The organism is Luteipulveratus mongoliensis (assembly GCF_001190945.1).
Taxonomy (GTDB): Bacteria; Actinomycetota; Actinomycetes; order Actinomycetales; family Dermatophilaceae; genus Luteipulveratus; species Luteipulveratus mongoliensis.
Genome location: NZ_CP011112.1, coordinates 4,424,756 through 4,538,896 on the forward strand (window position 1 = coordinate 4,424,756; position 114,141 = coordinate 4,538,896).

The 114,141-nt window shown below is 68.3% G+C and carries 108 protein-coding genes, 1 tRNA gene, 1 pseudogene and 3 riboswitches (2 of these 113 only partly in view); of the genes and pseudogenes, 42 read left to right on the forward strand and 68 right to left on the reverse strand.

All coding sequences use genetic code 11. From position 1 onward, the window contains the following. The 25 genes from map to VV02_RS21070 all read right to left on the reverse strand — a co-directional run. Positions 1–716, reverse strand: the 5' portion of a protein-coding gene (gene map / locus VV02_RS20950) for a type I methionyl aminopeptidase (RefSeq protein WP_052594736.1). 121 nt of this gene lie to the left of the window's left edge; 716 of the gene's 837 nt are visible here — the first part of the coding sequence; its start codon is at positions 714–716; the stop codon falls past the left edge of the window. 10 nt (positions 717–726) lie between these two features. Further along, entirely contained in the window at positions 727–1,308 is a 582-nt protein-coding gene (locus VV02_RS20955; protein WP_052594737.1) for an adenylate kinase, read from the reverse strand. Further along, the gene (secY, locus tag VV02_RS20960) at positions 1,308–2,627 is read right to left on the reverse strand and encodes a preprotein translocase subunit SecY (RefSeq protein ID WP_052594742.1); all 1,320 of its coding nucleotides are present in this window, start codon (positions 2,625–2,627) and stop codon (positions 1,308–1,310) included. Before secY ends, VV02_RS20955 begins: the two co-directional genes overlap by 1 nt. A gap of 234 nt (positions 2,628–2,861) precedes the next feature. Next, positions 2,862–3,353, reverse strand: coding sequence for a 50S ribosomal protein L15 (gene rplO, locus VV02_RS20965; protein ID WP_052594743.1), 492 nt, complete (start codon positions 3,351–3,353; stop codon positions 2,862–2,864). Beyond that, positions 3,353–3,535 carry a 50S ribosomal protein L30 gene (gene rpmD, locus VV02_RS20970; RefSeq protein ID WP_052594744.1) on the reverse strand — a complete coding sequence of 61 codons (183 nt, stop codon included), beginning with the start codon at positions 3,533–3,535 and terminating at the stop codon, positions 3,353–3,355. The genes rplO and rpmD overlap by 1 nt, the downstream gene beginning before the upstream one ends. Next, complete coding sequence (gene rpsE / locus VV02_RS20975; RefSeq protein WP_052594745.1) at positions 3,535–4,215, reverse strand: 30S ribosomal protein S5; 681 nt, start codon at positions 4,213–4,215, stop codon at positions 3,535–3,537. The genes rpmD and rpsE overlap by 1 nt, the downstream gene beginning before the upstream one ends. Positions 4,216–4,246: 31 nt before the next feature. Beyond that, positions 4,247–4,621: a 50S ribosomal protein L18 gene (gene rplR / locus VV02_RS20980; RefSeq protein WP_052594746.1), complete on the reverse strand. Its 375-nt coding sequence runs from the start codon at positions 4,619–4,621 to the stop codon at positions 4,247–4,249. Positions 4,622–4,624: 3 nt separating this feature from the next. Next, positions 4,625–5,164, reverse strand: a complete 540-nt coding sequence (rplF, locus tag VV02_RS20985) for a 50S ribosomal protein L6 (protein WP_052594756.1) — start codon at positions 5,162–5,164, stop codon at positions 4,625–4,627. Between the two features lie 25 nt (positions 5,165–5,189). Beyond that, positions 5,190–5,588 carry a 30S ribosomal protein S8 gene (gene rpsH / locus VV02_RS20990; protein WP_052594757.1) on the reverse strand — a complete coding sequence of 133 codons (399 nt, stop codon included), beginning with the start codon at positions 5,586–5,588 and terminating at the stop codon, positions 5,190–5,192. Between the two features lie 98 nt (positions 5,589–5,686). Beyond that, positions 5,687–5,872: a type Z 30S ribosomal protein S14 gene (locus tag VV02_RS20995; RefSeq protein WP_052594758.1), complete on the reverse strand. Its 186-nt coding sequence runs from the start codon at positions 5,870–5,872 to the stop codon at positions 5,687–5,689. 2 nt (positions 5,873–5,874) lie between these two features. Then, positions 5,875–6,450, reverse strand: coding sequence for a 50S ribosomal protein L5 (gene rplE / locus VV02_RS21000; protein ID WP_052594759.1), 576 nt, complete (start codon positions 6,448–6,450; stop codon positions 5,875–5,877). Next, positions 6,450–6,818 carry a 50S ribosomal protein L24 gene (gene rplX / locus VV02_RS21005; RefSeq protein ID WP_052594765.1) on the reverse strand — a complete coding sequence of 123 codons (369 nt, stop codon included), beginning with the start codon at positions 6,816–6,818 and terminating at the stop codon, positions 6,450–6,452. Before rplX ends, rplE begins: the two co-directional genes overlap by 1 nt. Before the next feature lie 3 nt (positions 6,819–6,821). Beyond that, positions 6,822–7,190: a 50S ribosomal protein L14 gene (gene rplN, locus VV02_RS21010; protein ID WP_052594766.1), complete on the reverse strand. Its 369-nt coding sequence runs from the start codon at positions 7,188–7,190 to the stop codon at positions 6,822–6,824. Between the two features lie 127 nt (positions 7,191–7,317). Next, on the reverse strand, positions 7,318–7,611 hold the full coding sequence (gene rpsQ / locus VV02_RS21015) for a 30S ribosomal protein S17 (protein ID WP_052594768.1): 294 nt from the start codon (positions 7,609–7,611) through the stop codon (positions 7,318–7,320). A gap of 2 nt (positions 7,612–7,613) precedes the next feature. Beyond that, entirely contained in the window at positions 7,614–7,880 is a 267-nt protein-coding gene (gene rpmC / locus VV02_RS21020; protein ID WP_052594771.1) for a 50S ribosomal protein L29, read from the reverse strand. Next, entirely contained in the window at positions 7,880–8,299 is a 420-nt protein-coding gene (gene rplP, locus VV02_RS21025) for a 50S ribosomal protein L16 (protein ID WP_052594773.1), read from the reverse strand. The genes rpmC and rplP overlap by 1 nt, the downstream gene beginning before the upstream one ends. Then, entirely contained in the window at positions 8,299–9,150 is an 852-nt protein-coding gene (gene rpsC / locus VV02_RS21030) for a 30S ribosomal protein S3 (RefSeq protein ID WP_052594775.1), read from the reverse strand. The genes rplP and rpsC overlap by 1 nt, the downstream gene beginning before the upstream one ends. Continuing rightward, positions 9,150–9,518 carry a 50S ribosomal protein L22 gene (gene rplV / locus VV02_RS21035; RefSeq protein ID WP_052594777.1) on the reverse strand — a complete coding sequence of 123 codons (369 nt, stop codon included), beginning with the start codon at positions 9,516–9,518 and terminating at the stop codon, positions 9,150–9,152. The genes rpsC and rplV overlap by 1 nt, the downstream gene beginning before the upstream one ends. A gap of 47 nt (positions 9,519–9,565) precedes the next feature. Further along, positions 9,566–9,847, reverse strand: a complete 282-nt coding sequence (rpsS, locus tag VV02_RS21040; protein WP_052594779.1) for a 30S ribosomal protein S19 — start codon at positions 9,845–9,847, stop codon at positions 9,566–9,568. 15 nt (positions 9,848–9,862) lie between these two features. Then, entirely contained in the window at positions 9,863–10,699 is an 837-nt protein-coding gene (rplB, locus tag VV02_RS21045; protein ID WP_052594781.1) for a 50S ribosomal protein L2, read from the reverse strand. Between the two features lie 16 nt (positions 10,700–10,715). Continuing rightward, positions 10,716–11,015, reverse strand: coding sequence for a 50S ribosomal protein L23 (gene rplW / locus VV02_RS21050; RefSeq protein WP_052594783.1), 300 nt, complete (start codon positions 11,013–11,015; stop codon positions 10,716–10,718). Then, positions 11,012–11,998, reverse strand: a complete 987-nt coding sequence (rplD, locus tag VV02_RS21055) for a 50S ribosomal protein L4, sunset domain variant (RefSeq protein WP_052594784.1) — start codon at positions 11,996–11,998, stop codon at positions 11,012–11,014. Before rplD ends, rplW begins: the two co-directional genes overlap by 4 nt. Before the next feature lie 4 nt (positions 11,999–12,002). Continuing rightward, on the reverse strand, positions 12,003–12,665 hold the full coding sequence (gene rplC, locus VV02_RS21060) for a 50S ribosomal protein L3 (RefSeq protein ID WP_083450333.1): 663 nt from the start codon (positions 12,663–12,665) through the stop codon (positions 12,003–12,005). Positions 12,666–12,684: 19 nt separating this feature from the next. Further along, positions 12,685–12,993, reverse strand: a complete 309-nt coding sequence (gene rpsJ, locus VV02_RS21065) for a 30S ribosomal protein S10 (RefSeq protein ID WP_050668652.1) — start codon at positions 12,991–12,993, stop codon at positions 12,685–12,687. A 362-nt stretch (positions 12,994–13,355) separates the two neighbouring features. After that, the gene (locus VV02_RS21070; RefSeq protein WP_052597365.1) at positions 13,356–14,024 is read right to left on the reverse strand and encodes a FadR/GntR family transcriptional regulator; all 669 of its coding nucleotides are present in this window, start codon (positions 14,022–14,024) and stop codon (positions 13,356–13,358) included. Between the two features lie 55 nt (positions 14,025–14,079). Here VV02_RS21070 and VV02_RS21075 point away from each other — a divergent pair, with 55 nt between their 5' ends. Further along, a complete protein-coding gene (locus VV02_RS21075; protein ID WP_052594786.1) occupies positions 14,080–15,342 on the forward strand; it encodes a CynX/NimT family MFS transporter in 1,263 nt (420 codons plus the stop codon). 4 nt (positions 15,343–15,346) lie between these two features. Here VV02_RS21075 and VV02_RS21080 read toward each other — a convergent pair whose 3' ends face one another. The 5 genes from VV02_RS21080 to VV02_RS21100 form a co-directional block, all read right to left on the reverse strand. Continuing rightward, positions 15,347–16,285 (reverse strand): alkaline phosphatase D family protein, encoded by a 939-nt coding sequence (locus VV02_RS21080; RefSeq protein WP_052594788.1) that lies wholly within the window; start codon positions 16,283–16,285, stop codon positions 15,347–15,349. A gap of 28 nt (positions 16,286–16,313) precedes the next feature. After that, positions 16,314–17,423 carry an alkaline phosphatase D family protein gene (locus VV02_RS21085; RefSeq protein ID WP_052594790.1) on the reverse strand — a complete coding sequence of 370 codons (1,110 nt, stop codon included), beginning with the start codon at positions 17,421–17,423 and terminating at the stop codon, positions 16,314–16,316. A 181-nt stretch (positions 17,424–17,604) separates the two neighbouring features. Beyond that, complete coding sequence (gene ppsA / locus VV02_RS21090; RefSeq protein WP_052597367.1) at positions 17,605–19,995, reverse strand: phosphoenolpyruvate synthase; 2,391 nt, start codon at positions 19,993–19,995, stop codon at positions 17,605–17,607. A gap of 39 nt (positions 19,996–20,034) precedes the next feature. Continuing rightward, positions 20,035–20,874, reverse strand: coding sequence for a pyruvate, water dikinase regulatory protein (locus tag VV02_RS21095; protein ID WP_052597369.1), 840 nt, complete (start codon positions 20,872–20,874; stop codon positions 20,035–20,037). 43 nt (positions 20,875–20,917) lie between these two features. Continuing rightward, the gene (locus tag VV02_RS21100) at positions 20,918–22,102 is read right to left on the reverse strand and encodes an endonuclease (RefSeq protein ID WP_083450335.1); all 1,185 of its coding nucleotides are present in this window, start codon (positions 22,100–22,102) and stop codon (positions 20,918–20,920) included. A gap of 178 nt (positions 22,103–22,280) precedes the next feature. On the opposite strand from VV02_RS21100, the gene VV02_RS21105 reads away from it, so the two are divergent. The 4 genes from VV02_RS21105 to VV02_RS21120 are packed head-to-tail and all read left to right on the forward strand — an operon-like array spanning position 22,281 to position 25,756. Next, positions 22,281–23,198, forward strand: coding sequence for an ABC transporter ATP-binding protein (locus VV02_RS21105; protein WP_052594792.1), 918 nt, complete (start codon positions 22,281–22,283; stop codon positions 23,196–23,198). Continuing rightward, entirely contained in the window at positions 23,195–24,112 is a 918-nt protein-coding gene (locus VV02_RS21110; protein ID WP_052594794.1) for an ABC transporter permease, read from the forward strand. The genes VV02_RS21105 and VV02_RS21110 overlap by 4 nt, the downstream gene beginning before the upstream one ends. Further along, entirely contained in the window at positions 24,109–25,023 is a 915-nt protein-coding gene (locus tag VV02_RS21115) for an ABC transporter ATP-binding protein (RefSeq protein ID WP_052594796.1), read from the forward strand. The genes VV02_RS21110 and VV02_RS21115 overlap by 4 nt, the downstream gene beginning before the upstream one ends. Before the next feature lie 16 nt (positions 25,024–25,039). After that, a complete protein-coding gene (locus VV02_RS21120; RefSeq protein WP_052594798.1) occupies positions 25,040–25,756 on the forward strand; it encodes an ABC transporter permease in 717 nt (238 codons plus the stop codon). A 3-nt stretch (positions 25,757–25,759) separates the two neighbouring features. Here VV02_RS21120 and mraY read toward each other — a convergent pair whose 3' ends face one another. Beyond that, positions 25,760–26,848, reverse strand: coding sequence for a phospho-N-acetylmuramoyl-pentapeptide-transferase (gene mraY, locus VV02_RS21125; RefSeq protein ID WP_052594800.1), 1,089 nt, complete (start codon positions 26,846–26,848; stop codon positions 25,760–25,762). Positions 26,849–27,017: 169 nt separating this feature from the next. Between mraY and VV02_RS21130 the strand changes: the two genes are divergently transcribed. Together VV02_RS21130 and VV02_RS21135 are read left to right on the forward strand one after the other, a co-directional pair. Continuing rightward, positions 27,018–27,374 (forward strand): hypothetical protein, encoded by a 357-nt coding sequence (locus VV02_RS21130; RefSeq protein ID WP_052594802.1) that lies wholly within the window; start codon positions 27,018–27,020, stop codon positions 27,372–27,374. Between the two features lie 63 nt (positions 27,375–27,437). Further along, positions 27,438–27,851, forward strand: coding sequence for a hypothetical protein (locus VV02_RS21135; protein WP_052594803.1), 414 nt, complete (start codon positions 27,438–27,440; stop codon positions 27,849–27,851). Positions 27,852–27,921: 70 nt separating this feature from the next. Here the strand turns inward: VV02_RS21135 and VV02_RS21140 are convergent, their stop codons facing one another. Genes VV02_RS21140 through VV02_RS21160 form a run of 5 tightly spaced genes read right to left on the reverse strand, consistent with a single transcriptional unit; the run spans position 27,922 to position 32,374 of the window. Further along, entirely contained in the window at positions 27,922–28,404 is a 483-nt protein-coding gene (locus tag VV02_RS21140; protein WP_245633155.1) for an 8-oxo-dGTP diphosphatase, read from the reverse strand. Continuing rightward, positions 28,401–29,159: a VOC family protein gene (locus VV02_RS21145; protein WP_083450336.1), complete on the reverse strand. Its 759-nt coding sequence runs from the start codon at positions 29,157–29,159 to the stop codon at positions 28,401–28,403. The genes VV02_RS21140 and VV02_RS21145 overlap by 4 nt, the downstream gene beginning before the upstream one ends. After that, positions 29,156–30,430 carry an aspartate aminotransferase type Ic gene (locus VV02_RS21150; RefSeq protein ID WP_052594808.1) on the reverse strand — a complete coding sequence of 425 codons (1,275 nt, stop codon included), beginning with the start codon at positions 30,428–30,430 and terminating at the stop codon, positions 29,156–29,158. The genes VV02_RS21145 and VV02_RS21150 overlap by 4 nt, the downstream gene beginning before the upstream one ends. Before the next feature lie 56 nt (positions 30,431–30,486). Further along, on the reverse strand, positions 30,487–31,728 hold the full coding sequence (locus VV02_RS21155; RefSeq protein ID WP_052594809.1) for an MFS transporter: 1,242 nt from the start codon (positions 31,726–31,728) through the stop codon (positions 30,487–30,489). A 1-nt stretch (position 31,729) separates the two neighbouring features. Beyond that, on the reverse strand, positions 31,730–32,374 hold the full coding sequence (locus tag VV02_RS21160; protein WP_169787731.1) for an ArsR/SmtB family transcription factor: 645 nt from the start codon (positions 32,372–32,374) through the stop codon (positions 31,730–31,732). A gap of 71 nt (positions 32,375–32,445) precedes the next feature. Between VV02_RS21160 and VV02_RS21165 the strand changes: the two genes are divergently transcribed. Together VV02_RS21165 and VV02_RS21170 are read left to right on the forward strand one after the other, a co-directional pair. Next, entirely contained in the window at positions 32,446–33,942 is a 1,497-nt protein-coding gene (locus VV02_RS21165; RefSeq protein WP_052594811.1) for a cobyric acid synthase, read from the forward strand. Beyond that, a complete protein-coding gene (locus VV02_RS21170; protein ID WP_052594816.1) occupies positions 33,939–34,703 on the forward strand; it encodes a cobalt-precorrin-6A reductase in 765 nt (254 codons plus the stop codon). The genes VV02_RS21165 and VV02_RS21170 overlap by 4 nt, the downstream gene beginning before the upstream one ends. Here VV02_RS21170 and VV02_RS21175 read toward each other — a convergent pair. The 4 genes from VV02_RS21175 to VV02_RS21190 are packed head-to-tail and all read right to left on the reverse strand — an operon-like array spanning position 34,663 to position 37,622. Continuing rightward, positions 34,663–35,589, reverse strand: a complete 927-nt coding sequence (locus VV02_RS21175; RefSeq protein ID WP_245633156.1) for a cobalamin biosynthesis protein — start codon at positions 35,587–35,589, stop codon at positions 34,663–34,665. The two genes, VV02_RS21170 and VV02_RS21175, sit on opposite strands and share 41 nt — an antisense overlap. Beyond that, the gene (gene cobT, locus VV02_RS21180) at positions 35,586–36,614 is read right to left on the reverse strand and encodes a nicotinate-nucleotide--dimethylbenzimidazole phosphoribosyltransferase (RefSeq protein WP_052594820.1); all 1,029 of its coding nucleotides are present in this window, start codon (positions 36,612–36,614) and stop codon (positions 35,586–35,588) included. The genes VV02_RS21175 and cobT overlap by 4 nt, the downstream gene beginning before the upstream one ends. Continuing rightward, complete coding sequence (locus VV02_RS21185) at positions 36,614–37,399, reverse strand: CbtA family protein (RefSeq protein ID WP_052594822.1); 786 nt, start codon at positions 37,397–37,399, stop codon at positions 36,614–36,616. The genes cobT and VV02_RS21185 overlap by 1 nt, the downstream gene beginning before the upstream one ends. 1 nt (position 37,400) lies before the next feature. Beyond that, a complete protein-coding gene (locus VV02_RS21190) occupies positions 37,401–37,622 on the reverse strand; it encodes a CbtB domain-containing protein (RefSeq protein ID WP_052594824.1) in 222 nt (73 codons plus the stop codon). 31 nt (positions 37,623–37,653) lie between these two features. Beyond that, positions 37,654–37,817: riboswitch (cobalamin riboswitch) on the reverse strand. 16 nt (positions 37,818–37,833) lie between these two features. Between VV02_RS21190 and VV02_RS27245 the strand changes: the two are divergent. Beyond that, positions 37,834–38,295 (forward strand): annotated as a pseudogene (locus VV02_RS27245) (histidine phosphatase family protein); the annotation flags it as partial. Positions 38,296–38,307: 12 nt separating this feature from the next. Here the strand turns inward: VV02_RS27245 and cobA are convergent. The 4 genes from cobA to VV02_RS21210 are packed head-to-tail and all read right to left on the reverse strand — an operon-like array spanning position 38,308 to position 44,541. Further along, positions 38,308–39,432: a uroporphyrinogen-III C-methyltransferase gene (gene cobA / locus VV02_RS21195; protein WP_052594827.1), complete on the reverse strand. Its 1,125-nt coding sequence runs from the start codon at positions 39,430–39,432 to the stop codon at positions 38,308–38,310. Continuing rightward, on the reverse strand, positions 39,429–41,885 hold the full coding sequence (gene cobBC, locus VV02_RS21200; protein ID WP_052597375.1) for a bifunctional hydrogenobyrinic acid a,c-diamide synthase/histidinol phosphate aminotransferase CobBC: 2,457 nt from the start codon (positions 41,883–41,885) through the stop codon (positions 39,429–39,431). The genes cobA and cobBC overlap by 4 nt, the downstream gene beginning before the upstream one ends. Next, complete coding sequence (gene cobO, locus VV02_RS21205) at positions 41,882–42,496, reverse strand: cob(I)yrinic acid a,c-diamide adenosyltransferase (protein WP_052594828.1); 615 nt, start codon at positions 42,494–42,496, stop codon at positions 41,882–41,884. The genes cobBC and cobO overlap by 4 nt, the downstream gene beginning before the upstream one ends. After that, positions 42,496–44,541, reverse strand: a complete 2,046-nt coding sequence (locus VV02_RS21210; protein ID WP_052594830.1) for a putative cobaltochelatase — start codon at positions 44,539–44,541, stop codon at positions 42,496–42,498. The genes cobO and VV02_RS21210 overlap by 1 nt, the downstream gene beginning before the upstream one ends. A 104-nt stretch (positions 44,542–44,645) precedes the next feature. Next, a riboswitch (cobalamin riboswitch) is annotated at positions 44,646–44,829 on the reverse strand. Positions 44,830–44,907: 78 nt separating this feature from the next. Here VV02_RS21210 and cbiE point away from each other — a divergent pair. Next, entirely contained in the window at positions 44,908–46,104 is a 1,197-nt protein-coding gene (cbiE, locus tag VV02_RS21215) for a precorrin-6y C5,15-methyltransferase (decarboxylating) subunit CbiE (RefSeq protein WP_245633157.1), read from the forward strand. After that, on the forward strand, positions 46,101–46,850 hold the full coding sequence (gene cobM / locus VV02_RS21220) for a precorrin-4 C(11)-methyltransferase (protein WP_052594834.1): 750 nt from the start codon (positions 46,101–46,103) through the stop codon (positions 46,848–46,850). Before cbiE ends, cobM begins: the two co-directional genes overlap by 4 nt. Positions 46,851–46,853: 3 nt before the next feature. Here cobM and VV02_RS21225 read toward each other — a convergent pair whose 3' ends face one another. After that, positions 46,854–47,195 (reverse strand): MerR family transcriptional regulator, encoded by a 342-nt coding sequence (locus VV02_RS21225; protein WP_052594836.1) that lies wholly within the window; start codon positions 47,193–47,195, stop codon positions 46,854–46,856. Between the two features lie 58 nt (positions 47,196–47,253). Here VV02_RS21225 and VV02_RS21230 point away from each other — a divergent pair, with 58 nt between their 5' ends. After that, the gene (locus VV02_RS21230; RefSeq protein ID WP_052594838.1) at positions 47,254–48,441 is read left to right on the forward strand and encodes an MFS transporter; all 1,188 of its coding nucleotides are present in this window, start codon (positions 47,254–47,256) and stop codon (positions 48,439–48,441) included. Here VV02_RS21230 and VV02_RS21235 read toward each other — a convergent pair. From VV02_RS21235 to VV02_RS21245, 3 genes are all read right to left on the reverse strand, one after another. Beyond that, the gene (locus tag VV02_RS21235; RefSeq protein ID WP_052594840.1) at positions 48,362–49,882 is read right to left on the reverse strand and encodes a precorrin-2 C(20)-methyltransferase; all 1,521 of its coding nucleotides are present in this window, start codon (positions 49,880–49,882) and stop codon (positions 48,362–48,364) included. The genes VV02_RS21230 and VV02_RS21235 overlap by 80 nt on opposite strands. Then, entirely contained in the window at positions 49,879–50,523 is a 645-nt protein-coding gene (locus tag VV02_RS21240; protein ID WP_052594842.1) for a precorrin-8X methylmutase, read from the reverse strand. The genes VV02_RS21235 and VV02_RS21240 overlap by 4 nt, the downstream gene beginning before the upstream one ends. Beyond that, complete coding sequence (locus VV02_RS21245; protein ID WP_052594844.1) at positions 50,520–51,386, reverse strand: hypothetical protein; 867 nt, start codon at positions 51,384–51,386, stop codon at positions 50,520–50,522. The genes VV02_RS21240 and VV02_RS21245 overlap by 4 nt, the downstream gene beginning before the upstream one ends. After that, a riboswitch (cobalamin riboswitch) is annotated at positions 51,386–51,527 on the forward strand. Its footprint overlaps the gene before it by 1 nt. Before the next feature lie 34 nt (positions 51,528–51,561). On the opposite strand from VV02_RS21245, the gene cobN reads away from it, so the two are divergent. Continuing rightward, positions 51,562–55,293, forward strand: a complete 3,732-nt coding sequence (cobN, locus tag VV02_RS21250; protein ID WP_052594846.1) for a cobaltochelatase subunit CobN — start codon at positions 51,562–51,564, stop codon at positions 55,291–55,293. After that, complete coding sequence (gene cobF, locus VV02_RS21255) at positions 55,290–56,072, forward strand: precorrin-6A synthase (deacetylating) (protein WP_052594848.1); 783 nt, start codon at positions 55,290–55,292, stop codon at positions 56,070–56,072. The genes cobN and cobF overlap by 4 nt, the downstream gene beginning before the upstream one ends. A gap of 75 nt (positions 56,073–56,147) precedes the next feature. On the opposite strand, the gene VV02_RS21260 is transcribed toward cobF, so the two are convergent. From VV02_RS21260 to rpsL, 6 genes are all read right to left on the reverse strand, one after another. Further along, entirely contained in the window at positions 56,148–56,537 is a 390-nt protein-coding gene (locus VV02_RS21260; protein WP_052594850.1) for a hypothetical protein, read from the reverse strand. Positions 56,538–56,599: 62 nt separating this feature from the next. Continuing rightward, complete coding sequence (locus VV02_RS21265; RefSeq protein ID WP_157063491.1) at positions 56,600–59,119, reverse strand: RCC1 domain-containing protein; 2,520 nt, start codon at positions 59,117–59,119, stop codon at positions 56,600–56,602. 200 nt (positions 59,120–59,319) lie between these two features. Beyond that, positions 59,320–60,513: an elongation factor Tu gene (gene tuf / locus VV02_RS21270; protein WP_052594854.1), complete on the reverse strand. Its 1,194-nt coding sequence runs from the start codon at positions 60,511–60,513 to the stop codon at positions 59,320–59,322. A gap of 92 nt (positions 60,514–60,605) precedes the next feature. After that, on the reverse strand, positions 60,606–62,720 hold the full coding sequence (gene fusA, locus VV02_RS21275) for an elongation factor G (protein WP_052594855.1): 2,115 nt from the start codon (positions 62,718–62,720) through the stop codon (positions 60,606–60,608). A gap of 122 nt (positions 62,721–62,842) precedes the next feature. Further along, the gene (rpsG, locus tag VV02_RS21280; RefSeq protein ID WP_052594857.1) at positions 62,843–63,313 is read right to left on the reverse strand and encodes a 30S ribosomal protein S7; all 471 of its coding nucleotides are present in this window, start codon (positions 63,311–63,313) and stop codon (positions 62,843–62,845) included. After that, complete coding sequence (rpsL, locus tag VV02_RS21285; RefSeq protein ID WP_052594860.1) at positions 63,313–63,687, reverse strand: 30S ribosomal protein S12; 375 nt, start codon at positions 63,685–63,687, stop codon at positions 63,313–63,315. Before rpsL ends, rpsG begins: the two co-directional genes overlap by 1 nt. A gap of 434 nt (positions 63,688–64,121) precedes the next feature. Here rpsL and VV02_RS21290 point away from each other — a divergent pair, with 434 nt between their 5' ends. Together VV02_RS21290 and VV02_RS21295 are read left to right on the forward strand one after the other, a co-directional pair. Continuing rightward, positions 64,122–66,389 carry a hypothetical protein gene (locus tag VV02_RS21290; protein WP_052594862.1) on the forward strand — a complete coding sequence of 756 codons (2,268 nt, stop codon included), beginning with the start codon at positions 64,122–64,124 and terminating at the stop codon, positions 66,387–66,389. Further along, positions 66,386–67,348: a glycosyltransferase family 2 protein gene (locus VV02_RS21295; RefSeq protein WP_052597377.1), complete on the forward strand. Its 963-nt coding sequence runs from the start codon at positions 66,386–66,388 to the stop codon at positions 67,346–67,348. The genes VV02_RS21290 and VV02_RS21295 overlap by 4 nt, the downstream gene beginning before the upstream one ends. On the opposite strand, the gene VV02_RS21300 is transcribed toward VV02_RS21295, so the two are convergent. Both VV02_RS21300 and rfbA read right to left on the reverse strand, forming a co-directional pair. Beyond that, positions 67,337–67,942 carry a dTDP-4-dehydrorhamnose 3,5-epimerase family protein gene (locus tag VV02_RS21300; protein ID WP_052594864.1) on the reverse strand — a complete coding sequence of 202 codons (606 nt, stop codon included), beginning with the start codon at positions 67,940–67,942 and terminating at the stop codon, positions 67,337–67,339. The genes VV02_RS21295 and VV02_RS21300 overlap by 12 nt on opposite strands. Continuing rightward, the gene (gene rfbA, locus VV02_RS21305) at positions 67,942–68,817 is read right to left on the reverse strand and encodes a glucose-1-phosphate thymidylyltransferase RfbA (RefSeq protein ID WP_052594866.1); all 876 of its coding nucleotides are present in this window, start codon (positions 68,815–68,817) and stop codon (positions 67,942–67,944) included. Before rfbA ends, VV02_RS21300 begins: the two co-directional genes overlap by 1 nt. Before the next feature lie 30 nt (positions 68,818–68,847). Between rfbA and rfbB the strand changes: the two genes are divergently transcribed. The 4 genes from rfbB to VV02_RS21325 are packed head-to-tail and all read left to right on the forward strand — an operon-like array spanning position 68,848 to position 73,481. Further along, positions 68,848–69,843: a dTDP-glucose 4,6-dehydratase gene (gene rfbB / locus VV02_RS21310; RefSeq protein ID WP_052594868.1), complete on the forward strand. Its 996-nt coding sequence runs from the start codon at positions 68,848–68,850 to the stop codon at positions 69,841–69,843. Between the two features lie 2 nt (positions 69,844–69,845). Further along, positions 69,846–70,706 (forward strand): dTDP-4-dehydrorhamnose reductase, encoded by an 861-nt coding sequence (rfbD, locus tag VV02_RS21315; RefSeq protein ID WP_083450340.1) that lies wholly within the window; start codon positions 69,846–69,848, stop codon positions 70,704–70,706. A gap of 43 nt (positions 70,707–70,749) precedes the next feature. Further along, on the forward strand, positions 70,750–71,967 hold the full coding sequence (locus tag VV02_RS21320; protein ID WP_157063492.1) for an MFS transporter: 1,218 nt from the start codon (positions 70,750–70,752) through the stop codon (positions 71,965–71,967). Between the two features lie 47 nt (positions 71,968–72,014). Then, positions 72,015–73,481, forward strand: coding sequence for a TIGR03560 family F420-dependent LLM class oxidoreductase (locus VV02_RS21325; protein WP_218917451.1), 1,467 nt, complete (start codon positions 72,015–72,017; stop codon positions 73,479–73,481). Positions 73,482–73,615: 134 nt separating this feature from the next. Here VV02_RS21325 and VV02_RS21330 read toward each other — a convergent pair whose 3' ends face one another. From VV02_RS21330 to VV02_RS21350, 4 genes are all read right to left on the reverse strand, one after another. Beyond that, on the reverse strand, positions 73,616–77,503 hold the full coding sequence (locus tag VV02_RS21330; RefSeq protein ID WP_052594872.1) for a DNA-directed RNA polymerase subunit beta': 3,888 nt from the start codon (positions 77,501–77,503) through the stop codon (positions 73,616–73,618). A gap of 111 nt (positions 77,504–77,614) precedes the next feature. Then, positions 77,615–81,100: a DNA-directed RNA polymerase subunit beta gene (gene rpoB, locus VV02_RS21335; protein ID WP_052594873.1), complete on the reverse strand. Its 3,486-nt coding sequence runs from the start codon at positions 81,098–81,100 to the stop codon at positions 77,615–77,617. 417 nt (positions 81,101–81,517) lie between these two features. Beyond that, positions 81,518–85,021: an ATP-binding cassette domain-containing protein gene (locus VV02_RS21345; protein WP_052594877.1), complete on the reverse strand. Its 3,504-nt coding sequence runs from the start codon at positions 85,019–85,021 to the stop codon at positions 81,518–81,520. Positions 85,022–85,135: 114 nt separating this feature from the next. Further along, positions 85,136–85,867: a S1 family peptidase gene (locus VV02_RS21350; RefSeq protein ID WP_052594879.1), complete on the reverse strand. Its 732-nt coding sequence runs from the start codon at positions 85,865–85,867 to the stop codon at positions 85,136–85,138. Positions 85,868–86,153: 286 nt separating this feature from the next. On the opposite strand from VV02_RS21350, the gene VV02_RS21355 reads away from it, so the two are divergent. Then, positions 86,154–86,624, forward strand: a complete 471-nt coding sequence (locus tag VV02_RS21355) for a hypothetical protein (RefSeq protein ID WP_052594881.1) — start codon at positions 86,154–86,156, stop codon at positions 86,622–86,624. A 160-nt stretch (positions 86,625–86,784) separates the two neighbouring features. On the opposite strand, the gene rplL is transcribed toward VV02_RS21355, so the two are convergent. Together rplL and rplJ are read right to left on the reverse strand one after the other, a co-directional pair. Further along, positions 86,785–87,171 carry a 50S ribosomal protein L7/L12 gene (gene rplL / locus VV02_RS21360; protein WP_052594883.1) on the reverse strand — a complete coding sequence of 129 codons (387 nt, stop codon included), beginning with the start codon at positions 87,169–87,171 and terminating at the stop codon, positions 86,785–86,787. 67 nt (positions 87,172–87,238) lie between these two features. Continuing rightward, positions 87,239–87,856 (reverse strand): 50S ribosomal protein L10, encoded by a 618-nt coding sequence (gene rplJ / locus VV02_RS21365; protein WP_052594885.1) that lies wholly within the window; start codon positions 87,854–87,856, stop codon positions 87,239–87,241. Between the two features lie 336 nt (positions 87,857–88,192). Here rplJ and VV02_RS21370 point away from each other — a divergent pair, with 336 nt between their 5' ends. Further along, on the forward strand, positions 88,193–89,038 hold the full coding sequence (locus tag VV02_RS21370) for a hypothetical protein (RefSeq protein ID WP_052594887.1): 846 nt from the start codon (positions 88,193–88,195) through the stop codon (positions 89,036–89,038). Positions 89,039–89,040: 2 nt separating this feature from the next. After that, positions 89,041–89,586 carry an RNA polymerase sigma factor gene (locus VV02_RS21375; protein ID WP_052594889.1) on the forward strand — a complete coding sequence of 182 codons (546 nt, stop codon included), beginning with the start codon at positions 89,041–89,043 and terminating at the stop codon, positions 89,584–89,586. A 36-nt stretch (positions 89,587–89,622) separates the two neighbouring features. Here the strand turns inward: VV02_RS21375 and VV02_RS21380 are convergent, their stop codons facing one another. Then, complete coding sequence (locus VV02_RS21380) at positions 89,623–90,633, reverse strand: SCO4651 family lipoprotein (protein ID WP_157063493.1); 1,011 nt, start codon at positions 90,631–90,633, stop codon at positions 89,623–89,625. Positions 90,634–90,839: 206 nt separating this feature from the next. On the opposite strand from VV02_RS21380, the gene VV02_RS21385 reads away from it, so the two are divergent. From VV02_RS21385 to VV02_RS21465, 17 genes are all read left to right on the forward strand, one after another. Beyond that, entirely contained in the window at positions 90,840–91,634 is a 795-nt protein-coding gene (locus tag VV02_RS21385; protein ID WP_052594893.1) for an isocitrate lyase/PEP mutase family protein, read from the forward strand. Between the two features lie 418 nt (positions 91,635–92,052). Continuing rightward, positions 92,053–92,703 (forward strand): hypothetical protein, encoded by a 651-nt coding sequence (locus VV02_RS21390; protein WP_157063494.1) that lies wholly within the window; start codon positions 92,053–92,055, stop codon positions 92,701–92,703. A gap of 1 nt (position 92,704) precedes the next feature. Next, on the forward strand, positions 92,705–93,250 hold the full coding sequence (locus VV02_RS21395; RefSeq protein ID WP_052594898.1) for a SigE family RNA polymerase sigma factor: 546 nt from the start codon (positions 92,705–92,707) through the stop codon (positions 93,248–93,250). A gap of 85 nt (positions 93,251–93,335) precedes the next feature. Beyond that, positions 93,336–94,820 (forward strand): aldehyde dehydrogenase family protein, encoded by a 1,485-nt coding sequence (locus VV02_RS21400; RefSeq protein WP_052594900.1) that lies wholly within the window; start codon positions 93,336–93,338, stop codon positions 94,818–94,820. A gap of 64 nt (positions 94,821–94,884) precedes the next feature. After that, positions 94,885–96,408, forward strand: a complete 1,524-nt coding sequence (locus tag VV02_RS21405) for an APC family permease (protein WP_052594901.1) — start codon at positions 94,885–94,887, stop codon at positions 96,406–96,408. Positions 96,409–96,414: 6 nt separating this feature from the next. Further along, positions 96,415–97,971: a GMC family oxidoreductase gene (locus VV02_RS21410; protein WP_052594903.1), complete on the forward strand. Its 1,557-nt coding sequence runs from the start codon at positions 96,415–96,417 to the stop codon at positions 97,969–97,971. 131 nt (positions 97,972–98,102) lie between these two features. Next, positions 98,103–98,720, forward strand: coding sequence for a hypothetical protein (locus VV02_RS21415; RefSeq protein WP_052594905.1), 618 nt, complete (start codon positions 98,103–98,105; stop codon positions 98,718–98,720). A gap of 198 nt (positions 98,721–98,918) precedes the next feature. Then, a complete protein-coding gene (locus VV02_RS21420) occupies positions 98,919–100,154 on the forward strand; it encodes a toxic anion resistance protein (protein ID WP_052594906.1) in 1,236 nt (411 codons plus the stop codon). 25 nt (positions 100,155–100,179) lie between these two features. Then, positions 100,180–100,734 carry a hypothetical protein gene (locus VV02_RS21425; RefSeq protein WP_052594908.1) on the forward strand — a complete coding sequence of 185 codons (555 nt, stop codon included), beginning with the start codon at positions 100,180–100,182 and terminating at the stop codon, positions 100,732–100,734. Then, the gene (locus VV02_RS21430; RefSeq protein ID WP_052594910.1) at positions 100,731–102,056 is read left to right on the forward strand and encodes an AAA family ATPase; all 1,326 of its coding nucleotides are present in this window, start codon (positions 100,731–100,733) and stop codon (positions 102,054–102,056) included. Before VV02_RS21425 ends, VV02_RS21430 begins: the two co-directional genes overlap by 4 nt. Further along, positions 102,053–103,372 carry a hypothetical protein gene (locus VV02_RS21435; protein WP_157063495.1) on the forward strand — a complete coding sequence of 440 codons (1,320 nt, stop codon included), beginning with the start codon at positions 102,053–102,055 and terminating at the stop codon, positions 103,370–103,372. The genes VV02_RS21430 and VV02_RS21435 overlap by 4 nt, the downstream gene beginning before the upstream one ends. Next, positions 103,369–104,349: a glutamate ABC transporter substrate-binding protein gene (locus VV02_RS21440; protein WP_052594914.1), complete on the forward strand. Its 981-nt coding sequence runs from the start codon at positions 103,369–103,371 to the stop codon at positions 104,347–104,349. The genes VV02_RS21435 and VV02_RS21440 overlap by 4 nt, the downstream gene beginning before the upstream one ends. Continuing rightward, positions 104,346–105,494: a coiled-coil domain-containing protein gene (locus VV02_RS21445; RefSeq protein WP_052594915.1), complete on the forward strand. Its 1,149-nt coding sequence runs from the start codon at positions 104,346–104,348 to the stop codon at positions 105,492–105,494. The genes VV02_RS21440 and VV02_RS21445 overlap by 4 nt, the downstream gene beginning before the upstream one ends. Next, positions 105,491–107,776, forward strand: coding sequence for a serine/threonine-protein kinase (locus tag VV02_RS21450; protein ID WP_052594917.1), 2,286 nt, complete (start codon positions 105,491–105,493; stop codon positions 107,774–107,776). The genes VV02_RS21445 and VV02_RS21450 overlap by 4 nt, the downstream gene beginning before the upstream one ends. Then, positions 107,773–108,849 (forward strand): protein phosphatase 2C domain-containing protein, encoded by a 1,077-nt coding sequence (locus tag VV02_RS21455; protein WP_052597382.1) that lies wholly within the window; start codon positions 107,773–107,775, stop codon positions 108,847–108,849. Before VV02_RS21450 ends, VV02_RS21455 begins: the two co-directional genes overlap by 4 nt. A 2-nt stretch (positions 108,850–108,851) precedes the next feature. Beyond that, a complete protein-coding gene (locus VV02_RS21460; RefSeq protein ID WP_052594919.1) occupies positions 108,852–110,129 on the forward strand; it encodes a vWA domain-containing protein in 1,278 nt (425 codons plus the stop codon). Further along, entirely contained in the window at positions 110,126–110,830 is a 705-nt protein-coding gene (locus VV02_RS21465) for a double zinc ribbon and FHA domain-containing protein (protein WP_052594921.1), read from the forward strand. Before VV02_RS21460 ends, VV02_RS21465 begins: the two co-directional genes overlap by 4 nt. A gap of 113 nt (positions 110,831–110,943) precedes the next feature. Here VV02_RS21465 and rplA read toward each other — a convergent pair whose 3' ends face one another. The 5 genes from rplA to VV02_RS21490 form a co-directional block, all read right to left on the reverse strand. Continuing rightward, the gene (rplA, locus tag VV02_RS21470; protein WP_052594923.1) at positions 110,944–111,666 is read right to left on the reverse strand and encodes a 50S ribosomal protein L1; all 723 of its coding nucleotides are present in this window, start codon (positions 111,664–111,666) and stop codon (positions 110,944–110,946) included. A gap of 113 nt (positions 111,667–111,779) precedes the next feature. Next, the gene (gene rplK / locus VV02_RS21475) at positions 111,780–112,211 is read right to left on the reverse strand and encodes a 50S ribosomal protein L11 (protein WP_052594925.1); all 432 of its coding nucleotides are present in this window, start codon (positions 112,209–112,211) and stop codon (positions 111,780–111,782) included. A gap of 93 nt (positions 112,212–112,304) precedes the next feature. Then, complete coding sequence (gene nusG, locus VV02_RS21480; RefSeq protein WP_052594927.1) at positions 112,305–113,246, reverse strand: transcription termination/antitermination protein NusG; 942 nt, start codon at positions 113,244–113,246, stop codon at positions 112,305–112,307. A 128-nt stretch (positions 113,247–113,374) separates the two neighbouring features. Further along, positions 113,375–113,647, reverse strand: a complete 273-nt coding sequence (secE, locus tag VV02_RS21485) for a preprotein translocase subunit SecE (protein WP_245633158.1) — start codon at positions 113,645–113,647, stop codon at positions 113,375–113,377. Positions 113,648–113,713: 66 nt separating this feature from the next. Continuing rightward, a tRNA-Trp gene (locus VV02_RS21490) sits at positions 113,714–113,786 on the reverse strand. Positions 113,787–113,967: 181 nt separating this feature from the next. Here VV02_RS21490 and VV02_RS21495 point away from each other — a divergent pair. Further along, positions 113,968–114,141: the 5' end (the start) of a DUF5709 domain-containing protein gene (locus VV02_RS21495; RefSeq protein WP_342667851.1), read on the forward strand. It continues 393 nt past the right edge of the window; the window shows 174 of its 567 coding nt (coding positions 1–174); its start codon is at positions 113,968–113,970; the stop codon falls past the right edge of the window.

The following is a 114,141-nucleotide window of genomic DNA, read 5'->3' on the forward strand; positions in this document are numbered from 1 at the left end:
TCATCGGTCACGACTGTCCACTCGTCGTCCAGCTCGTGCGACTCGTGGGTGCCGAGCGTGATCATCGGCTCGATCGCGACCGTGGCGCCGACGCCGACGAGCGGCCCCTTGTCACGGACCCGCTCGTTGAAGACGTACGGCTCCTGATGCATCTCGGTGCCGATGCCGTGCCCGGTGTAACCGTCGACGATCGACAGTGTGCGCTGGAGCCGCTGCGCGCTCTCGGTGATGCTGTCCTCGACAGCCGCGCCCACGTCGTACAGTCGCTCGCCCGGCTGGAGGGCGCGGATCCCGGCCCACATCGAGGCCTCGGTCGCGGCGGAGAGGTCGAGATCCTCGGGCCGTGCGGCCTGGTCACCGCCGACCACCACAGTGATCGCTGAGTCCCCGTGCCAGCCCTCGACGATGGCACCGCAGTCGATCGACACCAGGTCACCGTCGTCGAGCACGCGGGATCCGGGGATGCCGTGGACGATCTCGTCGTTGACGCTGACGCAGATGGTCGCCGGAAAGCCGTGGTAACCAAGGAAGCTCGGCGTCGCACCTCGACCGCGGATGGCCTTCTCGGCCACCCCGTCGAGGTCTGCAGTGGTGAGACCGGCGCGTACGACGGTGCTCAGCTCGGCGAGCGTCTCACCGACCACGAGGCCGGCACGACGCATCTGCCGGACCTGGTCAGGCGTCTTGGCGGGCAGCTTGCTGCCGCGTCCGAACATGCGAGAACGGTCAGCCGGCGCGGGCGGCGAGGCCGTCGAGGACCTCGATCACGCGCGACTCGACCTCGTCGACGTCGCCCATGCCATCAATCTCGATCAGCACGCCACGCTCGCGATAGGTCGCCGCCAGCGGTGAGGTCTGGCGGTTGTAGATGGCCTGACGCTCGCGGATGACGTCCTCGGTGTCGTCAGCCCGGCCGGAGCTCTCCGCACGCTTGAGCAGGCGGGCGACGAGCTCCTCGTCATTGACGGTCAGCTGCAGCACGGCGTCCAGCGTGAAGCCGTCGGCGCCGAGCATCTCATCGAGCGCAGCGACCTGCGGCACGGTGCGGGGGTAGCCGTCGAGCAGGAATCCCTCACGAGCATCGTCTTGAGCAAGGCGGTCCTTGACGATCTCGTTGGTGATCTCGTCCGTGACGTAGCCACCCGCGTCCAGGATGCCCTTGACCTGCTGGCCGAGCGGCGTCCCGTCCTTGATGTTGGCGCGGAAGATGTCGCCGGTCGAGATGTGCGGGATGCCGCGCGCCTCCGTGAGGCGGTCGGCCTGCGTGCCCTTACCTGCACCGGGGGGACCAAGGATGATCAGACGCATTACCGCAGGAACCCTTCGTAGTGGTGCTGCTGCAGCTTGGAGTCGATCTGCTTGACCGTCTCCAGGCCCACACCGACCAGGATGATGATCGAGGCGCCACCGAACGGGAAGTTCTGGTCGGCGCTCACCATGGCCAGCGCGATCAGCGGGATAAGAGCCAGGATGGCGAGGTACAGGGCACCGACCACCGTCACGCGCGTCAGCACGTAGTTGAGGTACTGGGCGGTGGCCTTGCCGGCGCGGACGCCGGGGATGAAGCTGCCGGCCTGCTTGAGGTTGTCGGCCACCTCGTCGGGCTGGTAGGTGATCGACACGTAGAAGAACGTGAAGAACACGATCAGCACGGTGAAGAGCAGCATGTAGTACGGGTGGTCACCCTTGGAGAGGTTCTCCTGGACCCACTGCACCCAGCCCGCCGGAGCCGTCTGGCCGTTGCCCCGGTTGAAGCTCGCGAGCAGCACCGGCAGCGACAGCAGTGAGCTGGCGAAGATCAGCGGGATCACGTTGGCCATGTTGACCTTGAGCGGGATGTAGGTCGTCGTGCCGCCATAGGACCGGCGCCCGATCATCCGCTTGGCGTACTGGACCGGGATACGACGTTGCGCGTTCTCGACGAAGACCACGGCTGTGGTGATGACCAGACCCATGATGATGACGATGAAGAAGCGGCCCCAGCCCTGGTGGTGGATGGCCCACACCGAGCCCGGCACGCTGGCCGCGATCGAGGTCAGGATCAGCAGCGACATGCCGTTGCCGACGCCGCGCTCGGTGACCTGCTCACCCAGCCACATGACCAGGCCGGTGCCGGCGGTCAGCGTCAGGATCATGATGAGCATCGTCGGGATGTTGTCGTCGTTCATGATCCGCGGGCACGTCGCGCTCGAGCCGCCGAGCAGCGTGGAGGGGTTGCGCGCCGTCGTGATCAGGGTCGAGGACTGCAGCACGGCGAGACCGATCGTCAGATAACGCGTGTACTGCGTCATCTTGGTCTGGCCGGCCTGGCCTTCCTTCTTCAGCGCTTCGAACCGTGGGATGACCACGGTGAGCAGCTGGATGATGATGCTGGCCGTGATGTACGGCATGATCCCCAGCGCGAAGACCGACAGCTGCAGCAGCGCGCCGCCGCTGAACAGGTTGGCGAGGCCGAGCAGGCTGCCCTGCGGGCCGGCTGCCTTCTGACATTGCTGCACGAGCTGGTAGTTGATCCCAGGGGTCGGGATGTGCGAGCCAAGGCGGAAAATCGCCATGATGGCCAACGTGAACAGCAGCTTCTTGCGCAGGTCCGGCGTGGTGAACGCGCGACCGAAGGCGGTGAGCACTGATCCTCCTGCTGCCACCAGTGGTGGCGCTCTGCTTGGGTGCGGCGTGACGACGTCCGGTGGGACGTACGACGGTTGCGCGCCTGGGCTTCGGGCATCCCCCCGCGACACGGCGAGAGCCCAGAACAACGTGGACGACGATACCTGGAGCAGGTACGCCCCGGGTGCTCGGTCCCGTGAAGGGGCCGGGACAACCCGGGGCGTAGCAGCTCTAGGCGGTAGCGAGAACGGTCATCACCCAGCGGTGATGGTGCCGCCCGCAGCCTCGATCTTTTCCTTGGCCGTGCTGGAGAACTTCGTCGCGGTCACCTCGACCTTGACGGTGATCTCACCCGTGCCGAGCACCTTGACGGGCTGGCCCTTGCGGACCGCACCCTTGGCCACCAGATCCTCGACGGTGACAGCGCCACCCTCGGGGAACAGGGTGGACAGCTTGTCGAGGTTGACGACCTGGTAGTCCACCCGGTTGGGGTTCTTGAAGCCACGCAGCTTGGGCAGACGCATGTGCAGCGGCGTCTGACCACCCTCGAAGCTCGCGGGCACCTGGTAACGAGCCTTGGTGCCCTTGGTGCCACGACCGGCGGTCTTACCCTTGGAGCCCTCACCACGACCGACGCGGGTCTTGGCCTTCTTGGCTCCCGGGGCGGGACGCAGGTGGTGCACCTTCAGCGCGTGTGTCTTGGGCTCAGCTGCCTCGGCAGCCGCGCTCTTGGCGTTGTCAGCCATCAGTCAACCTCCTCGACCGTCACCAGGTGGGCGACGTGACGGACCATGCCACGGAACTCCGGGCGGTCCTCCTTGACGACGGTGTCACCGATGCGCTTCAGGCCCAGCGAACGCAGGGTCTCGCGGTGCTTCGGCTTGCCGCCGATCTCAGAACGGATCTGGGTCACCTTGAGAGTTGCCATCACTCCCCCGTCCCAGTCTTCTTCGCGGCCTCGCCCGCAGCCATCGCGTGCTGCATGGCGACCGGCGCGACGTGGTCCAGGGGCAGACCGCGGCGGGCCGCGACAGCCTCCGGACGCTCGAGGCCACGCAGGGCCGCGACCGTCGCGTGCACGATGTTGATCGCGTTGTCCGAGCCGAGCGACTTGGACAGCACGTCGTGGATGCCGGCGCACTCGAGCACGGCGCGCACCGGACCACCGGCGATGACACCGGTACCGGGCGATGCCGGACGGAGCAGGACGACGCCGGCCGCGGCCTCACCCTGGATGGGGTGCGGGATGGTGCCCTGGATGCGGGGGACGCGGAAGAAGTTCTTCTTCGCCTCCTCGACACCCTTGGCGATCGCGGCCGGGACTTCCTTGGCCTTGCCGTAGCCGACACCGACCGTGCCGTCGCCGTCACCGACGACGACCAGGGCGGTGAAGCTGAAGCGACGGCCACCCTGGACGACCTTGGCGACACGGTTGATGGTCACGACGCGCTCGACGTACTGGTTGCGGTCGTCACCTCCACGACGGTTGTCGCGGCCACCATCACGCCCGCCGCGGCCACCGCGACGGTCGTTGCTGTTGTTGCTGTTGCTGTCGGCGGTGCCTCCGCTGGTCGAACCAGCGGCGCCTCGACGCTGGGGTCCAGCCATCAGAAGTTCCTCTTCTCAGCGGTGTTGATGTTCACAGGGTCAGCCCACCCTCGCGAGCGCCATCAGCGATCGCGGCGACGCGACCGGCGTACCGGTTGCCACCACGGTCGAAGACAACGGCCTCGACGCCGGCGCCCTTGGCGCGCTCGGCGAGCAGCTCGCCGACGCGCTTGGCCTTGGCCGTCTTGTCACCCTCGAAGGTGCGCAGGTCGGCTTCCATGGTCGACGCCGACGCCAGGGTCTTACCCACGGTGTCGTCGACGACCTGCACGAAGACGTGACGGCTGGAGCGGGACACGACCAGGCGCGGACGGGCCGTCGTACCGCTGACGCGCTTGCGCACGCGCAGGTGACGGCGACCGCGGGCGGCCGACTTCGTCTTGGAACGCTTGACGATCTTTGCCATGGCTTACTTACCAGCCTTTCCGACCTTGCGACGGATGTGCTCGCCTTCGTAGCGGACACCCTTCGCCTTGTACGGGTCGGGCTTGCGCAGCTTGCGGATGTTGGCCGAGACCTCACCGACCAGCTGCTTGTCGATACCCGTCACCGAGAACCGGGTGGGGTTCTCGACGGCGAATGTGATGCCCTCAGGAGCCTTGACCAGGATCGAGTGGCTGTAACCGAGGGCGAACTCCAGGTCCTTGCCCTTGGCGGTCACGCGGTAACCCGTGCCGTGGATCTCAAGCTTCTTGGTGTAGCCCTCGGTGACACCGACGACCATGTTGTTGATGAGGCTGCGGGTCAGACCGTGCAGGGCACGCGACGCACGCTCGTCGTTGGGACGGGCGACCTGAACCGCACCGTCCTCGCTCTTGGCCACAGTGATCGGCTCGGCGACGTTGATCGCGAGCTGACCCTTGGGGCCCTTCACCGCGACGGCCTGGCCGTCGATGGTCACGTCGACGCCCGAAGGCACCGAGACCGGAAGACGTCCGATACGAGACATCGTTGAATCTCCTCCTAGTCCCTGGTCACCAGACGTAGGCGAGGACTTCTCCGCCTACACCCTTCGAGGCCGCCTGCTTGTCAGTCAGAAGGCCGGACGACGTGGACAGAATCGCGACGCCGAGGCCACCGAGCACCCGAGGGAGGTTGGTGGACTTGGCGTACACGCGCAGACCTGGCTTGGACACCCGGCGAACACCCGCAATGGAGCGCTCACGGTTGGGGCCGTACTTCAGGTCGATGGTCAGGGTCTTGCCCACCTCGGCGTCCTCGACGCGCCAGCCGGCGATATAGCCCTCGGCCTCGAGAATCTCCGCGATGTGCGACTTCAGCTTCGAGAACGGCATCGACGTAGCGTCGTGGTGCGCCGAGTTGGCGTTCCGGACGCGGGTCAACATGTCCGCAATCGGGTCGGTCATGGTCATTGGGCTCTCCGCCCTTCCTCACCGTGGTTTCAGCGCGTACGCCGACCTTCGGTGTTGTGGATCAGATCAGTTCGATGGTGCTCAGTGACGAGCGATGGTCACCAGCTGGACTTGGTGACACCGGGCAGCTCGCCCCGGTGCGCCATCTCGCGCAGGCAGATCCGGCACAGGCCGAACTTGCGGTAGACCGAGTGCGGGCGTCCGCAGCGCTGGCAGCGCGTGTAGGCGCGCACCGCGAACTTCGGCTTCTTGTTCGCCTTGTTGACGAGCGCAGTCTTGGCCACGGTCAGTTCTCCTTGAAGGGGAAGCCCAGGTGCTTCAGCAGCGCCCGGCCCTCCGCGTCGTTGCTCGCGGTGGTCACGACCGTGATGTCCATACCGCGGACCCGGTCGATCTTGTCCTGGTCGATCTCGTGGAACATCGACTGCTCCGTGAGACCGAAGGTGTAGTTGCCGTTGCCGTCGAACTGCTTGCCCGACAGGCCGCGGAAGTCGCGGATACGGGGCAGCGCCACGGACGTGAGGCGGTCCAGGAACTCCCACATGCGGTCGCCGCGCAGCGTGGTGTGCGCACCGATCGGCATGCCCTCGCGCAGCTTGAACTGAGCGATTGACTTGCGCGCCTTGGTGACAGCCGGCTTCTGACCGGTGATCGCCGACAGGTCGCGGACCGCGCCGTCGATGAGCTTGGAGTCACGCGCCGCGTCACCCACACCCATGTTGACGACGACCTTGGTCACGGTCGGCACCTGCATCACGTTGGCAAAGCTGAACTCGCTCAGGAGGGCAGCCTTGATCTCGTCCTGGTACTTCTGCTTCAGACGCGGCAGCGTCTTTTCCGCAGTCGCAGTGGTCTCGGTCATCAGAGGTCCTTACCCGAGCGCACGGCAACACGAGTGCGGACCGTCTTGGTCCGGCCGTCACGCTCAACGGTCTCGACCCGGGTCTTGACCCGCGTCGGCTTGTTGGTCTCGGGGTCCACGACGGCCACGTTGCTCACGTGGATCGGGGCCTCAACGACCTCCAGGCCACCTGAGGCAGCGCCGCCGGCGCCGGCCTTGGTGTGCTTGGTCACCCGGTTGATGCCCTCGACCAGCACACGCTGGGTCTCGGGGTACACGGCGATGACCTTGCCCTGCTTGCCCTTGTCGCCACCGTTGGCCTGGGACCGACCGGTGATGACCTGGACGAGGTCGTTCTTCTTGATCTTCATCTTCGGCTTGCCTGCCATGAGTCAGAGCACCTCCGGAGCGAGCGAGATGATCTTCATGAACTTCTTGTCACGCAGCTCGCGGCCCACCGGGCCGAAGATGCGCGTGCCACGAGGATCACCGTCGGTCTTGAGGAGGACAGCGGCGTTCTCGTCGAACTTGATGTACGAGCCGTCCGGACGACGCTTCTCCTTGACGGTACGCACGATGACGGCCTTGACGACATCGCCCTTCTTGACGTTGCCACCGGGGATGGCGTCCTTGACGGTCGCCACGATGGTGTCACCGATGCCGGCGTAGCGACGGCCCGAGCCGCCGAGCACGCGGATGCACAAGATTTCCTTGGCACCGGTGTTGTCGGCGACGCGAAGTCGCGACTCCTGCTGGATCACAGTTTTACTCCTGTCGTCTCACTGGTTCTCAGCTCTGCGATGAGCGCTGAGCCTTGCGGAACGGATACGGGTTTTGGTTTCGTACGTCGGTGGCTCACCTGGGAGGTGAGCTCCGTCGTACGAGAAATCACTTCGCGCGCTCAAGGATCTCCACGACGCGCCAACGCTTGGTGGCGGACAGCGGCCGGGTCTCCATGATGCGGACCAGGTCGCCGATACCGACGGTGTTCTCCTCGTCGTGCGCCTTGACCTTGCTGCTGCGGCGCATGACCTTGCCGTAGAGCGCGTGCTTGACGCGGTCCTCGACCTCGACCACCACGGTCTTGTCCATCTTGTCGCTGACGACGTAACCCTGACGGGTCTTGCGGTCGTTGCGCTCGGTCGCCTCTTGGGCCACTGCCTTCTCCTGCTTGTCAGTCATGCTCAGACCGCCTTCTCGACGGTCTCGTCAGCGGCCTTGGCCTGCGGTGCACGTCCGATGCTGAGCTCGCGCTCGCGCATCTCGGTGTAGATCCGCGCGATGTCCTTGCGGACGGCGCGCAGCCGCGAGTTGTTCTCCAGCTGGCCGGTGGCCGACTGGAAGCGGAGGTTGAACAGCTCCTGCTTGGACTCCGTCAGCTTCTCGGCGAGAGCGGACTCGTCCAGGCCGCGCAGCTGCTCCGGCATCAGGTCCTTGGAACCAGTAGCCATCAGAAGTCACCACCCTCACGCGCGACGAAGCGGCACTTCATCGGCAGCTTGTGCATCGCCAGGCGCAGTGCCTCGCGAGCGGTCTCCTCGGAAACACCGGACAGCTCGAACATGACGCGGCCGGGCTTGACGTTGGCGACCCACCACTCGGGCGAACCCTTACCGGAACCCATGCGGGTCTCGGCAGGCTTCTTGGTCAGCGGGCGGTCCGGGTAGATGTTGATCCAGACCTTTCCGCCACGCTTCATGTAGCGGGTCATCGCGATACGAGCGGACTCGATCTGACGGTTGGTGACGTAGGCCGGCTCGAGAGCCTGGATGCCGAAGTCACCGAACGACACAGCGGTGCCGCCCTTGGCCGCGCCGCCCCGCTTGGGGTGGTGCTGCTTACGGTGCTTCACACGACGGGGAATCAACATCAGGACTGCGCTCCCTGCTCGGTCGCCGGGGCGGCAGCCTCAGCTGCCGGGGCCTCGGTGGCCGGAGTCTCGGTCTGCGGAGCAGCCTCACGACGAGCGCCGCCACGACCACCACGGTCGCCGCCGCGGTCGTTACGACCCGGACGGTCGCCGTCACGGCGGCCGCGAGCCGGGCGCGACGGAGCAGCAGCCTGCTCGCGAGCCAGCTCCTTGGCGGTCAGGTCGCCCTTGTAGATCCACACCTTCACGCCGATGCGGCCGAACGTCGTCTTGGCCTCGTAGAAGCCGTAGTCGATGTTGGCGCGCAGCGTGTGCAGCGGGACGCGACCCTCGCGGTAGAACTCGGTGCGGCTCATCTCCGCGCCGCCGAGGCGACCGGAGACCTGCACGCGGATGCCCTTGACGCCGGCGCGCGTGGCGGACTGCATGCCCTTGCGCATCGCACGACGGAAGGAGACACGAGCAGCGAGCTGCTCGGCGATGCCCTGGGCGACCAGCTGCGAGTCAGCCTCGGGGTTCTTGACCTCGAGGATGTTCAGCTGGACCTGCTTGCCGGTGAGCTTCTCGAGCTCGCCACGCAGGCGGTCGGCCTCGGCGCCGCGGCGACCGATGACGATGCCCGGGCGGGCCGTGTGGATGTCGACGCGAACCCGGTCACGGGTGCGCTCGATCTCGACGCGGCTGATGCCGGCGCGCTCCATGCCCGTGGACATGAGGCGACGGATCGAGACGTCTTCCTTGACGTAGTCGCGGTAACGCTGACCCTGCTTGCTGCTGTCAGCAAACCAACGGCTCTTGTGCTCGGTCGTGATGCCGAGACGGAAGCCGTTCGGGTTGACCTTCTGACCCATTAGTTCTGGCCTCCCTTGGAGCTGGGCTGGGCGACATGCACGGTGATGTGGCTCGTACGCTTGAGGATTCGACTCGCGCGGCCCTGCGCCCGGGGGCGGAACCGCTTCATGGTCGGGCCCTCGTCGACGTAGGCGGCGCTGACGAAGAGCTCGCGCTCGTCGAACGGCTGCGCCGCCTTGTCGGCTGCGAAACGGGCGTTGGCAATGGCGCTCTCGAGCACCTTGCGGATCGGCTCGCTCGCGGTCTGCGGAGCGAACTGCAGCACGGCGACGGCCTCAGAGGCCTGCTTGCCACGGATGAGGTCCACAACGCGGCGGGCCTTCTGCGGCGTCACACGGACGAACCGCGCCTGCGCCTTGGCTTCCATCGCTGTCCCTTTGCTATCGGTCTTGGTCATGGTTGGTCCCCCCGCCATCAGCGGCGACGGCCCTTCTTGTCGTCCTTCTCGTGACCCTTGAAGGTCCGAGTCGGCGCGAACTCGCCGAGCTTGTGGCCGACCATGGACTCGGTCACGAAGACCGGGACGTGCTTGCGGCCGTCGTGCACGGCCAGCGTGTGGCCGAGCATGTCTGGGCTGATCATCGACCGGCGTGACCAGGTCTTGATGACGTTCTTGGTGCCGGCTTCGTTCTGGGCGTCCACCTTCTTGACGAGGTGGTCGTCGATGAACGGACCCTTCTTCAGGCTACGAGGCATTTCCAAAGGCTCCTATCAGCGCTTCTTGCCAGTACGACGGCGCCGCACGATGAGCTTGTCGCTCTCCTTGTTGGGGCGGCGGGTTCGGCCTTCGGCCTGACCCCACGGGCTGACCGGGTGACGTCCACCGGAGGTCTTGCCCTCACCACCACCGTGCGGGTGATCAACGGGGTTCATGGCGACACCACGAACGGTCGGGCGCTTGCCCTTCCAGCGCATGCGGCCGGCCTTACCCCAGTTGATGTTGCTCTGCTCGGCGTTGCCGACCTCGCCAATGGTGGCGCGGCAGCGCGAGTCGACGTTGCGGATCTCACCGGACGGCATACGCAGCTGGGCGTAAGCGCCGTCCTTGGCGACCAGCTGCACACGCACACCGGCCGAACGGGCGATCTTCGCACCGCCGCCGGGCCGCAGCTCGACGCAGTGGATGACCGTACCGGTCGGGATGTTGCGCAGCGGCAGGTTGTTGCCCGGCTTGATGTCGGCCGAGGGGCCGTTCTCGATCGGGTCGCCCTGCTTGAGCAGACGCGGCGCGATGATGTAGCGCTTCTCGCCGTCGGCGTAGTGCAGCAGCGCGATGCGGGCGGTGCGGTTGGGGTCGTACTCGATGTGAGCGACCTTGGCCGGGATGCCGTCTTTGTCGTTGCGACGGAAGTCGATGAGACGGTAGGCGCGCTTGTGGCCACCACCGATGTGACGGGTGGTGATGCGGCCCGAGGCGTTGCGTCCGCCCGTCTTCGTCAGAGGACGAACCAGCGACTTCTCAGGCGTCGTGCGGGTGACCTCAGCGAAGTCCGCCACGCTCGAGCCACGGCGACCAGGGGTCGTCGGCTTGTACTTACGGATAGCCATCGTTACGTCCTCTTCCTCAGCCGACCTGGCCGAAGATGTCGATCGAGCCCTCACGCAGCGAGACGATCGCGCGCTTGGTGTCCTTGCGCTTGCCCGTACCGAAACGGGTGCGACGCGACTTGCCCTGACGGTTCATGGTGTGGACCGAATCGACCTTGACGTCGAAGATCTTCTCGACGGCGATCTTGATCTCGGTCTTGTTGGCGCGCGGGTCGACGAGGAAGGTGTACTTGCCCTCGTCGAGCAGCGTGTAGCTCTTCTCCGAGACGACCGGGGCGATCAGGATGTCGCGCGGGTCCTTACGGCTGATAGTCACTTGCTCTCCTCCTGGACCTGCTGAGCGGCAGCGCCACCCGCGGGCACGAAGCCTGCGGCGGCCGCAGCGTCAGCGGTGCGGAACCAGACCTCGGCCTCGGTCGCGTCGTACCAGCGCGAACCAGGCACGTGGTACTTCATCGAGTCCTTGTTGCCCTTGACGTCGAAGCCCTCGGGCGCCGAGCCATCGGCGGCCGGTGCGGCCGAGTCGGCGCCGAAGCCACTGTCGGTCGCAGCAGCGGTGTCGGCCACCGGAGCAACCTCGGCCGCAGCCTCGGTCTTCTTGGCGGCAGCCTTGGCCGGAGCCTTCTTGGCGGCCGCAGCCTTCTTGGCCGGCGCCTTCTCGACCACGCGGGCCTGCTCGCCCGTACCGAGGAAGCCGTTGAGCGCAGCCTCGGTGAAGACGATGTCGTCGGCGCACAGCACGTCGTAGGTGTTGAGCTGGTCGGCCCAGAGCAGGTGCACGTCCGCAAGGTTGCGCACGCTCATCAGCGAGAGCTCGTCCGAGCGGTCCAGCACCACGAGCAGGTTCTTACGCTCGCTCAGGTTGCCCAGCAGCTCCGCGGCCGTGCGGGTCGAGGGCTTGTCGCCCTCGATCAGCGCGGAGAACACGTGGATGCGGCCGTGGCGCGCCCGGTCCGAGAGGGCACCGCGCAGGGCGGCGGCCTTCATCTTCTTGGGCGTGCGCTGGCTGTAGTCACGCGGCTGCGGGCCGTGGACGACGCCACCGCCGGCGAACTGCGGCGCACGGGTCGAGCCCTGGCGTGCACGGCCGGTGCCCTTCTGGCGGTACGGCTTGCGCCCACCGCCGCGGACCTCGCCGCGCGTCTTGGTCGAGTGCGTGCCCTGGCGGGCGGCAGCGAGCTGCGCAACCACGACCTGGTGGATCAGCGGCACGTTGGTCTGCACATCGAAGATCTCGGCGGGCAGGTCGACAGAGCCGGCCTTGCCACCCGAGGGCTTGAGGATGTCAACGGAAGTCATGGGCTCAGGCCTCCTGCTTCGACTTGGCGGCCGTCTTGACGACGACAACGGCGCCGCGGGGGCCGGGCACAGCACCCTTGACCAGCAGCAGACCCTTGTCGGCGTCGACAGCGTGGATCGTGAGGTTCTGGGTGGTCTGGCGAACGCCACCCATCCGGCCGGCCATGCGCATGCCCTTGAACACGCGACCCGGGGTGGCGCAGCCACCGATCGAGCCCGGCTTGCGGTGGTTCTTGTGTGCACCGTGCGAGGCGCCCACGCCGTGGAAGCCGTGACGCTTCATGACACCGGCGAAGCCCTTGCCCTTGGTCGTGCCGACGACATCGATCGTCTGCCCGGCCTCGAACGTCTCAGCGGTGATCTCCTGGCCGGGCGTGTAGTCCGCGGCGTCGGAGGTACGCACCTCGACCAGGTGGCGACGCGGGGTCACGCCGGCCTTGTCGAAGTGGCCCTTGGCGGGCTGGTTGATCTTGCGCGGGTCGATCGCGCCGAAGGCGATCTGCACCGCGTGGTAGCCCTCGCCCTCGCCACGGACCTGGGTCACGACGCACGGGCCGGCCTGGATCACGGTGACGGGAACGAGACGGTTGTCGGCGTCCCAGACCTGGGTCATACCGAGCTTCTCGCCGAGAAGGCCCTTCACGGGGCGCTCAGTCATTGAAGTCATAGTGAGTCACTCCCCTCGATCAGAGCTTGATCTCGATGTTGACGTCAGCCGGGAGATCCAGGCGCATCAGCGAGTCGACGGCCTTAGGAGTCGGGTCCACGATGTCGATGAGGCGCTTGTGGGTGCGCATCTCGAAGTGCTCGCGGCTGTCCTTGTACTTGTGAGGCGACCGAATGACGCAGAACACGTTCTTCTCCGTCGGGAGCGGCACAGGGCCCACCACGGTCGCACCGGCACGGCTGACCGTGTCGACAATCTTGCGCGCCGAGCTGTCGATGACCTCGTGGTCGTACGACTTCAGCCGGATGCGAATCTTCTGTCCCGCCATTCGCGTGCGTCTCTCTCTCGCGTCCATCTGAACTGTCAAAGGCCGGAACTCCAGGCTGTCCTCCGACCCCCGCGCTCGGGTGTGTCGCGGCCGCTTCGCAGCGCACCGGACAAATTCATCCGAGTGGTGATCGGTGGTCCTGGAGGACCGGGGCTTGCGCTTCCCACTGCTGTCCTGCGGCCCCAGCAAAGGGTCCAGCAAGGCGTAGATCAGTAGGACGGTGGTACAGACATGGGTCAGCACCACGCGTCAAGCAACCTGAACAGTGTGCCAGAGCCAGGCGAGCACTACCAAATCGAGGTCGAAGTGGTTGTCGACACGCCCGCCGAGCGCCGAGCAGACCGCTCCGTCCGGACGCTCGATCAGTGGTCGTGCTCGGCCAGCAGGGAGCGCAGGAAGCACCGCGCCGACTGGCCGGCCCGCGCGGCATCCTCGGCCGCGATGGCCTCGACGAGGTCCTCGTGCTCCTCGTCATAGCGGGCGTCCAGCGAGGCCAGGTTGTCCGCGATCGCGGCCGTCAGTGTCGGCAGCACCGAGTCGTAGACCTCGAGGAAGACGGCGTTCTTGCTGGCCACGACGACGTCCCGGTGCAGTGCCGCGTCCACCTCGGCCGTGCGCGTCGGGTCACCCGAGTCGCGTGCCTCATGGCGTTGGAGCAGCCGTGCGCGCAGCTGCGTGACGTCCTCATCGGTACGACGGCGGGCCGCCAGCTCCGCCGCGCTCACGTCGAGCGCGAGGCGCAGCTCGAGCACGTCACGGTGCTGCGCCGCGGAGAGGTACTGCCCCAGAGCCGCCGATCCCTCGCTGAGTGCGAGGACGTACGTCCCCGACCCCTGCCGGCGTTCGAGCAGTCCTGCGTGGACCAGGGACTGCACGGCTTCTCGCACCGTGTTACGACCGGCGCCGGTCATGTCGCTGAGCTCGGGCTCGGTCGGGATGCGGTCGCCGACGGCCCATCGGCCGTCCGCGATCTCGTCGCGAAGGATCGCGGTGACCTGCTCGATCAGGCTGTTTCGTCGTACCCGCTGCACGCACCGGAGCATACCCGGGGCGACAGGTTGATCGGATCATCCTATGATTTGCCCCATGACCGCCACGCCCACACAAGCGAAGCGCCTCCGCTCCCCGACCGACCACCGCCAGCTCGGTCGGGTTCTGGTCCTCGCGGGCATCGTGCTCTCCGCCTTCTCGCTACGCACCGCGGTCACCTCCCTGACGCCACTGCTCGGGCGGGTCGGTGACGACCTCGGGTTCGGCGCTTCTGTGGCGGGCGTCCTCGGCATGGTGCCCACTGCAATGTTCGCGGTGGCCGGGCTCGGCACCCCTGCGGTCGTACGCCGGATCGGCCTTGAGCGGAGCGCGTTGGTCGCGATGTCGCTCGCCGCCGTCGGACTCGCAGGTCGCAGCATCGGCGGCACGTGGGGCCTGCTGGCGCTGTCCGCCGTCGCCCTGGCCGGCATGGGGATGGGCAACGTCGTGCTCCCACCGCTGGTCAAGCGCTTCTTCCCGGACCGCGTCGCCAGTATGAGCACGCTGTACATCGCCGTGCTCCAGATCGGGACGATGATCCCGCCGCTGCTCGCGGTCCCCGTGTCTGACGCCCACGGATGGCGAATTGCCTTGTCCCTGTGGGCAGTTCTCGCGGTTGCGGCGCTCGTGCCGTGGCTGCTGCTGATCCGCCGTCCGCACCAGGACGGCTACGTCGTCGACGAGACGCCGGCGACCCAGGTGCCAGGACGCGTACGACACTCGCCGGTCGCGTGGGGACTGACGCTCATGTTCGCGATGACCTCCCTGAACACGTACGCCATGTTCACCTGGCTGCCGGAGATCCTCACCGACGCCGGGCACAGCGCGGCGCTCGGCGGGCAGATGGTGGCGCTGTTCTCGGCGATCGGCCTGGCGTCCGCGCTCGCCGCTCCACAGCTCGCCGGACGGCTGGACAACCCGTTCCCGGTCGTCATCGGCAGCGTGCTCAGCTTCACTGCCGGGTACGCCGGTCTGCTGTGGTCCGCGGACACACTGCCGGCGCTGTGGGTCGTGCTGGTCGGCTTCGGGCCGACGACGTTCCCGCTCGCGCTCACGCTCATCAACGTGCGCACTCGCACAGCAGCCGGATCAGCCGCACTGTCCGGGTTCAGCCAGGGCCTGGGCTACGCACTGGCCTGCCTGGGACCGCTCGGTTTCGGACTGCTCCACGACGCGACCGGCGGTTGGGACGCATCCTTCGGGATGCTCGCGATCACGTTGGTACTGCTCGTGATTGGCGGATATGCCGCCTGCAAGCCTCGGCTGCTCGAGGACACCTGGCACCGCTCGGGCCAGGCCGAGGTGCCCTCGAGCCGCTGACGGATCAGTGCCTGTGGCCGAGCGCCTTCGAGTCCGTCTTGACCTCGAAGAGTCGCTTGCCGTCGCGGTTGATCCAGGTCGCTCGCAACGTGGCGGGTCTGACCGTGGTGTCCGCCTCGAGCCGCAGGAAGGTGTTGGGCTCGACCGCGCTGTGCACGAGTGCGGGGTGGGGGATGTTCAGGCTGGGGATCGTCCGGTCGTGCAGCGGGCTGACGATGAACTGCCACAGGTCATAGCCGACGCGCGGGCCGTACATCAGGGCTCGCGAGCAGTGGATGTCACCGCTGAGCAGGACCACTCCGGGGATCTTCTGGTCCTTGACGAAGTCGAGCAGGGCTTCGCGCTCGTAGGAGAACGTCTCCCAGTCGTCGGACTCGGAGTTCTTCTTGTCGTCCCAGACCATGCCGGTCATCACGAGCTTGAACGTCGCGTCGCTCGCCTTGATCGTCTTCTTGAACCACTCCCACTGCACACCGCCGAGGCAGGTCGCCTGGTCCGGGTCGGCCCAGCTGGGCGCGGTGCGGCTGAAGTACCTCGGGTCCAGCAGGATCACCTCGACAGGTCCGCGGCGGAACGAGGTGTAGACCCCCTCGCCCACCCCACGCGTCTTCTGCACCTCGCCTGAGGTGGTCTGCCCGTACGTCGCGTTGGCGCGGTAGTCGACGAAGGCCGTACGCGTCTTCTGCTTCTCGACGTACGACACGTCTCCCAGCTGACCGTTGAGGGCGAAGTCGTGGTCGTCCCACGTCGCCCACACCGGCACCGAGCTGACCAGCCGCGCCACCTCGGGCACCTGGAGGAACTCGCGCTGGCGTTGGCGGGCCAGCGTGAGGTCGGTCGAGTCGATGTAGGGGGTGTCGCCCATGAAGATGAAGCTCTCGCAGCCCTCAGCGAGGACCCGGTTCCACACGTAGTCCGACCCGGACGGGGCGCACGATCCCATGCCCATCACGAGCTTGGTGGCCGCGCTGTCAGACGGTGCGGTGCTGAAACGACCCGGTCAGCGGTGTGAAGCCGTCCGCGCCGCTGGTCGGCACGATGCTGAAGGTGTATCGCGTGGCCGCACGCAGGCCGCCCACCTCGAAGATCATGCTGTGGTCGTTCGCATCCGACAGCGTCGCCGAGGCGGTGATCTTCGCCCCATGGGCTCCGGTGACAGTGCACCGCCAGGACGTGACCTTCTGGTCGTCCTTGCCGGGGCGCAGCCAGATCCGGGTGGTCTTGGTCGTGGTGTGCCCGACCATGGGGCCTGTCGCCCGGTCCTTGGGCTTGGGCGTCGGCACCACCGCGGGCGCGGTGCCCGCCTTGACCGAGGCGACGTACGCCGCAACGCCGGCGAAGAAGGCCTCACTGTCCTGGACCGCCACGGCGGGCTGGATGGAGGCACCGGCCGCGTCGTAGCACTTGTCGACGGTGAGGCTGGTGACCAGGAAACGACCCTTGCCGTGGGCACCTTCGAGCAGGATCGGCGGCTCCGGGAAGGCTCCCGGAGTGGCGGAGAGCAGGACCCGCATCGACTCCCAGGACACGAGGGACTCCCAGCTCACCCGGATGCTGGCCGACCGGTCGGTGAAGACCTGTCCCGCGTTGGCCGTGCGCAGGTCCTTCACGAGCGGGTGCTCGGGTGCAACGACGAAGATCGCGTCGTGGTCGGGGTCAGCGCGCTTGGCCGCCAAGGGCGGGGCGAGATAGTCGACGGTGGCGTTGAACTGGTCGGACTGGGCCAGGTCGAGCACCACGCCGCCCCCGGCGACGAAGTCCCGGATCGAGGCAGCCTGCGAGGAGATGTACTCGCCGTAGGTGGGCGCGTTGTTGGTGAAGGTCCCGAAGGCGATCAGGTCGACGCCCTGCTCGGTGGCCGACTTGGCCGGATCGAGCGGGACGACGGTGACGCCGGCCTTGGTCAGGAGCTGGGCCAGCCCCACTCCGTTGGTCCACGGGTCCTTGAACTCCAGGACCGCGGCCCGGAGAGGTTCTGCCGCCTCGGCACTCGCGGTGCCGACGGCGGCCGCGGCCACCGTCAGGCCGGCCGTTGCCAGGCCGCTTCCGAGGAACTTTCGGCGATTGAGGTCGGTGGGCATGTGCGCTCCTCGTGGTCGAGCAAGGCTCTGGACGAGGCGACGGTATCCACTCAAACGGGGCCGAAACGGGCTGACGTCAGCGGTTCTCACTTATGGCTGCTATAGCAACACCCATCGAACGACCCTCGGGACGCAACGTGCACGATGCTCCCAATCACGTTGGTACTGCTCGTGATTGGTGCTATGCCTCACCGCGCTTGGCGAGGCGCAGCCAGGTCTCGACCACAGTGTCCGGGTTGAGTGAGATCGACTCGATGCCCTGCTCGACGAGCCAGTCCGCGAGATCGGGATGGTCGCTGGGACCCTGACCACAGATGCCGACGTACTTGCCCTGCTTGCGGCACGCCTCGATCGCCATCGAGAGCATCTTCTTGACCGCGGGGTCACGCTCATCGAACTTGTCAGCGACCAGCGCGGAGTCACGGTCCAGGCCGAGCGTCAGCTGAGTCATGTCGTTCGACCCGATCGAGAACCCGTCGAAGTGCTCGAGGAACGCGTCGGCGTTGACCGCGTTGGACGGGATCTCGCACATCATCACGACCTGCAGGCCGTTCTCACCGCGCTTCAGGCCGTGCTGCGCCAGCAGGTCGATGACGCCTTCGGCCTCCCCCACTGTGCGCACGAACGGGATCATCACCTTGACGTTGGTGAGGCCCATCTCGTCGCGGACGTGGCGCAGGGCCGCGCACTCCATCGCGAAGCACTCCGCGAAGGCCTCCGAGAGGTAGCGCGACGCACCGCGGTACCCGATCATCGGGTTCTCCTCGTGGGGCTCGTAGCGCGGGCCGCCGATGAGGTTGGCGTACTCGTTGGACTTGAAGTCCGACATACGCACGATGACCGGCTCCGGCGCGAACGCTGCTGCCAGCATGGCGATGCCCTCCGCGACGCGCTTGACGAAGAACTCGCGCGGACCGTCGTACGCGGCGGTGAGAGCCTCGATCTGCGCCTTCAGCCCGGCGTCGAGGTCGGCGCCTCCGGCCTCGAGCTCGAGCAGCGCCTTCGGGTGGATCCCGATCTGGCGGTTGATGATGAACTCCAGTCGGGCCAGGCCGATGCCATGGTTCGGCAGGCGGGAGAACTCGAACGCCTGCTCCGGCGTCCCGACGTTCATCATGACCTTGACCGGGACCTCGGGCATCTTGTCGAGCTCGGTGCGGTTGACCTCGAAGTCGAGCAGGCCGTCGTAGACCAGGCCGGTGTCGCCCTCGGCACAAGAGACGGTGACCTCGGCGCCGTCCTTGAGCACTTCGGTGGCGTCGGCCGTCCCGACGACGGCCGGGATGCCCAGCTCACGCGCGATGATCGCCGCGTGGCACGTACGGCCGCCCCGGTTGGTGACGATGGCGCTGGCGCGCTTCATGATCGGCTCCCAGTCGGGGTCCGTCATGTCCGCGACCAGCACCTCGCCCGGGACGAACTCGTGCATCTGGTCGATGTCGGTGAGTCGGCGCACAGCGCCCGCGCCGATCTTCTGACCGATGGCGCGCCCCTCGACGAGGACCTCGCCGCGCTCCTTGCCCATGACGTAACGCTCGAGCGTCGAGCCGACCTGCCGCGACTTCACGGTCTCCGGGCGCGCCTGCAGGACGTAGAGCCGGCCGTCGTCGCCGTCCTTGCCCCACTCGATGTCCATCGGGCGGCCGTAGTGCTGCTCGATCTTGACCGCGTGCCTTGCGAGCTCGGTGACCTCCTCGTCGGTGAGGCTGAGGCGACCGCGCTCGGCATCGTCGACCGGGACGAACTCGACGGTCTTACCGACCGACGCGTCGGAGGTGTAGATCATCTTGGTGGCTTTGCTGCCGACGCCACGCTTGAGGATGGCGGGGCGGTCGGCCTTCAGCGCCGGCTTGTAGACGTAGAACTCGTCGGGGTTGACCGCACCCTGGACGACCGCCTCACCCAGCCCGTAGCTGGAGGTGATGAAGACCGAGTCCTCGAAGCCGGACTCGGTGTCGATCGTGAACATGACGCCCGAGGCACCGATGTCGGAGCGCACCATGCGCTGCACGCCCGCGCTCAGCGCGACGACGTCGTGGGCGAAGTTGCTGTGCACGCGGTAGGAGATCGCCCGGTCGTTGTAGAGCGAGGCGAAGACGAGCTTGATCGCATGCAGGATGTTGTCGATGCCACGGACGTTGAGGAACGTCTCCTGCTGACCCGCGAACGACGCGTCGGGCAGGTCCTCGGCCGTGGCACTGGAGCGCACCGCCCACGAGACCTGCTCACCCTGCTCGCCGACCAGCCGCTCGTACGACGACCGGATCTCATCCTCGAGGTCGGCCGGGAACGGGTGGCTCTCGATCGACTCGCGGATACCGCGACCGACCCGCGCGAGCTCCTGGACGTCATCGACATCGAGAGCGTCCAGCTGCGCGTTGATCGAACCGGCCAGGTCATCATGAGCGAGGAACCGGCGGTACGCCTCCGCGGTCGTCGCGAACCCGTCCGGAACGCGCACTCCCGCCTTGGACAGGTGCTGGACCATCTCACCCAGGGAGGCGTTCTTGCCACCGACCCGTTCGACATCGCCCAGACCGAGGTCCTTGAACCACTCGACGTTGCTGCTCATCGTCTTCTTCACTTCCTCGCGGTGTTCATCGGCGCCTCGCTAGCGCGGGCCGTTCTCCATGGACTGCAGGATGAGCGCCGCCATCTCCTCCACCGACATCGAGGCGGAGCTGACGTATGGGATGCGGTGCATGGCATAGAGGGTCTCGGCTCGGCGCAGCTCGTAGGTGACCTGTGCCATCGAGGCGTACCGCGACCCCGGACGGCGCTCGCCGCGTACCTGGCTCAGTCGGGCCGCCGTCGAGGTGATGCCGAAGCACTTCGACGGGTAGGCGCGGATCGGCGCGGGCAGCTGGTGGGACTCGAAGTCCTCCTCCACCAGCGGGTAGTTGGCGACCTTGAGGCCGTGCTGGAGCGCGAGGTACATCGAGGTCGGTGTCTTGCCGCAGCGGGACGGCGCGATCAGGATCAGGTCGGCCTGGTCGAGCTTTTTCACGCTCTGCGCGTCGTCATGCTCCATGGCGTAGTCGATGGCCTTCATGCGGGCTTCGTACAGGCCCTGGTCGCCGACGCCGTGGATGCTGCCGACGTTGTGGGCGGCGTTGACGTGCAGCACCCGCTCCACCGTGTCGAGATGGCTGCCGAACAGATCGATGAAGGCGCAGGTGGTCTGCTGCAGCACGGCCCGCACCGCCTCGTCGGCAACGGTGGAGAAGACCAGCGGCTGGACGGTCTCGGTGCGGACGGCGTCCATGAGCACCACGATCTCCTGCGCCCGCTCGACCGTTGTGATGAACGGGATCTTGCGCACGTTGAACGGCACGCTCGGGAACTGCTTGATGATCATGATGCCGAGCGTCTCGGCCGAGATGCCGGTGCCGCCTGCCAGGAAGAACGCCGGAGTCGGCACTCCCGAGGCAGGCGGCGGCGGCAAGGTCATGGCGATCACTCTCCCAGGTGGGAGCGCGCATCGCCCTCAGGGGTCAGAAGATCGAGGCGACCCACTCCGGGTGGTCGATGAACGGGTTCCGGTTGTGCTGCCAGGTCGTGAAGATGACCTCGTTGCGACGCTGCTCGAACGCGTCGGGCGGGTCCTCCTGGCTCCACTGCTTCAGCACCGACACCTTGCCGATGTTGGGCGCGGTGCCGTTGTTGACCTTGTCGTTGACCTCGAGGTCGGCGAACGCGTCCGTGCCGTCGTAGCGGACCGCCATGTAGAAGATCATCCGCGCCACGTCACCCTTGACCGCGTCGCGCGGCTGCCAGGAGTCGGAGTCGGACGCGCAGCCGGGGCACTGGTCGACCGCGCCGCCGCCGTTGTCGAAGTCGAGGTTGCCGCGGTCGGCGTTGACCGACACGTCCTCGGGACGCAGGTGGTGTACGTCGGTGCCCGGGCCGGGTGTCGTGCCGAAGTCGCCGTGGCTCTTGGCCCAGACGTGCTCGCGGTTCCAGTTATCAACGCCACCACCGTTGTTCGACTTCGGTGTCGACGTGCCGCTGTAGACCTCGATGACGTTGTTGCTGTTGTTCGGGTCCTGGTCGGTGTCCTTCAACGCGTCCCAGACACCGTCGTACGACAGCACCGTCTGCTTGCTGATGATCTCGTGGAGCTTGGCCTTCAGCGCCGCGCCGGACAGGCCGCCCGTGCCGTCGTAGTAGCTGCCCGGGTCGCTCGGGGGCGGGTCACCGGGGTCGCCCGGGTCGGTGCTGCCGGTGGCGGCGATCGACGAGGCGTCCTTCATCCCCGGGTGGGAGAAGTACGCCGAGAGCGCGCCCGTGGCGTCGACCTGCTTGCCGAGGTTGCCCGGATGCGACTTCAGACCCCAGGCCGCACGCAACGCGCTCGGGAGCTGGACGTACAGCATCTTGGCGGTGCTGGTCTCGCTCGGCGAGTCCGCGAGCGCGATGGCGTAGTCGTTGGGGAAGCCGGACCGGACCACCGTGGTGGTCGCAGTGGGCTGGCCCACGATGTAGCCGCGCACGGGTTGGACCGCGCTGGTCTGCGTGCCGATCGCCTGCGCGACCGTCAGCGGTGCGGCGGCCGCGGCCTGGGCCACGGTCGGGTGCGGGCTGGCGTACGCCCCTTGGCCGAACGCGGCGGGTGTCGTCGCGAGAGCAAGGACGCCAAGAGTGGCGAGACTGCGTTTGATGGTGGAACGCGTCCGCATGATTCCTCCGAGGATTGGGTGCGGATGGCCGCACTCATCCTTTCGGCCCCTACTGGCCAGTTGGGCGAACATCGGTTAAAGGAAAGGTCAACTGACCAGGTCGAACGATGGCGGGCGCCGCGCCGGGATTGCCGCATGATCAGCCGCATCGGGGCAGGCCCGACATAAGGTGTGCGGCATGACGGTGGTGGGGACGCAGGGGCTCACCATGCAATATCCCCGGGTGCGCGCGCTCGATGAGCTGACGCTGACCATCCCCGAAGGCATCACGGGAGTCGTCGGGGTCAACGGCGCTGGCAAGTCCACGCTCATCAAGGTGCTGCTCGGACTGCTGGCTCCGACGTCCGGCTCGGCGCAGGTGCTGGGGCTGGATCCGCAGACTCACGGGGCGGCGGTGCGCGAGCGTGTCGGCTACATGCCTGAGCACGACGTGCTGCCCGCTGATGTGTCCGCCGCCGAGTTCGTCATGCACATGGGCATGATGTCGGGCCTTCCGAAGGCCGCCGCTCGCGAACGCACCTCCGACGTGCTGCGCCACGTCGGTCTGGCCGAGGAGCGGCACCGGCCCATGGGCGGCTACTCCACCGGCATGCGGCAGCGGGCCAAGCTCGCGCAGGCAATCGTGCACGACCCCCAGCTGGTCTTTCTCGACGAGCCGACCAACGGCCTCGACCCTCGCGCCCGCGACGAGATGCTTGACCTGATCGGGCGCATCGGGCACGACTTCGGCATCTCGGTCGCCGTCACGAGCCACCTGCTCGGCGAGCTGGAGCGCACGGCCGACCACATCGTCGTCCTGGACGCCGGGCAGCTGCTGCGTGCCTCCGACACCAGCGCCCTCACGCTGAGCACCGGCACGATCCTGGTCGAGGTCCTCGGACCGACGGACGCCAACCAGCAGGTCGGGCAGGCCCTGGTCGATCGAGGAGTGACCGCGTGGCCCTCCGGCGACAAGATCGAGGTCCGGGTCGACGACCCGAAGGTGCTGGACACGGTGCGTGACGTCGTCGTCGATCTCGGGTTCGGCCTCGTGCGGATCCAGGAGGTCCACCACACACTCGAAGAGGTCTTCCAACGTCAGGGCGGCCCCGCATGAGCACACCTACGCGTCGCGGCGTCATCCACGACCTCGGCTACCGCCCCTTCACCGGACGCCGGCAGAGCAGGGCAGCGATCGCGCGATCGCTCTACCTGACGTCATTGCGTTACTGCTTCGGCATCGGCCGGTCGGGCAAGTCCAAGGTGATGCCGTGGCTGATGACGGCCGTCCTGTTCATCCCGGCGCTCGTGCTCGCGGGCATCATCGTGCAGCTGAAGAAGATGTCGCTGCAGGACCAGTCCGACCTGTTCGCGCCGCTGTCCAACTATTTCGGCTACCCCTACTGGACCCAGCTGCTCCTGACGATCTTCGTCGCTGCCCAGGGGCCCGTCCTGTTCGCTCGCGACCTGCGCTATCGCACGATCGTGCTCTACTTCGCCCGGCCGCTGTCCCGGGTGACTTTCGTGCTCGTCCGACTGGCCGCGCTCACCACCGCGGTCTTCGCCATCCTCGCGGTGCCGATGGCCATCTGGTACGCCGTCGCGCTCAGCTCGGACATGGACAACGGCGAGCACACTCGCCACTACCTCGCGGCGATGGCGGGCGTGGCGATCCTGTCGCTCATCCTGTCCAGCGTGAGCGCCCTGGTCTCGGCGCTGACCACCCGGACCGGGCTGGCGGTCACGGCCATCATCATCGTGCTGATGGTGACGTCCGGCATGGTGACGGCCATCCTCGGTGTGGCCTACGAGAGCCAGAGCACAGGTCTGGCCAGCGCCGCAGCAGCCGCCAACCCGTTTACGGCCGTCGCCTCGCTCATCAGCGGGCTGTTCGACCAGGCGACACCGGTCGACACCTTGCCCAGGCCCACCAACGGATGGACGGCGTACGCCGCGGTCGCGTGCCTGTTGTGGGTCCTCGTCCCCACCGCGCTGCTGCTCCAGCGCACCAGGAAGGCGGCCTCGCTGTGACCGAGCTGCAGCTGAGTGCCGTATCCCGTTGGTACGGCAACGTGGTCGCCGTCAACGACGTGACCATGCACCTCGGCCCCGGGATCACCGGCCTGCTCGGTCCCAACGGCGCGGGCAAGTCGACGCTGCTGTCGATGATGGCCGGGCTGCTGCCGCCGTCGGCCGGGACCGTCACGATCGATGGCACACCGACCCGCGGCAACATCGCCATCTATCGTCAGATCGGACTCGTCCCCGTGCAGGAGTCGTTGTACGACTACCTCACCGGCACGCAGTTCGTCCGCCTCAACGCCGACCTGCAGAAGGTGCCCAGTGCCGCGGCCGCCACCGCCCGCGCGATCGGCCTGGTCGAGATGGCTGACGCTGCGGACCGCAAGGTGTCGACGTACTCCAAGGGCATGAGGCAGCGCATCAAGGTCGCGTCAGCACTCGTGCACGACCCGTCGGTCCTGCTCCTCGACGAACCGTTCAACGGGATGGACCCGATCCAGCGGCGGCACATGATGGACCTGCTCAGCCGGCTCGGCCAGCAGGGGCGCACGATCGTGTTCAGCTCGCACATCCTCGAAGAGGTCGAGCAGATCGCGCGCCACGTCGAGGTCGTCGTGGCCGGACGCGCCGCCGCCTCAGGCGACTTCTCACAGATCCGCCGGCTGATGACCGACCGGCCCAACCAGCACCTCGTGCGCAGCTCGGACAACCGGCGGCTCGCCACGCTGCTGCTCGCGGACCAGTCCGTGCGCGGCGTACGACTGCGGGGCGACAAGGCGCTGGAGGTCGAGTCCGACGACTTCGGCCGGTTCGCCCAGGTCATCCCCCGCATCGCGAAGGAGCACGACATCCGGCTGATCGAGGTCACTCCGACGGACGAGTCGCTGGAGAGCGTCTTCGGCTACCTGGTGGGCGCATGAGCACCCGGGACCCCGCATGAACGCGGCGATCATCCGGCTGGCCATGCGCTCGCTGTTCGGGCGCCCACGCGCCTTCGTGCTGCTCGCGATGCCGGCGATCATGGTCGGCCTGGCCGCTGTCATCACCATGGCCTCGAGCAACCCACCGGACTCCAGCGACGCCGAGGCCTTCCTGCGCGTCTTCGGCATCGGCATCGTGGTGCCCGTCGTCACGCTCATCGCGACCACGACGCTGGTCAACTCCGAGTTCGACGACGGATCGATCGTCTACCTGCTCACCAAGCCGATCAGCCGCTTGTCGATCATGGCGAGCAAGGCGGTCGTCGTGCTGCTCTCGGTGCTCGTCTGTGGGGTGCTGCCGGTGGGCATCGCCGGCTTCGCCATGGTCGGCGGTGACGACCGGGTGGCGCTCGCCGGCGTCGCAGGCAGCGCCGTGGCAGGTGTGGCCTACGTCGGCATCTTCACCGCGCTGGTGACCGTGCTCAACCGCAGCATCGTGGGCTGCCTGATCTACTGGCTCGTCTGGGAGTCGACGATCTCCAGCCTGATCGGGCCGGTGAAGTGGCTGTCGGCGCGAGCCTGGGGCAGCTCGGTCGTCCAGGCGACGACCGAGCTCGGCGACCGCCCAGCGGTGCCCGTGGCCTACGCCGTCGTCGCGGCTGTCGTCATCCTGCTGGGTGGCGTGGCGCTCGCCGCGCAGCGGCTCGTCTCGGTCAGCCTGTCCGACGACTGAGGCCTAGAGGTTGGCCACCCATTCGCTGTAGAAGATCCCCAGGCCGGCCACGACGCAGAGGCCGGTGATGATCCAGAAGCGGATGACGATGGTGACCTGCTCCCAGCCGAGGATCTCGAAGTGATGCTGGAGCGGCGCCATTCGGAAGAGTCGCTTGCCCACCCCTGAGGTGCGCTTGGTGGCCTTGAACCAGGTGACCTGGAGCATCACCGACATCGTGATGGCGACGTACAGGCCGCCGAGAACGATCAGCAGCATCTCGGTCCGGGACATGATCGCGAATCCGGCCATGGCCGCGCCGATGGCCAGAGAACCGGTGTCGCCCATGATGATTCGCGCAGGCGAGGCGTTCCACCACAGGAAGCCGAAGCAGGCACCCGCGATCGCGGCGGCGATGGCAGCGAGATCGAGCGGTGCGTGCACGTTGTAGCAGATGCTGTCGGCGACGCCCGCGGTGTGGCACCGATGGTTGTTCTGCCAGACGCCGATGATCAGGTAGGCACCGAAGACCATCGTGGCGGAGCCCGCGAGGAGGCCGTCCAGACCATCGGTCAGGTTGGTCGCATTGCTCGTCCCGTTGACCATCAACCAGATGAGGACGATCACCACGATCCCGGCCAGATGCGGTCCGAAGTCGCGCAAGAAGGACAGCTGGTGAGACGCCGGTGCGACGCCATCGGAGTTGCGCATCGACGGGTTCAGGGCGAGCACACCGAAGGTGACGGCGATCACTGCCTGGCCGATCATCTTGGCCCGGGCTCGCAGACCAAGGCTTCGCTGCTTGACCACCTTGATGTAGTCGTCGAGGAACCCGACACCGGCCATGCCGACGAACAGCAGGAGCAGCAAGTACGCCGAGGAGGTCGGTGCGGTCATCGTCAGGAGCTTGGCGGTGAAGTAGCCGACGACCACGGAGAGGACGATCGCGACCCCACCCATGGTGGGCGTTCCCCGCTTCGTCTGATGCCCGCTGGGCAGGTCCTCGTGGATCTCCTGGCCGTATCCCCACTTGGTGAACTGCCGGATCGCCAGCCGGGTGGTCAGCAGCGACAGCACCAGTGCCAGAGTTCCGCTCAGCAGAACTGCCTTCATCTCAACCCCGTTGTCGTGCGCGACGTCCCCTGTGCTGGCCGGACCCATCCCCCTGGGCCAGCGGCCGCAGTCTATGCGCCGCCCGTCGTCGCTCGGAGAGGCTCACCGGACTTGACGCGAGGTGTACACGGAATGCGACACCGGGACCCGCCGAGTCGGACAATGGGGCATGGCGAAGTACGAGGTCAACGACGACGCCGCGGCGTGGGCACGCGACCTGATCGACAAACGGCAGTACGTCCTGGACAGCGACTGGGGTGACGTTCAGCCTGCCGCTGACGCTCAGAACGCATTCCTCGAACGACATACCTGGGCGGAGTACGCGCGGTGGCACCTCGGTCTGACGGTCGACGCCACGGATGAGACCAAGGCGAGGTACGCGTTCGTCCTCGGCGACTTCCGGCGCATCCATCGCAGTGCGCTCATCGCCTGCGTCTACCGCGCCTCCGAGTGGCGGCACAAGCAGGTCGAGCTCGCAGCGCACGACTTGCTGCAACGACTCGATGCTGCTGCTGGCATTCAGTAGGTCCGCGGCTCATCGGTCTCCTATGCTCCGTGCGACCTGACCTTCACCACACGGGAGACACACGTGGCCCTCCGCGACAAGCTTGTCCAGCGCACCCAGCCCTACCTCGAGCCTGGAGAGCAGGTGCAGTCGGTGTTCATGGCGCAGGCCGGGCCCTCGCCGTACTGGATGTTCCTGACCTACCTGATGTTCTTCTGGTTCCGGCCGGTCATCATCACGGTCACCGACCGCTCGGTGCTCATCATCAACGCCGGCAAGCTGCGGACGACGTTCCCCAAGAGCCTCCACCTGCGCGGCTCGCGCCAGGTCTGGCTCGGTACGCCCACCGGGCTGTGGGGTTCGATCCAGCTCGACGACAAGTACTGGGTGCACAAGCGCTTCCACAAGGACGTCGTCGCGGCCGATGCCGCGTTGCAGCAGATGCAGCCCGGTGGCCTGCCCGCCCCCGCTCAGCAGCTCCAGCTGCCCCGCCACTGACCTCGGCCGAACGTCGCTTCCCCGTCATGCAAGGCGCGACACCTGTGTCGCGCCTTGCATGACGCCGCCTTCAGGTGAGCAGCTCGACGCGGGCGTCAGAGACCGTCGCGTTGTCCTCGGCGAACTCGACGCTCGCCCTGATCGTGCTGCCCGCCAGCACCTGCGGGAGCCAGTACCGCGCGTCGTCCCACATTCGTGTCCACGGCAGCTCGTCCATCGCGTGCCACTCCGGATCGATCTCGTCGCTCACTACAGGCACCCCGTCCCATGCGTGAGCAGTGAAGACGTGCACGTCTTGGTCCCATGCCGGTTTCGCGGGGAATCTGAATGACACCGTGCCCGCACCAGTGAGCGCGTCGGGCATCACTCGCACCTGAGCCTCTTCGAAGGATTCGCGGACCGCTGCATCCCTGGGCTCCTCGTCGACCTCGACGTGGCCGCCGAGACCGACGACCCGCCCCGAGCCGAGTCCGTTTCTCTTGCTGCCGAGCAGCACCTGGCGTGACTCGGTGTCGATGACGAACAGCAGGCACATCAGGATCGGATTCGTCACGCCGACGACCGTAGGCGGCCGGCGTGGGGGTCGCGGGCGGTGAGGCAGTACGTCCGCCCCACCGGGTCGGCCATCACCTGCCAGTGCTCGAACGCCTCCCCCGCCGTCGCCCCGAGCGCGAGATGGGCGCGGGTCGCCGTGGCCACCTCCCTCATCGTCGGGCCGGCGGCCAGGTCGATGTGTCCTCGGACGTCGCCGTCTGCATCGCGAGTTCGCTGCAGCAGCAACCGAATTGGCAGGACGTTGCCCGCGGGCATCCAGGCGAACTCGGGTAGCAGCCCCTGTCGGACCTCCCAGCCCGTCAGGCCCGACCAGAAGGCGACCTCGACGTCGTACTGGGACTCAGGGATGTCGAGGCACACCTGATCGAGGCTCGTCACGGCACCGCCGACGGTGACCGGGGGTCGTACGTCGTGCTCGCCCTCCCAGGTCACCAGGCAGAACGGCATCCGGCCCGGCGAGCGCAGTACGTGCAGCCCGGGCTCGGTGTGGACGACCTCGGCGCCGAGGTCGACAGCCGTCGGCGAGGCAGCGTCGAGGTCGTCGACATGCAGGTCGAGGTGTACGCCGGCGGTCCCGTTCTCGATGACCTGCGCCCTGAGGCAGGGGTCACCGTGATCAGGCACGAACGTGACGAACGCGCCGCCACCGCGTCGGGGAGACAGGCTGCTCGCGGTCACCACCTGCCAGAACTCCTCCGCCGCCACAGCCCGCGGCGCCGGAGTGTCCAAGAAGGCGGTAATCCACCGAATCACGTCGCGTTTGAGTACTTCTCAGCGGCGGCGACGAGGACGCAGGTGGCCACGGCTTCCATGGCGGCAGTGACCTCCTCGACGGGCGGCATGGTCGGCGCGAGCCGGATGTTGCCGTCCACCGGGTCGTCGCCGTGCGGGTACGACGCGCCCGCGGGGGTCAGCGCGATGCCCGCACCCTTGGCGAGCTCGACGACCCGCGAGGCCGTGCCGTCGATGACATCGAGGTTGACGAAGTAGCCGCCGGCCGGGTCGTTCCAGGTGGCCACGTCGTGCTCGCCGAGCCGCTCGGTCAGCACCCGCTGCACCTCGGCGAACTTCGGCGCAATGATCGCGCGGTGCTTGGCCATGTGCTCGCGCACCCCGTCGGCGTTCTTGAAGAACTGCAGGTGACGCAGGTGGTTGATCTTGTCCGGGCCGATCGAACGCTTGCCCAGGTGGCCGACGAACCACGCGATGGTCTCGCTCGAGCCGGCGAAGAACGCGACGCCGGCGCCGGCAAACGTGATCTTCGAGGTCGAGGCGAAGACCACGGGGCGGTGCGGGTGACCCGAGGCGGCCGCGAGCGACAGGATGTCCGCGCTCTTGGTCTCCTCCTCGGTGAGGTGGTGGAAGGCGTACGCGTTGTCCCAGAAGATCTTGAAGTCCGGCGCCGCGGTCGGCATCGACGTCAGCGCGGCGGCGACCTCCTGCGTACAGACCGCACCACTGGGGTTGGCGTAGGTCGGCACGACCCACATGCCCTTGATGCTCGGGTCGTCCTTGACCAGCTCGGCGATCGCGGCGGCGTCCGGGCCGTCCTGGGTCATCGGCACGGTGATCATCTCGATGCCGAGCGACTCCAGCAGGACGAAGTGGCGGTCGTAGCCGGGCACGGGGCAGATGAAGCGGACCTTGTCCTCCTGCGACCACGGGCGCTCGGAGTCGACCGCGCCGTGCAGCAGGCACTGGACGAGCGTGTCGTACATGACCGTGAGGCTGCTGTTGCCGCCAGCGATGATCTGGTCGACCTCGACGCCGAGCAGGTCGGCGAAGATCTCGCGCAGCTCGGTCAGACCCTTGAGCCCGCCGTAGTTGCGGACGTCGGTGCCATCAGCCGCGGCGTGCCCGTGCGGCAGGCTCAGCAGCTCCTCGGAGAGGTCGAGCTGGGCAGCGGAGGGTTTGCCGCGCGTGAGATCGAGCTTGAGGCCCTGGGCGACGAGCTCGTCGTACGCCGTTCGCTGGGTCTGCAGGAACGAGGACAGCTCGGACGACGACTTCTCAGACAGGGCCACAGTCTCTCCATCTCGGTGTTCGGGCCTGGGCGGCACGCGACCGATTCTCGCAAGTTTCAGTCCAGCCGTGTGATGGCGGTCCGGGTGGCGAACCACAGACACAGGATCGACATGCCGACACCGAACACGATCGTGGAGGTCAGTACTCCCGTTCCTGCGGCCAGCATCCCGAAGACCGGCGTCATCACCGGGATCAGTACCAGGTCACCGAGCCGGTTGACCGAAGAGACACGTCCGAGATGGCTGACCGCGATCGTCCGCTGGAAGGCCGCGCTGAGCCAGACCGAGGCCATCCCGGCGGTGAGTCCGACCACCACTGCCCCGGCAATCACCACTCCCCGAGTAGGCACTCCGACGGCCGCCAAACCCGCACCTTGCAGAACCAGTCCCCAGAATCCGCGCGCGGCCGTTCTGCGGCCCTGCCAGCGGATCGCCAGCATGCTCCCTGCGATCGCTGCGATCCCGAAGGACACCTCGACAATGCCGACCCACACCGCCGGCCAACCCGATCGCGACACCCGGAGAGCAACACCGATGCCGCTGACCGGACTGATGAAGATGTTCAACGAGCACAGGCCGATCACGAGGGTGCGAGCGGAAGGCGTACGGGCCAGATAGGTGAGACCGCCTCGCATCGCCGCCAGCCACGGCTCGCCGACCGTGCGCGGCAGCCGGAAGCGGGGGCGAATACGCAGGACTAGGACGGCGACGACGATGACGTAGGTCGCTGCGTCGAGCAGCATCGCCGGCCCGAGCCCTGCTCGCGCCACGACCACCGCACCCACTGGCGCGCCGAGCAGCTGGGCCATGCGACCGCTGATCTGGCTCCACCCGATCACGGTGCCCAGGTCGTCCCCGTGAACCAGCTGGCGCGAGAGCGTTGCCGCGGACGGTTGGGTGAGCCCGCTGACGACTCCGAAGCTGAGCGCGACGGCGACCAGGATCGCGGCAGAGTGGCCGACGTACGACCACGCGAACGCACCGAGCAGGAGCACGACGGTGCGGGCCGCTTGGCCCGCCACAAGCACCTTGCGGGTGTCGAGGCGGTCGGCGATGACGCCACCCACCAGCATCAGCAGGGCCTGCGGGATCAGCTCGATCGCCACGACCAGGCCAGCCAGGCCGGGCGAGAGCAGATGGATGGCAGTCCAGGTGAGCGCGATCGTGAAGGCCGCGTCGCCCAGGAGGGAGGTTGCCGAGGCCGCCACCCAGAGCTGCATCATCCGGTCCCGGCTTACGGGCGGTGGCGGGTCCCCGATGAGGACGGGACCAGGAGCCGGAGCGGTCGTGGTGGTCATGTCAGTCCTCCGTCGGGTCGCTGGGGAAGCCTCGGGCGACGAAGCGCACCGGATGCCGCTCGACGTCCGGCTGTTCTTCCTGATCCGCCACGCACGCATCGGTCCAGCCCGTCACCAACTCGTGCACGCGCAGCCGGAGATCGTCCATCTGCTCGGGCGTCACTCGCAGGTAGGTGTCGTTCGCGAAGCCCAGGTCGTTCCAGGGGCTCGGCAGCGACCCACGGCGGCTCATCCAGGCCTTGGTTGCCTGCGTCTGGTACTCGAAGTTGAGCTGCTCCACCACCTCGGCGACCTCGCGCGCCGCGGAGGTCTCCGGGTAGTCGTCACTGCTCCAGACAAGCCGGCGCTGCACGGCGCGCCAGCACGACACCCGCGTGTCACGTGCGAGCTCGGGCGCCGGCTCGATGAATCCGTTGCGGTGCAACGGTTTCAAGTGATGGCTGACCGACCCTGGCGCGAGACTCGTGGCTTCCGACAGCTGGCCGACCGTGCTGGGGCCGAGCATCCGCAGGGCCTCGTACAGCCGGCGACGGGTCGGGTGGTGGAAAGCGACCAGCGCATCAATGAGGGCGGTGCCCTCGGGCGGCCAGGCGGACTGGTCCGGGGCGGTGTCCTGGTGGCGCTCTGTGGCGGTTCGGCGAGGCATGTCGCCACTGTCGTCGAGGGCGCACACATCCCACAAGACCTCTTGTATAACTCGGTGGCTACCCTTCGTGGGTGCCAGGGAGCCTCCTCGTCGCCGGGACGACATCCGACGCCGGCAAGTCCGTCGTCACCGCCGGGGTCTGTCGGCTCCTTGCTCGGGAGGGCCTCTCGGTCGCGCCGTTCAAGGCGCAGAACATGTCCAACAACTCGATGGTCACCGCCGCCGGGGCCGAGATCGGTCGCGCCCAGTGGGTGCAGGCCGTCGCTGCGGGCGCCGAGCCCGAGCCCGCCATGAACCCCGTCCTCCTCAAGCCCTCCTCGGATCGCCGGTCGCACGTTGTCGTCATGGGCCAGCCGGCCGGACGGCTCGAGGCCGGCGAGTACGCCGGTGGTCGGGCCCACCTCGCGGAGGCAGCCTTCGCGGCGTACGACGACCTCCGGTCACGCTTCGACGTGGTCGTCTGCGAGGGCGCCGGCGGCGTCGCCGAGATCAACCTGCGCGAGTGGGACTACGTGAATCTCGGTCTGGCGCAACATGACTCGATGCCGACGCTGCTCGTCGCCGATATCGACCGCGGGGGCGTCTTCGCCCAGCTGTACGGCTCGGTCGCGCTGCTCGACGAGCGTGACCAGGCGCTGGTCGCCGGCTTCGTGATCAACAAGTTCCGGGGCGACGTCTCGTTGCTCGCGCCCGGCACGACCGAGCTCGAACGGCTCACCGGGCGTCCGGTGCTCGGCATCCTGCCGTGGCAGCACGGCCTCTGGCTCGACTCCGAGGATGCCGTCGCCATCGACCAGCGGCCGCTCCCCCGGGATGCCGCGCACGCGCTGCGGGTTGCCGTTCTCGCGTTTCCCCGGATCAGCAACTTCACCGACATCGACGCGCTGTCGCTCGAGCCCGATGTCGATGTCCGGTTCGTCTCGCGGCCTGAGGACGTCACGGCTGCGGATCTCGTCGTGCTGCCCGGCACGCGGTCGACGCTGGGTGATCTGGCGTGGATGCGCGACCGTGGGCTGGACGAGGCCGTACGCCGTCACGCGGCTTCGGGGCTGCCGGTGCTCGGCATCTGTGGCGGCTGCCAGATGCTGGGGCAGGAGATCGTCGATCCCGACGGTGTCGAGGGCCCGGCTGGAGCGACGGTTCCTGGTCTGGGGCTCCTCGAGATGCGTACGACGTTCGAGCGGGACAAGGCGTTGGCGCTCGTCGAGGGCGAGTGGTCCGGCGAGAAGGTCTCCGGCTACGTCATCCATCACGGCCGAATCACGTTGGGTGACAACGCAACTCCGTTCTTGGACGGCATGGAGCAAGACGCCGTTCGCGGCACCATGTGGCACGGGTCGCTCGAGAGCGATGGCTTCCGTCGGAGGCTGCTGTCCAATGCCGCGCGGTCCGCGGGGCGGACGTCGTTCCGTCCCGATCCCGATCTCAGCTTCACCGACGCACGAATGAGCCGCCTCGACCTGCTCGCCGATCTGCTGGAGGAGCACATCGGTGTCGACCCGCTCCTTCGCCTGATCGAGCAGGGCACGCCGCGTGGGCTGCCCTTCATCGCGGCAGGTCCGCGATGAAGGTGCTGCTGCTCGGCGGCACGAGCGAGGCGCGGTCGCTGGCCAGTCTCCTAAGCGACGCCGCTGTGCCGCTCATCTCCTCTCTCGCCGGAGCCGTCAAGCGGCCGCGGCTTCCTGCTGGTGAGACCCGCATCGGAGGGTTCGGCGGCATCGACGGTCTTGCGAGCTACCTTGCCCACGAAGGGATCTCGCACGTCGTAGACGCGACCCACCCGTTTGCGGCGACGATCTCCAGCAACGCGGTCCAGGCGTGCGCACGCGCCGAAGTTCCCCTGCTGAGGCTGGAGCGGCCGGGCTGGTCCGAGCATCCCGAGGTCGACAGCTGGCACTGGGCGGACCATCACGTGGCAGCAGCCGAGACGGCCGCGCGTCTTGGCGGACCGGTGCTGCTGACGACCGGCCGGCAGCACCTGGCGGACTTCGTCCCTGCACTCCACGAGCACCCGGTCATCGCCCGCGTCGTCGATGAGCCCGAGATGCCACTCCCGGATCGGTGGTCCGTGCTGCGCAGCCGTGGGCCCTACACGGTCGACGGCGAGCGAACTCTGTTGCAGGACAGGGGAATCAGGACGTTGGTCACCAAGGACTCCGGCGGCAGGCACACCGAACCCAAGCTCACGGCCGCGGCGGCCCTCGGGGTTGCTGTGGTCGTAGTACGCCGACCGGCCACCTCGAGCGCTCAGATGGTGACGACCGCTGAGGAGGCGTGCGCGTGGGTGCTCAGCGCGACCGCGCCGCCTGCACCATCGCACCCGCGCTGACCACAGCCAGCGCTGCCCAGCCCAATCGACGCGCGAGCGCGGTGGCACGCCTGATGTCGGCCACGGACGCCGGTGGGCCATCACCGAGCCGCCCTCGGTCCTCGATCGTGCCGTCGTAGGTGTTGCTGCCCCCGAGGCTGATGCCGAGGGCTCCGGCGAAGGACGCCTCCACCGGACCCGCATTCGGGCTCGGATGCCGAGGTGCGTCACGTCTCCACGCCCTCAGCGCTGGCGCCGTGTCACCGAGCGCGGCGGCGAGCAGTGCAGTCAACCGGGCTGGCGCGAGGTTGGCGATGTCGTCGAGTCTTGCACTGGCCCAACCGAACTCGCGGTATCGCTCGGTCCGGTGGCCGACCATCGCATCCAGGGTGTTGATCGCTCGATAGCCGAGCAGACCGGGCACTCCCGCCACGGCTCCCCACAGCAGCGGCGCGACGACCGCGTCAGAGGTGTTCTCCGCCACGGACTCGACCGTCGCTCGGGCGACGTCGTCCGCGGACAGGTGATCCGGCGTACGACCGACGAGGTGAGTGACCCTCAGGCGCGCACCCGGCAGGTCACCGGCCTCCAGAAGGGTTGCCACGGCATGCGCCTCACGCTCAAGGGTGCGGCCGCCGAGGACGACGTACGTCGCCAGCCCGGTCGACAGCAACCGCACCGCCGGGCGCCGGCTGGCCTGACGTTCGACCAGACCGCCGATGCCGAGCGTTCCCGCGACAAGGGCGCCTGTGAAGGCGGCTCCCCTACGCCTGCGCGGCGCGTAGAGCGCGAGCTCGAGATGGTGCGCCAGCGAACCGAATCCGGCGACCGGATGACCGCGGCGAGGGTCGCCCAGCATCCGGTCGGCCACCATGCCGGTGGCAAGTCCGAGGACGCGCGCTCTCACGGCTCCAGCACGTCGGACAGCAGCGCCACCTCGGTGAGCAACGTCACGGCAGAACGTACGAGCGGCACCGCAGCGACTGCACCCGAGCCTTCACCCAGGCGCATGCCGAGGTCGAGCAGCGGCGACAGACCGAGCCGGTCGAGAGCCAGACTCTGTGCAGGCTCTGGCGACCGATGACCTGCTGCGAACCAGGCGACACTGCCCGGCTGGATCTCCTCGGCGATCAGTGCGCAAGCAACGGAGATGACCCCGTCGAGCAGCACGGGGACGCCGCGCCTCGCGGCCTGCATGAGATAGCCGGCGTGAGCGGCGAAGTCGGCACCTCCGAGCGCGGTCAGCCGGTCATGGGGATCCTTGACGCGCATGCCGGCCCGACGCAGCGCGTTGGCCACGACGCGCTGCTTGACCCGCAGTCCTTCGTCGTCGACCCCTGTCCCGCGGCCGGTGACCTGCTCGGACGAGACGCCCAGCGAGGCACCGATCAGCGCGGCCGCGGGAGTCGTGTTGCCGATGCCCATGTCGCCACCGATCAGCAGGTCGGCGCCCGCGTCGATCGCTTCGTCTGCCACCTGCGCGCCCAACGCGAGAGCCGCATCGGTCTGCTCGTGCGACATGGCATCGACGAGGTGGATGGCGCCGCTGCCGCGCATCACCTTGCTCGCTGAGATCTCAGCCGGCACGCCATCGAGGTCGGCATCCACCGACACGTCGACGACCCGGAGTCCGGCACCGTGCTGGCGAGCCAGCACGGCGACCCCGGCCGTACCGTCCACGAAGGCCCGCACCATCAGGCCGGTGACCGCGGACGGGAAGGGCGTCACGCCGTACGCCGCCACCCCGTGGTCCCCGGCGAACACGGCGACGTGCACGTTGGGGACCGGTCGGGGTGGACAGACTCCCTGCGCCGCACTCAGCCAGACCGCCGTCTCGCCCAGCAGGCCCAGCGCGCCAGGTGGCGTCGCGAGACCGGCCAGACGACTACGGGCATCGGCCGCGGCTACGTACGAGACAGGGAGTGCTGACATCAGGCCGGTTGCAAGGCTGCGCGCTGCGCGGTCGGGAGGGACTGCCGCTGGTGGCGCACGAGCAGCAGCCCGAGCACCGCCGCGATCCCGGCCCACAGCGTGAGCTGCGTGGCCAGAGCGGCGAACCTGAACTGGTAGAGCGTGTCCGGCGGGAAGTCGCCCGGCACCTCGTTGTGAACCGGCATGAGTCGCGCGACGACGAGCATCACGACCGCGTAACCGGCGACGCCAGCGGTGATACCGGTGAAGGCGCCGTGCCTCCGCGCGAGTGCACGCGCGGCGTACGCCGCACCGATCGCAACGACCAGGCTGATCGCGATGAAGCCGAAGTAGCTCGCCGTACGCGCACCGATGGTGTCGGGGTTGCCGACAGCCGGCGGGTTGGGCGGGTACTTCGCGAACGGAACCGCATAGGCCACAAGGAAACCCGTCGCTGCAACGAGGGCAGCACACGCCTCTGGACGAAGCCGTCCGAGACGTCCGACGACGAGTGCGGTGACGAGTCCTGCCAGGCCGCCGAGCGTCGTACCGAGCACCTGCGTGGCGGTCAGCAGACCCCACGTGGACTGGTTGCTCCGGGAGACGATCGGAGCGTCTTCCTCGTGACTGTGCGCTGCTGGCGCGGCAGCGTCGTGCTCGTGGGCGGCGCCGGCTTCTTCGACGGCGATGGCGGCGTTGACGGGCGGCTCACCGATGGTGTGCGCGACCGTGAAGGCGAGCAGACCTGCGACGAAACCGGCGAGCAGTCCGAAGACCAAGAGCTGACGAGCAGTGAGGGTGCGCACGTCAGTGGCAGGGGAATCCGAGGAGGTGGCGTCCGTCGTGGACCCACTCGTGCACACCCGCGCCCGAGATCAGGCTCGTGGCGCCCTGCTCGGCGCCGACGAAGTAGATCGCGATGAGAGCGACCAGCCCGAAGAACGCCAGCCAGGGCAGCGTCTGGCGCAGCGAGATCGTGGGGATCTCGACAACGGGCGTGGTGGGGGCGGTGACAGCAGCCGAAGCCATGATGACCTCCAGGTGGGATAGTGCGTCCCGTGAGAGCGGCCGGGCACCGGTCGGTGCCCGGGATGGTCTGCCGCGGACGGGGTCTGACTCGGCCCGAAAGGACCACACAGTAGCGCCACTGCGCCGGATTCTCACCGGCTTCCCGCGTCGCGGCAGAGTCAACCTATGCTCTGGTCCGGCACCCGGTCAACGCAGGGATGGAGGCCACGGGATGGCGTCACGCCTGCTGCTCATCGGGCACGCTCCGACACCTGCGACACGCATATCAGCGTTCCCAGCGAATGACGAGCCGATCGACCAGAGCTGGGACCCGAGACCTCTCGCACGGCGTACCCAGCTGGCCGAGCGTGGGCCCGAGAGTCGTTGTGCAGCAACGGCACTCGGACTTCAGGTGGAGGCGTCGCTCGACAACGGATGGGCCGATCTGGACGCGGGCCGATGGCGCGGCCACTCACTCGATCAGGTGGTCGAGGCCTACGGCGGTGACGAGCTCGGCCAGTGGTTCACCGACCCGTCCTACGCCGGTCACGGCGGTGAGAGCCGCGACGACCTGCTTGCCCGCGTGACTCATCAGCTGCAGGTCGAGCGGCCACCCGGCCTCACGATCGTCATCTCCTCACCGCTCGTGGTGCGCTCCGCGTTGCTGGCCGCGCTCGGCCTGCCCGCTCGTGCCCTCGCCCAGGTCTCAGCCGGTCCGCTCGACGGCGTGGAGATCACCGGCGGACCGGTCTGGTCGCTGCGCCGACTCCAGCCCTACCCCCAGTGGTTGCAGGCCCACGACGCTGCCGACGACCGTGATGGCGGGCGCGCCCAGTCCTGACTGTCGTACGACGTCGGCCAGTGTCGATGCCGTCGCGGTGACCACCCGCTGAGTCGGCATGCCCGCATCGGCGACGGTGGCAGCCGGCGTGGCGGGGTCGAGCCCGGCCTCGACGAGGGCCTCCAGGATCGCCGGCAGGGTCGCGACAGCCATGAGGAGTACGAGCGTGGTCCCCGCCCGAGCGAGAGCCGCATAGTCGACGGTGCTCTCCGGACTGCCAGGCGGGACATGACCCGACACGACCGAAAACCCCTGCGCCACACCGCGATGCGTGAGCGGGATGCCCGCAAGAGCCGGGCCCGCAACCGACGACGTGACACCTGGGATGACGCTGACCGGCACGCCTGCGTCTGCACACGCGATGGCCTCTTCGCCGCCTCGCCCGAAGACGAAGGGGTCACCACCCTTCAGCCGTACGACGTGCTGCCCCGCTCTCGCGCGGTCGACCAGGATCGTGTTGATCGCCTCCTGCGACGTCGAGCGCCCGCGCGGGACCTTCGCGACGTCGATCACCTCGGCGCCCGGCGCCAGCTCGCGCAGCGTCGAGAGCGGAGCCAGACGGTCGCACACCACCACGTCGGCGGTCCGGAGCGCCGCTGCGCCAGCGAGGGTCAGGAGTCCGGCCGGACCGGGTCCCCCACCGACGAGGGTCACTCGACCTCGTTGAACCGAGCGCGCCGGCGTGACGCGCTCGGTGACGACCACCCAAGTGGCACAGTCAGATCCGGCGCGAACCAGCTCTTCGTCGGCGACAGTGGTGACTACCAGATCGACCGCACTCACGTCGGAGGGCGACCACGTTCGACGCAACCACCGGATGACTCGTCGGTCGGCCAGGTCCTCCACCGCGGCCGGCACCGTTGCCGCGGCAACCGTCACCATCGCCTCTGCGTCCAGCAGGGCGGTGACCTCGACCACGAGGCCCGGCCCGTCACCGACCACGAGGACCTGCCGTCCGGCCACCGGCAGCTGAGCTCTGTAGCCGCTCATCCGGTCACCGCCAGGCCCTCGGCGTGCACCTCGGCGAGAGCGTGCAGCAGGCGGCGAGTGGTCGCTGAGTCACGCACCGCGATGCGCGCCCACGCAGGGTCGAGCCCGGGGAAGGTGTCTCCTCGGCGTACGGCAAAGCCCTTGTCTCTCAATGCTTCTCGCACACCACTCCCGACTTGCGCAAGGACGAACGGCGCAGCCGAGCCGGGCACCACGCGTACGCCCAGGTCGCGCAGGCCGCGCTCGAGCACCGTGCGCGACGTGTCGATCTCGACGGCTCTGCGCTCTGCCTCGGCACGGGCTTCGGGGCTCGTGCAGGCCGCCAGGGCAGCCAGAGCCGGCGCACTGACCGACCATGGCGGCTGCTGGCGTACGCAGTCCGCAACGATCTCCGGATCGCCCACGATGTAGCCGGCGCGGACGCCAGGGATCGACCAGGTCTTGGTGAGGCTGCGCAGCACGAGGAGACCCGAGATCTGTTGGGCAGCAAGGGATTCGCGCTCACCAGGAACGGCGTCGATGAACGCCTCGTCCACCACGACGACTCGGCCGGGCCGGACGAGAGCGCGCAGGGTGGCTGCGGGATGCAGCACGCCGGTCGGGTTGGTCGGGTTGCCCACGATCACCAGGTCGGCCGCGGTCGGCACGCGGACAGGGTCGAGCTCGAAGTCCGGGCCGAGCACCACGTGCTCGGGTGTCAGTCCCGCCGCCGCCAGGGCGCGGTCCGGCTCGGTGAACTGCGGGTGGATGACGACAGGTCGCTGCCAGGCGCGAGCTCGCGCGATCAGCGTGAAGGCCTCCGCCGCCCCGGCCGTCGGCAGCACCTGCTCGACCGGCCGCAGGTGCCGAGCCGCGAGTGCATCTCGGGCCTGCGCGGCATCCGGATAGCTGGTGGCGGCCAGCGACCTCTCGAGGGCTGCATCCAGCCAGGCCGGACGCGGCGCCTGCTGCACATTGACCGCGAAGTCGATGAGCCCCGGGCCGAGCTCCTGATCACCATGGAACTCGAGCCCGGCACCTGGCCGATCGTGCAAGCCGCGTCGCTTCCCGGCCTCGGGTAGCGACGCGGCATGCACTGTCGGCGACGTTGGGACGGCGGCTGCCGCGGAGGCCGCGAATCGCTGTGCTGCTGCTGGGTGTCCGGCCCAGTGCGTGTGCAGGTACGACGCGTGCAGCGTCTCCCGTCCCACGCCTGCCGGGTCCATCGAGTAGCCCTCGGGCCGGCCGTCGAGCAGCCATGCCGGTGCGTCACCCGCGACGGGCGACACTGTTGTGCGGTGGAACTCGTGGCCGGCCAGCCGCGATCCGGCGAGGCCGAGCAGATGGTCCGCGGGCGCAATCGCGGTGCGGTACGACAACGTGAGTCTTGGGGCCATCCGCGCCTCAGCGGGGATCGCGCCCACCATCGGCGTCCCGTCCAGCGACCGGCAGAGGTAGAGCAGGCCGGCGCACTCGGCGACCGTTGGAGTGCCGGCGGCAATGGCACGTCGGAGTGCGTCGAGCATCCGACCGTTGGCGGCCAGACCACTCGCATGCGCCTCCGGGAAGCCACCACCGAGGTAGATCCCCTGCGTTCGCGCCGGGAGGTCGTCGTCCTGCAACGGGTCGAACTCGACCGTCACACAACCGGCCGCGCGCAGCAGCTCATCCGTCTCGGCGTATCGGAAGGAGAAGGCGCGACCACCGGCAACGGCGATCACGGGCGAGCCCAAGACCGGCTCGACCTCTCGACCGGCGTCCCACGGCTCGCCGTCCAAGGCCGATGCGGACGACGCGATCTCGAGGACGTGGTCGAGATCGATCCGCTCAGCGACCTGTGCGGCCAGCCGCTCGATCACCTGGGCAGCGCCATGCTGCTCGACCGCAGGCACCAGACCGAGGTGGCGTCCGGGCGCGACGATCCCGTCATCACGGCCGAGCACCCCGAGCACGGGAATGCCGGTGTCCTGCAAAGCATCCCGGACCTCACCGGCGTGCCGCTCCGAGCCCGACTTGTTGAGCACGACGCCGCTGATCCGGATCGCCGGGTCGAACGTCGCCATCCCGTGGACCACGGCCGCGATCGACCGTGACGCGTGCGAGATGTCGACCACGAGCACGACGGGGGCGCCGATCACACGCGCGACATGGGCGGTGGACGCGTATCCCTGCCCGCCGATCGCGCCGTCGTACAGACCCATGACACCTTCGACAACGGCGACGTCCGCCCCGCGAGCGCCGCCCCGCAGCAACGGAACCAGACGTTCCTCGCCAACGAGCTGCGGATCGAGGTTGCGGCCGGGCCGGCCGGTCGCGAGGGCGTGGTAGCCCGGGTCGATGTAGTCCGGCCCGACCTTGTGACCCGAGACCGCGAGCCCGCGTTGACGCAGCGCGGCCATCAGTCCGGTGGCCACGGTGGTCTTGCCGTGGCCTGAAGCGGGCGCCGCGATCACGACCCGCGGCAGGTGAGTCACCACTCGATCCCCCGCTGACCCTTCTGACCGGCGTCCATCGGGTGGCGGACCTTGGTCATCTCGGTGACCAGGTCAGCGGCCTCGAGCAGCCGAGGGTGCGCGCGCCGGCCGGTGATCACGACGTGCTGGTGACCTGCTCGGTCGGCGAGCGCCTGCACGACGTCCTCGACGTCGACCCAGCCCCAGTGGATCGGATAGGTGAACTCGTCCAGGACGTAGAGCCCGTGCTGCTCGGCGGCGAGGCGGCGCTTGATCTCCGCCCATCCCTCAGCGGCCGCGGCCGCGTGCTCGTCCTCGGATCCGGTCTTGCGTGACCAGGACCAGCCGGAGCCCATCTTGTGCCACTCGACCGGACCGCCCTCGCCGGTCTGATCGTGCAGCTCGCCCAGCCGTTCGAGGACGGCCTGCTCGCCGATGCGCCACTTCGCCGACTTCACGAACTGGAACACCCCGATCGACCACCCCTGGTTCCAGCCGCGCAGCGCCAGTCCGAACGCGGCCGTCGACTTCCCCTTGCCGTCGCCGGTGTGGACCATCACCAGCGGACGGTTGCGGCGCTGGCGGGTCGTGAGCTTGTCATCCGGTACGACGGCCGGTTGCCCCTGCGGCATCAGCTCGCCCTCCCGCGTACGACGGCCGTCAGGTCCTGGGCGCCCACCTCGCCGACGGCGACGTAGTCGGCCTGCAGATGATGGCTGAGCTCTCGAGCCAGGCCCATCGCGAATCTGCCTGTCTCGCAGTCGATCACGAGCGACGCGACGCCGGATGCCGCGAGTGCGTCAGCCGCCTGACGCGAGCGGGCGACCGCCTCGGGCCCCTGGGTCGCCCGCCCATCGGTCACCACGACCAGCAGCGGCCGCCGTCGGGGATCACGCAGCCGTTCGATGCGCAACGTCTCCAGCGACTGCAGCAGCCCCTCCGCGAGCGGTGTCCGACCACCCGCGGGCAGCTCTTCGAGGCGCCTGGCCGCGATGTCGACGGACGACGTCGGCGGCAGCAGCAGCTCGGCCCCCTGACCGCGGAACGTCACCAATCCCACCTTGTCGCGCCGTTGGTAGGCATCGAGCAGCAGCGACAGCACGGCTGCCTTGACCTCTTCCATCCGTCGGCGCGCAGCCATCGACCCGCTGGCATCCACACAGAACAGCACCAGGTTGGACTCGCGGCCGACTCGCCGGGCGAGGCGCAGATCCTCGTGCCGGAGCTCGAGCCGGGTCGTACGCCGACGCGCGGCCTGGTGCGGCGCTGCGGCTCGGATCGTGGCTGCGAGGTGCAGCGGCCCGGGCTCTCCGTCGGGCCGGCGGGCTCCCACGGTCCGGCCCGTCGTGGTCACGGCGGCGGAGCGGCGTCCCGCCTCACCCTCGCCGGTGCCCGGCACGCTGAAGAGTCGGGCGCGGTATGGCTGCCCGGAACGGATGGTGGACTCCGCCGCCGAGCCGGAGCCAGGCGGCATCTCGCGCGACTCGGGCGACTCGGGCGGTGCAGCCGACTGGTCGGACGGTGCAGCGGACTGGTCGGGGGTCGATTCCGGGGGCTCCGACGTGTCGTCCGCGGGTCCGTTTTGAGCGGGCGGCTCGGGCTCGCCGTCGCCGGTGTCCGAGTCGCTCGGTTCGCCATCCGTCGGGGGCGGTGGCGGCGGTGGCGGCTCGTCGTCGCCCAGCAGCTGGTCCAGCAGGTCTTCGTCGAGCCCCGGGGCATCGAACGGGTTGCGTCGACGACGGTGCGGGATCGACAGCCGTGCCGCGACCCGGATGTCCTCGGTCGTGACCGCAGAGCGACCCTCCCAGGCTGCATGCGCAGCGGCCGCACGCGCGGTGACCAGGTCGGCACGCATGCCATCCACCTCGAACGCCGCACACACTTCGGCGATCTTGGTCAACGCCCGATCTGACAGGTCCACCGAACCAACCGCCTTGCGAGCGTTGATGACTCGGTCGGCGAGGGCAGCCTCGTCGGCAGCCCAGGCCGCTGCGAAACCGGCGGGGTCGGCATCGAAAGCCAGGCGCCGGCGTACGACCTCGACGCGGGTCTGCGGATCGCGAGGTGCGCGTACCTCGACGGTCAGGCCGAAGCGGTCGAGCAGCTGTGGGCGGAGCTCGCCCTCCTCAGGGTTCATGGTGCCGACGAGCACGAAGCGTGAGGCGTGCGAGACCGAGACGCCCTCGCGCTCCACGGTCGAGCGCCCCATGGCCGCGGCGTCGAGCAGGACGTCGACCAGGTGATCGTGCAGCAGGTTGACCTCGTCGACGTAGAGCAGTCCGCGGTGGGCGGCGGCCAGCAGGCCGGGCTCGTACTCCGCCACGCCCTCCGACAACGCCTTGTGCAGGTGCAGCGAGCCCATGACCCGGTCCTCGCTCGCGCCGACGGGGAGCTCGACGAGCCGGGCGGGGCGCGTGGTCGGCGAGCCAGAGTGCGGGCCGTCGGGACAACGCGGGTCCGGGTGGGACGGGTCGCACGAGAACCGGCAGCCCTCGACCACCGCGACGTCAGGCAGCAGCGCAGCGAGCGCGCGCACCATCGTCGACTTGGCGGTGCCCTTCTCGCCGCGGACGAGGACGCCGCCCACCTCAGGGGCGACGGATGTCAGCAGCAGCGCGAGCGACATGTCGTCGGAGCCGACGACGGCGGTGAACGGAAAGGTCGGTGAAGCCTGCATGAAGACTGATCCCTCTGGACGAGACTCCTCCTCCGGCCGAGGTCGCAGGCTCCCTCGGTCCGGCATCGTCGTCACGTTCCCACGGACGCACCGGACACACGCGGCACGTCGGTTGCTGCGAGGCCGGTCTTCGGACTTCCGAGCCCACTGACACGCCTTCCCGGTCTCCCAGTGGCTGCGCACGCGCAGTGTCAGTGGCTGTCTCGGTCACCGCAGCGGGTCCTGTGCCGGAATCTCACCGGCTTCCCGATTCTCCCTGCTAGGGGCACCTCGCATCTGCCGCTTCGCACCCTAGCGTCCGCTTGTGAACAGCGCTGCGCCTGTCGGTCGAGGCCGAGACGGTGGTTTGTGGTTAGGGTCCCGCCTGTGAACACCGTGACTGTCGTGGGGATCGGCGCTGATGGCTGGTCGGGCCTTCCGCGTTCGAGACAGGAGATCGTGCTGGGTGCCGAGGTCGTCGTCGGGGGACGTCGGCACCTCGACATGGTGCCCGACGTGCCGAGGCAGGTACGCCGGTCGTGGCCCTCTCCCCTGCGCGAAGGTCTCCCGGCACTCCTGGCCCAGTACGACGGCCGCCGGCTGGTGGCTCTCGCGTCCGGTGACCCGCTGCTCTCCGGCGTCGGCACGACCTTGATCGACCTGCTCGGACCCGAGCGGGTCGAGATCGTGCCAGCGGTCTCGTCGGTCTCGCTCGCCCACGCCCGGATGGGCTGGCCCTACGAGTCGGCCACCGTCGTCTCGCTGGTCGACCGACCGGTCGAGGACCTGGCTCGCCGCCTCGCACCGCGACGCCGCCTCACCGTGCTGTCCGCCGACGAGTCGACCCCAGGGGCCGTCGCCGAGCTGCTGACCGAGCAGGGCATGGGCACCGCCGAGATGACCGCCTGGTCCAACCTGGCCGCTCCGGACGAGTGGGTGGCCCGCGGCAGGGCCGAGACCTGGAGCGCCGAGGTCTCCCGGCTCAACATCCTGTGCATCACCTGCCCTGCCGATGCGCCGTCGCACGGACTGGTTGCCGGGCTGCCCGACGACGCCTTCGAGCACGACGGCCAGCTCACCAAGCGCGACATCCGAGCCAGTGCGCTCGCCCGACTTGCTCCTCGCCCGGGCGAGCGCCTGTGGGACGTCGGCGCCGGCGCCGGCTCGATCGCCATCGAGTGGATGCGCGCTCACCGCGACTGCACGGCCATCGCCATCGAGTCGAGTCCTGAGCGTGCAGAACGCATTTCGCGCAATGCCTCCCGCTTCGGGTTGCCGACCCTCGAGGTCGTGACGGGCACCGCGCCCGAGGCACTCGACGGACTCGCCCAGCCGGACGCCATCTTCGTCGGCGGCGGTGCCGGCATAGCCGGCGTGCTGGACCGATGTCTGGAGGCCCTGTCCGAGGGAGGCCGCCTTGTCGCGCACGCGGTGACCATCGATACCGAAGGCGTCCTCGTCGCCGCCCAGCGTGAGCACGGCGGCGAGCTCAGCAGGATCACCGTCGAGACCGTGGAACCCCTTGGCACCATGCGTGGTTGGCGTCCCTCACGGGCCATCACCCAGTGGAGTCTGACGCGGTGACGGTGCACTTCGTCGGCGCCGGGCCAGGCGCCGCTGACCTGCTGACCCTGCGTGCGGCGCGGTTGATCTCCGAAGCCGGGACAGTCCTCTACGCCGGCACCTACCTCGATCACGAGGTCCTCTCTCACGCCTCCCCCGACGCGCGGCTGATCGACACCCAGCACCTCGATCTGGACCAGATCACCGCGCACCTCGTCGAGGCTCATGAGCGAGGCGAGGACGTCGTACGCCTGTGCTCGGGTGACCCGTCCGTCTACTCCGCGCTCACGGAGCAGAAGGCCCGCCTCAACACTGCCGGAGTGCCGTGGGACGTCTCACCCGGCGTCCCGGCGTACGCCGCCGCAGCCGCCATCTTGGGTGCTGAGCTGACCATCCCTGAGGTTGCGCAGTCGGTGGTGCTGACCCGCACGCAGGCGCGTTCGACGGCGATGCCTGACACGGAGTCACTGGCCCAGTTCGCTGCCAGCAGAGCGACTTTGGTGCTTCACCTGGCGATCCGTCGCACGCGTGAGCTGGCCGCTGAGCTGGTCGAGCACTATGGCGACGACTGCCCGGTGGCGGTCGTCTACCGCGCCTCGCAGCCGGAGGAGGTCGTACTCACCGGCACGCTGTCCGACATCGCGGACCAGGTCGAGCAAGCGGGCCTCACACAGGCGGCGGTCATCGTCGTGGGTGCCGCGCTCTCCGCTGAGGCGCCACGCGGATCGCATCTGTACGACCCCGCTCGCGACCGGGCCGGGCGCTGAGCCCTAGGACGCCGTCCCGGCCAGCAGATCGTCGAGCACGGAACGTGCCGCACCAACCCGGTCGATCTCGTCGGTGAGTCGCTGCCGCTCGACCTCCAACCGACCTCGACATCCGTCGCCCAGGACGGTCTCGCCGGTCATGCAGGAGAGCATCTCCGTGATGAGCTCGGTACGCAGTCCGGCCGCGAGCAGCAACCGGATGTGCGCGACGGTCTGCACGTCGTCCTCGTCGAAGATGCGGTAGCCGCTGGGCGTCCGAGAGGGCTGCAGCAGACCCACTTCCTCGTAGTAGCGAAGGGCCCGAATGCTCACACCCACGCGCCGTGACAGCTCCCCGATCTTCATCTGAGCGACCCTCTCCAGGCTTGACTCTCACGTTGACGTGAGGCTTTAGCGTACCGGCGTGAAGCAGCTGGCGATCTTGATGTTCTGCGTGTTCAGCGTGACGACCGGGGAGTTCGCGGTGGCCGGGATCCTGCCCGACGTCGCGGCAGATCTCGGTGTCCCGGTCGGTCAGGCCGGGCTGCTGATCACCGCGTACGCAGCCGGCATGATCATCGGTGGTCCCGTGCTGACTGCGCTGACGACAGGGGCCTCGCGGAAACCGCTGATGTTGGCGCTGCTCGGGGTCGCCGTGGTCGGCAACATCGGATCGGCCCTCGCGCCCACCTTCGCCACGGTCCTGGCCGCACGAGTCCTGACGGCCCTGGTGACCTCGACGTTCTTCGCGCAGGCGATGGTCCTGGCCGTACGCCTGGGGCCGCCGGAACGCGCCGCGACGGCGGTGGCCCGGCTCGCGCTCGGGATGAGTCTGGCGATGGTCATCGGCGCTCCGATCGGCACCGTCATCGGCCACCACTGGGGCTGGCGCGCGACGTTCGGCGGCATCGGCGTGGCCTGCCTGGCCGGCCTCCTCCTCGTTGCTCGAGCGGTCACGGACCCCGAGCCCGGCGAGCGCCGCGGCTCGGCGATCGGCGAGCTGCGCGTGCTGCGTCGGCGTCCTGTCATCGGAGCACTCGCGGTGACCGCGGTCGGCAACGTCGGCGTACTCATGGTGTTCAGCTATCTCGCTCCCCTCATGACGGAGGTTGCCGGACGCGCCGCGAACGGCCTGCCGATGTTGCTGCTGGCCTACGGGGTCGGCGCGACCGTCGGCAACCTCCTCGGCGGGTTCGTCTTCGACCGACGGCCGCAGTCCGCGTTGCCGCTCCTGCTGGGCGCGCTCGCCGTCGCCCTGGTCGTCTCCTGGTTGGTCGCCACGAGTCCCCTACCCGGCGCCGCGGCCGTCGTCGTCATCGGCGCGCTCGGGTTTGCCGTCATCCCGGGCATGCAAGCCCGCGTGATGTCCGCCGCTGCCGACGCCCCGACCCTGGCGATGGCCGTCAACGCGTCCGGTTACCAGGTCGCGGCGGCTGCAGCCGGGCTGATCGGCGGCCTCATCACCGACTCGGGCGCAGGCCCTCGACCGATCTACCTGGTCGCGGCGGTGCTCACCGCCTGCGGGTTGGCCCTCAGCTCGTGGACCGCGCGACAGAGCGAGCGGTCCACACTGCTCCGCCGGCGGACACCCGAGTGGCGGACGACCCGATGATGAGCAGGCACTTCATGTCGACAGTCTCGGGGTCGAGCTCGCCAAGGGTCGTGACGACCAACGACTCGTCGGTACGACCCGCGTCGCGTCCGATGATCACGGGGGTTGGAGAGTCCTTGTGCTCCAGCATGATTCGTTGCGCGTCGGCCAGTTGGTGTGGGCGCGCTCGTGACCTCGGGTTGTAGATCGCGAGCACGAGATCGGCTGTCGCCACCGCCCGCAGCCGTTCTTCGATGACCGACCAGGGCTTGAGCCGGTCGGACAGGCTCATGACGGCGAAGTCCCCGCCGATCGGTGCCCCGGCCCGGGCTGCCACAGCCTGCACGGCCGAGAGCCCCGGCAGCACGCGGACGTGCACGACGTCGTACGCCGGATCCGTCGCCTGCGCCTCGAACACCGCCGAGGCCATGCCGAAGACACCGGCGTCCCCACCCGAGACGACGGCGACCCGCTCCCCGCTCACTGCGAGATCGAGCGCAAGACGACCGCGGTCGACCTCAACCGTGTTGCCGCTGGAGTGCCGGAGCAGGCCCGGACGTTGAGGCACCCGGTTGACGTAGGGCGCGTAGCCGATCACGTGGTCGACCTCCGCCAGGACCTGGCTCACCTCGGGTGTCATCCACTCGTCGGGTCCTGGTCCGAGACCGACCACGTAGACCTCTTGAGCACGAGACTCGCTGTCCGACAACGGCTTTGACGCCTCGCCATGACGACGGCGGGACGGTGCGGAGTCGCCGCCCACGAGGATGACCGAGAAGTACGGCACGCTCGCCGGGTCGACCTCCGACACCGGCAGCAGCCGCTCGCGGTCGGTCGACGCGCGTTCGACGAAGACGGCGTCGTCGAGCCGTCCGGCTGACTCCAGAGCCCGACGGACCGCGGGGAAGGTGCGACCGAGCTTCATGATGACCGCACCCTCGGTGTCGGCCAACCGGCGCGCGAGCTCCGGCTCGGGCAGGGTGCCCGGCAGCACGGTGAGCACATCGGCCTGCCGCACCAACGGCATCGCGGCCGTTGCCGTGGCGGCCGCCATCGAGGTCACGCCCGGCACGATCTCGACTCGGTAGTCGGCGCTGAGGCGGTCGTACATGTACATGAAGGAGCCGTAGAACAACGGGTCACCTTCGGACAGGAGCACCACATCGCGACCCGCGGCGAGATGGGCTGCGAGCCGGCTCGCGGACGCCTCGTAGAACTCCTCCATCGCACCCGCATAGCCGCCCGGGTGCTGAACCGTCCCGGTCGTGACGGGATAGACCAGCTCCTCCTCGACCTTGCCGTCAAGCCGGTCTGCCACGATCGCGCGCGCGTTGGACGAGCCTGGTCGACCGGAATGATAGGCAATGATGCCTGCGCGGTCGATCAGCCGAACGGCCTTGAGTGTCAACAGCTCTGGATCGCCGGGGCCGACCCCAATCCCATAGAGGATGCCCGTGCTCATTCCGCCTCCTGCGCGATGGCGTTGAGCGCGGAGGCAGCCATGGCCGACCCACCTCGGCGACCACGAACCGTGAGGTGCGGGACGCGCGGTGCGTACGACTCCAAAGCCTCCTTGGACTCCGCGGCGCCGATGAAACCGACCGGCACACCGATCACGGCGGCGGGCGGTGCGGCGCCGTCGGCCAAGAGCTCGAGCAGGTGGAACAGCGCAGTCGGAGCGTTGCCGATCGCCACCACCGAGCCGGCCAGTCGCTCGCCCCAGAGCGAGACCGCCGCTGCCGACCTGGTCGTCCCGAACTCCTTGGCCAGCAAAGGAACTCGCTCATCGCGGAGAAGACAGACCACATCGTTGTCGCGCGGGAGCCGGGCTCTGGTCACCCCAGACGCAACCATGTTGGCGTCGGTCAGGATGGGCGCACCGGCGGCGAGGGCGGTACGCGCGGCGGCTACGAAGTCGTCGGTGATGCGCAGGTCCGCTGCGAGATCGACCTGCCCGGAGGCGTGAATGATCCGGACGGCGACCTTCTCGGCGTCCGCAGGAAGGTGCGCCGCGTCGGCCTCCGCGCGGATCGTCGCGAAGGACTGCCGATAGATCTCGGCCCCATCGGTCTCGTAGTCGTAGCGTCTCGTCGGCGCCTTCACGCGAGCTCCTTCGGCAGATAGTCAAGGTTGTAGAGCACGATGCCGCGCCATGGCGTGATGACGAGTCCCGTGGCGTACGAAGCGATCTCGCGTACTCGGTCAGCCGGGACCGCCCCATCGTGCAGATCAAGGTGGACGGCCCAGCGTCCGTCGTTCTGCCGTATCGGACCGTACGCCGGTGGCTGGCCATCCTGCCGCTCCCACCGGACCGCAGCTCCCAGCTCGACGCCCTGACCGGGCAGCTCCTGGACGTGCCAGGCCGCACTCTCGCCCTCACCACAGACTGCGAGGAAACGATGGGCGCGGTCGATCAGTGTCGCCACGATCTGGTCGACCGCAACCACCGAGTCGGCGCGCTCACCGACCACGATCTGCGCCGAGTCGGGCGCGATGACGACAGCGCCCAGGTCGACCGACGCCGCCGCGATGTCACCCCGCCCGTCGTCCAGCGCGAAGAGGAACTTGCCCGGCAGACCGGCCAGGGCGTCATCCTCCAGCAGCGCTTCGTCGAGGTCCGCGACGACGCCTCGCAGGTCGACGATCCCGCCAGCAAGTCCCGTGAGCGGGGAGCAAGTGATGTTGCGGACGAGGTCGTGTGAGCGCCGCGGCAGCAGGCCGACAGCCTCGATCTCGTCGCTCACGTCAAGGCCCGCCGCGAGCCCACGCAGCTGGACGTTCGCGCGCGAGGTGAGGTGGACGTACCCGTCGCCCTCGCGCTCGGCGATATCGGCGAGCGCTGTCAGGCCAGACGCGCTCACCCGACCGCCAGGCAGTCGTACGCGCAGCAGGTCCCCGTCGTCCGCGCGCCACGGCCGCAGCACGCCAGGGCAGCGGTCGAGGCGGGTGCGAGTCACGGCGGACATGCTCGCACGACCCTCGGGGTAGCCTGAGCGGGCACATCCCTGCGAGACCAGGAACCCGGTGCCATTCCGGGGCGGTTCCGCCACTGTGAAGCCGGCGCCAGCGCCGACCAGCCAGACACTGGCCGCGGGGATCTCCGACCATCACGGGGCGAGAACCCCGCTAAGGAGCTCCTCGATGACGCGCATCCTGCTGCTGTCCACGTCCGACACCGATCTGCTGTCCGCCCGCGCCAGCGGTGCCGACTTCGACCTGGGCAACCCCAGCCGTACGCCGGTCGCCGGCCTCCCCGAGCGTCTCACCTCCGTGGACCTCGTCGTTGTGCGCATCCTCGGCACCGCGCGCACCTGGCAGGACGGGCTGGACGCCATCGCCGCGTCGGGGACACCGACGGTCGTGCTCGGTGGCGAGCAGCTGCCGGACGCCGAGCTGATGTCGCTCTCGACCGTGCCGGTCGGAACGGCGGCCCAGGCTCACCTCTATCTCGCGCAGGGCGGACCCGCCAACCTCACCCAGCTGCACGCCTTCTTGTCGGACACGGTGCTGCTCACCGGCGAGGGCTTCGAGGCACCCGCGGAGATGCCGACCTGGGGCTGGCTCGATCGCAGCCCCGCTGGTCGAGTAGCCACGAGGGACCGCAGCCCCGCTGGTCGAGTAGCCGTGAGGGACCGCAGCCCCGCTGGTCGAGTAGCCGTGAGGGACGAGCGGCGTATCGAGACCACAGACCGTGCACGCATCGGCATCCTGTTCTACCGAGCGCACGAGAGCAGCGGCAACGCCGCCTTTGTGCACGACCTTGCCGACGCCATCGATGCAACGGGCGAGGCCGTCGGGCTGCCGATCTTCTCGTCCTCGCTGCGCAGTGCGCCCGCTGATCTGATCGAGGCGTTCGGCACCCTGGACGCGCTCATCGTCACGGTGCTCGCGGCCGGTGGCAGCAAGCCTGCGACCGCCGGCGCCGGCGAGGACGACGAGGCCTGGGACGTCGCGGCGATGGCGGCCCTGGACATCCCGATCCTGCAGGGCCTGTGCCTGACGTGGTCGCGCGAGGACTGGGCCGAGTCCGACGACGGCCTCTCGCCCATTGACTCGGCCAACCAGGTCGCCATCCCCGAGTTCGACGGCCGGATCATCACAGTTCCCTTCTCGTTCAAGGAGATTGACGAGGACGGACTGCCGTCGTACGTCGCCGATGAGGAGCGCTGTCACCGCCTTGCCGGCATCGCGGTCTCGCACGCCCGCCTCCGCCGAGTGCCGCCGAAGGACCGCAAGGTCGCGCTGATGCTGTCGGCGTACCCGACCAAGCACAGCCGCATCGGCAACGCAGTCGGACTCGACACTCCCGTCACCGCGATCCGGCTGCTGCGCGCCATGCGCGAGGCGGGGTACGACCTCGGCCCGGTCGGCGCGATACCTGGGCTGGACGACGTCGAGCCCATCGAAGGCGAGGAGCCGGACACCACCGCCGGCAACGCTCTCATCCATGCGCTCATCGATGCGGGCGGGCAGGACGAGGAGTGGCTCACGCACGCCCAGCTCGACGACGGCACTGTGCGAGTCAGCGCCGGCGACTACCGCACCTGGACCGCGAACCTGCCCGATCAGCTGCGGGACTCGATGCGCGAGACCTGGGGCGAGGCGCCCGGCTCGCTGTTCGTCAACAAGGCCGACGAGATCGTGCTCGCCACCATCCAGGCCGGCAACGTCGTGATCCTGATCCAGCCGCCGCGTGGCTTCGGCGAGAACCCGGTCGCGATCTATCACGACCCCGACATGCCGCCATCGCACCACTACCTCGCCGCATACCGTTGGCTGGAGCGGGGATTCGGCGCTCACGCGGTCGTTCACCTCGGCAAGCACGGCTCGATGGAGTGGCTGCCCGGCAAGAACGCCGCGATGTCCGCCACCTGCGCGACCGACGCCGCCATCGGCAACATGCCGCTGATCTACCCGTTCCTCATCAACGACCCGGGCGAGGGCGCGCAGGCCAAGCGCCGCGCGCACGCCACGATCATCGACCACCTCGTGCCGCCCATGGCCCGCGCCGAGTCGTACGGCGACATCGCCCGTCTCGAGCAGCTGCTGGACGAGCACGCCAATATCGCGGCGATGGACCCGGCCAAGCTGCCTGCGATCCGCGCGCAGATCTGGACCCTCATCCAGGCGGCCAAGATGGACCACGACCTCGGCCTGGACGACCGGCCCCACGACGCCGAGTTCGACGATTTCCTGCTGCACGTCGATGGCTGGCTGTGCGAGGTCAAGGACGCCCAGATCCGGGACGGCCTGCATGTCCTCGGACAGGCGCCGAGCGGCGAGGCGCGGGTCAACCTCGTGCTCGCCATACTGCGCGCATCTCAGGTGTGGGCGGGTCAGGCAGGTGCGCTCCCCGGGCTGCGAACAGCGTTGGGGCTGAAGGAAGGTGGCTCCGAGCTGGCCGCCGTCGATGCTGTCGAGCAGCAGGCCCGCACCCTGGTTCAAGCGATGGAGGATGCGGACTGGGCGCCCGCGGCCGCAGCCACCGTCGTCGCCGAGCACGCACCGACCGCCGAGTCAGACGTACGCCGGGTCCTTGAGTTCGCGGCCACGGAGGTCGTCCCGCGGCTCGGTCGGACCACGGACGAGCTCACCAACGTGCTGCACGCCCTGGACGGCGGCTACATCCCGGCCGGCCCGTCCGGGTCTCCGTTGCGCGGTTTGGTCAATGTCCTGCCGACCGGCCGCAACTTCTACACGGTCGATCCGAAGGCCGTGCCGAGCCAGTTGGCCTTCGAGACCGGCCAACAGCTCGCGACCTCCTTGCTCGAGCGCTACGTCGCCGACACCGGCGACTACCCCCGGTCGGTCGGGCTCTCCGTCTGGGGCACATCGGCCATGCGCACCTCGGGCGATGACATCGCAGAAGTGCTGGCACTGCTCGGTGTTCGCCCCATCTGGGATCCGGCCTCCCGCCGCGTGACGGAGCTGCAGGTCGTCCCGCTCGACGAGCTGGGTCGGCCGCGCATCGACGTCACGGTCCGCATCTCGGGCTTCTTCCGCGACGCCTTCCCCCACGTGGTCACCATGCTGGACGATGCCGTTCAGCTCGTGGCCGCGCTCGACGAGCCCGAGGACCAGAACTTCGTCCGCGCGCACGCACAGGCCGACCTTGCGGAGCACGGCGACGAAAGGCGAGCAACCACAAGGATTTTCGGCTCCAAACCAGGCGCGTACGGGGCGGGCATCCTCCCCCTCATCGAGTCCGGCAGCTGGCGCGACGACAAGGACCTGGCCGAGGTCTACACGACGTGGGGTGGCTACGCCTACGGCCGCGACCTCGACGGCGCTCCCGCGCAGGAAGACATGCGGACGTCGTACCGGCGAATTGCGGTGGCAGCCAAGAACACTGACACCCGCGAGCACGACATCGCCGACTCCGACGACTACTTCCAGTACCACGGCGGCATGGTCGCCACGGTGCGCGCGCTCACGGGAGAGGAGCCGGCGGCGTACATCGGAGATTCCACTTCGCCCGATGTGGTCCGTACGCGCTCGCTGGGTCAGGAGACATCTCGCGTCTTCCGGGCCCGCGTCGTCAACCCTCGCTGGATCTCCGCGATGCGGCGGCATGGCTACAAGGGTGCGTTCGAGCTGGCAGCGACGGTCGACTACCTCTTCGGATACGACGCGACGACCGGCGTGGTCACCGACCACATGTATGAGACTCTCGCCCAGACCTACGCGCTCGACGAGGAGACGCAGGCGTTCATGCGGCACGCCAACCCCTGGGCGTTGCGAGGCATCATCGAGCGGCTGCACGAGGCGCACGAGCGTGAGCTGTGGGCCGAGCCCGAGCCGGGCACCCTGGAGGCACTCCAGCAGGTGTATCTGGAGCTCGAGGGTGACTTGGAGGACCGCGAGTCGCGATGAGTGAGCCAGTGCACGTGAGCGTGATCGGTATCGGCTGTGGCAGTCCCGATCACCTGACGCTGCAAGCGATTCGGGCGCTTGGACAGCTGGACGCCGTCCTCCTCACCGACAAACGGTCCGGTGAGGACCCCCTCGTGCACGTACGCGAGCAGATCGTGGCCGAGCACGCTGCGCAGGCGAGGTCGGTCGTGGTGCACGACCCACCGCGCGAGCGGCGCGCTGACCACGTCGGCGACCAGGCGTCGTACGAGCAAGCCGTGTCGGTCTGGCACCAGGCTCGGGCGACAGCGTTCGCCGAGGTCCTCGCGACGCATGTCGGCCGCCGCGTCGGGTTCCTCGTCTGGGGTGACCCGGCGTTCTACGACTCGACCCTGCGGATCCTGGAGCAGGTCCGCTCGACCGGCCTCGGCCTGACGATCGACACCATCCCCGGCATCAGTGCGATCCAGCTGCTGGCCGCACGACATGGGTTGGTACTCAACGAGATCGGCACCTCGATCACCGTCACCACCGGCCGTCGCCTTGCCGACGAAGTAGCCCGCGGGACCGACAACATCCTCGTCATGCTGAACCGCACCCTGGACGCCGCGTCGATCGAAGGCGACTGGCAGATCTGGTGGGGCGGCAACCTCGGCACCGAGCACGAGTCGCTGCTGGCCGGCGACCTCCGAGAGAACACACCGCAGATCGAGGTCGAGCGCGACCGACTGCGTACGACGGCCGGTTGGGTCATGGATCTCTACCTCCTCCGCCGCACCGGGCCGGGCCACTCTCCCTGACACCGGGCCAAACGGGCCTTGGTCACGGCACCCGTCGGGCCACTTCTCATGACACCGGGGCCAACGCCCCCTTGGTCAGGCCGTCGGCTTCCGACGCGTCGGTGGTGTCGGCTCGGTGCCGGCGAGCGCGAAGAACGGGGCGGTCATCTTCTCCAGCGCGGTGACTGTGGCAGCGTGCTTCTCCGCCATGTCTGCGGCGAGGCCGGCCAGCTGCTCCTGGGCCTCCGCGAGTGCCGAGATCGACTCCGCGAGCTCACGCTGGCGAACGATGAAGTCCTGCAGCGGCTGAGCGGTCACACCGGCCAGTCCAGTGAGGGCGCCGGCAAGCTCGGTGACCTGCCTCAGCAGCTCATCGGGAGCAGTCACGCCGGTGACCGCGGTGTCGCGCATCGTGCGCAGCGACTCCATGGCGAGCTTGACCGCAGCCTTCTGCGACTTGTTGAGCACCTCGAACGGATCGGCCATGCCAGGCAGCCTGCCAGCGTTCGGCCCCGGACGGAAGACTGCCGACGCCCGGGCCGGACCGGCTAGGGCGTCGGGAAGACCACCTTCACCGGCTTGGTCGAGCCGTCCGTCGTGCCGATGCCGAGCTGGCCATCGTCGTTGCCACCCCAGCAGTAGACCGTCAGCTCCGCAGCCCGCACTGCCGCGCAGCTGTGCGCAGTCCCTGCGGCGACCGAGGACGCAGAGCCAGAAATCGAGGCTGTCACCGGAGAGGTCCGAGACTCTGTCGTGCCGTCCCCCAGCTGACCCGACCTATTGCTGCCGGAGCAGACGACGGCGTACCACCGATCGACCCGACACGAGTGCGTCGTCGAGATGGACGCGGCTGGCACCGCCTGCGGGAGGCTGCGGGACGGCGCGATGACGTCCGTCGTGCTGCCGACACCCGCCTGCCCCAGGTCGTTCTGGCCGAAGCACCGGCTCTGGTTCGCGTCGAGCAGGCACGTACTGTTGCCACCCGCGTCGACCCGCGCGGCGTACGGGGCTGTCACCGCCGCACGCGTTGGTGACGTTGAGCCGACCGTGCTGCGGTTGCCGAACTGGTTGCGGTCGTTGGCGCCCCAGCACCAGGTCGACGCGTCGATACCGATCGCACAGCTGTGCCCAGCGCCAGCTCCGACGTAGTTGGCCTTGACGCCAAGGCCAGTGATCGTGGTCGGCGTCAGCGTGCCCGGGCCTTCGTGACCCGACTGGCCCTTGTCGTTGGCACCCCAGCACTGCACGGCACCACTCGTCAGCGCAGCGCAGGCATGCTGAGTGCCGACCGCGATCTGCAGTGCGGCGCCGGCCAGGCCATTGACGGCCACGGGCGTGCTCGACTCCACAGGGCTTGCGCCCGGCAGGCGCAGACCCCAGCACTTCACTGCACCATCACGCATCAGGGCGCAGGTCTGGTCGCCGCCGGCGGAGAGCTGGACCACGTCCGACAACCCGGTGACGGCGACTGGCTTGGCCGATCCGCTCGTCGAACCGTTGCCCAGCTGACCGTGCGCACCCGCGCCCCAGCAGTACACCGCACCGCTCGACTGGCGAGCGCAGCTGTGCCGGTCACCCGCGACAACGTCGACGTCATGCCCGGCCTGTGGTGTCACGTCGATCGTGTAGGTGCGAGAGGCTCGCTGGCCGGAGGCGTCATCGACCTGGACGGTGAACGTCCAGGTGCCCGTACGATCGGTCGCGCCTGTGAGGTGATCCGCATCGTCGTAACCCGAGCCGGCCAGGACCAGGCCCGGTGGCGGCGAGCCGCTGACGACGCTCCATCGGTACGGCTGCCGTCCGCCCATGGGCGTGATCAGGTCCTCGTACGTCTGCCCCTGCCAGACCTCACGGAGCGGCTTCGGATCCACCTGCAACGGCCTCGCGAGGTCCTTGACGTATCCGATGACGTCGACGATGAGATCAGTCGCCGCTGAGTTGTAGATCTCGACCTTGCCGTCCGCGTTCGGCGCCACCGTCGTGGAGTTCATGAGCGACAGGTGCGCTGGGAAGTTCAGCGTGGAAGTGCCTGTGTTCGGACCGACGCGCAGCCAGCCGGCAGACGCCGGATCGACCGCACGGACGGTCAGCTGGACCGCCCGCACACCGGTCGCCGGGACGCCTCCGTGACCGGCGACCGTGAGCATGGTCGTGGCCCCAGCCGCCAGACGGGCCTTCGGGACGCCCACCCCGGAATGGGAGTCGGCAAGGCGCGCTGGTGCGATCGGCACGTAGTCAGACCCCGCGGTCGGTACCCAGCCGAGGACGTCTACCACGAGGTGGGTTCCTTGCGAGCTGTAGATGCTGACCGCTCCGCCGGATCCCACCTTGCTGACGGTGAGCCCCGACCGTGGCGCGCCGTAGGTCACGAGAGCAGGGAACGATGAGCGCGTCGTACCGCTCGGGAAGGTCGACAACCACCCGGTGCTGCCCGATATCGCCCCCACGTTGAGTACCACTGCGGCGACGCCTGTCGTCGGTACTCCGGCCTTACCCGTGATCTGCACCGTCGTCGTCGATCCAGCTGTCGGCACAGGGCCGGACGTGCGGGTGTCACGCACCCGGGCCGGCATCGTCGGACGATAAGCAGCACCCTTCTCGAAGTAGCCCAGGACGTCGATGAGGACGTCGGATGCGACTGAGCTGAAGACGCTCAGCTGCTGGTTCGACGTCAGCCGCACGATCGCTTCGTTGGTGGTGGCTTGGCCTTTCTGGACATGCAGGGTGCTCTGCGCGTTCGACACGCTCCCGTCCCACGGCACGACGTTGACGTAGCCCGACGCAGACGGGCCGATCGCGCTCACGTTGACCACGACGGCGCTCGCGCCGTCCGGGATCTGTGCTGACGGGTCCATCGCAACATCGACCGTCTGACCTGCCGTCAGACGGTGCGCTCCGCGACCGACGCGGGTGTCGACCGCGCGGTACGGACTCATCGGGACGTACCCATAGCCGATCTCCGAGCTCACGGTCGCGGACAGACCGGCGGGCCGCGGCGCCGCTGCGGTGGCGACGGATGCTCCCGCTGACAGACCGGCAAAGGCCAGCACCACGACCCACAAGCGCACGAGCGCACCACGTACTGACATTTCAAAGGCCCCCTGTTGAACACAAAAGTCGGCGAAAAGTAGCACGGCACTTCGACGCCTGAAGCGCGATCTTCTAACCCAGCGGTCGACCAGAAAGAATTGCCGCGAGCGGCATGCGAGAGGGGCCCGAGTCCGAAGACTCGAGCCCCTCTCAGGTCGCTCGCCGAGGCGAGCTCAGATCACTTGAGGATCTTGACGACCCGGCCGGCGCCAACGGTGCGGCCACCCTCGCGGATAGCGAAGCGAAGGCCCTCCTCCATGGCGATGGGCTGAATCAGCTCAACGCGCATGTCGGTGTTGTCACCAGGCATGACCATCTCGACACCCTCGGGCAGGTGCACGACACCAGTCACGTCCGTCGTACGGAAGTAGAACTGGGGACGGTAGTTGTCGTAGAACGGCGTGTGACGGCCACCCTCGTCCTTGCCCAGGATGTAGACCTGAGCGTCGAACTCGGTGTGCGGCGTGATCGAGCCGGGCTTGACGACAACCTGGCCGCGCTCGACGTCCTCGCGCTTGGTGCCACGCAGGAGCAGGCCGACGTTCTCGCCCGCACGACCCTCGTCGAGCAGCTTGCGGAACATCTCGATACCGGTGACCGTCGTCTTCGACGAGGTCTCCTTGATGCCGACGATCTCGACCTCTTCGTTGACGTTGAGCACGCCGCGCTCGATACGACCGGTGACGACGGTGCCACGACCGGTGATCGTGAAGACGTCCTCGATCGGCATCAGGAAGGGCTTCTCGATGTCGCGGACCGGGTCCGGGATCGACTCGTCAACCGCGTCCATGAGCTCTTCGACCGACTTCGTCCACTCCGCGTCGCCCTCGAGCGCCTTCAGCGCCGAGACACGCACGACCGGGGCGTTGTCGCCGTCGAACTCCTGGCTGGACAGCAGCTCGCGGACCTCCATCTCGACGAGCTCGAGGATCTCCTCGTCGTCGACCATGTCGGCCTTGTTCAGCGCCACCAGGATGTAGGGCACGCCCACCTGGCGAGCGAGCAGCACGTGCTCGCGGGTCTGCGGCATCGGACCGTCGGTGGCGGCGACCACGAGGATCGCGCCGTCCATCTGAGCCGCACCGGTGATCATGTTCTTCACGTAGTCAGCGTGGCCCGGAGCATCGACGTGCGCGTAGTGACGCGACTCCGTCTCGTACTCCTGGTGGGACACGTTGATCGTGATACCGCGCTGCTTCTCCTCGGGGGCGTTGTCGATCTGGTCGAACGCCGAGGCGGTGTTCAGGTCGGGGAACTTGTCCGCCAGCACCTTGGTGATCGCAGCCGTCAGCGTCGTCTTACCGTGGTCGACGTGACCGATGGTGCCGATGTTGACGTGCGGCTTGGTCCGCTCGAACTTGGCCTTAGCCACTTGAGGTCCTCCTTCAAGGACTGTGTCGGACGCCGGGGCGGCGCCGGGTGGGTTTCTCTTTCCTTACCGGTGGGCTGACGCGAGGATACGCGTCACTCGCCCCGGATCTTCTTGATGATCTCCTCGGCGACGTTCTTGGGAACCTCGACGTAGGAGTCGAACTGCATCGTGTAGTTGGCACGACCCTGCGTCTTGGAACGCAGGTCGCCGACATACCCGAACATCTCGGACAGCGGAACCAGGCCCTTGACGACCTTTGCACCGCTGATGTCCTCCATGGCCTGAATCTGACCACGGCGGGAGTTGATGTCGCCGATGACGTCGCCCATGTACTCCTCGGGCGTACGCACCTCGACGGCCATCGTCGGCTCGAGCAGGACCGGGTCGGCCTTGCGGACGGTCTCCTTGAGGACCATCGAGCCGGCGATCTTGAACGCCATCTCCGAGGAGTCGACGTCGTGGTAGGCGCCATCGAGCAGCGTCACCTTGATGCCCACCAGGGGGTAACCGGCGAGGACACCGAGCTGCATGGCCTCCTGGATGCCCTGGTCGACCGACGGGATGTACTCGCGCGGGATACGACCACCGGAGACGGCGTTCTCGAACTCGTAGAGCTCGCCCTCGGTCGTGTCCAGCGGCTCGAGCGTGACCTGCACCTTGGCGAACTGACCCGACCCACCGGTCTGCTTCTTGTGGGTGTAGCTGTACTTCTCGACCGAGCGACGGATCGTCTCGCGGTAGGCCACCTGCGGCGCACCGACGTTGGCCTCGACCTTGAACTCCCGCTTCATGCGGTCGACCAGGATGTCGAGGTGCAGCTCGCCCATGCCGCCGATGATGGTCTGGCCGGTCTCCTCGTCCTGGCGGACCGAGAATGTCGGGTCCTCCTGCGCGAGCTTCTGGATGGCGATGGAGAGCTTTTCCTGGTCACCCTTGGTCTTGGGCTCGATGGCCACGTGGATGACCGGCTCCGGGAACGTCATCGACTCGAGCACGATCTGCTCGTTCGGGTCGCAGAGCGTGTCGCCGGTCGTGGTGTCCTTCAGACCGATGGCCGCGTAGATGTGGCCGGCCACGGCCTCCTCGACCGGGTTCTCCTTGTTGGCGTGCATCTGGAAGAGCTTGCCAACGCGCTCCTTCTTGCCCTTGGTCGAGTTCGCCACGGCGCTACCGGCCCCGATGCGACCGGAGTAGACGCGGATGAACGTCAGGGTGCCGAAGAACGGGTGCGAGGCGACCTTGAAGGCCAGAGCCGAGAACGGCGCGTCCTTGCTGGGCTCGCGAGTGATCTCCTCACCCTCGGCGCCCGGCTTGTGGCCGATCATCGGGGGCACGTCCAGCGGCGACGGCAGGAAGTCCACGACCGCGTCCAGCATCGGCTGCACGCCGCGGTTCTTGAACGCCGAGCCACACAGGATCGGGTAGAGCTCGGAGCGGACCGTGAGCTTGCGGATGGCGCCCTTGATCTCGGCGACCGTGAGCTCGTTGCCCTCGAGGTACTTCTCCATGAGAGCGTCATCGGCCTCGGCCACGCGCTCGACGAGTGCCTGGCGGTACTCCTGCGCCTTCTCCTGCAGGTCGGCCGGGATCTCCTGGATCTCGTACTTCGCACCCATGGTGACGTCACCCTTGGAGTCACCGGGCCACACCAGGGCACGCATCTCGACGAGGTCGACGACACCGACGAAGTCGGCCTCGGACCCGATCGGCAGCTGGAGCACGAGCGGCTCGGCGCCGAGGCGGTCCTTCACGGTCTGCACGGTGAAGTAGAAGTCCGCGCCCATCTTGTCCATCTTGTTGACGAACGCGATGCGGGGGACGTCGTACTTGTCGGCCTGACGCCAGACGGTCTCGGACTGGGGCTCGACACCCTCCTTGCCGTCGAAGACGGCCACGGCGCCGTCGAGGACGCGCAGCGAGCGCTCCACCTCGACCGTGAAGTCGACGTGCCCGGGGGTGTCGATGATGTTGATCTGGTTGTCGCCCCAGAAGCTGGTGACCGCGGCAGACGTGATCGTGATGCCGCGCTCCTTCTCCTGCTCCATCCAGTCAGTGGTCGAGGCACCGTCGTGCGTCTCACCGATCTTGTGGTTGACGCCCGTGTAGAACAGGATGCGCTCGGTCGTCGTGGTCTTGCCGGCATCGATGTGCGCCATGATGCCGATGTTGCGGACCTTGTTGAGGTCGGTCAGCACGTCGAGTGCCACGTGAGTCTCTTCTCGTCTCTTGCGGGCCGTTTTGCGGGCGGGTTCGTTGCGATGGGTGTCGTACGCCGGTCACGCGCCTGGCGCGCGGTACGCACCGAGGGGGGCGACCGGCGTACGGGACATCACCAGCGGTAGTGCGCGAAGGCCTTGTTCGACTCGGCCATCTTGTGCGTGTCCTCGCGACGCTTCACCGCGGCACCCAGGCCGTTGGACGCGTCGAGGATCTCGTTCATGAGGCGCTCGGTCATCGACTTCTCGCGACGCTGACGCGCGTAGCCGACCAACCAGCGCAGCGACAGCGTCACGGCACGGTTGGGCTTGACCTCGATCGGCACCTGGTAGGTCGCACCACCGACACGGCGGGACTTGACCTCGAGGGCGGGCTTGACGTTGTCCAGCGCACGCTTGAGCGTGACAACCGGGTCCGTGCCCGTCTTCTCCTTGCAGCCCTCCAGCGCGCCGTAGACGATGCGCTCAGCGGTGGACTTCTTGCCGTCCAGGAGGATCTTGTTGACCAGCTGGGTCACCAGCGGCGAGCCGTAGACCGGGTCGACGACCAGGGGGCGCTTGGGCGCGGGTCCCTTGCGAGGCATTACTTCTTCTCCTTCTTGGCGCCGTAGCGGCTACGAGCCTGCTGGCGACCCTTGACACCCTGGGTGTCGAGGGAGCCGCGGATGATCTTGTAGCGCACACCGGGAAGGTCCTTCACACGGCCGCCACGCACGAGCACGATCGAGTGCTCCTGCAGGTTGTGACCGACGCCCGGGATGTAAGCGGTGACCTCGACGCCCGAGGTGAGCTTCACGCGAGCGACCTTGCGCAGCGCGGAGTTCGGCTTCTTCGGCGTCGTGGTGTAGACGCGCGTGCACACGCCGCGTCGCTGGGGGCTGCCCTTAAGAGCCGGGGTGGAGGCCTTGGTGGCCTTGTCCTGGCGACCCTTACGGACGAGCTGGTTGATGGTAGGCAACCTGTTCTCCGACCTTGTCGTTGTCTTGTCTGCCGGGCAGCAGGCGTGGTGCGCCCGCTCCCCGACTCCTTGGTTGGTCCGATCCGCTGACGCGACCCACGAGGTCGGGTGTGTCGGACCGGCGCCCTCCCCTGCACTCCTGTCAGGCAGATGCCTGCAGACGCCCGGCGAGGGATCGTGCTGACTGACCTCACCCAGTACGAGACCGGGGGCGACCAGCTGGGCATGGAGAAACCCACGCACGAGCGTCAAGGGTACCGGCCCGTGGCGCAGGCATCCAAATCGAATGACCGGGCCGGAGTGGACGCCAGTGACAGACGCCACGCCGAGCGCTTTGACGGTCGGTCACACGTCTGCGCAGGCGGATCGCTTAAGATCCCACGGCAAGGGGATGCGCGGGGGGCTCATCCTGACGGGGAAGGTCACGATTTCGCATGTCAGCGGACGCTGTCGCGCTCAGACGAGCCGGTCTGCCGGAGCTCAGTCAGGTGCTCGGCACCCTCTGGCTGCCGGTCGGCACCCTCGTATTCCTGACCTACACCGCGTCGTACGGCCTGCCGTTCGGTCCCGGGCTGCTCGCCCTCGTGATGATCGGCGTGACACAGGTCCTGCCCGGCGCGCTCCTGTGGCGCTGTCTGCGCCCTCGCCGCGGCTGGCTGCTCGAGGACGTCGCTCTGGGCTTCAGCCTCGGGATCGGGCTCGCCGTGCTGTCCCAGATCGTTGGCGGCTACCTCGACGCGCGATGGCCGTCCGTGGTCCTGCCCCTGGCAGTAGCCGCAGCTCTCATTGCCACCCCTGTCACACGACGACGCATCGTGGAGGCTCGCTGGGAGCCGGTGCCCTGGTGGATGGGTGCAGGGGTCGCCGCGTTCGCGCTCGCTGCGCTGCCGCAGCTGCTCACCTTCGCCCGGCAGAACCGCGTGACCTGGCCGGACGGGCCAGGCGCCCCACAGGTCGACCAGTACTTCCACATCGCCCTGGCCGGGCAGATGCTGCACCGCGGGCCCACCGCGTGGCCGTTCGTGTCGACCGAGCCGCTGGAGTACCACTGGCTGACACACGTGTGGATGGCCCAGGTCACGGCGTCCTCGGGTCTGGGTCTCGACCAGGTAGACCTGCGGCTCCTGCCGACGATCGTGCCCGTCCTCACCGTCGCTTCGACCGCTGCACTGGCCCTGCGCCTGTCGGGCAAGCCGTGGGTCGCGACGCTGGCTGCAGGCATCGTCATGATCGGCGGAAAGGCCAACCCCTGGGCGATTCCCGGCAACCACCTGCCCTTCACGCCGGACTCCCCGACGCTGGGCCTCAGCGTGCCGGTCCTGCTGTCGCTCGTCGCAGTACTGGCGATGCGGTGGCGGGGCCAGGCCCGGTCCGGCTCGATGATCGCCCTGATCGCTCTCACCGTCCTCGCTAGCGGCACCAAGGGGTCGACGACACCCTTGGTGATCGCGGGCACTGGCCTGGCACTCGTGGCGATGCTGCTCTGGCGGCGCACGGTGGCTCGCCTGGTCCTGCTCGACTTTGTCGTGCTGTGCGCAGCGCTGATGCTGACCGTCCGGATCATCTTCGGCGGCTCGGCGGCGGGGCTGACCTACAACCCGGACGCCGCCGCGCACATGACCATGATGGGCGGGCTGCTCGGAGTAGCGCAGTCGCGCGCGGCGCACGCCGTCATTGTCATCTACCTGCTTGTTGCCGGCATGTCCCGCGGGGCGCTGGCGTTCGCGCTCCCGTTCCGCTCCTCCACCACGGATGGTCGGCGGGATCCGATCACGTGGGTCCTCATCGGCGGCACCATCGCCGGCAGCTGCGCCCCGGCCCTGTTCGTGCAACCCGGCGCGAGCCAGTACTACTTCCTGGTGTCCGCATACCCGCTAGGAGCTGTCGGGTCGGCACTCGGAGTGGCCGTACTCCTGCGGACCGTCGGTCGGCGCCAGAAGGCCGTACTCGCGCTGATCGCCGTTGCTGGCGGACTGGCTGTCTATGCGCTGCCGACGATCATTGCCGGCAACGTCCGACACGACGACCCGGGCTCGGCCGCACGGATCATGCTCGTCGCGCTGGGCATCGCCGCTGTCGCCGGCCTGGTCGCCACCGCGCTGGTCCGGCCGGCCCTGCGGCTTCGAATAGGCCTCGGGGCCGTGGCAGCCGCCATTCTCTCCTCGGGCACGATCGCCATGATGGACACCTGGGGCGACCCCCTGCCACGTACCCACAGCGTCAGTCTCGGGGCCCCCGGCGCGGTCAGTCAGGGCCAGATCGACACCGCGCGGTTCATCCGCAACCACTCCCGTGGCCATGACCTGGTGATGAGCAACCGTCACTGCATGACACCGAACCCTGAGCCGGGGCGCTGCGACAACCGCCGGTTCGTCGTGGCGGCGTTCAGCGAGCGTCAGGTGCTTCTCGAGGGATGGGGCTACTCCCCCACGGTCAGTCGGCTCGCTCCGCAAGGTCGTCTGTCCATGACGTTGCCGTTCTGGAACCAGCCGCTCCAACGGCTCAACGACGGCTTCTTCACCAGGCCGACGGCCAAGGCGCGGATGTTGTTGTGGGACAAGGGCGTTCGTTGGGCCTACTCCGACAACCAGGTGCCGCACACCGTGTCGCTCGCGCCGTACGCGAGGGCGCGATACCACGCGAAGGACGGATCGGCGACGGCTTGGCAGCTGCTCCCGCCGCCGCGACGGTCGGCGTCATGACCCCCGATCTGACGGTCGTCGTACCCATGTACAACGAGGAGGAGGTCATCACCCTCTTCGTTGAGCGGCTGCGCCCTACCCTCGACGGACTCGAAGCCGCCTACGAGGTCCTCGTCGTGGACGACGGCTCGGCCGATCAGACGCCGGTCCTGCTGCAGCGCTTCAGACGCACGTGGCCCGAGCTGCGGGTCATCCGGCTGCGGGCCAACTCCGGCCATCAGGCGGCCATCTCGGCCGGTCTCGCCAATGCCCGTGGCGGCTGGGTCGCCACCATCGATGCGGACCTGCAGGACCCGCCTGAGGTCATCGCCGAGATGGTTCGAGCCGGCCAGGACCAGGACGTCGATGTGGTCTACGGCGTCCGGGGTGACCGCAGCACGGACAGCGCCTTCAAGCGCACCACGGCGCGGGCGTTCTACCGCCTGATGCGGCTGGTGGGCGGCGACTCCATCCGCATGGACGCCGGGGACTTCCGGCTGATGTCCCGGGCCACGGTCGATGCCGTCAATGCCCTGCCCGAGCAGCACCGGGTGCTGCGCCTGATCATCCCGACGCTCGGCTTCCCCTCGACAGAGGTCACCTATCGCCGTGATGCTCGCGCGGCGGGCAGCTCGAAGTACCCGCTGTCCAAGATGCTGCGGCTGTCCCTGGACTCCCTCACCGGACTCAGCCTCGCTCCCCTGCGCCTGGCCACGTGGTTCGGCCTCGGCGGGTTCCTGCTCGCGGCCGTGCTGCTCGCCTATGCCGTCATCGGCAAGGTCCTCGGCAACCCGATCTCGGGCTGGACCTCGACGGTCGTCATCGTCGCGGGTTTCGCCGCGTTCCAGCTGCTGTGCCTCGGCATTCTCGGTGAGTACGTCGGCCGCATCTACTCCACCCAGCAGGCACGCCCGACCTACTACGTGACCTACGACTCCCTGATGGCCCAGGACCGCGCCGCGGCCGGGTCACGGGGCTGAACCCAGCTCCGTCCTGAACGCGCGGCAGGCGTCGTACGACGGCAGCAGCCCGGCCGCGCGTGCGTCCTCCAGGGTGGGGGCCGCCGCGTCCTTCGGGGACAAGGTCGGCTCGAGCCCGTCGGGCAGCTCGAGCCCGATGGCGGGGTCCAACGGGTGAAGGCCGTGCTCACGCGTCGGGTTGTATGCCGCGCTGCACAGGTAGTGCGCGGTCGAGCCGTCCTCCAGCGCGCACAGCGCATGACCCAGGCCCTCTGAGAGGTAGACCGCCCGGCGGTCGACCGTGTCGAGCAGGACGCTCTGCCACTGGCCGAACGTCGGTGAACCGACGCGGATGTCGACGACGAAGTCCAAGAACGAGCCGCTGAGCGCCGTGACGTACTTCGCCTGCGACGGCGGCACATCGGCGTAGTGGATACCGCGCAGCGCACCGCGCGCAGACACCGAGACGTTGGTCTGCAGGACCCGCATCTCATGGCCGGTCAGCTCGGCCAGCAGATCACCACGGAACGCCTCCAGGAACACCCCACGGTCGTCGGGAAACTGACGCGGCGTCACCTGATAGGCGCCCTCGATCCGCAGCGGCTCGATCTCCATCAGGTGTCCTTGCCTTCGCGCAGCAGCTCGTGCAGATAGGCGCCGTAACCGCTCTTGACCAGCGCGTCCGCCCGCTCGCCGAGGCCGGTGTCGCTCAGCCAGCCCTGTCGCCAGGCGACCTCCTCGGGGCAGCCGACCTTGAGCCCCTGCCGGGCCTCCACGACCTGAACGAACTGACTGGCCTCGATCAGGCCGGCGAACGTCCCGGTGTCCAGCCAGGCGGTGCCACGCGGCAGCACGGTGACCCGGAGCGTGCCGCGCTCGAGGTAGGCGTTGTTGACGCCCGTGATCTCCAGCTCGCCGCGATCGCTCGGCGTCAGGCCACGGGCGATCTCGATGACGTCGTTGTCGTAGAAGTACAGCCCCGGCACGGCGTAGCTCGACCGCGGCTGCACCGGCTTCTCCTCGATCGAGAGCACGGTTCCGTCGTCACCGAACTCCACGACGCCGTACGCCGTCGGATCGGCCACGTGATAGGCGAAGATCTGGCCCCCGACCACGTCCGTGTGGTCCGACAGACGGGTGCCGAGCCCGGGCCCGAAGAACAGGTTGTCGCCGAGCACCAGCGCGACGGAGTCGCCTCCGATGAAGTCGGCACCGAGGACGAACGCCTGCGCCAGGCCCTCCGGGCGCGGCTGCGTGACGTAGGTCAGGCGGATCCCCCACTGGCTGCCGTCGCCGAGAAGCCGCCGGAACTGCTCCTGGTCTTGCGGCGTGGTGATGATCAGGATGTCGTTGATCCCGGCCAGCATCAGCGTCGAGATCGGGTAGTAGACCAGTGGTTTGTCATAGACCGGTACGAGCTGCTTGCTGATGCCCTGAGTGATCGGGTGCAGCCTCGTACCCGTGCCCCCTGCTAGCACGATCCCCTTCATGCTCGGAGACTACGGGCTACTGTCCGGACCATGAGGGTGCTTGTGACAGGTGGGGCGGGGTTCATCGGGTCGGGTTTCGTGCTGAGAGCGAGCGAGCGTCGACCCGACTGGCAGATCACGGTGCTCGATGCCCTGACGTACGCCGCCCATCCCGCCTCCCTCGACCCGGTCACCGATCGGGTCGACCTGGTCAAGGGATCGGTCACCGATCCGGATCTGGTCGATCAGCTGGTCGCTGAGCACGACGTCGTCGTGCACTTCGCCGCCGAGTCGCACAACGACAACAGCCTCGATGAGCCCTGGCCTTTCGTCGACACCAACGTCATCGGGACGTTCAGGGTCTTGGAGGCCGTACGCCGGCACGGCACGCGGCTGCACCACATCTCGACCGACGAGGTCTACGGCGACCTCGCCCTGGACGATCCGTCGCGCTTCACCGAGGGCACACCGGTCAACCCGTCCAGCCCGTACTCCGCGACCAAGGCGAGCGCAGATCTGTTGGTACGAGCGTGGATCCGCTCGTTCGCCATTCCGGCGACCTTAAGCAGCTGCTCCAACAACTACGGCCCCCGGCAGCACGTCGAGAAGTTCATCCCGCGGCAGATCACCGGAATCCTCGACGGCGTCCGGCCCAAGCTGTACGGCGCCGGCACAAACGTGCGCGACTGGATTCACGTCGATGACCACAACGACGCCGTAATCGCGATCCTCGAGCAAGGGCGGCTCGGCGAGACCTACCTGATCGGCGCGGACGGCGAGACCAGCAACCGCGATGTCGTCGCACTGCTCCTGGACCTGATGGGCAAGCCCGCAGACTGGTTTGACCTCGTCAACGATCGGCCCGGTCACGACCTGCGCTACGCCATCGACTCCAGCAAGCTGCGGGCCGAGACGGACTGGCAGCCGCGCTACCGCGACCTGCGAGCGGGCCTCGCCGCGACGATCGACTGGTACCGCGAGCACGAGTCGTGGTGGCGCGACGCCAAGGTCGAGGCCGAGCGCATCTACTCCCGGCTCGGGCGCTGACCGTGCGCGTCTTGGTCGCCGGTGCCGGCGGGATGCTGGGCGCCGATCTGCTGCCTCTGGCCCAGGCTGCGAGGTGGGACGTGACCGCAGCCACGCGCGCTGAGCTCGACGTCACCGATCCGCTCGCTTGCCACGACGCGGTCGCCGGACACGACCTGGTCATCAACCTGGCGGCCTGGACCGCAGTCGATGATGCCGAGTCGCTTGAGCGAGAAGCCTTTGCTGTCAACGCAACTGGCGCTGCCAACCTCGCCCGGGCGGCATCGGCGGCTGGCGCTTCGATGCTGCAGGTCTCGACCGACTACGTCTTCGCCGGAGACGCAACCACCCCGTACGCCGAAGACGCATCCACCGGGCCGCGGTCGGCGTACGGCCGTACCAAGCTCGCGGGCGAGTGGGCCGTGCGCGCCCTGTGTCCGTCGAGCTGGATCGTGCGGACCGCCTGGCTGTACGGCGCCGGTGGGCCGAGCTTCGTGCGCACCGTCGCGCGCCTCGCCGGCGAGCGGGACCAGCTGAGCGTGGTGGACGACCAGCGCGGCCAGCCGACCTGGACTCGTGACCTCGCCGACGGGCTCGCCCGCCTCATCGACGCCCAGGCGCCGTACGGCATCTACCACGCCACGGCGTCCGGCGAGACGACCTGGTTCGCGCTGGCGCGAGCGCTCTTCGAGGAGCTCGGACTCGATCCGGCCCGGATCCAGCCGACGACCGCGGAGGCGTACCAACGCCCTGCGCCGCGACCGGCGTACAGCGTGCTCGGTCACGATGCGTGGACTGCGGCCGGTCTCGCACCGCTGCGCGACTGGCGCGAGGCGCTCGCGGAGGCCGTCCCTCAGGTCGTGACCGCCTCGACCGCGCCCTGATACCTCGACACTCGCCGAAGTGTCGTCATGTCATCGTGGCCGGGTGCGTAGCCCTTCAATGCAACCGTGGCTCCGAGTTGCCCTCGCGTTGTTCGCGGTCGGCTGGGGTGCGAATCACTTCGCGCCGCTCCTGCCCGTCTACCGCGCTGAGAACGGCCTCTCGGAGACCGTGGTCACCGCGATGTTCGCCGCCTATGTCCTCGGGTTGATCCCGGCGCTCCTCGTCGCGGCTGTGGTCGCGAACCGGTTCGGTCACCGAGTGATCGTGCGAGCGGTCGTGGTGGGAGCGGTCGCAGCGTCGGTATTGCTCGCCGTCGGTGGGTCGCAGACGTGGGTGTTGTTCGTCGGCCGGGTCCTCTACGGCGCCTGTATGGGCGCGGCCATGGCGCCAGGCACGACGTGGATCAAGGAGCTGTCCGCAGGCGCACCGACCGGCACCGGCGCTCGACGAGCCGCGATCGCGCTCTCCGCAGGCTTCGGCGGTGGACCGTTGATCTCCGGCGCCCTCGCCGAGTGGCTGCCCGCACCCAGGGTCCTGCCGTACGTCGTGCACGTCGCCCTGATGCTCGCGATCGGCGCGGTCGTGTGGCGTACGCCGGAGCCGGCTCTCCCCTCGACCGGCGCGAGCAGCGCCACACCCGACCCCGTCGTACGCCATCGGCACCCAGTCCTCACGGCCGGGTTCTGGGCGTGGATCGCGCCCGTCGCGCCGTGGGTGTTCACCTGTGCGACGGTCGGCATCGTGATCCTGCCGAGCCTGGTGCACGAGCAGACGGGTGAGCTGTCGATCGCCTTCACCGGGCTGATGGCCGGGCTCACCCTCGGGACGGGCGTGCTCGTCCAGCAGCCGGCGCGAGGCATCGAGGCGCGTCATCCGGGCCGCGTCAGCGTGATGGGGATGGGAGCAGCGCTCGCAGGTGTCCTGCTCACTACCCTCGTGACCCAGGTGCGGTCGCCGCTGCTCGCGATGGCCGGCGCCATCGTCCTGGGCTGTGGCTACGGGATGACACTGGTCGGCGGCCTGACGCGCGTCGAGCACACCGCTCGGCCACGTGAGCTCGCGCTGACCAACGCGGTGTTCTACAGCCTGACCTACCTGGGCTTCTTCGTGCCGACGGTCGCGTCCGCGCTCACCGACGTCTGGTCGCAGAGCACGATCCTGATCGGTCTGGCAGCACTCGCCGCACTGAGCGCTGCCGTCGCGGTCGCTGCCGCGGACCGACCTGCCCGGCGGGTTGTCACGCCGGAGCCGGTTGCCTGAGTCGCCGTTCGCCGTTCGCCGGGCGTGGGAGGCGGGAGACTGAGCCCGTGACCACTCGGCTGCCGTCGCCCTGTCTGGTGATCCTTGCCGGCCCGTCGGGGTCGGGGAAGTCCACGTGGGCAGCCGAGCACTTCGGCGGACACGCCATCGTCTCGAGTGATGCGTTGCGCGCGGTGGTGGGCACGGGGACGGACGACATCGCCGCCAGCACGGACGCGTTCGCGCTGCTGGACGAGATCGTCACCCGTCGGGTCGCGCGCGGTCTCACGACGGTCGTCGACACCACAGGCCTCGACGCCGACCGCCGCTCGCACTGGCGCTCAATGGCAGCTGACGCCGAAATGCCCTGTGTCGCAGTCGTATTCGACACCCCAGCGACGGAGTGCCGCGCCCGCAACCGGTCACGCCAACATCCGGTGCCGGCGAGTGCGCTCACGGCTCAGCTGCGCGCGTGGCCGGCCGTCCGGGACGCGCTCGCGGGCGAGGGCTACGCGCAGGTCCTGACGCCAGAGCCGGTACGCGTGGTCCGGGCTCAGTTCACCGATGCCGCCGAAGCCGTACAACGTCAGGCTGACCAACCGGTCGGCCTACGCTTCGGGCTGCATCTCTCGAGCTTTCCTGGTGGGGCGGCGAACCTGTCGGCTCAGCTGCGCGAGGTCGCAACCGACGCCGAGCGGGCCGGGTTCGACGCGATCTACGTGATGGACCACTTCCGGCAGATCCCACAGGTCGGTCGCGCCTGGGACGACTTCCTGGAGAGCTGGACGACGCTAGCCTGGCTAGCCGCCTGCACCGAGCGCGTCCGACTCGGCACGCTGGTCACCGGCGTGATGTACCGGAACGTGGGTCACCTCGCCAAGATCGTCGCCACGCTCGACGTGCTCAGCGGCGGCCGTGCGGTGTGCGGGCTGGGGCTCGGGTGGTTCGAGGCCGAGCACAAGGCGTACGGCTGGCCCTTCCCTTCTCGCAACGAGCGGTACGCCCTGCTCGAGGACGCGTTGCAGGCGCTCCCCGTGCTCTGGGGCCCGGGAGGCAAGCCGTTCCGTGGCCAGACGCTGAATCTGCCTGATACGTCTGGATATCCGCGTCCGCTCCAGGCGCACGTGCCCATCATCCTGGGAGGCGGCGGAGAGCGGCGTACGCTCCGGCTCGCCGCCCAGTACGCCGACACGGCCAACGTGCTCGGCGACGTGAGCACAGTCGCACGCAAGGCCAGGGTGCTCGCCGCGCACTGCGCCGAGTCGCGTCGGGAGGTGGAGCTCTCGCACCTGACCACGGCGCTCATCGGCCGCACGCCAGCCGAGCTCGACGATCTCATCGGCCGGCTGCGCCCACGCGGCGCCGATCCGGCACGCTTCGCCGCCGAGATGAACGCCGGCACGGTCGACGACCAGATCGGTCGGTGTCGACAGCTGGCCGATGCAGGCGTTCAGGAGGTCATCCTGCGCCTGCCCGACCTGCCGGACACCTCAGCCCTGGACCGCGCAGCCGACGTCATCGCCGCCTTCCGCTGACCTTCGCCGCCCTGGCCGCACCGGTTCGACGTGAGGAAGAGTGCGCTCCACCGCACCAACCCTCAAGTCGAGCGACGACGAAGGGCGGCCCTCCCTTTCGGGAGAGCCGCCCTTCGTCGTACGAGCAGTCAGACTCAGTTGTCGGTGAAACCGAGCGACGCGTCGTCCAGGCGGACGGCCTCGCCACTGCCCGGGCCGAAGACCGGGTAGTCGTAGGCCTGGTAGTCCGGCAGGGCGTACAGCGCAGCCTTGGCCTCCTCGGTGGGCTCGACCGTGACGTTGCGGTAGCGCGTCAGGCCGGTACCCGCCGGGATGAGCTTTCCGAGGATGACGTTCTCCTTGAGGCCGAGCAGCGGGTCGCTCTTGGCGTGCATAGCCGCCTCGGTGAGCACTCGCGTCGTCTCCTGGAACGATGCCGCCGACAGCCACGAGTCCGTGGCCAGCGACGCCTTGGTGATACCCATCAGCTCGGGACGACCCGAAGCCGGACGGCCACCCTCGGCCAGCGAACGGCGCGAGGAGTCCTCGAACCGGCCACGCTCGGCCAGCTCGCCCGGAAGCAGGTCGGTGTCACCCGCGTCGATGATCGTCACGCGACGCAGCATCTGCCGCACGATGACCTCGATGTGCTTGTCGTGGATCGACACACCCTGCTGGCGGTACACGCTCTGGACCTCGTCCACGAGGTGCTTCTGCACCTCGCGAGCACCCAGGATGCGCAGCACCTGCTTGGGGTCGATGGCACCCTGCACGAGCAGCGTGCCGACCTCGACGTGCTGGCCGTCCTCGATCAGCAGGCGCGCACGCTTGCTGACCGGGTACGCGTGCTCCTCGGAGCCGTCGTCCGGCGTGAGCAGGATGCGACGAGCCTTGTCCGTCTCCTCCAGCTGTACGCGACCGGTCGCCTCGGCGATCGGCGCAACACCCTTGGGAGTACGAGCCTCGAAGAGCTCCACCACACGCGGCAGACCCTGCGTGATGTCGTCACCAGCCGCACCACCGGTGTGGAAGGTACGCATCGTCAGCTGGGTGCCGGGCTCACCGATCGACTGAGCGGCGATGATGCCGACAGCCTCACCGATGTCGACCAGCAGACCGGTCGCCAGCGACCGTCCGTAGCACTTGGCACAGGTGCCGACGCGGGACTCACAGGTGAGGACCGAACGAACCTTGACTTCCTTCACGCCAGCGGCGAGGAGCTTGTCCAGGTTGACGTCACCCAGGTCAGCGCCACCCGTGGCCAGCACGGTGCCGTCGACCTCGACGTCCTGGGCGAGCGTACGGGCGTAGACCGAGGTCTCCACGTCGTCGTGCTCGACCAGCTCACCGGCCGCGTTGGTCTGCGCGATCGGCATCGTCAGACCGCGATCGGTGCCGCAGTCCTCCTCGCGGATGATGACGTCCTGCGACACGTCGACCAGACGACGGGTCAGGTAACCCGAGTCGGCCGTACGCAGCGCGGTGTCAGCCAGACCCTTACGAGCACCGTGCGTGGAGATGAAGAACTCCAGCACCGACAGGCCCTCGCGGAAGTTGGCCATGATCGGGCGCGGGATGATCTCGCCCTTCGGGTTGGCCATCAGACCACGCATACCCGCAAGCTGACGCAGCTGGAACCAGTTGCCTCGAGCACCCGACGCCACCATGCGGTAGATCGGGTTCTTCTTCGGGAAGTTGTTCTCCATCTCCTTGGAGACGTCGTTCGCAGCCTGCGTCCAGATCTCGATGAGCTCCTGACGACGCTCGTCGTCGGTGATCAGACCGCGGTCGTACTGCTGCTGGACCTTGTTGGCCTTGGCCTCGTAGCCCTCAAGGATCTCGCCCTTGCGACCCGGCATGACGACGTCACCGATGGCGACCGTGGTGCCCGAGCGCGTGGCCCAGTGGAACCCGGTCTCCTTGAGCGCGTCCAGCGAAGCCGCAACCTGCACCTTGCTGTAACGCTCGGCGAGGTCGTTGACGATGGCCGACAGCGTCTTCTTGTCGACCGGCTGGTTCACGTACGCGTAGTCCTCGGGCAGCGTGTCGTTGAAGATCGCGCGACCCAGCGTCGTCTCGACAAGAGCCTCATCGGCCATGCCGTTGTCGCCCAGCTCCACGCCCTCAGGAAGGGCGGCGGTGTCGGACGGCACGAAGTCACGCAGACGGATCTTGACCAGCGAGCCGAGCTCGATCTCACCCGCGTCGAACGCCATCCTTGCCTCGGCGACCGTGGAGAACAGGCGACCGGCGCCCTTGCCCTCGTCGATCGGCGAGGTGAGGTGGAACAGGCCGATGATCATGTCCTGGGTGGGCATGGTCACGGGGCGACCGTCGGCCGGCTTCAGGATGTTGTTCGAGGACAGCATCAGGATGCGCGCCTCGGCCTGTGCCTCTGCGGACAGCGGCACGTGCACGGCCATCTGGTCACCGTCGAAGTCAGCGTTGAACGCCGAGCAGACGAGCGGGTGGATCTGGATGGCCTTACCCTCGACCAGCTGCGGCTCGAAGGCCTGGATGCCCAGACGGTGCAGCGTGGGTGCACGGTTCAGCAGCACCGGGTGCTCGGTGATGACCTCTTCGAGGACGTCCCACACGACCGGACGGGCTCGCTCGACCATGCGCTTGGCCGACTTGATGTTCTGCGCGTGGTCCAGGTCGACCAGACGCTTCATCACGAACGGCTTGAAGAGCTCCAGCGCCATCTGCTTGGGCAGACCACACTGGTGCAGCTTCAGCTGCGGACCGACGACGATGACCGAACGGCCGGAGTAGTCGACGCGCTTACCGAGCAGGTTCTGACGGAAACGACCCTGCTTGCCCTTGAGCATGTCGGACAGCGACTTCAGCGGCCGGTTGCCCGGACCGGTGACCGGACGTCCACGACGGCCGTTGTCGAACAGCGAGTCGACGGCCTCCTGGAGCATCCGCTTCTCGTTGTTGACGATGATCTCCGGCGCACCGAGGTCGAGCAGACGCTTGAGTCGGTTGTTGCGGTTGATCACGCGGCGGTACAGGTCGTTGAGGTCGGAGGTCGCGAAGCGGCCACCATCCAGCTGCACCATCGGACGCAGGTCCGGCGGGATGACCGGGACGCAGTCCAGGACCATGCCCGTGGGGTGGTTCTTGGTGAGCTGGAAGGCCGTGACGACCTTCAGACGCTTCAGCGCACGGGTCTTCTTCTGGCCCTTGCCGGTCGCGATGATCTCGCGCAGGGTCTCGCCCTCGGCGTCCAGGTCGAAGGTCTCCAGGCGCTTCTGCAGTGCAGCGGCGCCCATGCCGCCCTCGAAGTACAGACCGAAACGGTCACGCATCTCGCGGTAGAGGACCTCATCGCCCTCGAGGTCCTGGACCTTGAGGTTCTTGAAGCGGTCCCAGACCTGCTCGAGGCGCTCGATCTGCTGATCGGCGCGCTTGCGCAGCTGGTTCATCTCGCGCTCGGCGGACTCGCGCACCTTGCGGCGGGCGTCAGCCTTGGCGCCCTCCTTCTCGAGCTCGGCCAAGTCAGCCTCGAGCTTGGAAGCGCGGGTGTTGATGTCGCCGTCGCGGCGGTTCTCGATCTCCTTCTTCTCGACCTCGATCTGCGCCTCGAGCGAGGGCAGGTCAGCGTGACGCTGGTCCTCGTCGACAGACGTGATCATGTAGGCCGCGAAGTAGATGACCTTCTCGAGGTCCTTCGGAGCCAGGTCGAGCAGGTAGCCGAGGCGGCTCGGGACACCCTTGAAGTACCAGATGTGCGTGACCGGAGCGGCGAGCTCGATGTGGCCCATCCGCTCACGACGCACGCTCGAGCGAGTGACCTCGACGCCACAACGCTCACAGATGATGCCCTTGAAGCGGACACGCTTGTACTTGCCGCAGTAGCACTCCCAGTCACGGGTCGGACCGAAGATCTTCTCGCAGAAGAGTCCGTCCTTCTCCGGCTTCAGGGTGCGGTAGTTGATGGTCTCGGGCTTCTTGACCTCGCCGTGGCTCCAGGTACGGATGTCCTCAGCGGTGGCCAGGCCAATGCGCAGCTCGTCGAAGAAGTTGACGTCCAGCACAGTTGCTGCCTTCCTTCGTTCTAAGTCTTAAGAGGTCTGAGAGTTGTTAAATGACAGTCTGTTTCGGTGCCGTACGCCGGAGCTGAGCCCCGGCGTACGGCACCGAAGGGATCAGACCTCTTCGACGCTGCTCGGCTCGCGCCGAGACAGGTCAATACCGAGCTCCTCCGCCGCGCGGAAGACCTCCTGGTCGGAGTCACGCAGGTCGATCGTCTGACCGTCGGAGCTGAGCACCTCGACGTTCAGACACAGCGACTGCATCTCCTTGATGAGCACCTTGAAGGACTCGGGAATGCCCGGCTCGGGGATGTTCTCGCCCTTGACGATGGCCTCGTAGACCTTCACGCGACCGTTGACGTCATCGGACTTGATGGTGAGCAGCTCCTGCAGCGCGTACGCCGCGCCGTATGCCTCGAGCGCCCACACCTCCATCTCACCGAATCGCTGACCACCGAACTGCGCCTTACCACCCAGCGGCTGCTGCGTGATCATGGAGTACGGACCGGTCGAGCGGGCGTGGATCTTGTCGTCGACCAGGTGGTGCAGCTTCAGGATGTACATGTAGCCCACGGCCACCGGCTCGGGGAACGGCTCGCCGGAGCGACCGTCGAAGAGCGGCGTCTTGCCGGAGCCATCCACCAGGCGCACACCGTCGCGCGTCGGAGTCGTCGAGTCGAGCAGACCCGTGATCTCGCTCTCGCGAGCACCGTCGAACACCGGCGAGGCGATCCGCGTGAACGGACCGGCCTGACGGGCGTCGGCGGGGATCTTCTCGGCCCACTCCGGCGTGCCCTCGATGTTCCAGCCACGCGAGGCGGCCCAGCCCATGTGCAGCTCGAGCACCTGGCCCGGGTTCATCCGGGAGGGAACACCCAGCGGGTTGAGCACGACGTCGACCGGCGTGCCGTCCTCGAGGAACGGCATGTCCTCCACCGGCAGGATCTTGGCGATGACGCCCTTGTTGCCGTGGCGGCCGGCGAGCTTGTCACCGTCGGTGATCTTGCGCTTGTTGGCGACGTAGACCCGGACCAGCTGGTTGACGCCCGGCGGGAGCTCGTCGCCCTCGTCGCGGTCGAACACCCGGACGCCGATGACCGTGCCGGTCTCGCCGTGCGGCACCTTCATCGAGGTGTCGCGGACCTCACGCGCCTTCTCACCGAAGATGGCGCGCAGCAGGCGCTCCTCCGGCGTCAGCTCGGTCTCACCCTTGGGCGTGACCTTGCCGACGAGCAGGTCGCCGTCACGAACCTCAGCACCGATGCGGATGATGCCGCGCTCGTCCAGGTCCGCGAGGACCTCCTCGGAGACGTTCGGGATGTCCCGAGTGATCTCCTCCGGACCGAGCTTGGTGTCGCGCGCATCGATCTCGTGCTCCTCGATGTGGATCGAGGACAGGACGTCGTCCTGCACGAGACGCTGGCTGAGGATGATGGCGTCCTCGTAGTTGTGGCCCTCCCACGGCATGAATGCCACGAGGAGGTTCTTGCCCAGCGCCATCTCGCCACCGTCGGTCGCAGGACCGTCGGCGATGAAGGTGCCGGCCTCGACGCGGTCACCCGCCTCCACGACGACCCGCTGGTTGTAGCAGGTGCCCTGGTTGGAGCGGGTGAACTTGGCGATGCGGTACGTCTGGCGCGTGCCGTCGTCGTTGGCGATCGTCACCAGGTCGGCCGAGACCTCCTCGACGACACCGGCCTTCGTGGCGCGAACCACGTCACCGGAGTCGAGCGCGGTGCGGTACTCGATGCCCGTGCCGACCAGCGGCGCCTCGGACTTGACCAGCGGGACAGCCTGACGCTGCATGTTGGCGCCCATGAGCGCACGGTTGGCGTCGTCGTGCTCCAGGAACGGGATCAGCGCGGTCGCGGCCGAGACCATCTGGCGCGCGGACACGTCCATGTAGTCGACCTCTTCGGCCGGGACGTCGCTGGCCTCTCCACCCTTGGTGCGGACCAGTACGAGGTCCTCGGCGAAGTGGTTGTCCTGCGTCAGCGGCGCGTTGGCCTGCGCGATGACGAACTCGTCCTCTTCGTCCGCCGACAGGTAGTCGACCTCGTCGCTGACCTTGCCCTTGGAGACCTTGCGGTACGGGGTCTCGACGAAGCCGAACGCGTTGATGCGACCGAACGTCGCCAGCGAGCCGATCAGACCGATGTTGGGACCCTCAGGGGTCTCGATCGGGCACATGCGGCCGTAGTGCGACGGGTGAACGTCACGGACCTCCATGCCGGCGCGGTCACGGGACAGACCACCCGGACCCAGCGCGGAGAGACGACGCTTGTTCGTCAGGCCGGCCAGCGGGTTGTTCTGGTCCATGAACTGCGACATCTGGCTGGTGCCGAAGAACTCCTTGATGGAGGCAACGACGGGCCGGATGTTGATCAGCGTCTGCGGCGTGATGGCCTCGACGTCCTGCGTGGTCATGCGCTCGCGGACGACGCGCTCCATGCGGGACAGACCCGTGCGGACCTGGTTCTGGATGAGCTCGCCGACGTTGCGGACACGACGGTTGCCGAAGTGGTCGATGTCGTCGACCTCGACGCGGAACTCGGCCGGCTGACCGTCACGCACACCAGGCATCGTCGTCTCGCCGGCGTGCAGCGAGACGAGGTACTTGATGGTGGCGACGATGTCGTCGATACCGAGCACCGACTCGCTCAGCGGCGCCTGGACACCCAGCTTCTTGTTCAGCTTGTAGCGACCGACCTTGGCCAGGTCGTAGCGCTTGCCGTTGAAGTAGAGGTTGTCCAGCAGCGTCTGAGCGGCCTCCTTGGTGGGCGGCTCTCCCGGACGCAGCTTGCGGTAGATGTCCAGCAGCGCCTCGTCCTGACCAGCGGTGTGGTCCTTTTCGAGGGTCTGGCGCATCGACTCGTACTCGCCGAACTCCTCGAGGATCTGCGCCTCGGTCCAGCCGAGCGCCTTGAGGAGCACCGTGACCGACTGCTTGCGCTTGCGGTCGACGCGCACGCCGACCAGGTCGCGCTTGTCGATCTCGAACTCCAGCCAGGCACCGCGGCTCGGAATCACCTTGGTGGTGTAGATGTCCTTGTCGGACGTCTTGTCGATGGAGCGCTCGAAGTAGACGCCCGGGCTGCGGACGAGCTGCGAGACCACGACACGCTCGGTGCCGTTGATGATGAAGGTGCCTCGGTCGGTCATGAGCGGGAAGTCGCCCATGAAGACGGTCTGGCTCTTGATCTCACCAGTCGTGGTGTTCATGAACTCCGCTGTCACGAACAGCGGAGCGGCATAGGTCATGTCCCGGTCTTTGCACTCATCGATCGAGTACTTGATGTCCTCGAACCGGTGATCGCGGAACGAGAGGGACATCGAACCGGAGAAATCCTCGATCGGGGAGATCTCCTCGAAGATGTCCTCGAGGCCGGAGCGCTCGGGGACATCGACCCGACCGGCATCCTTTGCAGCGGCAACGCGAGCCTGCCAGCGCTCGTTGCCGAGCAGCCAGTCGAAGCTCTCCGTCTGGAGCGCAAGGAGGTCGGGGATCTCAAGGGGTTCGCGGATCTTGGCGAACGAAAGGCGGCCGGAAGCCGTCTTCGCAGAGGACAGAGTCTGAGTCGCGGTACGCGAGGCAGCCAACGAGGGGTCCTTCCACAAGGCCTTACTGAGCGGCGGTCAGCGAAGCCCTATCGAGCACATCCCCTGCGTCGGCCGTGGGGCAGCACGACGACGACAGCACCTGCTGGATCGCCGGGAACGGTCGGCCCCCGGGCATAAACCAGTTGGTACTGATGGTCAAAGGGTGAGCGAAGACAAGGCAGCGCAAAGCAACAGCATAACCCAGAAAGGGGACCATGTCTAGGCGCGGCTCATCGGCCGGCGCCTCGGCCCGGACACCGCCACCCGCTCCCCCAAGCAGGTGACGCGTCGAGGATGGACCCGGCAGGTGTCCCAGGTCAAGGGATACTGCGGTTCTGGGCGCGTCGACGTGGTTCACAGCGGCCTCGCAACAGGGTCGTCACGAACGTCTGCGGCCACCGGCGTCCAGCAGCTTCCTCAGCCTGCCAACCTTCCGAAACGGGCTTCGAGCTCGGTCCAGGGCCCGATCGCCTCGACCCGCCCCTGGTGGAGCACGACGACGCGGTCGGCCTGCGCGAGAGCAGCCCGCTTGGACGTGGCGCCGATGACGGTGGCCGATCGCGCTCGCAGGGCCGTCCACAGCTCCAGCTCCGTCGCGGCATCGAGCGCGCTGGACACGTCGTCGGCGAGCAAGAGCTCGGCATCGGCCGCCAGCGCACGGGCCAGCGCGAGACGTTGCACCTGCCCACCTGAGAGCCGTAGACCGCGCTGTCCGACCACAGCGTGCGCACCGCCCGCCGCCTCGACGTCCACGGCAAGCCGGGCATCCGCGACCGGCTGCTCGAACGCGCGCTCGGCGTGCCCGAGCCGCACGTTGTCGACGAAGGTGCCGGAGAAGACGCGGGGAACTTGCGCGACGTAAGCGACTCTTCCCGGCCGCAGGAACGTCTCGGCATCCGTGACCGGCTCACCGTTCCAGGTGAGGGAACCCGTGTGATGCACGAGTCCGGCCAAGGCGCGCAGAAGGCTCGACTTGCCGGAGCCCACCTGGCCGAGCAGCAGGACGAGCTCACCGCGACGCACGGTGAGATCAACACCGTTGACGCCGATCGTGCCGTCCTCGTGCAGCACGTCGACGTCGCGCAGGGCGATCTCGTGGAGCCGTACGGCCGGGCTCGGTGGCGCATCGGGTGCGGCTCCCGTGAGCAGGTCGATGTCGTCCGGGACGTCCATCAGGTCGGCCCCGCCCGCGAACGCCGACGTCGCCTGCTGCCAGGCGCGCGTGCCCGGTGCCTCGGTGACGACCGCTCCTGCCACCCGCCCGAACCAGTCGAAGCCATTGACGGCGCCGACCACGAGAAGGGTCGTCGCGAGACCCCAGACGCCGTTGACGAACGCGGCCCAGGCCGCAACGGCTCCGGCCTGCACCATGATGCTCGGCACGCCGTCGAGTACGGCCTGCACACGGTGCTCGCTCACGGCCGCCTCGACGCGGCCACCGTCGACCCGCTGCAGGTGAGCGTGCACCTCCGGCGTACGACCCGCGAGCTTCACGGTCCGTGCCGACTCCAGCGACGAGACCAGCGAACGGCCGAATCGCGCTCGTGCTGTTGAGGATTGAGCCGCCGTACGGCCTGCTATCGGCCGGCCGAGCACGGATGCGCCCGACGCCGCGACCATCACCGCGAGGAGCACCAGCCCGGCGACGTAGGTGCCGGCTGCCACGGCGGTGACCACGACGATCACCAAGCCGTTGATGAAGTCGATCCAGCGGTCGGCGTACCGGGCATAACGATCAGCATCCATGGCGCGCGCCACCACCTCGCCGGCCGGCGCTGGAGGCAGGCGATGCTGCGCGGTCTGGCCGCGCAGCACCGACATCCGGGTCCGCAGCAGCACCTCCACCCACCAGCGTGGGTAGAGACCGATCGCGACGGCGAGGAGGTAAGGGCCGAGCAGCAGGGCCGTAACGAGGAGCCCGATGAGCCACACGTGGGTGGTGCCGTCGCGCAGGTCCACGACCACGTGTCCCCAGAGGAGACCGGTGAGCGCGCCGACCGAGCCGAGCAGCGCAGACGCAGCGAAGAGACCGACGGCCAGCAAGCCCCAGCCAGGGCGAACGCGCAGCGCGTTCCACACTCCGCGCGCGAGGCTGGCGCCAGGTCCGACATCGCGCACCGCAGGGGCGGGACCGGTGCGCCGGACACCACCGACCTCCGCCGCCTCGGTCTCGGTGGCGTGCTCCTCGGTGGCGGCGGCCTCCCAGAGCGTCCGGAAAGGCCCGTGCTGCGAGCGCATCGCCTGCATCGGGCCGGCCTGCACGACACGGCCACGCTCGAGGACCGCGACGTGCTCCGCGCGTCGGGTCGTCGAGAGTCGGTGCGCCACGAGGATGCCCGTGCGATGCGCCAGCAACCGGTCGGAGGCGGCCACCACGCGGGCCTCGGTGACGGGGTCCATCCGGGCGGTGGCTTCATCGAGGATGACCACTCGTACGTCGCGTACGAGCAGCCGGGCGAACGCGACCAGCTGCTCCTCACCGGCCGAGAGGGACGTACCGGACGGTCCGAGGACGGTGTCCAGCCCCTCCGGGAGATGGGCGACCCACTCGGTGAGGCCGAGCTCGTCGACGGCGGCCTCCACGTGGGCTCGGTCGATCGCCGCGAACAACGTGATGTTCTGCTCGAGCGTGCCGGCCATGATGTCGGTCCGCTGGGTTACGACGCCGACAGCAGTGCGCAGCTGCTGCAGATCGAGGTCGAGGACGTCAACGCCGCCGATCAGCACCGTCCCTGGCTGCGGGTTCACCGCCCGCGACACCAGCGACGCGAGGGTGGACTTGCCCGATCCTGTACGACCGACCAGGGCCATCGTTTGACCGTGTGGGACGTGCAGATCGATGTCACGAAGAGCGAATCCGCCTTCGTCATAAGCGAATTCGAGGTCACGGAACTCTAGGTCGAGGTCTCCGTCGGGCATCGGCGCGCCACCGACGGGCTCCGGCTCGACCGACAGCATCTGACGAAGTCGGACGAGCGCACCCAGACCGGCCTGCAGGTCGGGCAGGTGCTGGGCGACGTTGTTGATCTGCCCGACGAACAGGCTCGTGACCAGGAACAGCGTCACCAGGCGGGCCACGGTCAGGTCGCCCGCCACGACCATCGCGGCACCGGCGACGACGATGCCGGCCAGCGCGGCATGCAGGATGACGCCGGCCCGCATCAGGAGCGATCGCTCGAGACGGAGGACGCTGAGGAAGCGCTCGTGCACCAGGGCGGACAGCTGCGCAACCCGGCGGACAGCGAACGACTGGCCGAGGCTCGTACGCAGGTCGTCGCGGCCGGCGATGCTCTCCTCGAGTGCGGCAGCGTGATCGGTCCAGGCCATCTCCTCGACGACCTTGCGCTCGGAGATCTGCGGCAGCAGCCGGCGGATGGCCGGCCAGATCAGGAGTGCGGTGGCGGGAAAGATTAGCCAAGCCGGCCACCACGTCAGGCCCGCGATGATCCACATCGGGATCACGCCGAACCCAGCACGCAGGAGGCCCCACACCTGTTGCCGCGTCAGGGTGCCGACCTCGTGGGTGTCGTCGTCGACGCGGTCCAGGACCTCGCCGACCGCCTGCTCTGACAGCGCCCCCAGTGGCTGACGTAGGGCAGCGCTCAGCAGGTCACCACGGAGCGCGCCCTCAGCACGATCGACGACCGCCGCCCACGCCACCTGCCCGATCGTCGCGAGCACCGCTCCACCGACGACGGCGACCGCGAGAAGGACGACCAGCGAGCCGGTCGGGTCGGTCGTCAGCCGGCCGGCGACCACGGTGCCGAGCGCCTGCCCGGCCACACCGAAGGCGAGCGCCGTGAGCGCGAAAGCTGCTGCTGGCGTACGCAGGCGTCGCCAGCTCACCTCCCGGGACGGATCGTCCACGGCAGGTCGAGGCGGGTGAGGGGTTGTCGCGGTCCGACGATCGGTGGTGGTCATCGTTTGCTCACGCTATGCGTGGGCGCAGACAGGGCGCCTCCCAATTTCCACCGGCCGGGCGACCCCCGAGCAATGCAGCGGCCCCTCCGGTCGAAACCGGAGGGGCCGCCGACGTCAGACGCCGGAGGTGGACTTGATCCAGCTGCGACTGTCGGTCAGGTTGGCGTAGTTGGACCCGGCGTGGATGTCCGAGCCCGGGTCGGCCGTGTCGCCGGTGGAGCAGACACCGACGATCTTGCCGTCGACGAACAGCGGGCCGCCCGAGTCGCCGTGGTTGGACGCACCGTCCTCACCGAGGACGTGCACAGCCTTGCCGTCGTACGCATCGGTGCTCGCACCGTCGATGTTGACCGTCGCCTTGTACAGCCAGTCCGGGTCCTGCTTGTCGGCACGGAGACCGTAGCCCCAGATCTCACCCGTGCCGCCCGACGGGGAGTACGAGTCGGCAAGGGGGGCGTACTCGTTGAGCTCCTTGTCCGTGCCCAGCTTGACCAGTCCGACGTCCCCCGAGGACGACGCCTGGAAATCGCTGGCCACGACGGCCTCACCGCGGTTGGCGGTGTCGTTGCTGTAGTAGACGTTCATCGAGGTGGTGCCGTCGACGCAGTGCTTGGCGGTCAGCACCCAGCCGGCCGAGATGGCCTCGCCCGTGCAGCCGTACGTGCCACCGTCCTGCTTGAAGACGAGCTGCACGATGTAGGGCGAGTCGGCTTTGCTGCCACCCACGATGTTCGACGTCCTGGGGCCGTCGTCGCCGGTGGGCGCGGCGTGCGCGGCCGTCACGCCGGCCGCGGAGAGCGCCAGTGCGCCGGCGGTGCCGACGATGGCGCGAAGAGTCCTGCTCATGGTGCTGATCCTTTGGTTGTCGGGACGTCAAGGACGGCCGAGGGATGACCTGCGACCGCGCACCAGGACTATCGAGAACTCCATGGGAAAACGATGGGTTATGGCAAGCCCAGAACGACTTGACTGATCACTGACCCAGCGCTGCCCGGGAGGACAGGGTGATCGGTAACAGTTCACAGCGAACGTCCACCGAACGACCAGCGCCTTTGCGGGGATCGAGGGTCACTCCGGATCGATCAGGGACGATGGGTGCCTCGATCAGAGACGCCCTGCGGAAGGACAGACGATGAGTGAGCCCACAGCACTGGACGGCGAGGCCAAGCAACGGATCAACGCGGCACTCAGGGCTCGCGCCGAACGTGAGGTCAGCTCCTCGCGTGAGGCTGTCGCGGACGAGCACGCCGCCGCGGACCTGGACCAGGACTCGTCGTACGCCGTCGATGATCTCTCCCAGTCGGACGAGGCGGGTGACCTGTCCGGCCTCTACGGAGGGGCCGAGGAGCGCGAGAAGGGCGTCCTGAAGATCCTCGATGCGCTCGACTTCGGCCTTCAGACGACGGTGGTCCCGGGTGCGGTCGTCGCCTTCGGCGGTGACCACTACGTGGTGGGCGTCGCGGCTGACGCGATCGAGGTCGACGGTGTGACCTACGAAGGAATCTCTGCCGACTCCCCCGTCTTCGAGGCCATCAAGGGCCTCAGCGCTGGCGACACGTTCACGGTCAACGGCCAGGAGCACCGGCTCGACGTGGTCGCCTGACCCGGCGGGCGGCGTACAGACAACGCAGAAGCGGGACCGACCAGTGGTCGGTCCCGCTTCGCAGAGATGATCTAACTGATCACTCTTGATGAGACTCCTCCTCCGGCCGAGGTCGCAAGCTCCCTCGGTCCGGCATCGTCGTCTCTTCTAGAAGTCAGTCTTACTTGAGCTCGACGGAGGCGCCGGCGCCCTCGAGGGCCTCCTTGGCCTTCTCCGCCGCAGCCTTGTCGACCTTCTCCAGGACGGGCTTGGGGGCGCCGTCCACGAGGTCCTTGGCCTCCTTCAGGCCGAGGGAGGTCAGCGCGCGGACCTCCTTGATGACCTGGATCTTCTTGTCGCCGGCACCCGTGAGGATGACGTCGAACTCGTCCTGCTCGGCGGCGGCCTCGCCGGCGCCGGCGGCCGGACCGGCCGCGCCCGCAACGGCAACGGGGGCCGCGGCGGTGACGTTGAAGGTGTCCTCGAACTGCTTCACGAACTCGGAGAGCTCGATGAGGGTCATGTCCTTGAAGGCCTCAAGGAGCTCGTCGGTGCTGAGCTTCGCCATGGTGGCGTCCTTTCCATTCATGCCGTGAGTGGCGTTGTGTTTGCTGCTGATTCGGCGTGAGCCGAGATCAGCTGTCGTCGCCACCCTCGGCGACGTCGGTGGTGGCTGCCTCGTCGGCAGCCGGTGCCTCCTCCGCAGCGGCCGGAGCCTCTGCGGTGGTGGCGGGTCCCTCGGCCTCGACCTTGACGCGCAGCGCATCGACCACGCGGGCCGTCTGCGACAGCGGGGCCGCGAAGAGGTAGACCGCCTGGCTGAGCGAGGCGTTCATGGCGCCTGCCAGCTTGGCGAGCAGGGTCTCGCGAGACTCGAGGCTCGCGAGCTTGGTGATCTCCTCAGCAGAGAGCGGGTTGCCGTCCAGCACGCCGCTCTTGATGACGAGGTTGGGGTTGTCCTTGGCGAAGTCACGCAGGCCCTTGGCCGTCTCCACCGGGTCACCGGTGACGAAGACGATCGCGGACGGACCCTCGAGCTGGCCGTCGAAAGCGGTGACTCCCGCTGCCTCGGCAGCACGCTTGGTCAGCGTGTTCTTCACCACGGAGTAAGTCGCGTGCTCACGGATGGAGTTGCGCAGCTCAGTGAGCTGGGCCACGGACAAGCCGCGGTACTCCGTCAGCACGGCCGCGCTCGAGTCACGAAACTTGTCCGTGAGCTCAGCGATCGCCACATTCTTGTCGGACTTCGCCATGCGGGCCTCCTTCCGGGTGAGTGCCGGTCGATCCGGGCCCAGACATGAAGAGAGCCCCGGCGCAGATGCGCGGGGCTCAGTCAGCGGGAAACCCGCCTGACGTCGCAGGCGATCACTCGCCGTGCTGCCTAGCTCACCTGTGCTGGTCGCTCGCTCCTGGCGAGGCCTTCGATCGCGGTCCTTGCGGACCTCGACAACCGGCGGTCATTGGTAGGCCTCAGGGTACGGGTGGGCGCGGGCTGAGACCAAATCGAGCCGGTCGTACGACGTGGGTCACGTCAAGTGACGTCCGCAGCGTCCTACTCCCCAGAGACACTACTGACCGGGGAGGAACCGATGAGCGACTCAGATCTGCACGAGCTCGAGGACCGGCTGCGCTCCGAGTACGACGCGTGGTCACCAGCGGAGCCCGACCGTGCGGCGCTCGTAGGGCGAGCCCGTGAGCGGGCCGGCGCACTGCGCCGAAGGCGGACGATAGCCACCGGCGCGGTCGCCGTCGGTGGAGTGGCCGCGATCACCGCCGCTTCCGTATTCGCCGGCCAGCTCTCACGGGACAGCACCTCGATCCGGCCCGGCTCGCGAATCAGTTCAGTCACCGAGACACGGTCAGCTCCCCTGGACGCCGCCACGCTGCTGCCTCACGCCAGCCAGTTGGAGGGGATGCAGTACCACGCGACCACGGCGCCCGGAGCACGCAATACGGACACGTCACAGGTGAGAGCCGGCCGCGAGCCCAAGGTCGCCGGCCAGATATGTGGCGGCCGGAATACGGGTCATCCCGTGCCGATCAGCTCGATCAACGATTGGACGAGCTCGAGTCCAGCGATGTACTTCGCCATGAACGCCATCGCGCGGTACGCGTGGGCGGACGCGCCCATCGCGTTTGATGAGGCCAAGCGAAAAGCCTCCCCATGTTCCTGGAGTGCTAAGGACAACGCCGGCGTGATCAGTGACGTGACCATCGGAATCGTGCCGGAGGCTCCTTCGACTGATTCCTTCACCGTCACCCAGTTCCGTGGACGGTCCGTCACCGTGGTCCGTCGCGTCGAGGGATACATCGTCAGCTCGGTGTTCACGAACAACCTCTCGGGTTCCACACCGACACGGACACTTCGCCTCAAAGCTCTTGAGGCCACCAACGTCATGGCGACAAACCTCAGGGCTCAGGGGTTGGTGAAGTGACCATGGGACTGTTCGCTCGCCGTACGCCCAACGAGACTGCGCTCACGGAGCTGCTCGACCGGGACCTGACTCGCCTCTTCGGACTGGCGATGTCCATGACCGGCAACCGGTACGACGCGGAGGACCTGGTCCAGGAGACGCTCGCGAAGGTCATCGACAAGTGGGACCAGGTGGACGCGAGCACCAACCCGGGCGCCTACGTACGACGCATGCTCGCCAACACCTACATCTCGCAGCGGCGCAGGTTCGCCAGTCATGAGGTCGTCTCCGACGACGCGGTGTCCGGAGGACTTCGAGCGGTGCCCGACCCACAGGAGCGGCTGGTCGATCGCGATCTGCTGCGCTCCATGGTGACCACGCTGCCTCGCCAGCAGCGGGTGATCGTGGCGCTGCGCTACTACGAGGACCAGTCGGTCAAGGAAGTCGCGCAGATCATGGAGATCTCCGAGGCCGCCGTGCGCAGCAGCTGCCACAAGGCCCTGACCTCTCTGCGCGAACGCGCTCGATCGCAGCCAGGCGTCACCCAGCCGCAGGTCCGGGGCGCCTGACAGCTGGGGTCACCACTCGGCGTGCGACGGCCGGGGTCATGGACAGGTCGCCTCACACGTGGGCACCGCATCCGGGTCATACGATCCGCTGCCGGTCTCCGAGTCCGGACCAGGCATGCGAGCGAAGGCCTTGTCGGCAGATTCGACCTGGCTCGCGGGCGGCTGGATGATCGAGAACGGCACTCCCCACCGGGTGTAGCTGATCGTCATGGAGTCAGGCATGTCCTTGTCCTCTGCTGACTCATCGCCAACCGCCTTGAGGACGTCTGCGACAGAGCCGAAGTCGACCGTGACCTTGACCAGTCGGTCCTGCTGGTCGAGCCAGAAGCGGTAGCCAACGTGCTTGCCCGCCGTCTTCTTGCGTACGGTCGCCAGCTCGCGCTTCATCTCGGGGTCGTTAGCGCCTCCCAGCAACTTCACCGCCGAGAGCTGCTGCTCCAGCACGAGCGAGAACGGCACCTTGGCGGCGTACCGCGTCGTGCGGACTCCGCCGACCAGCTCCGGGCCTTCCGACGTCGACTGGGTGTGGCGCATCAGCTCCAGCTGCGCGCCCGGACCTTGGCCGGCTGCTCCCTGCAGGGAGGCGAAGCCGATCTGGGCGAACGGGTTCTTGGACGAGGCGTCGATGCGGATCCACTTCTTGCTGATCTCCGGGCTCTTCATGAAGATGACGCCGTCGATGACTCGCATCTCGTCGCCGCGCCCCATGTCCATCCGCAGGTCGTTGCGCGTGGGGCTGACGATGAGCTGATCCAGCCGCATGTCCTCGTCGCCGGCCGGGGCGTCCATGACGACCCGGACGTACTTCGCCTTGGCCATGGCCGCGTTCACTCGAGTGAAGAGCGCGGTCGAGTCGACCTTCTGGCCGGCGGTGGGCGGTGCCGGCGGCGTCGCCCGGACAGCGGTGGCCGTCGCGGTTGGCGACGCCTTCGTCGTACGGCTCGGCCCCGCACCCGGTGCAGACACGTCACCGCAGGCGGCGAGCGCTGTGACGACGGTGAGTGCGAGCGCTGGAGCGGCCACTCGGCGTACGACAGATCGACTCATTGGTGGACCCCCACTTCACGGGACGACCGGGTGAGGCCGGTCGTCTGCCAGCACGCGACGCGAACCCCTTCGGCGCGTGGTGAGCACACGGTAGGGCGCGCGACGCGCAGTCCGCCGATGCCGGCGAATTCCTGTGACTTCGACGGCGACTCGTCAGGAATTGCCCTCGCCGGCTGGTGTCGGTGGCTGCACCTAGCGTTCGGCGTATGACGACAGATCTCGCCTCGCGCTTCCATGCCCTCCACCAGGACGTCCTCGTCCTGCCCAACTGCTGGGACGCGGCCACCGCGCGCGTGATCGAGGCTGCTGGGGCTCCCGCGCTCGCCACGACCAGCGCGGCGGTGGCCTGGGCGCTCGGACAGCCGGACGGCAACCGCCTGGACCGCGACCTCATGCTGCAAAACCTGCGACGGATCACCGCGGCCGTCTCCGTGCCGGTGACGAGCGACATCGAGGGCGGCTTCGGCGAGGGCGACGCGGCGCTCGCGGAGACCACGCGACTGGTGATCGACGCGGGTGCCGTCGGGGTCAACCTCGAGGACACGTACGACGGTGGCTTCCGGTCCTTGGAAGACGCCGCCCATCGCGTCGGCGTCGTGCGCAAGGCGGCCGAGCAGGCCGGCGTCGACCTCTTCATCAACGCCCGCACCGACTCCTACCTCGCGGGCACCAACGATGTCGACGACACCCTCGCCCGAGCGGCCGCGTATCTCGACGCCGGTGCCAGCGGCATCTTCGTCCCGGGCACCGGTGACCTGGAGCTGATCAGCCGGCTGACGTCAGAGATCAAGGCGCCCGTCAACGTCCTCGTCGGGCCTGGGTCTCCCTCGGTCCCCGAGCTGAAGGACGCCGGCGTACGACGGGTGTCGGCCGGGTCCTCACTGGCGAGTTCGGTCTTCGGGCACGTCTCCCGGGCCGCACACGAGATGCTGGAGAAGGGCACCTACACCGAGATGGGCGAGGCGCTGAACTGGGGCGAGATGAACGACCTGTTCACCTGATGCAGCGGATCGGTGGGTCTCGCGCGTCATCAGTCGAGCGGACCGACCGATCACTACCATCACTCGGGGGGAGGGTCTGATGCGCGGAGCTGACGAGACTGACGCCGAGACCTTGCTACAAGCACGGCTCAGCAGATGGTCCATCGAGCCTGGGGACGCCGGTCCAGTAGTGGACCGGGCGCGTCGAACGGCCTCCCGGAAGGCACGGCTTCGCAACACAGTCGTCCTGACCACGTCTGTCCTGATGTGCGTCGCGCTCATGGTCGGTGCGGCGGCGGTGAAACATGGCCTGGGGCCACTGACGTCCGTCGCATCGATCACCGATGGCTCCCTGCCCATTCCCGTCCCGCTGCCGGACCGCACCACAAGCGGAGCCACACCCTCGGGTCAGTCCGATCCCGGCAGGTACGCCTACCGCATGGAATCGACCTTCGCCGCAGGCACGTTCGGGGGCCACCATTGGGAGAGGGACGGCGCTCAGCAGGGCACGGCGTACAACCTCGGTTTTCCGTCTCCTGGAATGAACTGCTCCGATCAACGCAGCGCTGACCAGCTCTCGTCCATCCAGCAGGTCCGACGCGACACGTCCCGCGTGCTGATCGGGACCATCGCCGGTTATCAGACCAGCACCGGCTTCAGAGTCCTGCCTGCTGTCGCCGCTAACACGTCTGCCTGCCGCTGGCCGTCCGGTCAGCGGCCGACGGCCTTCCTCTGGGCAGGTCACGACGACGCGAATCATCTGCTCGCGCTGATACCCGCTGACCCCGTCGCCTCGCTGCGCACCGGAACGATGTCCGGGGCGCCCCCTCCCGACGGATCGCCCGCTGCCGTGCTCGCGGCCGCCCGTGTCGGGGACCTCGTGGTCTACGGCGTCAGTTACGACCCCGACCAGTCCGCGGCCATCGCAGCAGCGACGTCGATGGTGCTCGCGACGGAGTCGGAGCTGCGCCTCTCGAGCTACGGGCCGGCGCACAGCCAGCCTGTCGCCGGCAGTCGGCAAACGCATCCGCCGACACGTTCCCCGGAGGACGGGATCGCGATCGATCCCCGTGCCGGGCAGGGGGGTTGAGATGCGATCCGCGACCGATCCGGAAGCCGCCACATATGTCACTGCGGCCTATCCCCGACTGATGAACCTGGCCGGCGCCCTGACGGGCAATCGTCACGATGCACAGGATCTCGTCCAGGACACCATGGCCACCGTGCTCATCAAGTGGCACAAGGTCCGTGCCGCGACCAACCAGGATGCTTATGTTCGACGCGTGCTGGTCAACCGCTATGTGTCGAAGAAGCGGCTTCGCTCGGCCTCGGAGATCGTCTCCCACGATGCGGTGACCAGGGACCGCGCCTCTGAACCACTCGTGGATATCGAGTCGCGCGACGAGATGATGGAGCTGCTCTGGCGTCTGCCCAGAGTCCAGCGCACGGTGCTGGTGCTGCGCTTCTACGAAGATCTCTCCGACGCACAGATCGCCCAGACACTGTCCTGTCGTGAGGGCACCGTCCGTTCCAACGCGTCACGCGCCCTCGCCAGCCTTCGAGAGGAGCTCGGGTCCGTGCGAGCGTGCCAGCGTACGGACTCGGCGCAGGCGCCGTTGCCAGCGTCGGCCGGCTGACAACGCCCGTCCCGCACAGCGCTCCGACGTCTCGAACTGTGCTTGGCTCATCGTGACGATGCCAGACACGAGGGAGTGACGTCGGATGACTGACCGCACGCCGGATCTCTATATCGCCGGCGACTGGGTGCACTCATCCGACGGCGGCACTCGAGAGCTGACCAATCCCGCGAACGGCGAGGTCTTCGCCGTCGTCGACGAGGCCACACCGGCTGATGCGACGCGTGCGGTGGCAGCAGCGAGGTCAGCTTTCGACCAAGGCGACTGGCCCGCCACTCCGGTCAACGAGCGCGCTGCCCTCCTCGATCGGATCGCCGACCTGCTCGAGCGGGACAAGGAAGCGCTGGCGCGCATCGAGACCGAGGACACCGGAAAGACCCTGGTCGAGAGCCGCATCGACATCGACGACGTCGTCTCGGTGTTCCGCTACTACAGCCGGCTCGTCGGCATCGAGTCGGACCGGCTCGTCGATGTCGGAGATCCCGACGTCATGAGCACCGTCGTCCGGGAGCCGATCGGCGTCTGCGTCCTGATCGCGCCCTGGAACTACCCGCTGCTGCAGATGTCCTGGAAGGTCGCTCCCGCGCTGGCCGCCGGCTGCACCATGGTGGCCAAGCCGAGCGAGGTGACACCGCTCAGCACCATCGCCTTCGTCAGGTTGATCGAGGAGGCGGGCGCGCCGGCCGGGGTGGTCAACCTGGTGCAGGGCAGCGGCGCGACGTTAGGAGCGGCTCTGACCGAGACTCCCGATGTCGACCTCATCTCCTTCACCGGTGGCCTCGCGACGGGACGCATCGTGGCGAAGGCCGCGGCCCAGCAGGTGACCCGATGCGCGGTCGAGCTCGGCGGCAAGAACCCGCACATCGTCTTCGCCGACACCGAGTGGGAGAGCTCGGTCGACCAGGTACTGACCGGCGTGTTCCTGCACTCCGGGCAGGTCTGCTCGGCCGGCACACGACTGATCATCGAGGAGTCGATCGCCGACGACTTCGTGGCCGCACTCGCCGCGCGGGCCGCGACCATCCGGATGGGCGACGGGCTGGATCCCGCCAGCGAGACCGGCCCGTTGGTCTCTCAGGACCACCTGGCCAAGGTCGAGGCGTACGTCGCGCTCGGCATCTCCGAAGGCGCCACGCTCGTGACGGGCGGCTCCCGTCCGACCGATCCTTCGCTCGCGAAGGGCAGCTTCTACCTGCCCACGATCTTGGACAGGTGCGACCGAACGATGCGCATCGTCCAGGAGGAGACGTTCGGACCCATCCTCACGGTCGAGCGCTTCACCACCGAGGAGGAGGCGATCCGGCTCGGCAACGACACCGAGTACGGCCTCGCCGCCGGCGTACGAACGTCGGACCCGGGGCGGGGAGAGCGAGTCGCGAGAGCGCTCCGCCACGGCACGGTCTGGCTCAACGACTTCGGCTACTACACCGCGGCAGCCGAGTGGGGTGGCTTCAAGAAATCGGGCAACGGGCGCGAGCTCGGGCCCGCGGGACTGGCGGAGTACCAGGAGCTGAAGCACATCTGGCGCAACACCGCACCCAAGCCGGCGGGGTGGTTCAAGGGCGACTGACCGTTTGTCGGCACCGCCCCGGACAGTCCGGCTGCGGCGAACCTTCCCGAGAGGCACGCGCACGATGACAGCTCAGGCAGAGCACGAATCCGCTACCGACACCGGCATGGAGGAACTCGGCTATCGCCAGTCCCTCGACCGCAGCATCGGCAAGTTCGCCAGCTTTGCCGCCGGGGTCAGCTACATCTCGATCCTGACCGGCACGTTCCAGCTCTTCTACTTCGGCTTCGGCACGGCGGGTCCGGCCTATCTCTGGTCCTGGCCGCTGGTCTTCGTAGGCCAGCTGGCGGTCGCGCTCTGCTTCATGGAGCTCGCGGCGAAGTATCCCGTGGCCGGCTCCGTCTACAACTGGTCCAAGCTCCTCGGCAGCAGGGTCGTCGGGTGGACCTCCGGGTGGCTGATGCTCACCGCGTCGATCGTCACGCTGTCCGCCGTCGTGCTCGCGCTGCAGTCCAACCTCCCCCGGCTGTGGAGTGGCTTCCAGATCATCGGCGACGGGACGGGCGCGAACGACGCTGCCGCCAATGCCGTACTCCTCGGCACGATCTGGATCATCTTCACCACGGCGGTCAACGCCTGGAGCGTCAAGCTCATGTCGATGATCAACAGTGCCGGTGTGTTCATCGAGCTGATCGCCGCCGTGCTGATCGCGATCATCCTCGCCTTCAACATCGAACGCGGCCCGCACGTCTTCTTCTCCAGCAACGGGTACGGCGCCGGCGAGAGCGGCGGCTACCTCGGCGCCTTCTTGATCGCGTCGCTCGCATCCGGGTATGTGATGTACGGCTTCGACACGGCCAGCTCGCTGGGCGAAGAGACGGTCGAGCCACGTCGTACGGCGCCGAAGGCGATCCTGCGCGCCATCCTCGCCTCGTTCGTCATCGGCGGCGCGATCCTCGTCTTCGCCATCATGGCCGCGCCCAACCTCAAGGACCCCCAGCTCAGCTCCGCCGGCGGCCTGCAGTCCATCGTCCAGGACGTCATGTGGGGTCCTGTCGGCACGATCTTCCTGATCTGCATCATGGTCGCGGTCACGGTGTGCTCACTCGCGGTGCACACGGCCGCCATCCGGCTGACCTTCGCGATGGCCCGAGACAACGCGCTTCCCTTTGGCGAGAAGCTCGCTCGCGTGCACCCGAAGCACCAGACGCCGATCGTCCCGGCCGTGATCATCGGTCTGCTGGCCGTCGCCATCCTCGTCGTCAACATCGGGCAGTCGCAGATCTTCACAGTCCTGACATCGATCGCGATCATCATGATCTATCTGGCCTACCTGATGGTCACCGGACCATTGCTCAAGAAGCGGCTCCAGGGCCAGTGGCCGCCCGCGGATCTCAAGGCCGGCGGCTACTTCACGATGGGTCGCTGGGGTCTCCCAGTGAACATTCTCGCGGTCGTCTGGGGTGCCGGGATGGCCATCAACCTCGCGTGGCCGCGAACCGCCGTCTACGGCGACCCCTGGTACAACACGTGGGGCGCCTTCGTCTACATCGGCCTGATCCTCGGCCTCGGACTGCTCTGGTACGCCGTCAAGGGCCGCAACCACATCGGCACCCTCGCGTCCCACGCGAGCGAGACGAAGGACTGAATTCCTTTGTCGGACAGCACTTTTGACTATGTCATTGCTGGCGGCGGCACTGCCGGATGTGTGCTCGCGGCCCGGCTGAGTGAGGACCCGGACGTCACCGTCTGCCTTGTGGAGGCCGGACCGTCCGATGTCGGTGACCCCAACGTGCTCCAGCTATCGGAGTGGATGCACCTGCTGGACTCCGGCTACGACTGGGACTACCCGATCGAGCCGCAGGCTAAGGGCAACAGCTTCATGCGGCATGCCCGGGCCAAGGTGCTCGGCGGCTGCTCATCGCACAACTCGTGCATCGCGTTCTGGCCTCCGGCAGAGGCACTGGACGACTGGGAGGCGATGGGTGCCACGGGTTGGGGTGCTCGCGATGTGCTGCCGTACGTCGCCCGCGTCGAGAACAACGACGCCCCCGGCGACCAGCACGGGCTCGACGGTCCGGTGCGGCTGCGGGACGTACCACCGCTTGACCCGTGCGGGCTCGCTCTCCTCGATGCTGCCGCGAAGGTCGGCCTCCCGACCGTTGAATTCAACCGGGGCACAACGGTTCTCAACGGCGCGGGCTGGTTCCAGATCAACGCGGGCGAGGACGGGACGCGGATGTCCACGTCCCATGCGTACCTGCATCCGATCCTGGACTCGCGCAGCAACCTCGAGGTCCGCACCGGCTGCTGGGTGAGCGAGATCGTCATCGACGACACGCTGGCCGCCACCGGAGTTCGCTACCAACGCCCGGACCTGACGGGGTACGACACAGTGTCGGCGCGTCGAGAGGTCGTGGTCACCGCGGGGGCCATCGACACGCCAAAACTGTTGATGCTGTCAGGAATTGGGCCTGCGGACCACCTGCGCGAGCACGGCATCACCGTCCGAGTGGACTCCCCCGGTGTCGGCGAGAACCTCGACGACCACGTCGAGGGCCTGGTGTTCTTCGAAGCATCACGACCGATGGTCACGACCTCGACGCAGTGGTGGGAGATCGGGCTGTTCGCGACGACCGTCGACGGCCTGGCCGTGCCCGACCTGATGATGCATTACGGCAGCGTGCCGTTCGACATGAACACCCTGCGCTGGGGCTACCCGACCACGGACAACGGCTTCTGCCTCACGCCCAACGTCACGCAGGGACTCTCACGCGGCACCGTACGACTGAGGTCCCGTGACTTCCGCGACCGCGCGAGAGTCGATCCGCGCTACTTCACCGACGCCGACGGGCACGACGAGCGGGTGATGCTCGCCGGCGTACGCCTGGCTCGCCGGATCGCTGAGCAGGAGCCACTGCGGGGCTGGGTCGCGCGCGAGCTGGCGCCCGGACCCGATGCCAGCACCGACGACGAGCTGCTCGACTACATCCACAAGACGCACAACACCGTCTATCACCCGGCGGGCACGGCGCGGATGGGCGCAGCGGACAACCCCATGGCCGTCCTCGACCCGCAGCTGCGGGTGAAGGGCGTATCCGGGCTGCGCGTGGTGGACGCATCTGCGATGCCCAAGCTGCCCGCGGTCAACCCCAACATCACCGTCATGACGATGGCCGAACGGTGCGCAGACCTGATGCGTGGAGCCTGACCCTCGGAGGTCGCGCCGGCCGAGCACCGGCCGAGCACCGGCCGGCGCCTTCCGGGGCAACGGATCGCGCTGTCCGGAGCGTCATGTGCTGTAGCGGGCCAACGGGGGCCGCTACACCGAAGGGGATCCGTATGACTTCCAAGCTGATTCGTCGTTCTGTCGCCACCACCGCAATTGCTGTCCTGGCGATGTCAGGCGCGGGCGTCGCCGCTGCAGAAGCCTCACCGGCACCGGCTGCAGGGGCAGCCGCCACGGTGCAGCGAGCGATCACGACCATCCCGGATGTGGCACCGAGCCAGATGGCCGGCTGGCCGATCGCGTGGGACCTCGGCCAGACACCGAACATCGCTCCCATCATGAGAGCTCAGCGATGTGACCCAGTCAATCCGGACGGGCTCGCACCGACCGCCGGTCGTAACTGGGCGTACTTCGACGCGAGCGACGGCGACAACCTCACGAAGATGTCCGCGGACCTGACCGTCACCGGGTGGGCCAACGGTCGGCAGGCGTTGCGGGCCATGCGTACCGACGGCGGACGATGCACGCTCATGCCCGGCTGGCACGAGGTCCCGTGGGCAGGCACGTCCAAGAGCACGCACCTGATGCTCAAGAACGGCAAGCAGTACGCCGCCGTCGTCGTCAAGGGGAACTACCTCGTCTCGGCCAGCATCTGGGCGGGCCACCACACCGCCGCCGAGTCCCGCGCTGTCGCGATCACGGGCGCCGCCGAGACGGTGGCCAACCTCTAGACCCTCGCGAGCGCATTGTTCGACGGCCGTCATCCGATCGGATGACGGCCGTTGTCGTGCCCGCACCTCCGGACGGTCGCCGGAGCAGCGTAGATTGTGGGCCTCGTCACGATGTCGTGGCTACGGGAGTTCGGGGTGCTCCCATGACGGGCCTGCTGGCCCGCCATGCGGTCACTCCGCACAGCGAGGGGAGACAGCATGTCCGAGAGCGACGGAGCCCAGGCGGCCAGTCCGCTTCAACCGCCTGAGCCGGTCGAGGCTGTCACGTTGACTGCCCCTGCCCCGACCCAGCCGGTGGCGGCCACGGCTGCCCCGAGCATGGCGCCGGCTGTTGACCCAGCCGCGCTGCCCGGGCTGGACGCCAAGGTCGAGGGATTCCTGGAGTCCCTGGTCTCCGCGCAGCCGCGGTCACCGGAGTTCGAGGCCAAGGCCGGCGACGTACGCAGCATGGGCGACGCGGACATCCGGCAGGCGGCCGAGAGCTCCAACCGGCTCCTCGCCTCGCCGGTCAAGGCGCTGCAGTCCGGTGGCCTGTCCGAGAAGTCGACGGTCGGCAAGTCGCTGCTGGAGCTGCGCCGGACGGTCGAGGACCTGGACCCCAAGGAAGCCACCGGCACCAAGAAGCTGCTCGGCATGATCCCGTTCGGGGACAAGCTGGAGAACTACTTCCGCAAGTACCAGAGCGCCCAGGGACACCTCGACGGCATCTTGCACGCGCTGCGCAACGGCCAGGACGAGCTCGGCAAGGACAACGCCGCGCTCAACCTGGAGAAGCAGCAGCTCTGGGACACCATGGGCCGGCTCAACCAGTACGTCTACGTCGCCGAGCGCCTCGACGCCAAGCTGTCGGCCACCATCGCCCAGCTCGAGACCACCGACCCCGACAAGGCCAAGTCCTTGCGTGACGACGTGCTGTTCTACGTCCGGCAGAAGCACCAGGACCTGCTCACCCAGCTCGCCGTGTCGATCCAGAACTACCTGGCCATCGACGTCGTCATCAAGAACAACATTGAGCTGATCAAGGGCGTCGACCGCGCCTCGACCACCACGGTCTCGGCCCTGCGTACGGCCGTCATCGTGGCCCAGGCGCTCGGCAACCAGAAGCTCGTGCTCGACCAGATCACCGCGCTCAACACCACGACCAGCGACATGATCGAGCGCACCTCTCAGCTGTTGAAGGACAACTCGGTCGCGATCCAGCAGCAGGCCGGCTCCGCCACGATCGGGCTGCCACAGCTGCAGGCCGCGTTCGCCAACATCTACGCGACGATGGACGCGATCGACACGTTCAAGGTCGAGGCGCTGGACAACATGTCGGCGACGATCGGCACGCTCGAGAACGAAGTCACCAAGTCCCGCGGCTACCTCGACCGGGTGTCCACGCAGAACCAGCAAGTGGCCAGCGGCTCGCTCGACCTCGGCCTGGGCCGCTGACGTCGGCTCGCAGCGGAGCAGCGCGATGACCCTCGGTGGGTTCCTCGGGCGGATCACCGGACGTGACCGCGAGCCCGAGCCTGCCGCTGTGCCACGCCCGCCGACCACGCAGGATCTGCTGGCGGCCGTGGACCGGGTCGAGCAGCTCGTCGCCAACGGTGCGGTGCCTGCGGTGGTCAGCTCGCGGGTGATGCGCGTGTCCCGCATCGTGCGCGAGACCATCCCTCGGCTGAGCAACCTCGGAGCGGGCAGCCCGCAGGCGTACTCGGTCATGGCGACAGCGACCGACTACCTCCCCGAGGCGGTCAGCGGATACCTCCGCCTGCCTCGTCAGTGGGCCGACAGCCGCCCGGTCGACCGGGGCAAGACCTCGCTGATGGTGCTCGTCGACCAGCTGGACCTGCTGGGCTCCACAATGGAGCAGGTCTTCGACGCGGTGAACCGGGCCGACGCCACCGCGCTCGTGGCCCACGGACGATTCCTCGCCGAGAAGTTCGGCACCGGTTCGACCGGTGGTGCGTTGGGTCTTCCGACTGGCGACGCCGGTCGGTTGCAGCCGCCATCGGGGAGACAGTCTTGAGCGACACCGACCTGGGCCACGCCCTTGCCGAGCTCGCGCGCGTCGCCGAGCAGGCCGGCGTACGACCCGACCAGGCACGATCCGAGGGTCTGGCACTGGCAGCCGCGCTCGCCGAGTCGGCCAGCGGTGCGCCCGCTGACTGGGTCCTTGCCTCACCGGGCGCGAGCGCCCAGGACTTCTTCGATGCGGCGGTCCGCGGACGACGTTGGCGGGGCGCGCCCACCGCCACCCTGACCGAGCTCGTCGCGAGCCGGTCACCACAAGCCGTGCCGTACGCCGAGGCGCTCGCCGCGCTGGCCTCCGCCGCCTGCTCCTTGGGTGAGCCGACCATGCGCGTGATCGGCAACGCCTCCGTCGCGGCGGCCGCCCAGCTGCATGCCGTCGGAGCACGCCCCGAGGCGACGCCGACCTCGGTCGGAGCGGCGGGCGTACCGACGCTCGTCCGCGCCGAGGAGCCCGCGGCGAAAGCCGAGGAGGCCGTACCGGAGCCTGAGCCTGAGCCGGCGCGCAGCCTCGAGGACCTGCTCGCCGAGCTGGACGGCCTGACCGGTCTCGACCGCGTCAAGCAAGAGGTGCACCGCCAGGTCGCCGTGCTGCGGATCGAGAAGCTGCGCGCCGAGGCCGGGCTGCGCGCGCCCACGATCACGCGGCACCTGGTGTTCGTCGGCAACCCGGGCACCGGCAAGACGACCGTGGCACGGTTGGTGAGCGGGATCTATGCCGCGCTCGGGCTGCTGTCCAAGGGACAGCTGGTCGAGGTGGACCGGTCCGAGCTGGTCGCCGGCTATCTCGGCCAGACCGCGGTGAAGACCGCTGAGGTCGTGGCGACCGCCGTCGGTGGCGTGCTGTTCATCGACGAGGCCTACAGCCTCACCGGGACCGAGGGCGGCGACCAGTACGGCCGCGAGGCCGTCGACACCCTGGTCAAGGAGATGGAGGACCAGCGAGACGATCTGGTCGTCATCGTCGCCGGCTATCCCGACCCGATGGAGACCTTCATCGCCGCCAATCCCGGCCTGGCCAGCAGGTTCAGGACGACGATCACGTTCGACGACTACGCCGACGACGAGCTCGCTGACATCCTGACCGATCTGGCCGACCAAGCCGACTACGAGCTCGCACCCAAGGCGCTCGACGCCTTCCGCGAGCAGCTCGAGACCACACCGCGCGGCGAGTCGTTCGGCAACGGTCGGTACGCCCGCAACACCCTGGAGGCCGCCATCGGCCGCCATGCATGGCGGCTGCGCGACGTCGACGCGCCGACCACTGAGCAGCTTCGGCAGCTCACAGCATCTGACCTGAGCGAGGGAGATCCGACGTGAGTGTGTCCACCGCACCTGCCCCGGCGACATCCAGACCCGGCGGGGGCCCGGCCGGCCCTACGGCCGCCCGCCAGTCGCTGGCTGCCCGCCTCCGTCATGGCGCGGCAGCCTGGTTCGCCGGGACGCCCGGCCGCATGCGGGTGCTGCTGCTGATCGCTCTGGCGCTGTCGGTGCTGTTCGGCGCCGGCGTCGCGCAGACGTTCCGCAACGCCGACAGCTCGCTCGGACGGGCTCAGGACAACACCGCGCAGCTCGTCCGCGTCCAGACGATCCACACCAACCTGGTAAGCGCCAACGCTGTCGCGACCAAGGCGTTCCTCAAGGGTGGGCTCGAGCCGACCGAGCAGCGGCAAGAATTCGTCACGTCGCTGGACAAGGCAGCCAAGCTCATCACCGAGGCTTCGAAGGCGCAGCCGGCTGACGCGACCGCGCTCGGTGCCCTCAACACGACGCTGGTGTCGTACCGCGGCCTGATCGAGCAGGCCAGGTCCAACAACCGCCAGGGGTTGCCCGTCGGCGCGCAGTACCTCAAGGACGCCAACAGCCTCATCGAGACCGACGCGCTGCCCGTACTCAACGCTCTCGTCGCGGCCAACAAGCAGCGCGTGGACGACGAGTTCTCCAACACCGGCAACGGCCGGATCTGGGTTCTGGCCGCCGGTCTGGTCGCGTTGCTCGCACTCATCGTCGTGATGCTCTGGCTGGCGCAGCACAGCCACCGCTACATCAACGTTCCGCTCGCCGTCGCCGCGATCCTCGTCCTGCTCACGACGGTCGTCGGCGTCGGCTTGCTGTCGCTGGCCAAGAGCCGCGCGGACGACGTCAAAAGCTCCTCGTACGCCGGCACGCTGGCCCTGGCCAGTGCCCGGATCGGCGGCTACGACGCGCAGTCCAACGAGAACCTGACGCTCATTGCGCGCGGCTCCGGCGCCGGTTTCGAGACGAGCTGGAAAAAGGACGCGGAGGACACCCGTGGCTACCTCGCCGAAGCCGACCGTCTCGGGGTCGGCGCGTCGAGCCAGTGGAACGCCTACGAGACGGCCCACAAGCGGGTCCGGGACCTGGACAACTCCGGCAACTGGGACGGCGCTGTCGACCAGGCCCTCGGCCCCAAGGGCCAGGCCTTCACCTCGTTCGACGCCTTCGCTCGGGCCTCCGGCACCAGCCTCGACAAGACAAGCGAGGCTGCGCAGAGCGGGTTACGGGACGCCGGCGGCGGACTGTCGCTGATGGGCTGGCTCGGCATACCAATCGGACTGGTGGTCGCCTTGCTCGCCTGGTGGGGTCTGTCGCAGCGGCTGGAGGAGTACCGATGAAGCGCCTGACCACACTGCGTGCCTCGATCGCAGTCTGCATCAGCCTCGCCGTGGCGGGCTGCAGCAGCGGCGAGTACTCCGACACGCCGATCCCGTCCAAGACCACGACGAAGGCGGCGCCGGCACCGGCGGCGACCAAAGCGCCCGACTGTGGCAACCCCGTGCAGTCCTACCAACCGTCCGGGTCGCTGCCTGCCCCGACCGCGCTGCCGGCAGGCTCGACGATGGCCAAGATCCGCGCTCGCGGTCGACTGATCGCCGGTGTCTCGGCCGACTCGCTTCAGCTCGGCGCGCGCAACCCGATCACTGGCAGCATCGAGGGTTTCGACATCGACATGCTGCACGCGGTGTCGCAGGCGATCTTCGGCGACCCGAACAAGATCGAGTTCCGGGTGATCTCGACGGCCGACCGCTTCACCGTGCTGCAGTCGCACAGTGTGGACATCGTGGCCCGCGCAGTGACGATGAACTGCGATCGCTGGGACAAGGTCGCGTTCTCGACCGAGTACTACCACGCGGGCCAGAAGCTGCTCGTGCCCCTCGGCAACAAGGCGACCGGGCTGGACGACCTGGCCCAGACTCTGCCCGCGGGCCAGCGGCAGGTGTGTGCGCAGACCGGGTCAACCGCCATCGACACGGTGAAGCAGCATCGCGACCTCACGCTCGTGCCAGCCGGGACGGGCACCGGATGTCTGGTGCTGTTCCAGCAGGGCAAGGCCAACGCGATCGTGGCCGACGACACCGTGCTCGCCGGGCTCGCCGCGCAGGACCCCTACGCCAAGGTGCTCCGGATGAAGGCGATCAGCAATGAGCCCTACGGCCTGGCCATGCCCAAGGACCAGACCGATCTGGTGCGGTTCGTCAACCAGGTGCTCGACACGATGCGCGCGGACGGCCGGCTGACCGCGTCGTACAACCGCTGGTTCAAGGAGCTCGGCCCGGCACCCGCTCCGCCCAAGGCGGTCTACGGCAGATGAGGCCACCCGTCGCGACCGTTCCGCGGCCCCCGGGCCGGATCGGGGCACCCGTACCCGCGCAGGAGATGCTCGGCTATCTCACTGCGCTCGGGGCCTGGCGGGATGCCCGGCGCGAAGAGCTCGACAACCTCGACCGGGCCGCGCTGCAGTCCCCCGACGAAGACACGTTCAGCGCCGACCTGGTGCTGTCGATGGCGGTCTGGAAGTCGGTGTCCGACCGCTACGAGCTGCTGCTCGTGACCTGGGACTCCGGCCGCGTCGGTCAGGCGGAGTCCGAGCGACTCAGCACCTTGATCTGGGGCGGACTCGACACCGGGTCCGGTGCGGCGGGCGCTCTAGCCGTCTCGCTTCCCGAGGCGTGCGCCCTCTCCGACGCGTTGGCCGGGTCGTTGCGAGCACGGTTGGCCATCGACCCGGACCAGGCGGATCTCGCCGACCGGCAGCGCGACCTGCGCGCCCAGGTCGAACGCGTCCGTGACCTGGTCGACCGCGAGCCAGCCACCGCCCGGGCGGCAGCCGAGCAGACGCTGCAGGACCTGAGCCGGCGCGTCACCGAGATCACCGAGCGGGCCGGTCGCGGCGCCGATGTCGGTGGGTTGCTCGGGCCGCTCGAGATCGACGCGGCACGCACCGAGCGCGACCTCATCGTCGCGAGCTCGACCCGGCGTGAGCAGGCGGCCGACGTCGCGCAGGCACGCACGCTGCGGACCCAGCTCGAGGCCGAGGGCGTGGCCGTGCAGGCCGTCGCGGCGCAGTGCATCGCCGGGGTCACGCCGGCCCCACGTCTCGCCGTCCCCGACGTCACCGCCCTCGGACCGGTGCCCAACACGGCAGCCGAGCTGACGACGTACCTCTCGCGTCTGGATGCCGTACGCCGTGCGCTTAGCCAGGCGCACGCGGCGTACGGCACCGCCCTCCAACGTCGCGACGAGCTCTCCGGTCGGCTCGACGCCTACCGCGTCAAGGCCGGCCCCGAACTCTCTCCCGACCTGGCCGAGCTCTACCAACGCGCACAGACCCTGCTGGCACAACCACCGGTCGACCTGGTCCGGCTCGGCGCGCTGACGTCGGCCTACCAGGCCTACCTCGAGACGATCCTCGCTGCTCACCCGCAGCCTCGACGCGCCCCCGAAGGAGTGTCATGACGAACCCCGCCTGCACCCAGCCCGGCTGCACCGGCTCCATCGTCGACGGCTACTGCGATGTCTGCGGCTCGCCTCCCGGAGCTGCGCCCGTAGCGCCGGCCGCCTCGTCCGCGCCGGCCGCCTCGTCCGCGCCGGCCGCTTCGCCGGTTTCTGGTCCGACGTCCGGCCCCGCCGGGGCTTCGTCCTCGCCCTCGAGCGTCTCGCGCGCCTCCAACCGCCTCGCCTCCGCTCCCCTGGGCTCAGCCCGCGCGACCGCTGCCGGGTCCAAGCTGACCCGCAAGCTCGGTACGTCCTCCTCACGGCTGCGCGGAGCTCGCCTCGGCGCCGGCATCACCACGATCCCGACGATCCCGCCGCTGGATGCCAGCAAGGCGATCCTCGACAACCCGGTCGTCCCCGAGAACCGGCGTACCTGCCCCAGCTGTGGCAACCCGGTCGGCCGGTCGCGGGGAGACCAGCCCGGGCGTACCGAAGGCTTCTGCCCCAACTGCCGCAACCCGTTCTCGTTCGCGCCCAAGCTCAAGGCCGGTGACCTCGTCGGAGGTCAGTACGCCGTCGCCGGTGCCTTCGCGCACGGTGGCTTCGGCTGGCTCTACCTCGCACGCGACCAGAACGTCTCCAACCGGTGGGTCGTCCTCAAGGGCCTGCTGAACTCCGACGACCCCGACGCGGTTGCCGCGGCCATCGCCGAGCAGCAGTTCCTGGCGCGGGTGGAGCATCCGCTGATCGTCGAGATTTACAACTTCGTCACCCATGACGGTGCCGGCTACATCGTGATGGAGTACGTCGGCGGCACCTCGCTCAAGACGTTGCTCAAGCAGCGCATGGAAGCCAACAACGGGCAGTACAACGCGCTCCCGCTGGACCAGGCGATCGCGTACGTCATCGAGGTGCTGCCGGCCTTCTCCTACCTGCACGACCTGGGCCTGGTCTACTGCGACTTCAAGCCGGACAACATGATCCAGGTCGGCGACGCCATCAAGCTGATCGACCTCGGCGGCGTACGACGTATCGATGACCAGGACTCGGCGATCTACGGCACGGTCGGCTACCAGGCTCCTGAGGTCGCTGAGGTCGGCACGTCCGTCGCGTCGGACATCTACACGCTCGGGCGGACGCTGACCGTGCTGGCGATGGAGTTCCGCGGCTACCAGACGACTTTCATCGACTCGCTGCCGCCGGTCTCGGACATCCCACTGTTCCAGCAGAACGACTCGTTCTACCGGCTGCTGTCCAAGGCGTGCGCTCCCGACCCGGCCGACCGATTCGTCTCGGCGGACGAGCTGCGCGTGCAGCTCCTCGGCGTGCTTCGCGAGGTCGTCGCCGAGCGGTCCGGACGTGGGGCGGCGGCGCACTCGACGTCCTCGCTGCTGTTCGGCAGCCCGAGCGGTGAGGAGGAGTCCGTGCCGGCGTGGCGCCGGCTGCCTCCCCTGCACGAGGATGACCGCGACCCGCAGGCGAGCTGGCTCTCAACGGTCAGCGTGACCGAGCCCCGCGAGCGGCTCAAGGCGTTGCTGGCCGCGCCGGAGCGCTCCCCCGAGGTGCTGCTGCAGACGGGCCTAGCCGCGTTGGCGGCCGGCGAGTACCTCGAGGTCGACTCCGCGGTCGCGGCCCTGCTGGCCGACGACCCATGGGAGTGGCGCGCGGTATGGGTGTCCGGTCTGTCCGCGCTGGCCCGTGACGACGCTGCGGGAGCCCAGTCGGCGTTCAACGCCGTCTACGGGCAGGTGCCTGGCGAGCTCGCGCCCAAGCTCGCTCTCGCGATGTCGTGCCAGCTCAGCGGTGAGGACGACGTGGCGGAGGGTCTTTACCTCACCTGCGCGCGCACCGATGCGACCTACATCGCCCCAGCAGCGTTGGGACTGGCCACAATTCGCTCTCGCCGAGGTGATCTCGACGGGGCCGTCGCGGCCCTCGACCTGGTGCCCCCGACCAGTGGCGCCTACATTCGCGCGCGGCAGCAGCGCGCTCACACGCTCGCCGACTCCGGCCGCGGCCTCCCCGCTCTGTCCGAGGCGATGGTCAGCGTCGACCACCTGACGATCGATCCGGTCGACCGGGCCAACCTGTCGGCGAGCGTGTTCCGCACCGCGCTGGAGGAGGTACGCACCAAGGGCCCGCGCGGTGATCTCACCATCGCCGGGCGCCCGGCTCTGGAGCCGGACCTGCGGGACGGACTCGAGGCGGCGTACCGCGAGCTGGCCGGTCATGAGCCGACCAAGCAGGGCCGGGTCGCGATGATCGACAAGGCCAATGACGTACGACGATGGACGCTTCGATGAGCGGAGACGATGCCGGCTCGGTGAGCGCGGGCACCACCGTGCGGTGCCCGGCCTGCGGTCACGACACGACCGAGGGTGACCTCTTCTGCGAGGCGTGTGGGGCTGAGCTTGCTTCTGCCCCAACGGTTTCCGAACCGGTAGCCGCTCCCCTGGCAGGACCGACGGCACCCATCTCCGATGGCGCCTGCCTCTCGTGCGGTGGGGTCGTCGGTGAGGACGGCTACTGCGAGACGTGCGGCACCAAGGCGCCCAAGCCACGCGACCACTTCCAGGAGCAGCCGGCGCCTTGGGTCGCGATGACCTGCGACCGCGGCGTCCGGCACCACCGCAACGAGGACGCCGGCGCACTGTCGGCCGATCCCGAGCCGGGCAGCCGGGCCGTCCTCGTCGTCTGCGACGGCGTCAGCTCCTCCACGGATTCTGATGTCGCGAGCCTCGCGGCAGCATCCGCCGCGCGCGACGTCTTGGCAGTCGGCCGCGCGCAGGGCATGGGCACTCCGTCGTCCAGGGTCAGCGCGATCGTCGCTCGCCTCGAGGCTGCGGCCACGGCGGCCAACGACGCCGTCGTGGCGACGACGGCGCCCGAGAGCGGCAGCCCGGCGTCGTGCACGTTCGTTGCGGCCGTCGTCGACGACGGGACGATCGTGGCCGGAAGCGTCGGCGACAGCCGCGCCTACTGGTTCCCCGACAGCGGCGAGGCGATCCACCTGAGTGTGGACGACTCGATGGCGGCCGAGCTGATCGCTCAGGGCACGCCGCGCCAGATCGCCGAGTCGAGTCCGCAGGCGCACGCCATCACGCGGTGGCTCGGCGTCGACTCCCACGATCACAAGCCCGGCACGATGACGGTCGACGTCGACGCCCCAGGCTGGCTGCTCGTCTGCTCCGACGGGCTCTGGAACTACTGCTCCGCGGCGGCCGACCTGGCCGACCTCGTACGTCGTACGGCTTCGGCCCAGCACGACGACCCGCTCGCCACGTCGGCGGCGCTTGTCGACTGGGCCAACGCCCAAGGCGGGCAGGACAACATCACCGTGGCTCTTGCCCGTATCCCGATCGATGGAAGGATCTGACCATGGCGCAGTTCACTGCCTCCGTCTACCAGAACGAGTTCCTGCCCGACGGCGGGACGGACGTGCACGCGATCGTCACGGTGACCGCATCCGGCGCCGGATCGGCCGGGCAGACCGGCGGTGGTGACGCGGGCGAGATCGTCATCGTGGACACGTCCGGCTCGATGGGCGTCGACAACATCCGCGCGGCGCAGAGTGCCGCCGTCGCCGCCATCGACCAGATCCACGACGGCGTGTGGTTCGCGCTCATCTCGGGCAACCACCAGGCGGTCCTGGCCTACCCCGCGGGCGCCGAGCCCGGGATGGTGCGGATGGACCCGTCGGCCCGCGCGGCCGCGAAGTCGGCGGTGACCACGTTCCGCGCCAACGGCGGCACCGCGATGGGCACCTGGCTGCGGCTGGCCGCATCGGTGTTCTCGACCGTGCCGTCGCTCGCTCAGCGGCACGCGATCCTGCTGACCGACGGCGCCAACCAGCACGAGACACCCGACCAGCTCACCGACGCCATCTCCAGCGTCACTGGCCAGTTCCAGTGCGACTGCCGCGGGGTGGGCGCCGCCTGGCAGGTCGACGAGGTCCGACGGATCGCCACTGCGCTCCTCGGGTCGGTCGACATCATCCCGTCCGCCGACCAGATGGCCGCACAGTTCTCCGCGCTGATCCAGGCCGCCATGGGCCGCGGCATCGCCGATGCGCAGATGCGGGTCTGGGCGCCGCAGGGCGCGCAGGTCCTCTTCGTCCGTCAGGTCGCGCCCACGGTCGATGACCTGACCGACCGCCGCTTTGAGGTCAACCCGCTCACCGGCGCCTACCCGACCGGCTCGTGGGGTGATGAGTCTCGGGACTACCACGTGGCCGTACGCCTGGCAGCCAAGGCGGTCGGCCAGGAGCAGCTCGCAGCACGCGTACAGCTCGCGCTCGGCGAGCAGGTCGTCGCGCAGGGCCTGGTCAAGGCGCAGTGGTCCAACGACGACACCCTCACCACCCGGATCAGCCCGGAGGTCGCCCACTACACCGGCCAGACCGAGCTGGCCGAGGCGATCCAGGACGGTCTGGCCGCCAAGGCTGCCGGTGACACGGTGACCGCGACGACCAAGCTTGGGCGGGCCGTACAGCTCGCGGCGCAGACCGGCAACGACGAGGCGACGACCAAGCTGCGCAAGGTCGTGGACATCGACGATCCGGACGCGGGCACCGTGCGGCTCAAGCGTTCGGTCGACAAGCTCGATGAGATGGCGCTGGACACGGCGTCCACCAAGACGACCAGGATCCGCAAGTGAGCGCCACCTGTCCGTCCGGGCACACGTCGGAGTCCACGGACTACTGCGACGTCTGTGGTCTGCCCATCGGCGCGGCCCCGACACCTCCCCCGCCTCCGCCGCCCGCACCCGCGCCGGCTCAGGCCGCGATGCAGTCCTGCCCGAGCTGTGGGGAGCCCAACGTCCCGGACGCGCTGTTCTGCGAATCCTGTGGCTACGACTTCACCACCGGCACCATGCCGCGGCCGGCTCCCGATGCGGGTGCCGCCGCTCCCGACGTCGCGCCGCCCGCGCCACCTGCACCCCAGGCCGGCACCGCTGAGTGGGTCGTCGAACGCTGGGTCGACCCCGACTGGTACGCCGTCCAGGACGGTGACGGGCCTTGCCCCTCTCCCGGCCCGCCGGTCGTCGTACCTCTGCGCGAGGCCAGCGTCCTGGTCGGCCGTCCGTCCAAGAGCCGAAGCATCACGCCGCAGGTCGACTGCGCGGACGACACCGGCGTCAGTCGGCGGCAGGCGCAGCTGAGCACGGACGGGCAGCGGTGGTGGGTGGAGGACCTACAGTCCTCCAACGGCACCTACGTCGGACCGGCCTCGGGCCCGCTCCCCGAAGACCCGCTGCCCCCGGGGCAGCGGCGTGAGCTCGGCCGCGACGACAGGATCTACGTCGGCACGTGGACTCGGCTGGTCGTCCGCCAGGCCTCTCCCGAAGAGCGCGGTTAGTCCTTTCGCACGATTGGCGTAACAAAAGTCCTGTGCAGCGTCGAGCCTGAGCAAGACCAACGGCCGCCACCCCGCGAGGGATGACGGCCGTTGGTGCGTACGAACGGGGAGGGTCAGGCCTCCTCGGTCCCGTCCTCGGACGTCAGGTTGCGCGTCCGGGTCGAGTCGAGCGGAATGCCCGGGCCCATCGTCGTGCTCATGGTCGCCTTGGTGATGTAGCGACCCTTGGAGGACGACGGCTTCAGACGCAGGATCTCCTCGAGCGCCGCCGCGTAGTTCTCGACCAGCTTGGTCTCGTCGAAGCTCACCTTGCCGATGATGAAGTTCAGGTTGGCGTGCTTGTCGGCGCGGAACTCGATCTTGCCGCCCTTGATGTCGTTGACAGCCTTGGCGACGTCCATGGTGACGGTGCCGGTCTTCGGGTTCGGCATCAGACCACGCGGGCCGAGGACCTTACCGAGACGACCGACCTTGCCCATGAGGTCCGGGGTGGCGACGACCGCGTCGAAGTCGGTCCAGCCACCGGCGACCTTGTCGAGCAGCTCGTCCGAACCGACGAAGTCGGCGCCCGCGGCCTCAGCAGCGGCAGCCTTGTCACCGTTGGCGAAGACGAGGACCTTGGCGGTCTTGCCCGTGCCGTGCGGCAGGTTGACCGTGCCACGGACCATCTGGTCGGACTTGCGCGGGTCGATGCCGAGGCGGAAGGAGACCTCGACGGTCGAGTCGTACTTGGTGGCCGACGTGTCCTTGGCCAGACGCACCGCGTCGAGCGGGGCGTACTGCTTGTCGGCGTCGATCTTTTCCACCGCAGAGCGGTAGGACTTGCTGCGCTTCATGTCTGCTCCTGTGTTGTTGCGCGTGATGCGGAGTTGTGGTTGTGCGGACCAGCGCTGGCCCAACCACGGTGCGTACGATGGCCGGTCACCGGCCGTCGTACGTGATGCGGCAATCAGTCGGTCTGGATGCCCATCGAGCGAGCGGTGCCGGCGATGATGCGCGACGCCATCTCGATGTCGTTGGCGTTCAGGTCGGCCATCTTCATCTCGGCGATCTCACGGACCTGGTCCTTGGTGAGCTTGCCGACCTTGTCCTTGTGCGGCTCGCCGGAGCCCTTGGCCACACCAGCGGCCTTCTTGATCAGCTCAGCGGCCGGCGGGGTCTTGGTGATGAAGGTGAAGGAACGGTCTTCGTAGACCGTGATCTCCACCGGGATCACGTTGCCGCGCTGGCTTTCCGTCGCGGCGTTGTACGCCTTGACGAACTCCATGATGTTGACGCCGTGCTGACCGAGCGCCGGGCCGACGGGCGGAGCCGGAGTGGCCTGGCCGGCCTGGATCTGCAGCTTGATGAAGCCGGAGGCCTTCTTGGACTTGGGGGGCATGCGGTGTTCCTTTTCTGGTGATGGGCCCACGCCGTGGGCGATGACCCGGTTGCAGTGCCCTGCGGGTTGCCGCAGGACGGGAGGCGTTCAGGATCAGATCTTGGCGACCTGGTTGAACGCCAGCTCGACCGGAGTCTCCCGGCCGAAGATCGAGACGAGCACCTTGAGCTTCTGGGTGTCGGTGTTGATCTCCGAGATCGTCGCGGGCAGGGTCTCGAACGGACCCTCCATGACGGTGACGGACTCGCCGACCTCGAAGTCCACCTCGGCGGAGGACGAACGAGTTCCGGTGGACGCGGCAGCGCCGGCCTCCTGAGTCGCAGCCTGCTCGTCGGACGACTCGAAGGTCGGGTTGAGCATCGTGACGACCTCGTCGATCGACAGCGGCGACGGCTGGTGAGCGTTGCCCACGAAGCCCGTCACACCGGGGGTGTGCCGCACGGCGCCCCAGCTCTCGTCGGTGAGGTCCATGCGGACCAGCACGTATCCGGGCATCCGCACGCGGGTGCCGGTCTTGCGCTGACCGTTCTTGATCTCGGTGAACTCCTCCATCGGCACCTCGACGCCGAAGATGAAGTCCTCCATGTTGAGGCTGGTGATACGCGTCTCGAGGTTGGTCTTCACGCGCTTCTCGTAGCCGGCGTAGGAGTGGATGACGTACCACTCACCGAACTGGGCCTTGAGGTCGGCGATGAACGCCTCGCGCGGGTCACCCTCGGGCTCACCGGCCGCCTCGTCCTCTGCGATCGCGACCTCGGCCTCAGTCTCCTCGGAGGCGACCGGAGTGGCCTCGGACTCGTCCTCGGCGGGGATGTCGAGCTCGTCGCCCTCACCGTCGGCGACGGCGCGCGCGTCGTGCTCGAGGTCCTGCTGCTCGTCGGCGTCGGCACTCTGCTCGGACTGCGGCTCGTCGAGCACGATGTCGACGGTGTCGCCGATCGGCTCGGTCAGCGGGGTCGCCTCGTCCGCCGACGTGCCCTCCTGGACCTGGTCGGTCTCGGGCGCCTCGGACTCTGGACTCCACTGCTCGGTCATTGACCTGCTTCCTTCACTGCTTGTCACCTGGACTTCGCCACACCGATCAGGATCGGCGCCTTACACCGCGAACGCCGGTCGGACGAGTCGATGCTCGCCGCCGGCGCCCCGGAACCACTCTAGGCGGGTCAGTTGGACCCGAAGAGCCACTGGACCAGCCATTGGAACACCTTGTCCAGCCCCACGACGTAAGCCATGATCACGGCGATGAAGACCAGAACGACTGCGGTGTAGCTGATCAGCTCCTGACGCGTCGGCCAGACGACCTTGCGCATCTCGTCGATGACCTGGCGGACGAAGAGAATGATCTTGTTGAAGAAGCGGGCCAGCGGGTTGCCCTGTCGGGATCCGCGTGCGCTCCGACCTGCGCCACGGTCCTCCGCGGTGCTCGTCTCGGTCACGGCCACTTCTTTCGTCTCGGCGTCCATCGGTTTTGCCCGATGTCACTTCTCTTTGCCACTCACCTGCAGGGCACGAGGGACTTGAACCCCCAACCCCCGGTTTTGGAGACCGGTGCTCTGCCAATTGAGCTAGTGCCCTACGTCCCCGGATTGCGCCGGGAACCAGGCGATCTGGACCGCCACGACGCACAGACAGCGCGCATCATGGTTGTCGTCAACCACCCGACGAGCGAGTGTACGCGACCCTCGTGCGCCGAGGCCAACTCGGTCAGTGCGCGTCCCCCGCCGGCCGTCGTACGCCGAGGCAGTAACGTCGGCGCATGACGGACTACGAGAACACGTCATCCGAGTCGGAGCAGACGACGTACAGCACCGACGAAACGACGATGCCGGACCAGTCGAGCCTGCGAGACTGGACGGAAGAGGAGTCTCGTCCACAAGAACAGAACGACGAGGATCAGCTGCAGTCCGAGGACACCTTGGTCTACCGGGGT

Coding starts and splice junctions, on each gene's coding strand:
- VV02_RS20955 (WP_052594737.1), bottom strand. CDS start 1,308: ATGCGTCTGATCATCCTTGGTCCCCCCGGTGCAGGTAAGGGCACGCAG.
- rplO (WP_052594743.1), bottom strand. CDS start 3,353: ATGGCTGACAACGCCAAGAGCGCGGCTGCCGAGGCAGCTGAGCCCAAG.
- rpmD (WP_052594744.1), bottom strand. CDS start 3,535: ATGGCAACTCTCAAGGTGACCCAGATCCGTTCTGAGATCGGCGGCAAG.
- rpsE (WP_052594745.1), bottom strand. CDS start 4,215: ATGGCTGGACCCCAGCGTCGAGGCGCCGCTGGTTCGACCAGCGGAGGC.
- rplR (WP_052594746.1), bottom strand. CDS start 4,621: ATGGCAAAGATCGTCAAGCGTTCCAAGACGAAGTCGGCCGCCCGCGGT.
- rplF (WP_052594756.1), bottom strand. CDS start 5,164: ATGTCTCGTATCGGACGTCTTCCGGTCTCGGTGCCTTCGGGCGTCGAC.
- rpsH (WP_052594757.1), bottom strand. CDS start 5,588: ATGACCATGACCGACCCGATTGCGGACATGTTGACCCGCGTCCGGAAC.
- rplE (WP_052594759.1), bottom strand. CDS start 6,450: ATGACCGAGACCACTGCGACTGCGGAAAAGACGCTGCCGCGTCTGAAG.
- rplX (WP_052594765.1), bottom strand. CDS start 6,818: ATGGCAGGCAAGCCGAAGATGAAGATCAAGAAGAACGACCTCGTCCAG.
- rpsQ (WP_052594768.1), bottom strand. CDS start 7,611: ATGACTGACAAGCAGGAGAAGGCAGTGGCCCAAGAGGCGACCGAGCGC.
- rpmC (WP_052594771.1), bottom strand. CDS start 7,880: ATGGCTACTGGTTCCAAGGACCTGATGCCGGAGCAGCTGCGCGGCCTG.
- rplP (WP_052594773.1), bottom strand. CDS start 8,299: ATGTTGATTCCCCGTCGTGTGAAGCACCGTAAGCAGCACCACCCCAAG.
- rpsC (WP_052594775.1), bottom strand. CDS start 9,150: ATGGGTCAGAAGGTCAACCCGAACGGCTTCCGTCTCGGCATCACGACC.
- rplV (WP_052594777.1), bottom strand. CDS start 9,518: ATGGAAGCCAAGGCGCAGGCGCGGTTCGTCCGTGTGACGCCGCAGAAG.
- rpsS (WP_052594779.1), bottom strand. CDS start 9,847: ATGCCTCGTAGCCTGAAGAAGGGTCCGTTCATCGACGACCACCTCGTC.
- rplB (WP_052594781.1), bottom strand. CDS start 10,699: ATGGCTATCCGTAAGTACAAGCCGACGACCCCTGGTCGCCGTGGCTCG.
- rplD (WP_052594784.1), bottom strand. CDS start 11,998: ATGACTTCCGTTGACATCCTCAAGCCCTCGGGTGGCAAGGCCGGCTCT.
- rplC (WP_083450333.1), bottom strand. CDS start 12,665: ATGACTTCAATGACTGAGCGCCCCGTGAAGGGCCTTCTCGGCGAGAAG.
- rpsJ (WP_050668652.1), bottom strand. CDS start 12,993: ATGGCGGGACAGAAGATTCGCATCCGGCTGAAGTCGTACGACCACGAG.
- VV02_RS21075 (WP_052594786.1), top strand. CDS start 14,080: ATGACCGCCACGCCCACACAAGCGAAGCGCCTCCGCTCCCCGACCGAC.
- VV02_RS21080 (WP_052594788.1), bottom strand. CDS start 16,285: ATGGGATCGTGCGCCCCGTCCGGGTCGGACTACGTGTGGAACCGGGTC.
- VV02_RS21085 (WP_052594790.1), bottom strand. CDS start 17,423: ATGCCCACCGACCTCAATCGCCGAAAGTTCCTCGGAAGCGGCCTGGCA.
- ppsA (WP_052597367.1), bottom strand. CDS start 19,995: ATGAGCAGCAACGTCGAGTGGTTCAAGGACCTCGGTCTGGGCGATGTC.
- VV02_RS21095 (WP_052597369.1), bottom strand. CDS start 20,874: ATGACCTTGCCGCCGCCGCCTGCCTCGGGAGTGCCGACTCCGGCGTTC.
- VV02_RS21100 (WP_083450335.1), bottom strand. CDS start 22,102: ATGCGGACGCGTTCCACCATCAAACGCAGTCTCGCCACTCTTGGCGTC.
- VV02_RS21105 (WP_052594792.1), top strand. CDS start 22,281: ATGACGGTGGTGGGGACGCAGGGGCTCACCATGCAATATCCCCGGGTG.
- VV02_RS21110 (WP_052594794.1), top strand. CDS start 23,195: ATGAGCACACCTACGCGTCGCGGCGTCATCCACGACCTCGGCTACCGC.
- VV02_RS21120 (WP_052594798.1), top strand. CDS start 25,040: ATGAACGCGGCGATCATCCGGCTGGCCATGCGCTCGCTGTTCGGGCGC.
- mraY (WP_052594800.1), bottom strand. CDS start 26,848: ATGAAGGCAGTTCTGCTGAGCGGAACTCTGGCACTGGTGCTGTCGCTG.
- VV02_RS21130 (WP_052594802.1), top strand. CDS start 27,018: ATGGCGAAGTACGAGGTCAACGACGACGCCGCGGCGTGGGCACGCGAC.
- VV02_RS21155 (WP_052594809.1), bottom strand. CDS start 31,728: ATGACCACCACGACCGCTCCGGCTCCTGGTCCCGTCCTCATCGGGGAC.
- VV02_RS21160 (WP_169787731.1), bottom strand. CDS start 32,374: ATGCCTCGCCGAACCGCCACAGAGCGCCACCAGGACACCGCCCCGGAC.
- VV02_RS21170 (WP_052594816.1), top strand. CDS start 33,939: ATGAAGGTGCTGCTGCTCGGCGGCACGAGCGAGGCGCGGTCGCTGGCC.
- cobT (WP_052594820.1), bottom strand. CDS start 36,614: ATGTCAGCACTCCCTGTCTCGTACGTAGCCGCGGCCGATGCCCGTAGT.
- VV02_RS21190 (WP_052594824.1), bottom strand. CDS start 37,622: ATGGCTTCGGCTGCTGTCACCGCCCCCACCACGCCCGTTGTCGAGATC.
- cobA (WP_052594827.1), bottom strand. CDS start 39,432: ATGAGCGGCTACAGAGCTCAGCTGCCGGTGGCCGGACGGCAGGTCCTC.
- cobO (WP_052594828.1), bottom strand. CDS start 42,496: ATGCCGCAGGGGCAACCGGCCGTCGTACCGGATGACAAGCTCACGACC.
- VV02_RS21210 (WP_052594830.1), bottom strand. CDS start 44,541: ATGCAGGCTTCACCGACCTTTCCGTTCACCGCCGTCGTCGGCTCCGAC.
- VV02_RS21225 (WP_052594836.1), bottom strand. CDS start 47,195: ATGAAGATCGGGGAGCTGTCACGGCGCGTGGGTGTGAGCATTCGGGCC.
- VV02_RS21235 (WP_052594840.1), bottom strand. CDS start 49,882: ATGAGCACGGGCATCCTCTATGGGATTGGGGTCGGCCCCGGCGATCCA.
- VV02_RS21245 (WP_052594844.1), bottom strand. CDS start 51,386: ATGTCCGCCGTGACTCGCACCCGCCTCGACCGCTGCCCTGGCGTGCTG.
- cobN (WP_052594846.1), top strand. CDS start 51,562: ATGACGCGCATCCTGCTGCTGTCCACGTCCGACACCGATCTGCTGTCC.
- cobF (WP_052594848.1), top strand. CDS start 55,290: ATGAGTGAGCCAGTGCACGTGAGCGTGATCGGTATCGGCTGTGGCAGT.
- VV02_RS21260 (WP_052594850.1), bottom strand. CDS start 56,537: ATGGCCGATCCGTTCGAGGTGCTCAACAAGTCGCAGAAGGCTGCGGTC.
- rpsG (WP_052594857.1), bottom strand. CDS start 63,313: ATGCCTCGCAAGGGACCCGCGCCCAAGCGCCCCCTGGTCGTCGACCCG.
- VV02_RS21290 (WP_052594862.1), top strand. CDS start 64,122: ATGTCAGCGGACGCTGTCGCGCTCAGACGAGCCGGTCTGCCGGAGCTC.
- VV02_RS21295 (WP_052597377.1), top strand. CDS start 66,386: ATGACCCCCGATCTGACGGTCGTCGTACCCATGTACAACGAGGAGGAG.
- VV02_RS21300 (WP_052594864.1), bottom strand. CDS start 67,942: ATGGAGATCGAGCCGCTGCGGATCGAGGGCGCCTATCAGGTGACGCCG.
- rfbA (WP_052594866.1), bottom strand. CDS start 68,817: ATGAAGGGGATCGTGCTAGCAGGGGGCACGGGTACGAGGCTGCACCCG.
- rfbB (WP_052594868.1), top strand. CDS start 68,848: ATGAGGGTGCTTGTGACAGGTGGGGCGGGGTTCATCGGGTCGGGTTTC.
- VV02_RS21345 (WP_052594877.1), bottom strand. CDS start 85,021: ATGACCACCACCGATCGTCGGACCGCGACAACCCCTCACCCGCCTCGA.
- VV02_RS21350 (WP_052594879.1), bottom strand. CDS start 85,867: ATGAGCAGGACTCTTCGCGCCATCGTCGGCACCGCCGGCGCACTGGCG.
- VV02_RS21355 (WP_052594881.1), top strand. CDS start 86,154: ATGAGTGAGCCCACAGCACTGGACGGCGAGGCCAAGCAACGGATCAAC.
- rplL (WP_052594883.1), bottom strand. CDS start 87,171: ATGGCGAAGCTCAGCACCGACGAGCTCCTTGAGGCCTTCAAGGACATG.
- rplJ (WP_052594885.1), bottom strand. CDS start 87,856: ATGGCGAAGTCCGACAAGAATGTGGCGATCGCTGAGCTCACGGACAAG.
- VV02_RS21370 (WP_052594887.1), top strand. CDS start 88,193: ATGAGCGACTCAGATCTGCACGAGCTCGAGGACCGGCTGCGCTCCGAG.
- VV02_RS21375 (WP_052594889.1), top strand. CDS start 89,041: ATGGGACTGTTCGCTCGCCGTACGCCCAACGAGACTGCGCTCACGGAG.
- VV02_RS21380 (WP_157063493.1), bottom strand. CDS start 90,633: ATGAGTCGATCTGTCGTACGCCGAGTGGCCGCTCCAGCGCTCGCACTC.
- VV02_RS21385 (WP_052594893.1), top strand. CDS start 90,840: ATGACGACAGATCTCGCCTCGCGCTTCCATGCCCTCCACCAGGACGTC.
- VV02_RS21390 (WP_157063494.1), top strand. CDS start 92,053: ATGGAATCGACCTTCGCCGCAGGCACGTTCGGGGGCCACCATTGGGAG.
- VV02_RS21395 (WP_052594898.1), top strand. CDS start 92,705: ATGCGATCCGCGACCGATCCGGAAGCCGCCACATATGTCACTGCGGCC.
- VV02_RS21400 (WP_052594900.1), top strand. CDS start 93,336: ATGACTGACCGCACGCCGGATCTCTATATCGCCGGCGACTGGGTGCAC.
- VV02_RS21405 (WP_052594901.1), top strand. CDS start 94,885: ATGACAGCTCAGGCAGAGCACGAATCCGCTACCGACACCGGCATGGAG.
- VV02_RS21415 (WP_052594905.1), top strand. CDS start 98,103: ATGACTTCCAAGCTGATTCGTCGTTCTGTCGCCACCACCGCAATTGCT.
- VV02_RS21420 (WP_052594906.1), top strand. CDS start 98,919: ATGTCCGAGAGCGACGGAGCCCAGGCGGCCAGTCCGCTTCAACCGCCT.
- VV02_RS21425 (WP_052594908.1), top strand. CDS start 100,180: ATGACCCTCGGTGGGTTCCTCGGGCGGATCACCGGACGTGACCGCGAG.
- VV02_RS21440 (WP_052594914.1), top strand. CDS start 103,369: ATGAAGCGCCTGACCACACTGCGTGCCTCGATCGCAGTCTGCATCAGC.
- VV02_RS21445 (WP_052594915.1), top strand. CDS start 104,346: ATGAGGCCACCCGTCGCGACCGTTCCGCGGCCCCCGGGCCGGATCGGG.
- VV02_RS21450 (WP_052594917.1), top strand. CDS start 105,491: ATGACGAACCCCGCCTGCACCCAGCCCGGCTGCACCGGCTCCATCGTC.
- VV02_RS21455 (WP_052597382.1), top strand. CDS start 107,773: ATGAGCGGAGACGATGCCGGCTCGGTGAGCGCGGGCACCACCGTGCGG.
- VV02_RS21460 (WP_052594919.1), top strand. CDS start 108,852: ATGGCGCAGTTCACTGCCTCCGTCTACCAGAACGAGTTCCTGCCCGAC.
- rplA (WP_052594923.1), bottom strand. CDS start 111,666: ATGAAGCGCAGCAAGTCCTACCGCTCTGCGGTGGAAAAGATCGACGCC.
- rplK (WP_052594925.1), bottom strand. CDS start 112,211: ATGCCCCCCAAGTCCAAGAAGGCCTCCGGCTTCATCAAGCTGCAGATC.
- nusG (WP_052594927.1), bottom strand. CDS start 113,246: ATGACCGAGCAGTGGAGTCCAGAGTCCGAGGCGCCCGAGACCGACCAG.